Origin of the sequence: Aeromicrobium massiliense JC14 (assembly GCF_000312105.1) — a bacterium.
GTDB lineage: Bacteria > Actinomycetota > Actinomycetes > Propionibacteriales > Nocardioidaceae > Aeromicrobium > Aeromicrobium massiliense.
Genome location: NZ_HE978636.1, coordinates 692,841 through 805,650 on the forward strand (window position 1 = coordinate 692,841; position 112,810 = coordinate 805,650).

General features: G+C 72.9%; 111 protein-coding genes and 1 tRNA gene (1 of these 112 running past the window's edge). 74 read left to right on the forward strand and 38 right to left on the reverse strand.

All coding sequences use genetic code 11. The annotated features are described in order from the left end of the window. The 18 genes from HGAM_RS17545 to HGAM_RS03660 all read left to right on the forward strand — a co-directional run. Positions 1-589, forward strand: a 589-nt coding sequence (locus tag HGAM_RS17545) for a flagellar hook-length control protein FliK (protein ID WP_019144100.1), incomplete at its 5' end; no start/stop codon positions are given. A gap of 15 nt (positions 590-604) precedes the next feature. Further along, entirely contained in the window at positions 605-1,084 is a 480-nt protein-coding gene (locus HGAM_RS20535; protein ID WP_019144101.1) for a flagellar hook assembly protein FlgD, read from the forward strand. An 18-nt stretch (positions 1,085-1,102) separates the two neighbouring features. Next, positions 1,103-1,951, forward strand: a complete 849-nt coding sequence (locus HGAM_RS03585; protein ID WP_019144102.1) for a flagellar hook-basal body complex protein — start codon at positions 1,103-1,105, stop codon at positions 1,949-1,951. Between the two features lie 123 nt (positions 1,952-2,074). Further along, a complete protein-coding gene (locus HGAM_RS19990) occupies positions 2,075-2,362 on the forward strand; it encodes a flagellar FlbD family protein (RefSeq protein ID WP_081591860.1) in 288 nt (95 codons plus the stop codon). A 1-nt stretch (position 2,363) separates the two neighbouring features. Beyond that, complete coding sequence (locus HGAM_RS03595) at positions 2,364-3,143, forward strand: motility protein A (RefSeq protein WP_019144104.1); 780 nt, start codon at positions 2,364-2,366, stop codon at positions 3,141-3,143. Positions 3,144-3,146: 3 nt separating this feature from the next. Then, entirely contained in the window at positions 3,147-4,040 is an 894-nt protein-coding gene (locus HGAM_RS17560) for a flagellar motor protein MotB (RefSeq protein ID WP_019144105.1), read from the forward strand. After that, complete coding sequence (locus HGAM_RS03605) at positions 4,037-4,477, forward strand: flagellar basal body-associated FliL family protein (RefSeq protein WP_019144106.1); 441 nt, start codon at positions 4,037-4,039, stop codon at positions 4,475-4,477. Before HGAM_RS17560 ends, HGAM_RS03605 begins: the two co-directional genes overlap by 4 nt. Before the next feature lie 46 nt (positions 4,478-4,523). Beyond that, positions 4,524-5,480, forward strand: coding sequence for a flagellar motor switch protein FliM (locus tag HGAM_RS17565; RefSeq protein ID WP_020691383.1), 957 nt, complete (start codon positions 4,524-4,526; stop codon positions 5,478-5,480). Further along, positions 5,477-6,232: a flagellar motor switch protein FliN gene (fliN, locus tag HGAM_RS03615; protein ID WP_019144108.1), complete on the forward strand. Its 756-nt coding sequence runs from the start codon at positions 5,477-5,479 to the stop codon at positions 6,230-6,232. Before HGAM_RS17565 ends, fliN begins: the two co-directional genes overlap by 4 nt. A 2-nt stretch (positions 6,233-6,234) precedes the next feature. Further along, complete coding sequence (locus HGAM_RS03620) at positions 6,235-6,639, forward strand: FliO/MopB family protein (RefSeq protein WP_019144109.1); 405 nt, start codon at positions 6,235-6,237, stop codon at positions 6,637-6,639. Next, positions 6,636-7,406: a flagellar type III secretion system pore protein FliP gene (gene fliP, locus HGAM_RS03625; protein WP_019144110.1), complete on the forward strand. Its 771-nt coding sequence runs from the start codon at positions 6,636-6,638 to the stop codon at positions 7,404-7,406. The genes HGAM_RS03620 and fliP overlap by 4 nt, the downstream gene beginning before the upstream one ends. A gap of 10 nt (positions 7,407-7,416) precedes the next feature. After that, positions 7,417-7,686, forward strand: a complete 270-nt coding sequence (locus HGAM_RS03630) for a flagellar biosynthetic protein FliQ (protein WP_019144111.1) — start codon at positions 7,417-7,419, stop codon at positions 7,684-7,686. 4 nt (positions 7,687-7,690) lie between these two features. After that, complete coding sequence (locus tag HGAM_RS03635) at positions 7,691-8,458, forward strand: flagellar biosynthetic protein FliR (RefSeq protein WP_019144112.1); 768 nt, start codon at positions 7,691-7,693, stop codon at positions 8,456-8,458. Next, complete coding sequence (locus HGAM_RS17570) at positions 8,458-9,615, forward strand: EscU/YscU/HrcU family type III secretion system export apparatus switch protein (protein WP_019144113.1); 1,158 nt, start codon at positions 8,458-8,460, stop codon at positions 9,613-9,615. The genes HGAM_RS03635 and HGAM_RS17570 overlap by 1 nt, the downstream gene beginning before the upstream one ends. Before the next feature lie 83 nt (positions 9,616-9,698). Then, positions 9,699-11,744 (forward strand): flagellar biosynthesis protein FlhA, encoded by a 2,046-nt coding sequence (flhA, locus tag HGAM_RS03645; RefSeq protein WP_019144114.1) that lies wholly within the window; start codon positions 9,699-9,701, stop codon positions 11,742-11,744. Further along, positions 11,741-12,004: a hypothetical protein gene (locus HGAM_RS03650; protein WP_019144115.1), complete on the forward strand. Its 264-nt coding sequence runs from the start codon at positions 11,741-11,743 to the stop codon at positions 12,002-12,004. Before flhA ends, HGAM_RS03650 begins: the two co-directional genes overlap by 4 nt. A gap of 32 nt (positions 12,005-12,036) precedes the next feature. Then, a complete protein-coding gene (locus HGAM_RS03655) occupies positions 12,037-13,602 on the forward strand; it encodes a GAF domain-containing sensor histidine kinase (RefSeq protein WP_019144116.1) in 1,566 nt (521 codons plus the stop codon). After that, on the forward strand, positions 13,599-14,252 hold the full coding sequence (locus HGAM_RS03660; protein ID WP_019144117.1) for a response regulator: 654 nt from the start codon (positions 13,599-13,601) through the stop codon (positions 14,250-14,252). Before HGAM_RS03655 ends, HGAM_RS03660 begins: the two co-directional genes overlap by 4 nt. A gap of 21 nt (positions 14,253-14,273) precedes the next feature. Here HGAM_RS03660 and HGAM_RS03665 read toward each other — a convergent pair whose 3' ends face one another. From HGAM_RS03665 to HGAM_RS03675, 3 genes are all read right to left on the reverse strand, one after another. Then, complete coding sequence (locus tag HGAM_RS03665) at positions 14,274-16,901, reverse strand: ABC transporter ATP-binding protein/permease (RefSeq protein ID WP_019144118.1); 2,628 nt, start codon at positions 16,899-16,901, stop codon at positions 14,274-14,276. After that, on the reverse strand, positions 16,901-17,980 hold the full coding sequence (locus tag HGAM_RS03670; protein ID WP_019144119.1) for an ABC transporter permease: 1,080 nt from the start codon (positions 17,978-17,980) through the stop codon (positions 16,901-16,903). Before HGAM_RS03670 ends, HGAM_RS03665 begins: the two co-directional genes overlap by 1 nt. Positions 17,981-18,051: 71 nt before the next feature. Further along, positions 18,052-19,638, reverse strand: coding sequence for an ABC transporter substrate-binding protein (locus HGAM_RS03675; RefSeq protein ID WP_019144120.1), 1,587 nt, complete (start codon positions 19,636-19,638; stop codon positions 18,052-18,054). A gap of 145 nt (positions 19,639-19,783) precedes the next feature. Between HGAM_RS03675 and glyA the strand changes: the two genes are divergently transcribed. The 3 genes from glyA to HGAM_RS03690 are packed head-to-tail and all read left to right on the forward strand — an operon-like array spanning position 19,784 to position 22,195. Further along, positions 19,784-21,058, forward strand: coding sequence for a serine hydroxymethyltransferase (glyA, locus tag HGAM_RS03680; RefSeq protein ID WP_019144121.1), 1,275 nt, complete (start codon positions 19,784-19,786; stop codon positions 21,056-21,058). Positions 21,059-21,071: 13 nt separating this feature from the next. Next, the gene (locus tag HGAM_RS03685; RefSeq protein WP_019144122.1) at positions 21,072-21,866 is read left to right on the forward strand and encodes an SURF1 family protein; all 795 of its coding nucleotides are present in this window, start codon (positions 21,072-21,074) and stop codon (positions 21,864-21,866) included. Beyond that, on the forward strand, positions 21,863-22,195 hold the full coding sequence (locus HGAM_RS03690; RefSeq protein WP_019144123.1) for a DUF3817 domain-containing protein: 333 nt from the start codon (positions 21,863-21,865) through the stop codon (positions 22,193-22,195). The genes HGAM_RS03685 and HGAM_RS03690 overlap by 4 nt, the downstream gene beginning before the upstream one ends. A 12-nt stretch (positions 22,196-22,207) precedes the next feature. On the opposite strand, the gene HGAM_RS03695 is transcribed toward HGAM_RS03690, so the two are convergent. Then, positions 22,208-22,981 carry an enoyl-CoA hydratase/isomerase family protein gene (locus HGAM_RS03695; protein WP_019144124.1) on the reverse strand — a complete coding sequence of 258 codons (774 nt, stop codon included), beginning with the start codon at positions 22,979-22,981 and terminating at the stop codon, positions 22,208-22,210. Further along, entirely contained in the window at positions 22,978-23,289 is a 312-nt protein-coding gene (locus tag HGAM_RS03700; RefSeq protein ID WP_019144125.1) for a hypothetical protein, read from the reverse strand. Before HGAM_RS03700 ends, HGAM_RS03695 begins: the two co-directional genes overlap by 4 nt. 111 nt (positions 23,290-23,400) lie before the next feature. Between HGAM_RS03700 and HGAM_RS03705 the strand changes: the two genes are divergently transcribed. Together HGAM_RS03705 and HGAM_RS17575 are read left to right on the forward strand one after the other, a co-directional pair. Beyond that, positions 23,401-23,925, forward strand: coding sequence for a peptidylprolyl isomerase (locus tag HGAM_RS03705; RefSeq protein ID WP_019144126.1), 525 nt, complete (start codon positions 23,401-23,403; stop codon positions 23,923-23,925). Next, positions 23,922-24,797: a rhomboid family intramembrane serine protease gene (locus HGAM_RS17575; RefSeq protein ID WP_020691378.1), complete on the forward strand. Its 876-nt coding sequence runs from the start codon at positions 23,922-23,924 to the stop codon at positions 24,795-24,797. The genes HGAM_RS03705 and HGAM_RS17575 overlap by 4 nt, the downstream gene beginning before the upstream one ends. 184 nt (positions 24,798-24,981) lie before the next feature. Here HGAM_RS17575 and HGAM_RS17580 read toward each other — a convergent pair whose 3' ends face one another. Next, positions 24,982-25,482 (reverse strand): cell division protein CrgA, encoded by a 501-nt coding sequence (locus HGAM_RS17580; protein WP_081591790.1) that lies wholly within the window; start codon positions 25,480-25,482, stop codon positions 24,982-24,984. A gap of 34 nt (positions 25,483-25,516) precedes the next feature. Here HGAM_RS17580 and HGAM_RS03720 point away from each other — a divergent pair, with 34 nt between their 5' ends. Continuing rightward, positions 25,517-26,257 carry a DUF881 domain-containing protein gene (locus HGAM_RS03720; RefSeq protein WP_147543494.1) on the forward strand — a complete coding sequence of 247 codons (741 nt, stop codon included), beginning with the start codon at positions 25,517-25,519 and terminating at the stop codon, positions 26,255-26,257. Positions 26,258-26,310: 53 nt separating this feature from the next. Here HGAM_RS03720 and pknB read toward each other — a convergent pair whose 3' ends face one another. The 6 genes from pknB to HGAM_RS03750 form a co-directional block, all read right to left on the reverse strand. Continuing rightward, entirely contained in the window at positions 26,311-28,071 is a 1,761-nt protein-coding gene (gene pknB, locus HGAM_RS17585; RefSeq protein ID WP_019144130.1) for a Stk1 family PASTA domain-containing Ser/Thr kinase, read from the reverse strand. 16 nt (positions 28,072-28,087) lie between these two features. Beyond that, positions 28,088-29,560, reverse strand: coding sequence for a penicillin-binding transpeptidase domain-containing protein (locus tag HGAM_RS03730; protein WP_019144131.1), 1,473 nt, complete (start codon positions 29,558-29,560; stop codon positions 28,088-28,090). Beyond that, positions 29,557-30,867: an FtsW/RodA/SpoVE family cell cycle protein gene (locus tag HGAM_RS03735; RefSeq protein WP_081591863.1), complete on the reverse strand. Its 1,311-nt coding sequence runs from the start codon at positions 30,865-30,867 to the stop codon at positions 29,557-29,559. Before HGAM_RS03735 ends, HGAM_RS03730 begins: the two co-directional genes overlap by 4 nt. Before the next feature lie 80 nt (positions 30,868-30,947). Next, a complete protein-coding gene (locus HGAM_RS17590) occupies positions 30,948-32,273 on the reverse strand; it encodes a PP2C family protein-serine/threonine phosphatase (RefSeq protein WP_019144133.1) in 1,326 nt (441 codons plus the stop codon). 6 nt (positions 32,274-32,279) lie between these two features. After that, positions 32,280-32,762 (reverse strand): FHA domain-containing protein FhaB/FipA, encoded by a 483-nt coding sequence (locus HGAM_RS03745; RefSeq protein ID WP_019144134.1) that lies wholly within the window; start codon positions 32,760-32,762, stop codon positions 32,280-32,282. Between the two features lie 4 nt (positions 32,763-32,766). Further along, the gene (locus tag HGAM_RS03750; RefSeq protein ID WP_038951536.1) at positions 32,767-33,486 is read right to left on the reverse strand and encodes an FHA domain-containing protein; all 720 of its coding nucleotides are present in this window, start codon (positions 33,484-33,486) and stop codon (positions 32,767-32,769) included. A 168-nt stretch (positions 33,487-33,654) separates the two neighbouring features. Here HGAM_RS03750 and HGAM_RS03755 point away from each other — a divergent pair. From HGAM_RS03755 to HGAM_RS03815, 13 genes are all read left to right on the forward strand, one after another. Continuing rightward, a tRNA-Leu gene (locus HGAM_RS03755) sits at positions 33,655-33,740 on the forward strand. A 241-nt stretch (positions 33,741-33,981) separates the two neighbouring features. Further along, the gene (locus tag HGAM_RS03760; RefSeq protein WP_019144136.1) at positions 33,982-35,118 is read left to right on the forward strand and encodes an ABC transporter substrate-binding protein; all 1,137 of its coding nucleotides are present in this window, start codon (positions 33,982-33,984) and stop codon (positions 35,116-35,118) included. Between the two features lie 36 nt (positions 35,119-35,154). Beyond that, a complete protein-coding gene (locus tag HGAM_RS03765) occupies positions 35,155-36,051 on the forward strand; it encodes a branched-chain amino acid ABC transporter permease (protein ID WP_019144137.1) in 897 nt (298 codons plus the stop codon). Further along, on the forward strand, positions 36,048-36,938 hold the full coding sequence (locus tag HGAM_RS03770) for a branched-chain amino acid ABC transporter permease (protein WP_019144138.1): 891 nt from the start codon (positions 36,048-36,050) through the stop codon (positions 36,936-36,938). The genes HGAM_RS03765 and HGAM_RS03770 overlap by 4 nt, the downstream gene beginning before the upstream one ends. Next, positions 36,935-37,753, forward strand: coding sequence for an ABC transporter ATP-binding protein (locus HGAM_RS17595; protein ID WP_019144139.1), 819 nt, complete (start codon positions 36,935-36,937; stop codon positions 37,751-37,753). The genes HGAM_RS03770 and HGAM_RS17595 overlap by 4 nt, the downstream gene beginning before the upstream one ends. Then, on the forward strand, positions 37,698-38,390 hold the full coding sequence (locus HGAM_RS03780; protein WP_020691376.1) for an ABC transporter ATP-binding protein: 693 nt from the start codon (positions 37,698-37,700) through the stop codon (positions 38,388-38,390). Before HGAM_RS17595 ends, HGAM_RS03780 begins: the two co-directional genes overlap by 56 nt. Beyond that, positions 38,387-39,193, forward strand: a complete 807-nt coding sequence (locus tag HGAM_RS03785) for an IclR family transcriptional regulator (RefSeq protein WP_019144141.1) — start codon at positions 38,387-38,389, stop codon at positions 39,191-39,193. The genes HGAM_RS03780 and HGAM_RS03785 overlap by 4 nt, the downstream gene beginning before the upstream one ends. A gap of 19 nt (positions 39,194-39,212) precedes the next feature. Continuing rightward, complete coding sequence (locus HGAM_RS03790; protein ID WP_019144142.1) at positions 39,213-40,082, forward strand: isocitrate lyase/PEP mutase family protein; 870 nt, start codon at positions 39,213-39,215, stop codon at positions 40,080-40,082. A 2-nt stretch (positions 40,083-40,084) separates the two neighbouring features. Then, positions 40,085-41,353: a 3-isopropylmalate dehydratase large subunit gene (locus HGAM_RS03795; protein ID WP_019144143.1), complete on the forward strand. Its 1,269-nt coding sequence runs from the start codon at positions 40,085-40,087 to the stop codon at positions 41,351-41,353. Beyond that, positions 41,350-41,889, forward strand: coding sequence for a 3-isopropylmalate dehydratase small subunit (locus HGAM_RS03800; RefSeq protein WP_019144144.1), 540 nt, complete (start codon positions 41,350-41,352; stop codon positions 41,887-41,889). Before HGAM_RS03795 ends, HGAM_RS03800 begins: the two co-directional genes overlap by 4 nt. Before the next feature lie 175 nt (positions 41,890-42,064). Then, positions 42,065-44,056 (forward strand): glycoside hydrolase family 3 protein, encoded by a 1,992-nt coding sequence (locus HGAM_RS03805; protein WP_019144145.1) that lies wholly within the window; start codon positions 42,065-42,067, stop codon positions 44,054-44,056. Between the two features lie 178 nt (positions 44,057-44,234). Next, on the forward strand, positions 44,235-45,875 hold the full coding sequence (locus tag HGAM_RS03810) for a methyl-accepting chemotaxis protein (protein ID WP_019144146.1): 1,641 nt from the start codon (positions 44,235-44,237) through the stop codon (positions 45,873-45,875). A gap of 155 nt (positions 45,876-46,030) precedes the next feature. Further along, positions 46,031-46,411 carry a hypothetical protein gene (locus tag HGAM_RS03815; protein ID WP_019144147.1) on the forward strand — a complete coding sequence of 127 codons (381 nt, stop codon included), beginning with the start codon at positions 46,031-46,033 and terminating at the stop codon, positions 46,409-46,411. On the opposite strand, the gene HGAM_RS03820 is transcribed toward HGAM_RS03815, so the two are convergent. After that, positions 46,408-47,307: an alpha/beta fold hydrolase gene (locus HGAM_RS03820; protein WP_019144148.1), complete on the reverse strand. Its 900-nt coding sequence runs from the start codon at positions 47,305-47,307 to the stop codon at positions 46,408-46,410. The genes HGAM_RS03815 and HGAM_RS03820 overlap by 4 nt on opposite strands. A 43-nt stretch (positions 47,308-47,350) precedes the next feature. Then, positions 47,351-47,623 (reverse strand): hypothetical protein, encoded by a 273-nt coding sequence (locus HGAM_RS03825; RefSeq protein WP_019144149.1) that lies wholly within the window; start codon positions 47,621-47,623, stop codon positions 47,351-47,353. Positions 47,624-47,742: 119 nt separating this feature from the next. Here HGAM_RS03825 and HGAM_RS03830 point away from each other — a divergent pair, with 119 nt between their 5' ends. Further along, positions 47,743-48,393 carry a TetR family transcriptional regulator gene (locus HGAM_RS03830; RefSeq protein ID WP_019144150.1) on the forward strand — a complete coding sequence of 217 codons (651 nt, stop codon included), beginning with the start codon at positions 47,743-47,745 and terminating at the stop codon, positions 48,391-48,393. A gap of 111 nt (positions 48,394-48,504) precedes the next feature. Here the strand turns inward: HGAM_RS03830 and HGAM_RS03835 are convergent, their stop codons facing one another. Further along, positions 48,505-48,801, reverse strand: a complete 297-nt coding sequence (locus HGAM_RS03835) for a WhiB family transcriptional regulator (protein WP_019144151.1) — start codon at positions 48,799-48,801, stop codon at positions 48,505-48,507. 187 nt (positions 48,802-48,988) lie between these two features. On the opposite strand from HGAM_RS03835, the gene HGAM_RS03840 reads away from it, so the two are divergent. Genes HGAM_RS03840 through HGAM_RS03850 form a run of 3 tightly spaced genes read left to right on the forward strand, consistent with a single transcriptional unit; the run spans position 48,989 to position 51,359 of the window. Further along, the gene (locus HGAM_RS03840; RefSeq protein WP_019144152.1) at positions 48,989-49,789 is read left to right on the forward strand and encodes a crotonase/enoyl-CoA hydratase family protein; all 801 of its coding nucleotides are present in this window, start codon (positions 48,989-48,991) and stop codon (positions 49,787-49,789) included. Positions 49,790-49,819: 30 nt separating this feature from the next. Continuing rightward, entirely contained in the window at positions 49,820-50,725 is a 906-nt protein-coding gene (locus HGAM_RS03845) for a PfkB family carbohydrate kinase (RefSeq protein ID WP_019144153.1), read from the forward strand. Between the two features lie 4 nt (positions 50,726-50,729). Beyond that, positions 50,730-51,359: an IMPACT family protein gene (locus tag HGAM_RS03850; RefSeq protein WP_019144154.1), complete on the forward strand. Its 630-nt coding sequence runs from the start codon at positions 50,730-50,732 to the stop codon at positions 51,357-51,359. Here HGAM_RS03850 and HGAM_RS03855 read toward each other — a convergent pair whose 3' ends face one another. Next, on the reverse strand, positions 51,360-51,887 hold the full coding sequence (locus HGAM_RS03855) for a TetR/AcrR family transcriptional regulator (RefSeq protein WP_019144155.1): 528 nt from the start codon (positions 51,885-51,887) through the stop codon (positions 51,360-51,362). A 106-nt stretch (positions 51,888-51,993) separates the two neighbouring features. Here HGAM_RS03855 and HGAM_RS03860 point away from each other — a divergent pair, with 106 nt between their 5' ends. From HGAM_RS03860 to HGAM_RS03870, 3 genes are all read left to right on the forward strand, one after another. Next, positions 51,994-53,523 (forward strand): MFS transporter, encoded by a 1,530-nt coding sequence (locus HGAM_RS03860; protein ID WP_019144156.1) that lies wholly within the window; start codon positions 51,994-51,996, stop codon positions 53,521-53,523. A 94-nt stretch (positions 53,524-53,617) separates the two neighbouring features. Beyond that, positions 53,618-55,690, forward strand: coding sequence for an acyltransferase family protein (locus HGAM_RS03865; protein WP_020691374.1), 2,073 nt, complete (start codon positions 53,618-53,620; stop codon positions 55,688-55,690). 34 nt (positions 55,691-55,724) lie between these two features. Further along, entirely contained in the window at positions 55,725-56,543 is an 819-nt protein-coding gene (locus HGAM_RS03870; RefSeq protein ID WP_019144158.1) for a hypothetical protein, read from the forward strand. On the opposite strand, the gene HGAM_RS03875 is transcribed toward HGAM_RS03870, so the two are convergent. After that, the gene (locus tag HGAM_RS03875) at positions 56,540-57,451 is read right to left on the reverse strand and encodes a LysR family transcriptional regulator (protein WP_019144159.1); all 912 of its coding nucleotides are present in this window, start codon (positions 57,449-57,451) and stop codon (positions 56,540-56,542) included. The two genes, HGAM_RS03870 and HGAM_RS03875, sit on opposite strands and share 4 nt — an antisense overlap. Before the next feature lie 74 nt (positions 57,452-57,525). Between HGAM_RS03875 and HGAM_RS03880 the strand changes: the two genes are divergently transcribed. Continuing rightward, a complete protein-coding gene (locus HGAM_RS03880) occupies positions 57,526-58,398 on the forward strand; it encodes an EamA family transporter (RefSeq protein WP_019144160.1) in 873 nt (290 codons plus the stop codon). Here HGAM_RS03880 and HGAM_RS03885 read toward each other — a convergent pair. Beyond that, entirely contained in the window at positions 58,395-58,964 is a 570-nt protein-coding gene (locus tag HGAM_RS03885; RefSeq protein WP_019144161.1) for a TetR/AcrR family transcriptional regulator, read from the reverse strand. The two genes, HGAM_RS03880 and HGAM_RS03885, sit on opposite strands and share 4 nt — an antisense overlap. A 78-nt stretch (positions 58,965-59,042) precedes the next feature. Between HGAM_RS03885 and HGAM_RS03890 the strand changes: the two genes are divergently transcribed. From HGAM_RS03890 to HGAM_RS03900, 3 genes are read left to right on the forward strand one after another with little or no spacing between them, the layout of a single operon-like run. Then, on the forward strand, positions 59,043-60,587 hold the full coding sequence (locus HGAM_RS03890; protein WP_019144162.1) for a carboxyl transferase domain-containing protein: 1,545 nt from the start codon (positions 59,043-59,045) through the stop codon (positions 60,585-60,587). Positions 60,588-60,592: 5 nt separating this feature from the next. Beyond that, a complete protein-coding gene (locus HGAM_RS03895) occupies positions 60,593-62,446 on the forward strand; it encodes an acetyl/propionyl/methylcrotonyl-CoA carboxylase subunit alpha (RefSeq protein ID WP_019144163.1) in 1,854 nt (617 codons plus the stop codon). Beyond that, complete coding sequence (locus HGAM_RS03900; protein ID WP_019144164.1) at positions 62,443-63,369, forward strand: hydroxymethylglutaryl-CoA lyase; 927 nt, start codon at positions 62,443-62,445, stop codon at positions 63,367-63,369. The genes HGAM_RS03895 and HGAM_RS03900 overlap by 4 nt, the downstream gene beginning before the upstream one ends. 1 nt (position 63,370) lies before the next feature. On the opposite strand, the gene HGAM_RS03905 is transcribed toward HGAM_RS03900, so the two are convergent. After that, positions 63,371-64,045 carry an EcsC family protein gene (locus HGAM_RS03905; RefSeq protein ID WP_019144165.1) on the reverse strand — a complete coding sequence of 225 codons (675 nt, stop codon included), beginning with the start codon at positions 64,043-64,045 and terminating at the stop codon, positions 63,371-63,373. 65 nt (positions 64,046-64,110) lie between these two features. Here HGAM_RS03905 and HGAM_RS17600 point away from each other — a divergent pair, with 65 nt between their 5' ends. The 3 genes from HGAM_RS17600 (at position 64,111) to HGAM_RS03920 (ending at position 66,157) form a co-directional block, all read left to right on the forward strand. Then, the gene (locus HGAM_RS17600; protein WP_019144166.1) at positions 64,111-65,079 is read left to right on the forward strand and encodes an aminoglycoside phosphotransferase family protein; all 969 of its coding nucleotides are present in this window, start codon (positions 64,111-64,113) and stop codon (positions 65,077-65,079) included. A gap of 25 nt (positions 65,080-65,104) precedes the next feature. Continuing rightward, positions 65,105-65,773, forward strand: coding sequence for a leucyl/phenylalanyl-tRNA--protein transferase (gene aat, locus HGAM_RS03915; RefSeq protein WP_019144167.1), 669 nt, complete (start codon positions 65,105-65,107; stop codon positions 65,771-65,773). A 105-nt stretch (positions 65,774-65,878) separates the two neighbouring features. Then, the gene (locus HGAM_RS03920) at positions 65,879-66,157 is read left to right on the forward strand and encodes an HU family DNA-binding protein (protein WP_019144168.1); all 279 of its coding nucleotides are present in this window, start codon (positions 65,879-65,881) and stop codon (positions 66,155-66,157) included. Positions 66,158-66,223: 66 nt separating this feature from the next. Here HGAM_RS03920 and HGAM_RS03925 read toward each other — a convergent pair whose 3' ends face one another. After that, entirely contained in the window at positions 66,224-66,538 is a 315-nt protein-coding gene (locus tag HGAM_RS03925; RefSeq protein WP_315968829.1) for a rhodanese-like domain-containing protein, read from the reverse strand. Between the two features lie 142 nt (positions 66,539-66,680). On the opposite strand from HGAM_RS03925, the gene HGAM_RS17605 reads away from it, so the two are divergent. Together HGAM_RS17605 and HGAM_RS03935 are read left to right on the forward strand one after the other, a co-directional pair. Beyond that, on the forward strand, positions 66,681-67,076 hold the full coding sequence (locus HGAM_RS17605; RefSeq protein WP_019144170.1) for an ATP-binding protein: 396 nt from the start codon (positions 66,681-66,683) through the stop codon (positions 67,074-67,076). Positions 67,077-67,119: 43 nt separating this feature from the next. Continuing rightward, positions 67,120-67,962 (forward strand): DUF5926 family protein, encoded by an 843-nt coding sequence (locus HGAM_RS03935; protein ID WP_019144171.1) that lies wholly within the window; start codon positions 67,120-67,122, stop codon positions 67,960-67,962. Between the two features lie 74 nt (positions 67,963-68,036). Here the strand turns inward: HGAM_RS03935 and HGAM_RS03940 are convergent, their stop codons facing one another. Beyond that, positions 68,037-69,221 carry an arginine deiminase gene (locus HGAM_RS03940; RefSeq protein ID WP_019144172.1) on the reverse strand — a complete coding sequence of 395 codons (1,185 nt, stop codon included), beginning with the start codon at positions 69,219-69,221 and terminating at the stop codon, positions 68,037-68,039. A 95-nt stretch (positions 69,222-69,316) separates the two neighbouring features. On the opposite strand from HGAM_RS03940, the gene HGAM_RS03945 reads away from it, so the two are divergent. Together HGAM_RS03945 and HGAM_RS03950 are read left to right on the forward strand one after the other, a co-directional pair. Beyond that, entirely contained in the window at positions 69,317-70,027 is a 711-nt protein-coding gene (locus HGAM_RS03945) for an HAD family hydrolase (protein ID WP_019144173.1), read from the forward strand. Then, entirely contained in the window at positions 70,027-72,519 is a 2,493-nt protein-coding gene (locus HGAM_RS03950; RefSeq protein ID WP_019144174.1) for a glycoside hydrolase family 65 protein, read from the forward strand. The genes HGAM_RS03945 and HGAM_RS03950 overlap by 1 nt, the downstream gene beginning before the upstream one ends. 66 nt (positions 72,520-72,585) lie before the next feature. Here HGAM_RS03950 and HGAM_RS03955 read toward each other — a convergent pair whose 3' ends face one another. The 7 genes from HGAM_RS03955 to HGAM_RS03985 are packed head-to-tail and all read right to left on the reverse strand — an operon-like array spanning position 72,586 to position 81,392. Continuing rightward, on the reverse strand, positions 72,586-74,247 hold the full coding sequence (locus tag HGAM_RS03955; protein WP_019144175.1) for an MDR family MFS transporter: 1,662 nt from the start codon (positions 74,245-74,247) through the stop codon (positions 72,586-72,588). Positions 74,248-74,266: 19 nt separating this feature from the next. Continuing rightward, entirely contained in the window at positions 74,267-74,890 is a 624-nt protein-coding gene (locus HGAM_RS17610; protein ID WP_019144176.1) for a TetR/AcrR family transcriptional regulator, read from the reverse strand. Positions 74,891-74,947: 57 nt separating this feature from the next. Further along, complete coding sequence (locus tag HGAM_RS17615) at positions 74,948-75,670, reverse strand: hypothetical protein (RefSeq protein WP_049798126.1); 723 nt, start codon at positions 75,668-75,670, stop codon at positions 74,948-74,950. A 60-nt stretch (positions 75,671-75,730) separates the two neighbouring features. Continuing rightward, a complete protein-coding gene (locus HGAM_RS17620) occupies positions 75,731-77,194 on the reverse strand; it encodes a polysaccharide deacetylase family protein (RefSeq protein ID WP_019144178.1) in 1,464 nt (487 codons plus the stop codon). After that, positions 77,191-78,981 (reverse strand): glutamine--fructose-6-phosphate transaminase (isomerizing), encoded by a 1,791-nt coding sequence (gene glmS, locus HGAM_RS03975; protein WP_019144179.1) that lies wholly within the window; start codon positions 78,979-78,981, stop codon positions 77,191-77,193. Before glmS ends, HGAM_RS17620 begins: the two co-directional genes overlap by 4 nt. Continuing rightward, a complete protein-coding gene (locus tag HGAM_RS03980; RefSeq protein ID WP_019144180.1) occupies positions 78,982-80,016 on the reverse strand; it encodes a GDP-mannose 4,6-dehydratase in 1,035 nt (344 codons plus the stop codon). It lies immediately after the preceding gene. Then, positions 80,013-81,392, reverse strand: coding sequence for a nucleotide sugar dehydrogenase (locus HGAM_RS03985; protein ID WP_019144181.1), 1,380 nt, complete (start codon positions 81,390-81,392; stop codon positions 80,013-80,015). The genes HGAM_RS03980 and HGAM_RS03985 overlap by 4 nt, the downstream gene beginning before the upstream one ends. Before the next feature lie 302 nt (positions 81,393-81,694). Between HGAM_RS03985 and HGAM_RS17625 the strand changes: the two genes are divergently transcribed. Further along, positions 81,695-82,969 carry a glycosyltransferase family 2 protein gene (locus tag HGAM_RS17625; protein WP_019144182.1) on the forward strand — a complete coding sequence of 425 codons (1,275 nt, stop codon included), beginning with the start codon at positions 81,695-81,697 and terminating at the stop codon, positions 82,967-82,969. On the opposite strand, the gene HGAM_RS17630 is transcribed toward HGAM_RS17625, so the two are convergent. After that, a complete protein-coding gene (locus tag HGAM_RS17630) occupies positions 82,953-85,598 on the reverse strand; it encodes a helix-turn-helix transcriptional regulator (RefSeq protein ID WP_019144183.1) in 2,646 nt (881 codons plus the stop codon). The genes HGAM_RS17625 and HGAM_RS17630 overlap by 17 nt on opposite strands. Before the next feature lie 182 nt (positions 85,599-85,780). Here HGAM_RS17630 and HGAM_RS04000 point away from each other — a divergent pair, with 182 nt between their 5' ends. Both HGAM_RS04000 and HGAM_RS04005 read left to right on the forward strand, forming a co-directional pair. Then, a complete protein-coding gene (locus HGAM_RS04000; protein ID WP_019144184.1) occupies positions 85,781-86,806 on the forward strand; it encodes an adenosine deaminase in 1,026 nt (341 codons plus the stop codon). Next, positions 86,803-87,210, forward strand: coding sequence for a hypothetical protein (locus HGAM_RS04005; RefSeq protein WP_019144185.1), 408 nt, complete (start codon positions 86,803-86,805; stop codon positions 87,208-87,210). The genes HGAM_RS04000 and HGAM_RS04005 overlap by 4 nt, the downstream gene beginning before the upstream one ends. Before the next feature lie 37 nt (positions 87,211-87,247). Here the strand turns inward: HGAM_RS04005 and HGAM_RS17635 are convergent, their stop codons facing one another. After that, positions 87,248-88,039 carry a hypothetical protein gene (locus tag HGAM_RS17635; protein WP_020691367.1) on the reverse strand — a complete coding sequence of 264 codons (792 nt, stop codon included), beginning with the start codon at positions 88,037-88,039 and terminating at the stop codon, positions 87,248-87,250. A gap of 94 nt (positions 88,040-88,133) precedes the next feature. Here HGAM_RS17635 and HGAM_RS04015 point away from each other — a divergent pair, with 94 nt between their 5' ends. From HGAM_RS04015 to HGAM_RS04025, 3 genes are read left to right on the forward strand one after another with little or no spacing between them, the layout of a single operon-like run. Further along, positions 88,134-88,928: an SDR family NAD(P)-dependent oxidoreductase gene (locus HGAM_RS04015; RefSeq protein WP_019144187.1), complete on the forward strand. Its 795-nt coding sequence runs from the start codon at positions 88,134-88,136 to the stop codon at positions 88,926-88,928. After that, a complete protein-coding gene (locus tag HGAM_RS04020) occupies positions 88,928-89,572 on the forward strand; it encodes a histidine phosphatase family protein (RefSeq protein WP_019144188.1) in 645 nt (214 codons plus the stop codon). The genes HGAM_RS04015 and HGAM_RS04020 overlap by 1 nt, the downstream gene beginning before the upstream one ends. Before the next feature lie 8 nt (positions 89,573-89,580). Further along, positions 89,581-90,339, forward strand: a complete 759-nt coding sequence (locus HGAM_RS04025) for an SDR family oxidoreductase (RefSeq protein WP_019144189.1) — start codon at positions 89,581-89,583, stop codon at positions 90,337-90,339. 11 nt (positions 90,340-90,350) lie between these two features. Here the strand turns inward: HGAM_RS04025 and HGAM_RS17640 are convergent, their stop codons facing one another. Next, on the reverse strand, positions 90,351-90,953 hold the full coding sequence (locus HGAM_RS17640; protein WP_019144190.1) for a class I SAM-dependent methyltransferase: 603 nt from the start codon (positions 90,951-90,953) through the stop codon (positions 90,351-90,353). Positions 90,954-91,255: 302 nt separating this feature from the next. On the opposite strand from HGAM_RS17640, the gene HGAM_RS17645 reads away from it, so the two are divergent. Next, complete coding sequence (locus HGAM_RS17645; protein ID WP_019144191.1) at positions 91,256-92,434, forward strand: ScyD/ScyE family protein; 1,179 nt, start codon at positions 91,256-91,258, stop codon at positions 92,432-92,434. Between the two features lie 56 nt (positions 92,435-92,490). On the opposite strand, the gene metX is transcribed toward HGAM_RS17645, so the two are convergent. The 4 genes from metX to HGAM_RS04055 form a co-directional block, all read right to left on the reverse strand. Next, positions 92,491-93,615, reverse strand: coding sequence for a homoserine O-acetyltransferase MetX (gene metX, locus HGAM_RS04040; RefSeq protein ID WP_019144192.1), 1,125 nt, complete (start codon positions 93,613-93,615; stop codon positions 92,491-92,493). After that, complete coding sequence (locus HGAM_RS04045; protein WP_019144193.1) at positions 93,612-94,901, reverse strand: bifunctional o-acetylhomoserine/o-acetylserine sulfhydrylase; 1,290 nt, start codon at positions 94,899-94,901, stop codon at positions 93,612-93,614. Before HGAM_RS04045 ends, metX begins: the two co-directional genes overlap by 4 nt. Positions 94,902-94,981: 80 nt before the next feature. After that, complete coding sequence (locus HGAM_RS04050) at positions 94,982-96,304, reverse strand: ATP-dependent 6-phosphofructokinase (RefSeq protein ID WP_019144194.1); 1,323 nt, start codon at positions 96,302-96,304, stop codon at positions 94,982-94,984. Positions 96,305-96,369: 65 nt separating this feature from the next. Further along, the gene (locus HGAM_RS04055) at positions 96,370-97,128 is read right to left on the reverse strand and encodes a DeoR/GlpR family DNA-binding transcription regulator (RefSeq protein ID WP_038951546.1); all 759 of its coding nucleotides are present in this window, start codon (positions 97,126-97,128) and stop codon (positions 96,370-96,372) included. A gap of 29 nt (positions 97,129-97,157) precedes the next feature. Between HGAM_RS04055 and HGAM_RS17650 the strand changes: the two genes are divergently transcribed. Beyond that, entirely contained in the window at positions 97,158-98,354 is a 1,197-nt protein-coding gene (locus HGAM_RS17650) for an MFS transporter (protein ID WP_019144196.1), read from the forward strand. Here the strand turns inward: HGAM_RS17650 and HGAM_RS20855 are convergent. After that, on the reverse strand, positions 98,323-99,903 hold the full coding sequence (locus HGAM_RS20855; RefSeq protein WP_019144197.1) for a 5-oxoprolinase subunit B/C family protein: 1,581 nt from the start codon (positions 99,901-99,903) through the stop codon (positions 98,323-98,325). The genes HGAM_RS17650 and HGAM_RS20855 overlap by 32 nt on opposite strands. Beyond that, the gene (locus HGAM_RS04070) at positions 99,900-100,661 is read right to left on the reverse strand and encodes a LamB/YcsF family protein (RefSeq protein ID WP_019144198.1); all 762 of its coding nucleotides are present in this window, start codon (positions 100,659-100,661) and stop codon (positions 99,900-99,902) included. The genes HGAM_RS20855 and HGAM_RS04070 overlap by 4 nt, the downstream gene beginning before the upstream one ends. Before the next feature lie 57 nt (positions 100,662-100,718). On the opposite strand from HGAM_RS04070, the gene HGAM_RS04075 reads away from it, so the two are divergent. Together HGAM_RS04075 and HGAM_RS04080 are read left to right on the forward strand one after the other, a co-directional pair. Next, positions 100,719-100,991, forward strand: a complete 273-nt coding sequence (locus tag HGAM_RS04075) for a hypothetical protein (protein ID WP_147543528.1) — start codon at positions 100,719-100,721, stop codon at positions 100,989-100,991. Next, on the forward strand, positions 100,981-101,580 hold the full coding sequence (locus HGAM_RS04080; protein ID WP_019144200.1) for a hypothetical protein: 600 nt from the start codon (positions 100,981-100,983) through the stop codon (positions 101,578-101,580). Before HGAM_RS04075 ends, HGAM_RS04080 begins: the two co-directional genes overlap by 11 nt. Here HGAM_RS04080 and HGAM_RS04085 read toward each other — a convergent pair. Continuing rightward, a complete protein-coding gene (locus tag HGAM_RS04085; RefSeq protein ID WP_019144201.1) occupies positions 101,577-102,065 on the reverse strand; it encodes a PaaI family thioesterase in 489 nt (162 codons plus the stop codon). The two genes, HGAM_RS04080 and HGAM_RS04085, sit on opposite strands and share 4 nt — an antisense overlap. Positions 102,066-102,116: 51 nt before the next feature. On the opposite strand from HGAM_RS04085, the gene HGAM_RS04090 reads away from it, so the two are divergent. The 9 genes from HGAM_RS04090 to HGAM_RS04130 form a co-directional block, all read left to right on the forward strand. After that, positions 102,117-102,584: a winged helix-turn-helix transcriptional regulator gene (locus HGAM_RS04090; RefSeq protein ID WP_019144202.1), complete on the forward strand. Its 468-nt coding sequence runs from the start codon at positions 102,117-102,119 to the stop codon at positions 102,582-102,584. Positions 102,585-102,966: 382 nt separating this feature from the next. Next, a complete protein-coding gene (locus tag HGAM_RS04095; RefSeq protein ID WP_019144203.1) occupies positions 102,967-103,566 on the forward strand; it encodes a hypothetical protein in 600 nt (199 codons plus the stop codon). A 222-nt stretch (positions 103,567-103,788) separates the two neighbouring features. After that, on the forward strand, positions 103,789-104,403 hold the full coding sequence (locus tag HGAM_RS04100; protein ID WP_019144204.1) for a TetR/AcrR family transcriptional regulator: 615 nt from the start codon (positions 103,789-103,791) through the stop codon (positions 104,401-104,403). A 76-nt stretch (positions 104,404-104,479) separates the two neighbouring features. Beyond that, positions 104,480-105,274: a TIGR03084 family metal-binding protein gene (locus HGAM_RS04105; protein ID WP_019144205.1), complete on the forward strand. Its 795-nt coding sequence runs from the start codon at positions 104,480-104,482 to the stop codon at positions 105,272-105,274. Then, positions 105,271-107,019 carry an acyclic terpene utilization AtuA family protein gene (locus tag HGAM_RS04110; protein WP_019144206.1) on the forward strand — a complete coding sequence of 583 codons (1,749 nt, stop codon included), beginning with the start codon at positions 105,271-105,273 and terminating at the stop codon, positions 107,017-107,019. Before HGAM_RS04105 ends, HGAM_RS04110 begins: the two co-directional genes overlap by 4 nt. Continuing rightward, positions 107,016-108,167: an acyl-CoA dehydrogenase family protein gene (locus tag HGAM_RS04115; RefSeq protein ID WP_019144207.1), complete on the forward strand. Its 1,152-nt coding sequence runs from the start codon at positions 107,016-107,018 to the stop codon at positions 108,165-108,167. The genes HGAM_RS04110 and HGAM_RS04115 overlap by 4 nt, the downstream gene beginning before the upstream one ends. 1 nt (position 108,168) lies before the next feature. Further along, positions 108,169-109,746, forward strand: a complete 1,578-nt coding sequence (locus tag HGAM_RS04120) for an acyl-CoA carboxylase subunit beta (protein ID WP_019144208.1) — start codon at positions 108,169-108,171, stop codon at positions 109,744-109,746. Further along, positions 109,743-111,695, forward strand: a complete 1,953-nt coding sequence (locus HGAM_RS04125; protein WP_019144209.1) for an acetyl/propionyl/methylcrotonyl-CoA carboxylase subunit alpha — start codon at positions 109,743-109,745, stop codon at positions 111,693-111,695. The genes HGAM_RS04120 and HGAM_RS04125 overlap by 4 nt, the downstream gene beginning before the upstream one ends. Next, positions 111,692-112,810: the 5' portion of an acyl-CoA dehydrogenase family protein gene (locus HGAM_RS04130; protein WP_019144210.1), read on the forward strand. The gene runs 45 nt beyond the window's last position; only the first 1,119 of its 1,164 coding nucleotides appear in the window; it begins with the start codon at positions 111,692-111,694; its stop codon lies off the right edge, out of view. Before HGAM_RS04125 ends, HGAM_RS04130 begins: the two co-directional genes overlap by 4 nt.

A 112,810-nucleotide genomic window follows, 5' to 3' on the forward strand; every position in this document is an offset into this window, starting at 1 on the left:
GGGGCAGCCTGCCGCCGAGGCCGAGCCGGCGGCCGCCCCGGCGCCGCTCGCGCCGGTCGCGCGCGTCGAGGCCCCGGCCGGTCTCGCCGCGCTGGCCCCGGTCACCGCTCCGGTGGCGACCACCGCGGTCGCGCCGACCGCCCCGGTCACGCCGGCGGCGATCGTCGACCAGATCGCGCCGCACGTCACCAGCCTGGCCGAGTCCGGCCCGGGCGTGCACCGGCTGAGCCTGACCCTCGACCCGGCCGAGCTCGGCCAGGTGCGGGTCGTGCTGGTGCAGCGCCACGACGAGATGCACGTCGTGCTGAGCGCGTCCGAGGGTGCCCGTGCGGCGCTCCAGCAGGGCAGCCCCGAGCTGCGCCGCCTGCTGGAGGCGGTCGGCCTGCCCGAGGCCCGGGTCACGATCACCGACTCCGGCTCCGGCGGCGCCACCGACCAGCGCGGCGGCCAGACCAGCGGCGACAGCCTGCGCGAGCAGGCTCCGCGGAGCTTCGCCCCGGCGCCGGGCGCCGCGGTGCGCAGCGACGCCGTCCCCACCCGTACCCCGGTCATGGCGGCGGCCTCCGCCGGCCTCGACCTGTCCATCTGACGAGGAAGGACCCCCATGCCCGTCAACTCCGTCGTCCCGGTCGACGCCTCCACCGGTCGGTGGACGAACACCGCCAACGGCTCCAGCGTCGGTGAGCAGTCGTCGACCGCCAACGACAAGAGCATGTTCCTGAACCTGCTGGTCACCCAGCTGCGCTACCAGGACCCCATGAACCCCACGGACTCCTCGGAGTTCATGGCCCAGACCGCCCAGTTCCAGTCGCTGGAGGTCATGCAGGACGTGGCCAGCCAGCTGTCGGCGCTGCAGTCGTCGCAGATGGCCTTCGGCGCCAGCAGCCTGGTCGGCCGCACGGTCAGCTACGCCGACCCCGCCGACCCCAAGAAGACCCTCACCGGCACCGTCAACGGTGTCAGCTTCGAGGCGACCGGACCCGTCCTGGACGTGGCCGGCACCAAGGTCCCGATGCTCAACGTCGTCTCGGTGACCGACGGCTCCACCCCCACCCCGCCCACGACCCCCGGCACCTCCGCCTGACCTCCCAAGGAGAACACCATGCTTCGCTCCCTCTTCGCCGGCATCAGCGGCCTGCGCGTCAACCAGACCATGCTCGACGTGACCGGCAACAACATCGCCAACGCCAACACGACGGGCTTCAAGTCCAGCACCACCGTCTTCTCGGACACGCTGAGCCAGATGCTCACCGCGGCGTCGGCCGAGAACGCCGGCCGTGGCGGCACGAACCCGATCCAGATCGGCCTGGGCGTCCAGGTCGCCGCGACCAACGCCAACTTCGGCCAGGGCTCGGCGCAGGTCACCAACGTCCCGACCGACCTCATGCTCAGCGGCGACGGCTTCTTCGTCGTCCGTGACGGCGCCGAGAACGTCTACACCCGCGCCGGCGCGTTCACCTTCGACGAGCAGGGCTCGCTGGTCAGCCCGACCGGCATGCGCGTCCAGGGCTACGAGATCGCCGCCGACGGCACCCGGGGCGCCGACCTCGAGGACGTCACGCTCGACTTCACCCACCTCGGCCTGCCGGCCGGCACGACGCTGAAGTCGTACAACATCGGCTCGGACGGCAAGGTCCGCGGCGTGTTCTCCGACGGCTCGCAGCACGACATCGCGCAGATCGCCGTGGCCGACTTCGTCAACCCGATGGGCCTGGAGAAGGTCGGCGACACCGCCTTCCGCGAGTCGGCCAACTCCGGCCCGGCGCAGGTCGGCATCGCCGGCGAGGGCACGCGCGGCCAGATCCGCTCCGGCGCCCTGGAGATGTCGAACGTCGACCTCTCCCAGGAGTTCACCAACCTGATCCTCGCCCAGCGTGGCTTCCAGGCCAGCTCGCGCGTCATCACGACGTCGGACCAGGTGCTCGAGGAGCTCGTCAACATCAAGCGCTGACGTCCGTCCGCGCACCGTCGGCCATCGCGACACGCGAACCGCTCAGGTTCCGCTCGTGGTGGCCGATGGTGCTGTATGCGGCCACGGACGGCTGTGCTGGAACTCGCCAAGGACTGGTGGAACATGATCACGCTCACGCGCCTCTCAGGCACGACCTTCATCCTGAACTGCGACCTCATCGAGAGGATCGACCGTTCGGGCGACACGGTCGTGACGCTGGTCGACGGCAAGAAGTACGTGGTCTCCGAGACGCCCGCCGAGGTCGTCGGGCTCGTCGCCCACTACCGCAGCGAGCTCTACTCCGGCCGGCACCTGCTCGGCCCCGAGACCCACACCCCCACCTCCTCCGGGCGCGGCTCCGTGGTGACCCTCCCGCGCCGTGGACACGACCTGGACGACGAGGAGCTCTGACATGGATCCCATCACCCTGATCGGCGTCGGCACGACGTTCGTGCTCGTGGTGCTGTTCACCGTCATGGAGGGCGGCGACCCCACCAGCGTCCTGCTCCCCGCCCCCCTGCTGCTGGTCTTCGGCGTCACCATCGTGGTGTGCCTGGCCGGCGGCACCATGGGCGACGCGAAGCGCATCATCCCGTCCATGAAGGAGGCCTTCCTCGGCAAGCCCGCGAAGGCCGCCGACGTCGTGCCGACCGTCGTGTCGCTGGCCGAGAAGGCCCGCCGCGAGGGCATGCTCGCCCTGGAGGACGAGCTGGCCAAGATCGACGACCCCTTCCTGGTCCGCGGCGTCACGATGGCCGTCGACGGCACGGACCCCGCCGAGCTGCGCGAGATCCTCGAGGGCGAGGTCAACGCCAAGGAGGAGGAGGTCAAGCACTCGGCCAAGTTCTTCAACGACGCCGGCGCCTACGCCCCCACCATCGGCATCGTCGGCACCGTGCTCGGCCTGGTGCACGTCATGGAGAACCTCGGCACCCCCGAGGAGCTCGGCCACCTGATCGCCGCCGCGTTCGTCGCCACCCTGTGGGGCGTCCTGTCGGCCAACGCCATCTGGCTCCCGCTGGGCAGCCGGATCAAGCGCCTGGGCCAGCTCGAGGTCGCCCGCATGGAGCTGGTCATCGAGGGCGTCGCCGCGATCCAGTCCGGCTCGAACCCGCGCCTGGTCGCCCAGAAGCTCGAGTCCCTGCTGCCGGTCGCCGACCGTCCGAGCAACAGCGACAAGAAGGCGGCCTGACCCGTGGCGCGCAAGAAGCAGGAGGAGGAGCACGTCAACCACGAGCGGTGGATGGTCACGTACGCGGACATGCTCACCCTGCTCTTCGTGCTCTTCGTGGTGCTGTACGCCATGAGCCAGGTCGACGAGGCCAAGTACGCCGCCCTCAAGGAGGGCCTCAGCGAGGGCTTCGGCATGACCGCGGTCATGCAGGGCTCGGACGGCGCGATGCAGGCCAGCTCGATCCAGGAGGAGCCGCAGGCCAAGGCCGACGACAGCTCCGAGCAGTTCGGCGGCGTCGACCCCGAGGTGCAGCAGAAGATCGACGAGGCGGTCAGCGCCCACGACCGGTCCCAGCTGCAGCACCAGTACGCCGAGGCCCAGGCCGAGGCGCAGGACCTGACGCAGGTGTGGCGCGAGATCAGCTCGGCGCTTCAGGCCAAGGGCCTGCAGGAGGACGTGCAGGCGGTGCTCGACGAGCGCGGCCTGGTGATCAGCCTGGTCTCCAAGCACATCGTCTTCGAGCCGAACCTGGCGACGCTGTCCAGCCGCGGCCGCGAGGTCGTCGACACCATGGCCCCGGTGCTGCGTCGTATCCAGGCGCCGCTGGAGATCTCCGGCCACACCAACCAGGTCGACGTGAAGCCCAAGTTCTACGACACCGACTGGGACCTGTCGTCGGCGCGCGCCATCACGGTGCTGCGCTACCTGCACGAGTCCCGCAAGGTGCCCCAGGAGCGGCTGCGCCTCTCGGCCTTCGGCCACGAGAAGCCGCTCGTCGACCCCGCCAAGAAGGGGTCCCAGGACGTCAACAAGCGCGTCGACATCGTCGTGCTGTCGTCGCTCGCCGCCGAGAGCAGGCAGCTGCTCGGCACCAACCCGCTCACGTCGCTGAGCCCTGAAGGAGAGAACTCATGACCGTCTCGCAGATGCCCGTCGAGGAGGGCGCGGAGAAGAAGGGCGGCAAGAAGAAGCTGCTCATGATCCTGGTGCTCGTCGTCGCGCTCGCCGCGGCCGGCTGGTTCTTCTTCCTCAAGCCCGGTGGCGACGAGGCCGAGGCTGCGGAGGCGCCGGTGGCCGGCGAGGTCGTGCCGCTCGAGGCGACCCAGGTCAACCTGGCCGGCGGCCACTACCTGCGCATCGGCATCGCCCTGCAGCTCGTCGAGGGCGCCCACGAGCTCGACGGCTCGATGGCGATGGACTCGATGATCTCCACCTTCAGCAACCGCCAGCTCAACGAGGTCGTCAACGCCAAGTCCCGCGAGGCGCTGCGCAAGAAGCTGGTCGAGGTCGTCGACCACCGCTACCACGGCGAGGTCATGGACGTGTACTTCACCGAGTTCGTCACGCAGTAGAAAGTTTCATCTCAGGTCCGGTGGAGGCCGGACGATACGTGCTCATGTGAAAACAGCGCAGCACGCAGACGGGCATGCCCGCACGCCGGCCGCCCGAGCGCGTCGTCGGGACCGGGCGGCGACCGTCGTCCCGTACGACTTCAGCCGTCCCATCCAGCTCTCGCGTGAGCACACGCGCATGCTGCAGATCGCCTTCGACGGGTTCGCCCGCCAGGCGACGACGGTGTTCACGTCGGTGCTGCGCACCGTCTGCCAGGTCAACCTGATCGTCATCGAGCAGCGCAGCTACGCCGAGTACGTCGACGGCCTGGACGCGCTCACGCACATGACCATCTTCTCGGCCGACCCGCTCCCGGGCCGCTGCGTCATGGAGATCCCGCTGGAGACCTCCATGGCGGCGGTCGACCACATGCTCGGCGGCCACGGTCGCGGCGACCAGCCGCACCGCGCGCTCAGCGAGATCGAGAGCAACGTGATGTCGGGCCTCATCGACCGGCTGCTGGCCGAGATGCGGTACTCGATGTCCGGCCTGGTCGCGATCGACCCCGAGGTGCGCGCCACCGAGTACAGCCCGCAGTTCGCCCAGGTCGCCGGAGCCGGCGACGTCGTCGTGCTGCTGTCCTTCGAGCTCAAGATCGGCGACCGCGACAGCAGCCTGTCGCTGTGCATGCCGTTCAGCTCGATCCTGCCCCACCTCGTCGGGGCGTCCTCGCCGGCGCCGGCCTCGGACCGCGAGCGCGCCGAGCTGGCCCGGTCGGCCAAGACGCTGCGTCAGCAGTTCGACCAGGTGCCGGTCGACGTGCAGGTGCGCTTCCGGCCCACCGCGCTGACGCCCGAGGCCCTGCACGGCATCTCCGTCGGGGACGTCGTGCGGCTCAACCACCCGTCCTCGGCGCCGCTGGACGTCGTCGTCGACGGCACCACCTTCGCCCACGCCACCCCCGGAGCCCGCGGCGCCCACCTCGCCGCGCTGATCGTCCCCACCCAGGAGAGCACGTCATGACGGACATCGTCGAAACCCAGGTCACCGAGTCGGCGGCCGTCGCGGCCGCCGCGGCACTGCCGTCGGTCGACGCCCTCACCGCCGGTCCGGCCGAGCGTCCCTCGCCGGTCCTGGTGAGCGCCTTCGCCGCCGCGGTCGTCGCCGACCTGGGCGGTGCCGGCGGCCGCATCGGCCTGCTGGTCGCGCCCGGCCTCGTCGCCGCGCTGGCCGACACGCCCCTGGGCGAGCTCGACCTGACCGCGGTCGTGCAGCCCGCGATCGACGCCGCCGCCGAGCAGCTCGGCCGCTCGGCCGCCGGCGCCCGGGTCGTGGACCTCGGCGCGATCGACGCCGAGATGGGCGAGACCTACATCGCCTCGGTCATCGCCGACTCCGCGCCGGTCGCCGCCCTGCTGGTCTCGGACACCGCCGCCGCCCCGGCGCCGGTCGCCGCCCCCGAGGCCCCGTTCGTCGGCACCGCGCCGACGAGCACCCCCGCCGGCCTGGTCGACGGCCCGCGTCCCGCGCGCGGCATCGAGATGCTGCACGGCGTCATCATGGACGTCACCGTCGAGCTCGGCCGCACGCAGATGAGCGTCCGCGACCTGCTCGCCCTGACGCCGGGCACCGTGCTCGAGCTCGACCGCGCCGCCGGCAGCCCGGCGGACCTGCTGGTCAACGGCCGGCTCATCGCCCGCGGCGAGGTCGTCGTCGTGGACGAGGACTTCGGCCTGCGCGTCACCGAGATCCTCGACGACAACGCCGGAGCCTGACCGTGGATCTCGGGGTCCTCGTGCGGCTCGTCCTGTCGCTCGCGCTGGTGGTCGGCCTGATGCTGCTCATCGCGCGCTTCGTGGGCAAGCGCTACCAGAGCTCGGGCTCGGTGCTGGACGTCGTCCACCGCCAGCAGCTCTCGCGCGGGTCGTCGGTCGTCGTCGTCACCACGGCCGGCCGCGGCCTCGTGCTGGGCGTCACCGACAACCAGGTCAGCCTGCTGGCCGAGGTGGACCCCGAGGACCTCGTGGTGCCCGAGCCGGACATCGCGACCGTCGAGGTCGAGGACCCGGGCGCCGCGACCGGCGCCACCCCGGCCACCGCTCCCACGGGCTCGTTCGACGGCTCCGTGCTCTCCCCGCAGGCCTGGCGCCAGCTCGTCGACGGACTGAGGAAGCGCGCGTGACCCGAGTCCTCCGCCGGCTGCTCTGGACGGCCGGCCTGTCCGTCCTGCCCGTGCTCGCCGCGGCGCCCGCCCACGCGGCCGGCCCGCGCGGCCCGCAGGGCCCCGGTGACGTCACCGTCGAGCTCGACGGCCTGACCAACGACCCCAGCACGTCGGTCGTCACGATCATCGCGCTGACGCTCGTCTCGCTGCTGCCCGCGATCGTCCTGACCTGCACCGCCTTCACCAAGGTGCTGGTCGTGCTGGGCCTGACCCGCAACGCGCTGGGCCTGCAGCAGACGCCGCCCAACCAGGTGCTCGCCGGACTGGCGCTGTTCCTGAGCCTGTTCATCATGGCCCCGGTGCTGAGCGCCATCAACGACGCCGGCATCCAGCCCTACATGAACGGCGACCTCAGCGCGACCGCCGCGTGGAACGCCGGCATCGAGCCGCTGCGGCAGTTCATGATCGCCCACACCGGCGACTCCGAGCTGCAGCTGCTGAGCAACGTGGCCGAGCGTGAGCTGCCCGACACCCGCGACGACGTGGCGCTGACGACGCTCATCCCGGCCTTCGTGCTGAGCGAGCTCAAGCAGGCCTTCATCATCGGCTTCGTCATCTTCATCCCGTTCCTGGTCATCGACGTCGTCGTCAGCGGCGCGCTCATGGCCCTGGGCATGATGATGATGCCGCCCACGATCGTGTCGCTGCCGTTCAAGCTGCTGCTGTTCGTGCTCGTCGACGGCTGGGCCCTCATCGTGACCGCGCTCGTCTCGAGCTACGGGTAAGGGGGCCACCATGACCGACACCCAGGTCCTGGAGATCGCGATGCACGCCATGGTCATCGCGCTCAAGCTCTCCGCGCCGATCCTCGTCACCAGCCTCGCCATCGGCTTCCTGGTCTCGCTGTTCCAGTCGATGACCCAGATCCAGGAGTTCACGCTCGCCTTCGTGCCGAAGCTCATCGGCGTCGGCGTCGTGCTCATGGTCTCGGGCAACTGGATGCTGCACGAGCTGCAGAACTTCACGGTCGGCCTGTTCGACATGCTGCCGAGCCTGCTCGGGTGACCGCGTGACGCTCAGCCTCGCCGGCGAGCCGCTGCTGGCCTACCTGCTCGCCTCCGTGCGGATCTTCACCTGGCTGATGATCGCGCCGCCCTTCGCCGGGCGGACGGTCCCCACCAACCTGAAGGCCGTGCTGGCGGTCGGGCTGGCCATGGCCGTGGCCCCGCTGACCGGCGGGGCCGAGATCCCCGGCACCACGCTCGGGCTGCTGCTCGAGGTCGTCGGCCAGGTCTTCGTCGGCGCGCTCATGGGCTTCGTGACGATGATGCTGTTCTCGGCCGTCGCGGCGGCCGGCAGCATCATCGACCTGTTCGGCGGCTTCGCCATCTCGGCGGCCTTCGACCCGCTGAACATGACCATGAACACGATCATGGGCAAGTTCCACGCCATGCTCGCCATGGCGCTGCTCATCGTCTCCGGCGGACACCTGCTCATCGTCGGCGGGCTGCTGAAGACCTTCGCCGTGCTGCCGGTCGGCGAGTCGATCTCCATGCCGACGGGTGCGGAGGTGCTGACGACCGCGTTCGGCGTGTTCTTCGTGACCGCGGTGCAGATCGCCCTGCCGCTCGTGGCGGTGCTGTTCGTGGCCGACCTCGGCCTGGCGCTGCTGACCAAGATCGCGCCGCACCTCAACGCGATCAACGTGATGTTCCCGGCGAAGATCGGGCTCACCCTGCTGGTCGTCGGCATGTCCTTCCCGGTGCTGCCGGGCGTCATCGACCGTCTCGTCGAGCTGATCCTCGAGGCGATGTCCACGCTGGCGGGAGGTGGCTGATGGCGAGCGGGAGCGAGGAGAAGACTGAGAAACCCACAGCCAAGAAGAACAAGGAGAACCGCAAGGAGGGCCAGGTACCGCGGACGCCGGAGATCGGCGGCTGGTCGGCCCTCCTGCTGTTCGCCCTGTTCCTGCCGGCGCTGGTGGGCCGTGAGCTCGGTGCGCTGCGCGACATCATGGCCGAGTCGTTCACCGGCCTGGAGGAGGCGGACCCGGCGCACGCGCTGAGCCTGCTCGGCTCGGCCGCGACGCACGCGCTGTTCGCGCTGGTGCTGCTGGGCAGCGGCGTCATGGTCGTCGGCGTCGCCGGCGCGCTGGCCCAGGGCGGCTTCTACCTGGCCACCAAGGCGGTCAAGCCGTCGGCCAAGAAGCTCAACCCGATCACGGGATTCAAGCGGGTGTTCGGCCTCCAGGCGCTGTGGGAGGGCGCCAAGGTGCTGGTGAAGTCCGCGCTCGTGGGCATCCTGGTCTGGACCTCCATCCAGGGCATCATCCCGCTCGTCGGCCGCTTCTACTCGGTCAGCTCGATGATCGACCAGGTCACCGCCGACGTCGTCACGCTCGTGCGCTGGGTGGCGCTGGCCGGCGTGCTCATGGCCGCGGCCGACTACCTGTTCCAGCGCCGCAAGGTCGGCAAGCAGACCCGCATGACCAAGCAGGAGGTCAAGCAGGAGCACAAGAACAGCGAGGGCGACCCGCTGCTCAAGGGCGCGATCCGCTCGCGCCAGATCGCCGCCTCGCGCAACCGGATGATCGCCGACACCGCCAACGCCGACGTCGTGCTGGTCAACCCCACCCACGTCGCGATCGCGCTGAGCTACCCCGACGGCGCCGGCGCGCCCGTCGTCACCGCCCGTGGCGCCGGCGCCGTCGCCGCCCGCATCCGCGAGGTGGCCACCGAGAACCGCGTCCCGCTCGTGCAGGACGTGCCGCTCGCCCGGGCGCTGTACCGCGCGGCCCGGGTGGGCCAGCAGATCCCGCCCGAGCTGTTCGCCGCCGTCGCCCAGGTGCTGGCCTACGTCATCAGCCGCAAGCGCAGCGGCCAGGCCGCGGGCGAGCACCGGTCGCCGCGCGGGGACGAGCCGCTGCCCGACGTGCTGCCGGCCGGCCGACGGCGTCCGCGAAACCCCTCAGCCGAGGAACCGCCCGGCCGATAGGGGCAACGACACCAGGACGGCGTCGCCAACCAGGCCAGGGACGGTCGCCGGTCTCGTCGACCCCCGAAAGGTGTCACCCACCCATGGATCGCAAGCGGCTCAAGCAGCTGGGCGTGCCCGTCGGCGTCGTGCTGATCGTCGTCATGCTCGTCGTGCCGATGCCGGCGCCCGTGCTCGACCTGCTCCTGGTCGTCAACCTCACCACCAGCATCCTGGTGCTGATGGTGGCGATGTTCGTCAAGAAGCCGCTCGACTTCGCCGCCTTCCCCGCGATCCTGCTGGTGATGACGCTGTTCCGGCTCGCGCTCAACGTCAGCGCGACCCGCCTGGTGCTCACCGAGGCCCACGCCGGCAAGGTCATCGAGACCTTCGGCCACTTCGTCGTCGGCGGCTCGCTCATCGTCGGCCTGATCATCTTCGTGATCCTGCTGATCATCCAGTTCGTGGTCATCACCAACGGTGCCGGCCGTGTGGCCGAGGTCGGGGCGCGCTTCACCCTCGATGCCATGCCCGGCAAGCAGATGGCGATCGACGCCGACCTCAACTCCGGCCTCATCGACGAGGAGGAGGCCCGCCGGCGGCGCACCGAGGTGCACGCGGAGGCCGACTTCTACGGCGCGATGGACGGTGCGTCGAAGTTCGTCAAGGGCGACGCGATCGCGGCCATCATCATCACGCTGGTCAACCTGATCGCCGGCTTCGCCGTCGGCATGGCTCAGATGGGCATGAGCTTCGGCGAGGCGGTCGAGACCTACAGCCTGCTGAGCGTCGGCGACGGCCTGGTCTCGCAGATCCCCGCCCTGCTGCTCTCGGTCGCCACCGGCCTCGTCGTCACGCGGTCCACCGCGGACGACGACATGGGCTCGGACATCCTGCGCCAGCTCACCCAGAACCCGATGCCGATGCGCATCGCGGGCGGCGCCGCGCTGTTCATGTGCCTCATCCCGGGCCTGCCGAAGGTGCCCTTCATCCTGGTCGGCGGCGTGCTGCTGATCCTGTCGGCCCGGGTGGCGGCCGAGCTGGCCAAGGAGCCCGTCGTCCTGCCCGACGACGTGCCCGAGGCCGTGGCCGAGCTGCCCGAGACGATCGCCGCCCAGGTGCAGGTCGACCCGCTCGGCCTGGAGCTGTCGGCCGACATCATCGACCTGGTCGACCGCAGCGTCGGCGGCGACCTGCTCGACCGGGTCAAGGCGCTGCGCCGCAAGATCGCCGGCGACGTCGGCGTCGTCATCCCGCCCGTCCGCACCCGCGACAACCTCGAGCTGCCCGCCCGCACCTACCGGATCACGATGTTCGGCGTCGAGGTCGCCCGCGGCCAGGCGCCGCGCGGCACCGTCCTGGCCATCGGCGACGGGCTCAACGCCCTGCCCGGCGAGCCGACCAAGGAGCCGGTGTTCGGCCTGGACGCCCGCTGGGTCGCCGCCGAGCTGCGCCACCAGGCCGAGGTGCTCGGCGCGACCGTCGTCGACCGGGCGTCGGTCATCACGACCCACCTCTCCGAGGTCGTCACTCGCAACGCCTCGCGCCTGCTGGGCCGCGAGGACGTGGCGATGCTCGTGCAGGTGGTGAAGCGCTCCAACCCGACCGTGGTGGAGGAGCTGACCCCGGCCCAGCTGAGCCTGGGCGAGATCCAGCGCGTCCTGCAGGGCCTGCTCGACGAGCAGGTGCCGGTGCGCAACCTGGTCGGCATCTTCGAGTCGCTGTCGCTCAAGGCGCGCGACACCAAGGACGTCGACGCGCTCGTCGACGCCGCCCGCCTGGGCCTGGGCCCGGCGATCGTCGAGCCGTACGTCACCGACGGCGTGCTCAACGTCATCACGCTGGAGCCCACGCTGGAGCACCGGATGCTCGAGGCCATGCGCCCCGGCGACCGGGGCCACGTCATCGCGCTGGACCCGGTCTCGGCCCAGCAGGTCATGGCCTCGGCCGCCGACCTGGCCACCCAGGCCGAGAACGCCGGGGTGCGCCCCGTGCTCGTGTGCGCCCCGCAGATCCGCCCCGCGCTGCGCCGGATGCTCGCCCCGGCCCTGCCGACGCTGCCGGTCGTCTCGTACTCCGAGGTCGACGGCGGTGGCGACGTCCACGCCGTCGGCGTCGTCGGCCAGCCCGAGGCGGTGGGCGTCCGATGAGGCCGCCCAGCCTGCTCGCGCTGCTCCTGGCGCTCGTCTGCTCGGTGCCCGCGTTCGTCGGCGCCGGCGCCGGCACGATGACCGGGGACGACGCGGTCGGCCGCGCCGTGGTGCTGCTGCTGACGGCGTGGGGACTGGAGCTCCTGCTGCGCCCGGCGGCCCTGCGGATCATCCACGGACCGCCCGCGGCGATGGACGTCCCGCCGGGTGGACCGGAGGTCCCGGCCCAGGATGGCCCGACGGTCCCTGAGGTCGCCTAGACTGCCCGCGTGCGGACGGAGCTGAGGACCACGTGAGCGGATCCCTGGCCGGACCGCGCACCCCCGGCGTCCTCGACGCCGCCCCGGACCTCGCGCCCGACGCCCCGCTCGAGGTCGTCCTGCGCCGGGTGCTCGTCCGCGCCTGCCGTGAGGTCGGCGCCCGGCTCGCCCTGCTCGTCTACGTCGACGAGCACGTCCCCGGCGACGCGCGCGTCGTCGATCACGGCCTGGACGACGCCACCCGCGCCGCCCTGTCCGACGCCGCGGACCGCGCCGCGCTGCTCGCCGCCGACGCCGACCTGGGGCCCGACAGCGTCGCCCACGCCGTCCACGTCGGCGGCGTCGCCTACGGACGCCTCCACCTGCGCGGCAAGCAGACGCCCGGCGGTCCCGGCTTCGACGAGCACGACCGGCGGCTCGCGGCCGTCTTCGCCGACGTGCTGGGCCCCACCATCGAGCACGTCCGGCTGCACGAGCGGGCCCGCCGCCAGCGCGCCTGGGCCGAGGCCGCCGCCGACATCGCCGCGGTGCTGGTCGGTCCGGTGTCGCAGGCGTCCGCGCTGCAGCTCGTGGCCGACCGTGCCCTGGCCGCCGTCGACGCCGACTTCGTGGCCGTGCTGCTCCCGCGCGACGACACCAGCCTCGCGGTCGAGGTCGTCGCCGGGCGCGACGTGCCGCCGGCCCTCGTCGGCGAGCTGACCCGCCCGGACGGCCTGCCCGCCGAGGTCGTGCGCACGGGCGCGGGGCTCGTCGTCCCCGACACCGACCTCGAGCCGCTGTACCTGCCCGGCGAGGAGGAGCGCTGGCCGCAGCTGCGGTCGGTCATCCTGCTGCCGCTGCCCGGCGACGAGCACGTCGGCGTCCTCGCCCTCGGCTGGCGCGAGCGGCTGGCCCCGGGCAGCTGGCAGCTCGACCCGACGCTGCCGCAGCGCTTCTGCGACCAGGCCGGCCTCGTCGTGCAGGTGGCGCGGGCGCGCGCCGACCGCGACCGGCTCGCCGTGCTCGAGGACCGCGACCGCATCGGCCGCGACCTGCACGACTTCGTCATCCAGCGGCTCTACGGCACCGCCCTGGGGCTGGAGGTGCTCGGCCGCCGGCTCGAGCCGGGTCCGGTCGCCGACCAGGTGTCGCAGGCCGTCGACCAGCTCGACGAGACCATCCAGGACATCCGCCGCACGATCTTCGAGCTGTCCACCGCCGAGGACGAGGGCGTCCGCACCGAGCTGCTGCGGCTCAGCGACGTCGTCGCGCGCAGCGTCGGCTTCCGGCCGCGGCTCGTGGTCGACGGCCCGGTCGACACGCTCGTCGTGGGCCCGCTGCGCCACCAGGTGCTGGGCGTGCTGGGCGAGGCGGTCTCGAACGCGGTGCGTCACGCGGGAGCGTCCAGCATCGACGTCGAGGTGCGCGCGAGCGTGCACGAGGGTGTGCTGGTGCGCGTGACCGACGACGGTCGTGGACTGCGCGGGCACGCCCCGCGCGGTGGACTGCTGAACATGGCGCACCGGGCCGAGGGCCTGGGCGGGTCGTGCGCCGTGCGCGACCGGCCCGACGGGGGCGTCGAGGTGCTGTGGCAGGTGCCCGGAGAGGCGGTGCGATGAGCGACGTGCGGATCTTCCTGGTCGACGACCATCCGATCGTGCGGCAGGGGGTGAAGGGGCTGCTCGACGCCGAGCCCGGCCTGGAGGTCGTGGGCGAGGCCGACTCGGCCCAGCAGGCGCTCGACCGCATCCCGGCGCTGCAGCCCGACATGGCGCTGCTGGACGTCCGGCTGCCGGACTCCTCCGGCGTCGACCTGTGCCGCGAGCTGCGCCACACCATGCCGGGGCTGCGGGTGCTGTTCCTGACGTCCTACGAGGACGACGAGGCGCTGTTCGCCGCGATCATGGCCGGCGCCTCGGGCTACGTGCTCAAGCAGGTGCGCGGCACCGACCTGCTCGACGCGGTGCGCCAGGTCGCGGCGGGCAAGTCGATGCTCGACCCGGTGATGACCAGCCGCGTGCTCACCCGCATCCGCGAGGGCAAGCCCGACGACTCGCAGCTGGACCAGCTGTCCGAGCGCGAGCGCACGGTGCTCGACCTGATCGGGCGCGGGATGACGAACCGCGAGATCGCCGCCGAGCTGTTCCTGGCCGAGAAGACGGTCAAGAACAACGTCACCCGGCTGCTCTCCAAGCTCGGCCTGGAGCGACGCACCCAGGCGGCGGTGCTGGCCGCCAAGCACGCCTGGGACCGCGACGCGCGCAAGTAGCGCGCGCCGCGGCCCCGCGGCTCAGCCCTCGACCAGCAGCTGCGCGTGCTCGGCGCGACGGCGCTGCTGCTCGACCGGGTCCGGCACCGGCACGGCCGCCACGAGACGGCGCGTGTAGTCCTCGGCCGGCGAGCCGAGCACCTGGGCGCGCGGGCCCACCTCCACGAGCCGGCCGGCCTGCATCACGGCCACGCGGTTCGCGAGCCGGTCCACGACCGCCAGGTCGTGGGTGATGAACAGGCAGGCGAACCCGCGCCGCTGCTGCAGCTCGACGAACAGCTCCAGCACCCGCGCCTGCACCGACACGTCCAGGGCGGACGTCGGCTCGTCGGCGATGAGCAGGTCCGGGTCCAGCGCGATCGCGCGAGCCAGGCTCACGCGCTGGCGCTGGCCACCGGACAGCTCGTGCGGGTAGCGCTCGGCGAACGCCGCCGGCAGCTCCACGTCCTCGAGCAGCGTGCGGACGCGCTGCTGCACCTCCGCGGCCGGCAGGTCGCGGTGGACGTGCAGCGGCTCGGCCAGGGTCTGCCCGATCGACAGCCGCGGGTTGAGCGAGGCGGCCGGGTCCTGGAAGACGAACCCGAAGCGCTCGCGCATCGGACGCAGCTGGCGGTCCGACAGGCCTGAGACCGTCGTGCCGCTCACCCGCACCAGGCCGGACGTCGGCTGCTGGAGGCCCACCGTCGTGCGTCCGACGGTCGACTTGCCCGAGCCGGACTCCCCGACCAGGGCCAGCACCTCGCCGCGGCGGATGGTCAGGCTGACGTCGTCCACGGCACGGAAGCTCGGCTCGCCGAATCCGCCGGGGAACTCCACGACGAGGTTCTCGACCTCGAGCACGACGTCGGCCGACGGGTCGACCTCGCCCGGCCCGTCCTCGGCGCCCAGGTGCGGCACCGCGTCGAGCAGGCGCTGCGTGTACGGGTGCTGCGGGGCGGCGAACAGCTCGTGCACCGGCGCCTGCTCGACGACCTGGCCGCGGTACATGACCACGACCCGGTCGGCGACGTCGGCGACGACGCCCATGTTGTGCGTGATGAGCACGATGGCGGTGCCGAGCCGGTCGCGCAGGCTCAGCAGCAGCTCCAGGATCGCCGCCTGCACGGTGACGTCCAGGGCGGTCGTGGGCTCGTCGGCGATGATGACGTCCGGGTCGCAGGCGATCGCCATGGCGATGACGACGCGCTGCTTCTGACCGCCCGAGAGCTGGTGCGGGTAGTAGTCGACGCGGCGCTCGGGGTCGGGCAGCCCGACCAGCTCGAGCAGCTCGACCGCCCGGGCCCGCGCCTCCTTCTTGGAGACGTCGCGGTGCGCCCGGATGCCCTCGACGAGCTGCGCGCCCACCGTGTGCACCGGGTTGAGCGCCGTGGACGGCTCCTGGAAGACCATCGACACCTGGTCGCCGCGGATCGGGCGCAGCGCGCTGTCGGACAGGCCGATCAGCTCGGTCTGCTCCCCGCCGCGGGTCAGCACGGCCGACCCCTCGGCGGTGGCGGTGCCGGGCAGCAGGCCCATGACCGCGCGCGAGCTGACGGACTTGCCCGACCCGGACTCGCCGACCACGGCCAGCACCTCGCCCGGGGCGACGTCGTAGGAGATGCGGTCGACCGCCCGGATCGGCGCCCCGTCGGTGCGGAAGGAGACCGACAGGTCGGTCAGCGACAGCGCCGCGACCCGGCGGTCGTCGGTGGCGACCGTGGTGGTCGGCTCGACGGCCTGGTCCAGCTCGGGCTCCACCGCGGCCTCGGACGCCTCGCCGCCGCGCGTGCGCAGCAGCGGGTTCATGACGTCGTTGAGGCTCTCGCCGACCAGCGTCACGCCCAGGACGACCAGCACGATGGCCAGGCCCGGGAACAGCCCGGTCCACCAGATGCCGTTGGACGCGTCCGAGAGCGCCTTGTTCAGGTCGTAGCCCCACTCGGCCGCGGCCGACGGCTCGATGCCGAAGCCCAGGAAGCCGAGCCCGGCCAGGGTGAGGATCGCCTCGGACGCGTTGAGCGTCGCGATGACCGGCAGCGTCTGGGCGACGTTCGCCAGCACGTGGCGGCCCAGGATGCGCGGCGTGCGCACGCCGGCGACGCGGGCGGCGTCGACGTACGGCTCGACCTTGACCGCGACGGTCGCGTTGCGGATGACGCGGTAGTACTGCGGCACGAAGACCACGGTGATCGAGATCGCCGCGGCGAGGATGCCGCCGAGCGCACCGCTCGACCCGCCGGAGACGACGATCGAGACGACGATGGCCAGCAGCAGCGACGGGAACGCGTACAGCGCGTCCATGACCAGCAGGAGACCCCGGTCGAGCGCGCCACCGAGGTAGCCCGAGACCAGGCCCAGCGGGACGCCGATGAGCGAGGACAGCACCACGGCGACCACGATCACCTCGACCGCGGTGCGGGCGCCGTAGACGACCCGCGAGAACACGTCGGTGCCGCCGACGTTGGTGCCGAACCAGTGGTCGGCCGACGGAGCCTGCTGGGTGCCGAAGACGCCGCCGGCGTCGCGGTCGGCGTTGAAGTCGTACGGCGCGATCCACGGCGCGAGGATCGCGACGAGGATGAACGCCAGGACGATGACGATGCCCAGGACGAGCATGAACCGCTGCAGGCCGTGCGAGTCGCGCACGACGCGGGGGACGGGAAGACGCATCAGAACCTCACCCTCGGGTCGACGAGCGCCACGACCACGTCGATCAGGAAGCTGAACACGCAGACGATGAGCGCGATGAGCGTGACGATGCCCTGCACCGCCAGGAAGTCGCGGCGGACGAGGTAGTCGGCCAGCTGCAGGCCCAGGCCGTCCCACTCGAAGGTGGTCTCGGTGAGCACCGCACCGCCCAGGAGCATCGCGATCTGCAGGCCCATGACGGTCACGACCGGCACGAGCGCGTTGCGGAAGGCGTGCTTGCCGACGACGCGGCGCTCCTTGACGCCGCGGGCGCGGGCGGCGGTGACGTAGTCGGCGCGCAGGGTCTGGATCAGGTTGACCCGCACCAGGCGCAGGAAGACGCCACCGGTGAGCAGGCCCAGGGCGAGGGCCGGCAGCACGGCGTGCTGGACGACGTCCCACACGTACGCCGGGTCGCCCCACAGGATCGCGTCGATCAGCAGGATGTTGGTCTTGGGCTTGACGTCCTGCAGCGCGAGCTCGGTGGTGATCGAGGCGCGTCCGGACGTCGGCCAGCCGTACGGGGAGACGGCGAGCTTGAGCAGCAGGCCGACGAAGAAGACGGGGGCGGCGTAGAACAGGATCGCCAGCAGGCGCAGCACGACGTCGGGCAGCTGGTCGCGCTTGCGGGCGGCGAGCCGGCCCAGCGGGATCGCGACGGCGAAGGCCACGATCAGCGCGTAGATGCTCAGCTCGAGCGTCGCGGCACCGTTCTTGACCAGGATCTCGCTGATCTCGCGGTTGTCGGTCAGCGTGGTGCCGAAGTCGCCGTGCAGCAGCCCGGACAGGTACTCCCAGTACTGCTGGATGAGCGGACGGTCCAGGCCGGCCGCCTCCTTGCGCTCGGCGATCTGCTCGGCGGTGAGCCGTCCGGCGTTGGCCGCCGTGATCGGGTCGCCGATGACGCGCATCAGCACGAAGACGGTCGTGACCAGCACCCACAGCATGGGGATGATCAGGGCGAGCCGGACCAGCAGGTAGCGGGCCAGCGGCGGAAGGCCACCGCGTCGCGACGACGTGGTGACAGGTGGGTCGCTCGGGGCGAGCACCTCGGTGGTCATGGAGTCCTCCAGGGGTGGGGTGGACGTGCGACGGGGCGGGACCGGATCGGTCCCGCCCCGTCAGGCCCGCGTCACTTCGACAGCGACGTGAACCGGAACTTGAACGACGCGTCCAGGGTGTCCGAGACGCCCTTGACCTCGTCGACGCCGATCGCGACCTGCGCGCCGGTGAGCAGCGGCAGGATCGGGACCTGGTCGGCGATGCGGTCCTGGATCTCGCCCAGGGTCTTCTCGCGCGAGGCCGTGTCGGCGTCGGTGCGCTCCTTGTCGAGCATCGCCGCGGTCGTGGCGTCGTCGTAGTGGGACTGCAGGAAGTTGTTCGGACCGAAGAACGGCGTCAGGTAGTTGTCCGAGTCCGGGAAGTCCGGGAACCAGCCCAGCTGGTAGGCCGGGTAGGAGTCGGCGACGCGCTCCTCGCTGTAGGTCGTCCACTCGCTCGACTGCAGCGTGACCTTGAACAGGCCGGTCTCCTCGAGCTGGCGCTTGACCGCGTTGTACTCCTCGGCCGAGTTCGAGCCGTAGTGGTCCGGGCTGTACTGCAGGCTCAGCGCGACCGGCGTCTTGACGCCCGCGTCGTCGAGCAGCTTCTTGGCCGCGGCCGCGTCCGGCTTCTCGCCGTAGGCGGTCTTGAACGACTCGGTGGCGCCCGGCAGGCCCTCCGGCACGGCCGACCACGCCGGCGTGTAGGTGCCCTTGTAGACCTGCTCGCTCAGCGCGGCGCGGTCGACGGAGTAGGCAGCGGCCTTGCGGACCGCGTTCTTCTGCGCCTCGTCGGTGCCGGGCATCGTCTTGAGGTTGAAGACGATGTAGCGCAGCTCGCCGCCGGGGCCCTTGTGGACCGTCACGCCGTCGGCCTTCTCCAGGCTCTCGATGTCGGTCGGGGTCAGCGAGCGGTACGCGACGTCGATCTTCTTGTTCTCGATGTCGAGCTTCAGGTTGTTGGCGTCCTTGTAGTAGGACATCGTCACCTGGTCGGCCTTCGGCTTGCCGTAGGTGCCGTCGTAGTCGGGGTTGGCCTTGAACTGGGCCACCTCGTTCTTGCTGTACTTGGCGATCGTGTACGGGCCGGAGAAGCCGTCGGCCTCGACCGCCTCGTCGTCGCTCAGCACGCGGTCCTTGGGGTAGGTCTTCTCGTCGACGATCGGGCCGGCGGAGGTGACGAGCACCTGCGGGAAGGTCTGGTCGTTGGGCGACTTGAGCGTGAAGACGACCGTCTGGGGGTCCTTCGCCTCGACCTTGGCCATGTTGCCCAGCAGCGACGCCGGGCCGTTGGGGTTGTTGATGTCGACGATGCGCTGGTAGGAGAACGCGACGCTCTCGGCCGTCAGCGGGTTGCCGTTGGCGAACTTCAGGCCGTCCTTCATCGTGCACGTGTACTCGGTCGGCGTGGTGAAGTCGCACTTCTCCGCGGCGTCCGGCGTGAGCTCGGTGCTGCCGGCGGGGAAGTTGAGCAGGTACTGGTAGACCTGCGTCTGGACGTTCAGCGAGCCGTTGTCGTACGCGCCGGCCGGGTCGATCGAGACGACCTTGTCGGTCGTGCCGACGACGATGGCCTCGCCCGAGGAGTCCTCGGAGTCGTTGCCCGCCCCGCACGCGGCCAGGGCCGCGGCAGCGAGGGCGGTCGCGGCGACGGCCGCCGCACCCCTACGAATACGCATGTGTTGCTCCTTGTTGTCTGGTCGCGCCATGGTGAGCGCGCCCACACGCTACTCGTCGCGTGACGCAACCCCCAGGACATCGCCGTTGCAACTTGGTTACGAGCGGCACACGGAGCCCTCGGTCAGGCCCGATACCCTGGGAACCATGAGCCATGACGCGCACCTCGTCGACTTCGATCCCGAAGTCGCCCGCCTCATCGACGCCGAGCTGGACCGCCAGCAGACGACGCTCGAGATGATCGCCTCGGAGAACTTCGCCCCGGTCGCCGCCCTGGAGGCCCAGGGCAGCGTGCTGACGAACAAGTACGCCGAGGGCTACCCCGGTGCGCGCTACTACGGCGGCTGCGAGTTCGTCGACCAGATCGAGCAGATCGCCATCGACCGGCTCAAGCAGCTCTTCGACGCGCGGCACGCGAACGTCCAGCCGCACTCGGGTGCCCAGGCCAACGCCGCCGCCCTGCACGCCATCGCGCGCGCCGGCGACACGATCCTCGGCCTGGACCTGGCCAACGGCGGCCACCTGACCCACGGCATGAAGATCAACTTCTCCGGCCGGCTCTACAACGTCGTGCCGTACCACGTCGACGGCGACGGCATCGTCGACATGGAGGAGGTCGCCACGCTGGCGCGCGAGCACCAGCCGAAGGTGATCATCGCCGGCTGGTCGGCCTACCCGCGCCAGCTCGACTTCGCCGCGTTCCGCGCGATCGCCGACGAGGTCGGCGCGATGCTGTGGGTCGACATGGCGCACTTCGCCGGCCTCGTGGCCACCGGCCTGCACCCCAGCCCGCTGCCGCACGCGCACGTCGTCACCACCACGACGCACAAGACGCTCGGCGGCCCGCGCGGCGGCGCGATCATGACCAACGACGACGCCGTCGCCAAGAAGATCCAGTCCGCGGTCTTCCCCGGCCAGCAGGGCGGCCCGCTCGAGCACGTCATCGCGGCCAAGGCCGTCGCGTTCAAGATGGCGCTCGAGCCCGGCTTCAAGGAGCGCCAGGAGCGCACCATCGAGGGCGCCCGCATCCTGGCCGACCGGCTGCTGGCCGACGACGTGAAGGCGGCGGGCATCTCGGTGCTCAGCGGCGGCACGGACGTCCACCTGGTGCTGGTCGACCTGCGCGACTCGGTGTTCGACGGCCAGCAGGCCGAGGACCGACTGCACGAGGTCGGCATCACGGTGAACCGCAACGCCGTCCCGAACGACCCGCGTCCGCCGAAGGTGACGTCGGGGCTGCGCATCGGCACGCCGGCCCTGGCCACGCGCGGCTTCGGCGCGGCCGAGTTCACCGAGGTCGCCGACATCATCGCCGCGGCGCTGCAGCCCGGCGACGTCGACGTGGCCGCCCTGCGCGGCCGCGTGACCGAGCTGGCCAAGCGCTTCCCGCTGTACGCCGACGTGGCGCCGTTCACCCGCTGAGCCGTGTCCTGACGTGTCGTCCTCCTCGTCGTCCGCGCGCGACTGGCTCCGGCCGGGCGTCGCGGCGCTGACCCTCGTCGCGGTGGCGGCGCTCGTCTTCTGCGTCCTCATGGGCCGCTGGCAGATCGGCGTCTACACCGCCGAGCAGGACGACGCCCGTGCGGAGCGGCAGGCGGCCGCGGCCGTCCCGTTGGGCGAGCTGTGGCAGCCGGGCGAGGCGTTCCACGACGACCTGGCCGACCGGTCGGTGAGCGTCACGGGTCGCTTCGCCGGCGACCAGTGGTGGGTCGAGGGCAAGGGCCAGGACGGCCGCGAGGGCCTGTGGCTGCTCGCCACCCTGCAGGTGCAGGGCCAGGACGCCGCGCTGGCCGTCGTCCGCGGCTGGTCGCCCGAGGTCGCCCCGTACCCGGCACTGCCGGCCGGCGACGTCACGCTCGAGGCGCTGCTCGAGCCGAGCGACAGCACCGAGTACGCCGAGCGCGAGGTCGACGGCACGACCGTCATCGCCAGCGTTCGCGTCGCCGCGCTGCTCAACGAGCTCGACTACCCGCTCTACAGCGGGTACGCGCTGAACCGGACGCCCGCGGTGGCCGCCGGCCTCGACCTGGCCGAGGGGCCGGACGCGGAGGTCTCCTGGACCACCGGGCTGCAGAACCTGTCGTACGCCTGGCAGTGGTGGGCGTTCGCGGCGTTCGTCATCTTCATGTGGTGGCGCATGAGCCACGACGTCGTCGCGTCCCACCGGGCGCGGAGCGAGACCGAGTCCGGCCCCACCGGGTCGGCCGAGCAGAGGGAAGTGGTCGCGTGAACGGCGGCTTGGAGCGCACCTACAGCGTGCTGGCCTGGATCGTGGGCTGCACGACGTTCTTCGTCGTGCTGGCCTTCGTGTTCCAGCTCAGCACCGACCCGACGTCGTGGTGGAACGTCAACGACGACGTCGTGAAGGTCGTCGACATGGTGCACGGCTGGCTGTTCATGGTGGTGCTCGTGCTGGTGGCGATCCTGTCGCGCCGCTACGGCTGGACGGTCGGCTTCACGCTCACCACGATGATCCTGGCGACGCTGCCGGTCGTCAGCTTCTGGGCGGAGCGCCGCGCCACCCACGCGATGCGGGCGAAGGCCGCCACCACCGCCTGACCCGGTCGCGGCTCAGCGGCCGTGGAACGTGGCGTGGCCCGGGCCGTCCTGGAGGAACGACGCCATGCCGTGCTGCAGGTCCTCGGTGTCGAACAGCTCGGCAGCGATCGTCGTGACGTGTGCGTCGGCCTCGGCCACGCCGCCGGCCTCCACGTGCCGCAGCACCTGCTTGGCCGCGGCGAACGCCTTCGTCGGGCCGTCGGCGAACCGGGCGGCGTAGGCCAGCGTCGCCGCCTCGAAGTCCTCGTCGTCCAGCACGCGATTCACCACGCCCCAGCGCTCGAACGTCGCGGCGTCGTACAGGTCGCCGCTGAACACGACCTCCTTGGCTCGGGCGGCTCCGGCTCGCGCGGCCAGCCGCTGCGTGCCGCCCATCGTGGGCGTGAGGCCGATGACCCGCTCGACCAGGCCGAACCGTGCCTTCGGCGTGGCGACGACGAGGTCGCACGCGAGCGCGACCTCGAGCGCCCAGGTGAGCGTCAGGCCGTGGGCGGCGAAGACGGTCGGCCCCGGCAGCGCGGCGATGCGCAGGGGCAGCTCGATCATCCGGTCGTACAGCGCCTTGGTGGCCGGCTTGGTCTGCTGCGCGTGGAACTCCGAGACGTCCACGCCGCCGGAGACGACGCGACCGCGGGCGCGGACCACCACGACGCGCGGCAGGTCGGCCTCGACCTCGTCGAGCGCCTCGTCGAACGCATCGTGCAGCGCGCGCGAGTACAGGTTGACCGGAGGAGCCTCGACGGTCAGGACGGCGACGTCGCCCTCGCGGGTGACGGCGACGCTCACCGCTGGTTCCCGTCGACGTCGATCTCTTCGTCGGGCACGAGCTCGACGTGCGGCTCGTGCGGCACGACGTCCGGGTCGTCCTCGACCTCCGCGGGCACGGCGACGGCGGTCGGCGCCGGGTCGGCCGGGGCGGAGCGGCGCAGCTCCTCGTCGGTCGCGTCCGCCGGCACCTCGAGCGTGTCGTCGGCGCCGGGCGGGACGTACGAGCCGCCCTGGTCGCGGGTGGCCTGCTTCAGGACGTAGGCCCCGACGCCCACGAGGACGAGCAGGAGCAGGCGGCGACGGCGGGGGGAGCGGGACTTCGACATGGGGACACCGTAGCGAGCCGCCCGGGCCGCGGCCGAGCGTCCGCGCCGCCGTCCGCCGTGCCCGCGCAGGCCCGCGTGGGAGGATGGAGGCCCCACCGAGAGAGGACCCCCGTGGCCGAGCAGCTGATCGCGACCTTCAAGACCAACCACGGCGACATCGTCGTCGAGCTCTTCCCGAACCACGCCCCCGTCACCGTCGAGAACTTCGTCGGCCTGGCCGAGGGCACCAAGGAGTGGCGCGACCCCGCGACGGGCGAGACCCGCACCACCCCGCTGTACGAGGACCTCGAGTTCCACCGCATCATCGCCGACTTCATGCTCCAGGGCGGCGACCCGATCGGGAACGGCACCGGCGGCCCCGGCTACCAGTTCCAGGACGAGTTCCACCCCGAGCTGCAGTTCGACAAGCCGTACCTGCTGGCCATGGCCAACGCCGGGCCCGGCACCAACGGCTCGCAGTTCTTCATCACCCTCGTCCCCACGACGTGGCTGAACCGCAAGCACACGATCTTCGGCGAGGTCGCCGACGACGCCAGCCGTCAGGTCGTCGACGCGATCGGCGCGGTCAAGACCGACCGCTTCGACCGTCCGACCGAGCCGGTCGTCCTGCAGAAGATCGAGATCGAGCGGCGATGAGCCAGCCGGCCGGGCCCTCGGGCCCGACCTGCTACCGCCACTCCGACCGGGAGGCGTACATCTCGTGCCAGCGCTGCGGCCGGACGATCTGTCCGGAGTGCATGCGCGAGGCGTCCGTGGGCTTCCAGTGCCCCGAGTGCGTCGCCGAGGGAAGCCGCACCGTCCGCCGTCCGCGCACGATGGCGGGCGGCGCGGTGCGTCCCGGGCGCGAGAACGTCGTCACGATGACGATGATCGGCATCAACGTGCTGGCCTTCGTCGGCACGCTGGCCACGGGCGGCAACAACGGCACGCTCAACCAGTGGGGCGCGATGCTGAGCCTCTCGTCGTTCTCGCCCGAGAGCGGTGAGCTGCTCACCGGCGTGGCCGACGGCGCCTGGTGGCGTCCGGTCACCTCGGCGTTCCTGCACTTCGGCGTGCTGCACCTGCTGCTGAACATGTACGCGCTGTACCTGTTCGGCCCCATGGCCGAGCGGGCGCTCGGGACGCTGCGGTACGTGCTGACCTACCTGACCCTCGCGGTCGGGTCGTCGGTGGTCGTCTACTGGTTCTCCGACGAGCGGGCCCTGACCGCGGGCGCGTCCGGCGTGGTGTTCGGGCTGTTCGGCTTCGTGCTCGTGCTGATGCTCAAGCTCGGCCAGGACGTCCGCGGGCTGCTGGTGCTGCTGGCGATCAACGCGTTCATCAGCCTGCAGGGCGGCATCAGCTGGCAGGCCCACCTGGGCGGCTTCGTCACCGGGTTCCTGCTCGCCGGCGTGCTGGCCCTGGCTCCGCGGCGCATCCGTCCGGCGGCGTACTGGGTGGCGCTGGCGCTGGTGTGGGCGGTGTGCGCGATCGGCCTGGTCGTCCGCACGGTCCAGCTCACGGCGTGACCGGTCCCCAGGTCCGTCCCCAGCTGTGAATGACACCGGTGTGATTACCCACAGGCTTGTGCACACCTGGGCATAACCACACTGGTGTCATTCCCAGGGTTGTGCACAGGGGTGGACGAACGACGGCGGCGCAGGCGCGGATCATCCGCACCTGCGCCGCCGTCGTCGTCGGGGAGCGGGGTCGTCACTCCCACTTCGTGGCGAAGCCGAAGGCCGCCACGATGAAGCCCATGCCGATGACCAGGTTCCACTGGCCGAGGTCGGAGTACACCGGGATGTCGTGCTCGGTGCCGCTGGTGACGTAGAAGACCACGATCCACAGCAGGCCGATGGCGGCCGAGCCGATCATGAGCGGGGCGGCCCAGCGGTTGGGGCCGGTCGTGGGCTCCCGGCGGGCCAGCAGCACCGCGCCCACCAGCAGCAGCGCGCCGATGACGTAGTTCCAGACGCCGAGCGCGGTGTACGCCTCGATGTCCTTGATGCCGGGCACGCCCACGGCGTCGGACTTGGCGATCGGGTAGCCCACGAGCCACAGCAGGCCGACGAGGCCCACGGTGATCGCCAGGCCGCGGCCCTCGGTGCGGCCGCGACGGGGCGTGTCGGTCGACTTCTTCTGTGCCACGGTGTGTCTTCCTCTGTGCGGAGTGCGCTGGTTGCTCTCGGTTACCTTAGTCGGGCGGGCCACCGGGTCCGCGCAGGCGGTGCACGAGGAGGCCCAGGTGAGACGTCCCGCTCACGGCATGCGCCGGCCCGGCCGGTCGTTCCCGGCCGCCGCGGTCGCGATCTTCGCGCTGTCCGGCCTGCTCTTCGCCACGGCCGCCGTGAACGCCCGCGGCTCGGACCTTCGCCCGGCCGGTGGCGACGTCCGGTCGCTGCTGGAGTCGCGCGCCGACCGGGTCAACGACCAGCGCGCCGAGGCCGGTGAGCTGCGCCGCGAGATCGAGGAGATCTCCGCCGAGGCCGGCGACGGACGTCTCGACGACACGCTCGACGACCTCGAGGACCTCGATGCGGAGACCGGCCTGGAGCCGGCGACCGGCGAGGGCGTGCGGGTCACGCTCGAGGACGCGCCGCGCCGCGTCGAAGTGCCCGGCCTGGACCCCAACTACCTCGTCGTGCACCAGCAGGACATCCAGGCCTACGTGAACGCGCTGTGGGCCGGCGGCGCCCGGGCGGTGACCCTGCAGGGTCAGCGGCTCATCTCGACCACCGGCATCCGCTGCGTCGGCAACACCGTGGTGCTCGACGGCATCCCGTACTCCCCGCCGTACGTCATCGAGGCGGTCGGCGAGCAGTGGAGCCTGCTGGCCGCGATCGAGGACTCGCCCGAGGCCAACGTCTACCGCGACTACGCCGAGCGCTACGAGCTCGGGCTCGACGTCGAGCGCGTCCCGCTCGTGCGTGCGCCGGGCTACCAGGGCACGGTCGACCTGACCCACGCCCGCGCGATCCGGCCCTGAACCGACGACGGCCCCGCCACAGGTGGCGGGGCCGTCGTGCGTCCGGCTGCGGGCTACGGGGTCGGGACGTCCGGCAGGCCGTCGCCGTCCTCGTCCCCACCGTCGGTGGCCGGCGGCGGCGTGGTCTCGGGCGGGCGCGAGACCGTCAGGGTGATCTCCGAGTCCGGCGAGACCTGCTGTCCCGAGCCGATCGACTGGGCGGTCACCTGGCCGTCGGGCGCGGTGCCGTTCGGGTCGTCCTGGGTGCGGATCTTGGACCGGTCGAAGCCGGCGTCCACGAGCGCCTGGATGGCCTGCTCGAGCTGCTGGTTGACCACGTCGGGGACGGTGGCCTGGCCCTTGGAGACGAGCAGCCTCACGGTGCTGCCGACCTCGACCTGCTGGCCGGCGCCGGGGTCGGAGTTGACCACCTGGCCGCGCGGGGCGGAGTTGTCGATGAACTCGCGCTCGGCCTTGAGTCCCATCGCCTCGAGCTGCTTCTTGGCCTCGCCGTACGAGAAGCCCTGCATGTCCGGGATGTCCCTCGGGCCCGGACCCGTGCTGATGACCAGCGTGACGGCCGAGCCCTCCTCGACCTCCTCGCCGGCGGGCGGGTCGGTGCGGACGACGTTGCCCTCGGCGACGTCCTCGTCGGCCTGCTGGGTCTCACCGGCGATGGTCAGGCCCTGGTTCTCCAGGATCGTCCGGGCCTCGGCGGCGGAGCGGTTCGTGACGTCCTCGACCTGCACCGTCTCCACCGGCGGCGGCGGGTCCTCCTCGGTCGCCTTGTAGATGCCCCACCCGGCGAGCGCGAGCAGCAGCACCGCGACGATGCCGATCGCCCACCACTTGCGCTGGCCGCCCTTCTCCTCGGGCTCGGCCTTGCGCGTGCCGGCCGCTGCGCCGACGGCGGGCGTCACCGCGGTGGCCGCGGGGATGGCCTGGGTCGCGCCGGCGAGCGCGGTGGCGGCCGGGGCGTCGACGGCGAGCCCGCGCTGGACCCGCTCGATGTCGGCGCGCATGTCGGCGGCGCTCTGGTAGCGGTCGTCGACGCGCTTGGCCAGGGCCCGCGCCACGACGTTGTCGACCGAGGCGCTGACGTCGGGGTTCAGCTGCGACGGCGGCTTGGCCTCCTCGCGGACGTGCTGGTAGGCCACCGACACCGGGCTCTCGCCGACGAACGGCGGACGTCCGGTGAGCAGCTCGTAGAGCACGCAGCCGGTGGAGTAGATGTCGCTGCGGGCGTCGACCGTCTCGCCACGGGCCTGCTCGGGCGACAGGTACTGGGCCGTGCCGATGACCGCGGCGGTCTGGGTCATGGCCGACGAGGCGTCCGCGATCGCGCGGGCGATGCCGAAGTCCATCACCTTCACCTGGCCCGTGGGGGTCAGCATGACGTTGGCCGGCTTGATGTCGCGGTGCACGATGCCGGCGCGGTGCGAGTAGTCCAGCGCCGACAGGATCTCGGCGGTGATGTCGAGCGCGCGCTGGGGCAGGATCTTGCGTCCGTCGCGCAGCACCTCGCGCAGCGTCTGGCCCTCGACGTACTCCATGACGATGTACGGGATGGGGTGCCCGTGCGGCCCGGGAGCCTCGCCGGTGTCGTAGACCGCGACGATCGCCGGGTGGTTCAGCGACGCGGCCGACTGGGCCTCGCGGCGGAAGCGCTCCTGGAAGGTCTCGTCGGCGGCGAGGTCGGCGCGCAGCTGCTTGATCGCGACGGAACGTCCCAGGCGCAGGTCGCGCCCGAGCCGGACGTCGGCCATGCCGCCGCGGCCCAGCAGGGCCCCCAGCTCGTAGCGACCGCCGAGGCGGATGGGCTCGTCGTTGCTCATGCGTTCGTCTCCATCATCACTTGATCACCGCGTCCATGACCGATCGCGCGATGGGGCCGGCGAGCCGGCCTCCGGCGATCTCGGAGCGGTTGGTCCGGCTCGACTCGACGACCACGGCGACGGCGACCTGGCGGTCGCCCTTCGTCGCGTACGAGACGAACCAGGCGTACGGGGGGCGGTCCTTCGTGGACTGCGCGGTGCCGGTCTTGCCGCCGACGGTGGCACCGGAGATGCGCGCCGAGGTGGCGGTGCCCTCCTGGACGGTGCTCTCCATCATGGTGCGGAGCTCGGCGGCGTTGCCCTGGGACATCGCGCGGCCCAGGGACTCGGGCTCGGTGGGGCTGCCGGGCAGGACGCTCAGGTTCGGCGCCCGGCGGGTCTTGACGACGTACGGCTCCATGACCTCGCCGTCGTTGGCGATGGCGGCGGCCACGGTGGCCATCTGCAGCGGGGTGGCGGCGACCTCGAACTGGCCGATGCCGCTCTGGGCGAGCTGCGACTGCTCCAGCTCGGTGCCCTCGGTGGTGAACCGGCTCTGCACCGCCGAGACCTCGTCGCCCAGCTCGGTGCCGAAGCCGAACTTGGCCGCCTGCTCGGCGAGCTTGTCCTGCCCGAGCTTGTCGGCGAGCCAGCCGAAGCTGACGTTGCACGACACGTTCAGCGCCTGCTCGAGCGTGATGACGTTGCCGCCGCAGTTCGAGCCGCCCTCGTTGACCAGCTTGTAGGTCTGGCCGGGGAAGCTGAGCGAGCGTCCGCCCTTGACCTTGGAGCGCGGGTTCATGTCGAGCTGCTCCAGTCCCGCGGCCGCCGTGACCAGCTTGAACGTCGAGCCGGGCGGGAGGATCTGGCGGGTGCCACGGTTGAGCATCGGCTCGTCCTCGTCGGCGAGCAGCTCCTCCATGCTCTCCTGGACGCTCGCCAGGTCGCTGGACGCCAGCAGGTTCGGGTCGTAGGACGGCTGGCTGGCCATCGCGAGCACGGCCCCGGTGCTGGGGTCGAGGGCGACGACCGCACCCTTGGCGTCGCGGCCGAGGTCGGCCAGGCCGGCGGCGGCCGCCTTCTGCGCCGCCGGATCGATGGTCAGCTCGACGCTGCCGCCCTGCGGCTGCTGGTTGCCCAGCAGGTCGCCGAGCCGGTCGACGAACAGGCTGTCGTCGCTGCCGGACAGGATCGAGTTCTCGGTGCGCTCGATGCCGGAGCGGCCGTACGTGTACGAGAAGAAGCCGGTCAGCGGGGCGTACAGCTCGGGGTCGATGTAGCGGCGCTGGTACTCGAAGCGTCCGTCGGACTCCACGCTCTCGGCGACCGCCTCGCCGGCGACCAGGATCGGCCCGCGGTGACGGGCGAACTCGGCGTCCAGCACGCGACGGTTGCCCTCGCGGGCGTTGAGGTCCTCGGCCTGGACGAACTGCACGACGTTGACGTTGACCAGCAGTGCGGCGAACAGCACGAGGCAGAACACCGCCATGACGCGGATGGGCTTGTTCACGGCAGCCTCACCACCTGGGTGTCGGAGGACGCCATCGACGCCGGGGCGGGCGCCGGACGACGGGTCTGGTCGCTGATGCGCAGGAGCAGGGCGATGATCAGCCAGTTCAGGACGATCGACGAGCCGCCCTGCGCGAGGAACGGGGTGGTCAGGCCGGTGAGCGGGATGAGCCGCGTGACGCCGCCGACGACCACGAAGACCTGCAGCGCGAACGACACGGCCAGGCCGGCGGCGAGCAGCTTGCCGAACCCGTCGCGGCAGGTGAGCGCGATGCGCAGGCCGCGCTCGACGATCAGCCCGTAGATGAGCAGGATCGCCATGAGTCCGGTGAGCCCGAGCTCCTCGCCCAGCGACGCGACGATGTAGTCCGAGAACGAGTACGGCGTGGTCTGCGGGCTGCCCTGGCCCCAGCCGGTGCCGAGGATGCCGCCGTGCGCGAGGCCGAACAGGCCGGTCTTGACCTGGTAGCCGGCGTCGCCGGTGAACGGGTCGAGCCAGGCGTCGAAGCGGGTGCGCACGTGCCCGAACTGCCAGTAGCCGAGCGTGACGCCGGCGGTCACCAGCAGCGCACCGACCACGAGCCAGCCCGGACGCTCCGTGGCGATGTACAGCATGACGACGAACAGGCCGAAGAACAGCACGGACGAGCCGAGGTCCTTCTGCAGCACCAGGACGCCGATGCTGATCAGCCAGGCGACCAGGATCGGTCCGAGGTCGCGCCCGCGCGGCAGGTCGATGCCCAGGAACCGGCGCCCCGCCAGCGCGAGGGCGTCACGCTTCACGACCAGGTAGCCGGCGAAGAAGATCGCCAGGCAGACCTTGGCCGCCTCACCGGGCTGGAAGCTGAACGGGCCGAGGTTGATCCAGATGCGCGCGCCGTTGATCTCGCGGCCCACGACAGGCAGCAGCGGCAGCACGAGCAGCACGATCGCGGCCAGGCCGAAGGAGTAGGTGAAGGCCTGCAGCCGGCGGTGGTCGCGCAGCAGGGTGAGCGTCACGCCGAACGCGACCACGCCCAGCGTCGTCCAGACCAGCTGGCCGTTGGCGAACGCGGCGCGGTCGGGGTCGAGCGCCTGCCGACCGACGTCCAGGCGGTAGATCATCGCCAGGCCGAGCCCGTTGAGCGCGATGACGAGCGGCAGGAGCACGGGGTCGGCGTACGGGGCGACGCGGCGCACGAGCAACGTGGTGGCGATCGCGACGACGGCCAGGAAGCCGCCGAGCTTGAACGTGTCGGCCGGGATGGTGCCCTCGGTGCCCAGGCCCACGGCGGCGTAGGCGGCGATGCCGATCACCACGGCCATCATCGTCAGGACGAGCTCGGCCCCACGCCGCTTGCGCGGCACCCAGGAGGCGTCGCGCTGGTTGCGTGCGGTCTCGCGCAGGCTCACGGTCCCGGCTCCGTGGTCGGAGCCGTCGGCAGCTTCGGGGTCGTGCCGGTGGTCGGCGTCGCGGGGGCCGGCGTGGGGGTGGGGGTCGGACGCACCGCGAGCAGGTCCAGGTTCTCCACGATCGCCAGCGCGTTCTTGCGGCTCGTGGCCTCGATGCCGGCGCGGACGCGCGTCTGGCTGAAGGCCGGCAGCATGTCGACGTCGATGTCGGTGCGCTCGTCGACCGAGCTCAGGTCGAGGCCGGGCAGGTCGACCTGGACACCGCGGTAGACCGCCACGGTGTCGCCGTCGAGCGCCACGAAGTACTGGGTCTGCGTCCAGCGGTACCCCGCGACGCCCGCGCCGACGAGCACCAGGAGCACGAGGACGACCAGCAGGACGCGTCGCAGCCAGCGGCCGCGGCGCGGCGGCCGCGGTGCGTAGCGCAGCTCCTCGGGGTCGTGCGCCGACGCCGAGGAGCCCGATCCGCCGGACGAGCGGGGCGGGCCGGACGCACCCGACGCGGCGTGGCCGGTGCGCGGGCGCGGCTGGCCGGCGGCGGCGCCGACGAGCTGCGGACGTCCGTCGGCCGAGGCGAGGGTCTCGTCGGGCTCGGCGTCGTCCTCGACCATCTCGGCGATGACGACGGTGATGTTGTCGTGGCCGCCGGCCTCGAGCGCCAGCCGGACGAGCTCGGTCGCCGCGACGTCGATCGTCTCCAGCGCGAGCGTCTTCTCGATCGTGGCGTCGTCGACCATGTCGGACAGGCCGTCGCTGCACAGCAGGTAGCGGTCGCCGGGGCGCGGCTCGACGAAGCTGAGGTCAGGGTCGTTGTCGTCGCGGCCGAGCAGGGCGCGCAGGATCAACGAGCGGTGCGGGTGGACGCGGGCCTCGGCCGGCGTCAGGCGTCCCTCGTCGACGAGCGACTGCACGAAGGTGTGGTCGTCGCTGATCTGCTCGAGCACGCCGTCGCGCAGGCGGTAGGCGCGCGAGTCGCCGATGTGGGCCCAGGCGAACCGCTGGCCGTCCCACAGCAGCGCCTCGAGCGTCGTGCCCATGCCCTCGACGGCCGGATCGTCGGCGATCAGGTCGGCGAGCGCGTGGTTGGCGTTGGCGACCGCGCCGGCGAGCAGCTCGATCGGCTCGCCCTGGTCGTCGGCGCCGGCCTGGTCGAGCTTGCGGATCTCCTGGATCGTCGTGGACGACGCGAGGTCGCCGGCCGCCGCGCCGCCCATGCCGTCGGCCAGGGCGAGCAGGCGCGGGCTGGCGTAGCCGGAGTCCTGGTTGTCGGAGCGCCGACGTCCGGTGTCGGTGAGCGCGACGTAGCGGTAGGTGAGGGCCACGTGCGCCTACTTCCGCAGCTCGACGATGGTCTTGCCCAGCCGGACCTGGACGCCGGGCTCGATCGGCACCGGCGCGGTGATGCGCTGGCTGCCGAGGTACGTGCCGTTGGTCGAGCCGAGGTCCTCGACGAACCACTGCTCGCCGTTGGTGGCGAAGCGGGCGTGGCGGGTGGAGACGTAGTCGTCGTCCAGGCGGATGGCCGCGTCGGTGCCGCGGCCGAGCAGCACCGGGCCGTCGCCGAGCGGCACGCTCTGGCCGGCGTTGGGGCCCTCGACCACGTGCAGGTGGCTGGGGCGTCCGCGACCGGCGCGCTTGGGGCGGCGGGTCTTCTCGGGCTTGGCCGCGGCGGGGCGGGCGGCCGCGCGCGGGCCGGCGGTCGCCTTGGTGCCGAAGATGTCCGAGCGCACGACGGACACGGCCGAGAGCACGAACAGCCACAGCACGGCCAGGAACCCCAGCTTGATGAGGGTCAGCGTCAGCTCGGACACGCGATCACTCCTGGCCCGGGATGCGGACGGTCATGGTCGTGTTGCCCAGGCGCACCTCGGACCCGTCGTGGACGGTGCCCTCATCGACCCGGCGCCCGTCGAGCACGACGCCGTTGGTCGAGCCGAGGTCGACGATCGTGACCTGCGGGCCGCCAAGCGTGTCCTGGATGCGCAGGTGCGCGTGCCGGCGCGAGATGCCCGGGTCCTCGATGCGCAGCTGGGCGTCCTCGCCACGGCCGATGACGACGCCGGGGGCCGACAGCGGGTGCTTGAGCCCGTTGACCTCGAGCGTGACCGCGGCCCTGGTCACGGCGGTCTCGGTCATGCGCTGGCCCGCGACCGGCGTGACGGTGGCGTTGGTGCGGCTGCGCACGCGGAAGCGTCCGGTGCCCAGGTCGCCGGCCTTGACGAAGGAGATCTCGACCGGGCCGGTGAGCGTGTAGCGCTGCTCGTGGGCGTGCTCGGTGACCATGGCCGCGAGCTCCGTGGCGAGGGTGCCGCCGAACGGGGTGAGCCGCTCGTAGTCGGTGACCGACAGCTCGACGGTGAAGTCGTTGGGCACGAGCTGGCGCTCGCGCGACAGGATCTGCGCGGAGTTGTCGACCTCGCGCTGGAGGGCGGCGGCGATCTCGACGGGCTGGACGGCGCTGCGGAACGCTCGTGCGAACGCGCTGGTCACGGCCCCCTCGAGGCGACGCTCGAACCGTTGGAGCACACCGGCCATCGTGTTCACCTTCTCCCTGGAGTCTCGAGTACGGCTCGATGCTATCGGGCGGCGTGCAGGGCGTCCCGTCCGCACGACCGGGACCGGGTGGCGTGGCGCCGGGAGGGGGCTGCTATCGTTGTTCCTCGGTTCGCCCCTCTCGGGCGGATCAGCACGGAATGGTGTTGCGCGCGAGTGGCGGAACGGCAGACGCGCTGGCTTCAGGTGCCAGTGTCCGAAAGGGCGTGGGGGTTCAAATCCCCCCTCGCGCACCATCGAGCGGGGCCCCGGTCTTCGGACCGGGGCCCTTCGTCGTTCGGGGGGCCTCCCGGCTCGGTCCGCATCCGGACGAGCCCGCCACGGGGCCCTCGCCGACTTTCTTCGGACCCGCCCGCGGGGGCGGCGGCGTCCTGTGATCCAGTTCACGCTCAGGCATTGACATGACCCAGGTCACATCCTTAACGTCATCCGGATAGCGGTACGCGTTCCGCAATCCGGAAAAAGGAGAAGGACGACATGGTCTCGAAGCTCGCCCGCCGCACGGCGGCCCTGACGATGGCGGCGGCCGTCGCCGCCACCTCCCTGAGCGCCTGCAGCTCCGCCGGTGGATCGGACTCCTCCGGTGCCACGAAGATCGGCCTCATCGCCGCCGAGCAGGGCCCGTTCGCCTTCGCCGGCGCCTCGTACCTCAAGGGTGCCGAGCTGGCCGCCGAGCTCGAGGACGTCGAGCTCGTCGTCGAGGAGGGCTCGGAGGACCCGGCCAAGAGCATCACCGCGTTCAACAAGCTCACCGGCCAGGAGGGCGTCGGCCAGGTCGTCTGCTGCGTCTCCAGCGCGGTCGCGGGCGCCATGAAGCCGCTGGCCACGTCCAAGAAGGTTCCGCTGGTCGTCTACGGCGCCACCACGCCGAACCTCGAGGACCCGCCGTTCGTGCTGCGTCCCGCGCTGCTGCCCCAGCAGGGCATCGCGCCGGTCTCGGCCCGCCTGGTGGAGGAGCTCGGCATCACCAGCGCCGTGCACGTCACCGCGAGCGACAACGACGGCCTGGTCGCGCAGAGCGAGGCCGCCCGCACCAGCACCGAGGCCGCCGGCGCCAAGGACCTCGGCACCGTCAAGACCCTGGTCGCCGACACCGACTTCAGCGGCGCCGTGACCGAGATCCTGTCCAAGGACGCCGACATGGTCACCGTCTACACGCTCGGCGAGGCCGCTGCGACCATCACGAAGGCGCTGCGCGAGAAGGGCTACGACGGTGTGATCCTGGCCAACAACGCCGTGGCCACCGCCCCGCTGCTCAAGTCGTTCGGCAAGACGCTCGCCGACACCTACTACTCCGTGGAGTACACGCCGGCCAGCACCATCCCGGCGGCCGCCGAGTTCACCAAGGCGTACGAGGAGAAGTACGACGAGAAGCCCGACCTCTTCGCCTCGCAGGGCTACGTCGCCGTGAAGTACGCCGCGCAGGGCGCGAGCGAGGCCGGTGACGGGGCGAAGGCCGACAAGATCGCCGACGCGCTCGCCGGGATCTCCGAGATGGACTCCCCGTGGGGCCCGCTGACCTTCGAGGACGGCCAGGGCACCAGCGAGGACTTCCAGGTCGTGCAGATCGACGACGCCGGCGTCCCGCAGCTGTGGAAGGGCGCGGGCGCGTGACCGCCCGCCACCACGAGACGGAGAGGAGGCGATGACGTGGACGTCCTGGCCCAACAGATCCTGAACGGCCTGGCCCTCGGCTCGGTGTACGCCGTCTTCGGCGTCGGCTTCGGGCTCATGCTCGCCACGCTCGGCGTGCTGAACGCCGCGCACGGCACCTTCGCCACCTGGGGAGCACTCACCGTGCTCTACCTGGTCAACGACGTCGGCCTCGGCTTCTGGCCGGCGCTGGTCCTCGGCGTGCTGGTCTCCGGAGTCATGGCGGTGATCGTCGACTTCGTGGCCTTCCAGCCCATCCGGCGACGCGGCGGCGACCTGCTGCCGGCGCTCATCACCAGCATCGGCGTCTGGATCTTCCTGCTCGCCGCGGCCCGCATGGTCACCGGCGCGACGACCTCGCGCTACTCGCCGGACGCCGCCCCCAGCGGCTCGTTCGACTTCCTCGGCCTCACGCTGGGCCGGACGCAGCTGGTCAGCCTGCTGGCCGTGGCGCTCGTGGGCGTCGGCCTGCACGTGCTGCTGCACCGCACCCGGGTCGGCGCCGCGATGCGCGCCGTCGGCCACTCGCCCATGGCCGCCTCGCTCGGCGGGGTCAACCCCGTGCTCGTCGTCGCGGTGACCGCCTTCCTGTCCGGAGCGGTCGCCGGCCTGGCCGGCATCACCATGGGGCTCAACACCAGCACGGTGAACTTCATGCTCGGCGAGGCGCTGCTGCTCAAGGGCTTCGCGGCCGTGATCATCGGCGGCTTCGGCGACGTGCGTGGCACGGTCGTCGGCGGCCTGCTGATCGGCGTCGCCGAGGTGCTCACCGCGCAGTACGTGTCGGGCAGCCTGCGGGACGCGGTGACGTTCGGCCTGCTGCTCGCCTTCCTCGTCTTCCGGCCGCGGGGCCTGTTCGGCTCCGCCGCTTCGATGCAGACCGTGAGGGCATGATGGGCGGCTTCTGGGACCAGTACCGGTCCGTCGTCGAGTTCGCGATGGCCAACGCGCTGTTCGCGCTCGGCAGCTGGATCGCGATGTGGGCCGGCGTGTTCAGCATGGCCGGCGCGACGTTCGGCGCGGTCGGCGGCTTCAGCGCCGCCTACCTCGACCTGCACATGGGTGCCGGCATCGTCGTGCAGCTGCTCGTCGGCGCCGGGCTCGGCCTGGGCGTCGCGGCGCTGCTGTCGGTGCTGCTGCTCAAGCTCGAGAGCCACTGGATGGCGATGGCGACCGTGGCGCTGGTGCTCATCACCCGCGTGGTCGTCCTGTCGGCCGAGGAGTACACCGGCGGCAGCGTCGGCACCGGCGTCACCCGCCGGATCGACCTCGTCACGGTCGTCGCCCTCGTCGCGCTCGTCTGCTACGCCCTGGCTCGCCTGCGCCGCTCGCGCTACGGCATGGCCGCGCACGCCGTCCGCGAGGACGCCGCCGTGGCCGCCGCCCTCGGCGTCAACCCGTTCACCGTCCGCGCCGTGGCCTTCGCCGCGAGCGGCCTGGTGGCCGGCGTCGCGGGCGTCGTCCTGGCCAACCTGCTGCAGTACATCGGTCCCGACACCTTCTTCATCACGCTGGCCTTCACGATGGTCGCCGCGATGGTGCTGGGCGGCACGTACCACTGGGCCGGCCCGATCGTGGGCGCGATCGTCTTCGTCGGCCTGCCCGAGGTCGTGCGGTCCTACGTCGACGGCGTCGACGAGCTCATGACCGGCGCGCTGCTCGTCCTGATCATGGTCTTCATGCCCCGCGGGCTCATCGACCCGCGCCGGCAGTGGTTCCGGCGGCGGTCCAGCCAGCCGGTGGCCGAGGAGCCCGCCCCGCAGCCGGAGGTGGTCCGATGACCGACGCACTGCTCACGATCGCCGGGCTCCGCAAGCGCTTCGGCGGCGTCACCGCCGTCGACGACGTCGACATGGTCGTGCCCCGCGGCGCGGTCATGGGGCTCATGGGGCCCAACGGCGCCGGCAAGACCAGCCTGGTGAACCTGGTGACCGGCTTCTACCGGCCCGACGAGGGCTCGGTGCTGCTGGACGGTCGCGAGGTCGCCGGCCTCTCGCCGCACCAGATCAGCCGGCGGGGCATCACCCGCACCTACCAGAACGTGCGCCTGCTGAGCGGGTTCAACGTCCTGGAGCAGGTGGTCGCCGGCATGTACGCCTCGCGCAAGGCCTCCTCGCTCTCCAGCCTCGTGATGTGGCCGGCCGAGCGGCGCGAGCGCCGGGCCTGCCTGGAGCGCGCCGACGAGCTGCTCACCCGCGTCGGCGTGACCGAGCGGCACGAGCTGGCCGAGAACCTGCCCTACGGCACCCAGCGCCGGGTCGAGATCGCCCGCGCGCTGGCCACCGACCCCCAGCTCGTCCTGCTGGACGAGCCGACGGCCGGCATGAACCGCGAGGAGTCGGTCGCCGTCGGCGAGCTCATCCGCTCCATGCGCGACCAGGGCTGCACGGTGCTCGTCGTCGAGCACAACATGCGGCTGATCCTCGACTACTGCGACCAGGCGTACGTCATGAGCTTCGGCCAGGTGCTGTCGCACGGCACCCCGCAGGAGTGCGTCGACGACCCCGCCGTGCAGAAGGCCTACTTCGGAAAGGAGAACGATGCTTCAGGTATCCCGGCTCTGCGCGAGCTACGGAGCGATCCGCGCCGTCCGTGACGTCAGCCTGGAGGTCCCCGAGGGGCGCCTCGTGGCGGTGCTCGGCGCGAACGGCGCCGGCAAGTCGACCTTGGTGCGGTCGATCGCGGGCGTGCACCGCGAGAAGACCGGCGAGATCGTGCTCGACGGCAAGCCCGTCCAGCGCCTCGCGCTGCACCGCATCACCCGCCTGGGCCTGGCCCTCGTGCCGGAGGGACGCCACGTCGTCGCCCCGCTCACGGTGGCCGAGAACCTCTCCTTGAGCACGTTCTCGGGACGCTCGCGGCCCGAGCTGCTCGACCGGGTCTACGAGCTGTTCCCGCGGCTGGCCGAGCGCCGGTCGCAGCAGGCCGGCCTCATGAGCGGCGGCGAGCAGCAGATGCTGGCCATGGGCCGCGCGCTCATGACCGACCCGCAGGTGCTGCTGCTGGACGAGCCGTCCATGGGCCTGGCGCCGTCGGTCATCGACGTCATCTACGGGGCGATCGCCGCGCTGCACCGCGAGGGGCAGAGCATCCTGCTCATCGAGCAGGACGCGACCCGGGCGCTCGAGGTGGCCGACCACGCCTACCTGCTGCAGCGCGGCGAGGTGGCGATGTCCGGCACCCCGGCCGAGCTGGCCAACAGCGAGGACATCCAGAAGGCGTACCTCGGATGAAGGACCTCGTGGACCAGCCGAGCGGAGGCGGTGGCACCGACCCGCGCAACTACGTCGCGTCCGTCATCAAGTCCTGCAACGTCGTCGAGGTGCTGGGCGGGGGCGACAGCGAGTACAGCCTCGGTGAGGTCGCCCAGGCCACGGGCCTGGGCAAGACCACCGTCCACCGGCTCCTGTCGTCGCTGCAGATGGCCGGCTGGGTCGAGCGCGGTCCCCGCGACGGGTACCGGCTGAGCATCCGCATGCTCAAGCTGGCCCACGCCTCGCAGCGCCAGTTCAGCATCCGCAACGAGGCGCTGCCGCACCTGCGGACGCTGGCCGGCACCTTCGGCGACACCGCGTTCCTGCTGGTGTCGTCCGACGAGGGCGCCGTCGTGGTCGAGATGGTCGAGGGCGAGAGCCCGCTGAAGGTCAACACCGTGACCCTCGGGACGGTCATCCCGTACCACGTGGCCGGCGGCCCGACCGTCATGGCGGCCTTCGACGACGAGATCCGCGAGCGGGTGCTGTCGGCGCCGCGCACGCGGTTCACCGAGCACACCGACGTCTCGCGCGAGGCGCTGGAGGACAAGTTCGCCCGCATCCGCGAGCAGGGGTACGCCTTCGCCGACGAGGACCTCAACAACGGCGTCGCCGTCGTCAGCGCGCCCGTGTTCGGACCGACCGGCGCGATCGTCTGCACGCTCAGCCTCGGCGGTGCCGCCCAGGGCTTCGGCCCCGACCGCCTCGACCACATCGTCACCGCCGTGCGCGAGGCCTGCGCCGCGCTGTCCGAGCGCCTCGGGGCGCCCGCGTCACGGTGACCCAACGGAAGGAAGCACGATGACGAACCACTTCAGGGAGCAGCTGGCCGAGGGTCTGGTCTACGCGCCGGGCGTCTGGGACGGCCTCACCGCCCGCATCGCCGAGCAGAGCGGCTTCCGGGCGCTGTGCGCGTCGGGCTTCGCGATCTCGGCCTCGCTCGGCCTGCCCGACGCCGAGATGTACTCGATGAGCGAGAACCTCGACGCGGTCCGCCGCATCCGCGGCGCCTCGCGGCTGCCGGTCGTCGCCGACATCGACACCGGCTACGGCAACGCGGTCAACGCCGCCCGCACGGCGCGGATGTTCGCCGACGCCGGCGTCTCGGCGGTGTTCATGGAGGACCAGCTGGCGCCCAAGCGCTGCCCCGCCGCCACCAGCGGCGTCCCGACCCTGCTGCCCGTCCGCGAGGCGGCCGGCAAGGTGCGGGCCGTCCGCGACGAGGTGGGCGACGAGCTCGTGCTCATCGGCCGCACCGACGGCATCGGCGACGACGCGATCCGCCGAGCGGTGGCCTACGTCGAGGCCGGCGCCGAGATGATCATGCCGATCTCCAAGGGCTTCCCGGACGCCGAGTCGTGGAAGCGGCTGCACGACGCCGTCGGCGTCCCGCTCATGTGCTCGCTGACCGCCTGGACCTGGACGGCGGAGCAGTTCACCCCGCAGGTGCTGCGCGAGATCGGCGTCGGGCTGGCGCTGCTGCCCACGCAGATCCTGCTCGCCGCCACCACCGCGACGCGGGCCTCCCTGGAGCGCCTCGCCGCCGGCGAGCTGGCCGCGGACGTCAGCCGCGACTACATGGAGCACGCCGACTTCCTGAAGCTGATCGGCTTCGACGAGGTGCTGCACAAGCAGTCCCTGTACCTGCCCGAGACCCTCGAGGAGGCCTGATCATGGGCCAGACCATCACGCAGAAGATCCTCGCCCGCGTGGGCGACCGCGAGCACGTCACGCCCGGCGAGAACTACCCCGTCCGGCCGGACTACATGATCGCGTACGACTTCCCGGGCTACACCGACCGCTTCTTCCGCCAGATGAAGGAGGACTTCGGCGTCACGAAGGTCTCCGAGCCGGACCGGTACGTGCTGTTCATCGACCACATGCTCACCAACAAGAACGAGCGCGAGGCCGAGGTCCACCAGGTCACCCGCGACTGGGCGATGGAGAACGGCGTCCACTTCCACGAGGGCGAGGGCATCGGCCACCAGGTCGCCGCCGAGCTCGGGTACGCGATGCCCGGCCACTTCCTCATCCACTTCGACGGGCACATCTCCAGCCTCGGCGCGTTCGGTGCGCTGGGCATGGGCGTGCGCCGCGACCTGCTCGAGGGCTGGGTCACCGGCGGCATCCACCTGGACGTGCCGGCGAGCACGCGGTTCCACCTCACCGGCTCCTTCGCGCCGGGCGTGGAGAGCCGCGACCTGATCCACCGGATCATCTCCGACATCGGCGCGGACGGCGTGGCCTTCCAGGTCATGGAGTACACCGGGCCCGGCGCCGAGTCGATGGCGCTCGGCCAGCGGCAGGCGCTGTGCGGCATGGCGATGTTCGCCGGCGGCGTCTCGGCCATCTTCAACCCGGACGAGCTGAGCCTGGAGTACAGCCGCAAGGTCGCCCAGCGCGACTTCGAGCCGCTCTACAGCGACCCGGACGCCGAGTACACCGCGCGCTACGACATCGACCTGGACGAGCTCAGCCCGCAGATCGTCATGCCCGGCTCGGCGCGCGCGGCCAACACCCGCGACGTGACCGAGGTGGGTGGGCAGAAGATCCAGCGCGCCTTCATCGGCTCGTGCGCCAGCGGCCGGATCGAGGACATCCGGGCCGCGGCCGGCGTGCTCAAGGGCGAGCGGGTGGCCCCGGGCGTGGAGCTCAACGTCGTCCCGACCTCGCGGCGCATCTACGAGCAGGCCGAGTCCGAGGGCCTGCTGCAGACGCTGCGCGACGCCGGCGCCCACGTGGTGGAGTCCACCTGCGACTTCTGCTTCGGCTACGCCAAGCCGCTCGAGGCCGGCGAGGCCTGCGTGTCGACCGGCGTGCTCAACATCTCCGGCCGCATGGGCAGCCCGGACGCCGACATCTACATGGGCTCGGCGACGACCGTGGCGGCCAGCGCGCTGACCGGCCGGCTCACCGACCCGCGCGAGGTGGTGACCCCGTGACCGCCGAGACGACGGCACCCGAGCAGGTGATCCCCGACGTCCTGCGCGGACGGGTGGCCTGGATCTTCGGCGACGACCACGACATCGACCTCATGATCGGCGTGCAGAACATCAAGTACACCGACCCCGAGCACCTGCACTCGGTGTGCATGAAGGCCTACGAGGACGACTTCACCGACAAGGTCCGTGAGGGCGACTGGCTCGTCGGCGGGCGCAACTTCGGCTACGGCCACCCGCACTACGTGGCCATGACCGCGATGCGCAACGAGGGCATCGTCGGCGTGGTGGCCGAGTCGTTCTCGCCGGGCTTCTGGCGCGGCGAGGTGAGCAACGGGATGCCGCTGCTGACCGTGCCGGGCATCTCGACCGCGGTCGAGCGCTGGGACGAGATGGAGGTCGACTGGCGGGCGGCCACCGTCCGGGTGCCCGCGAAGGGGCTCGAGCTCGTCGGGCAGCCACTCAACCAGCGCACGCAGGACATGATCGCGGCCGGCGGGCGGTACGCCCTGCTGCTGGCCGAGCACGGCCGCGGCTGACGCCGGGCCGGGCGACCCGCCCCCGTTGTGTTCGAGACCCGAACACAACGGGGGCGGGTTCGTCGTCTCACGACCGGAAACGGTCACGTCCCGGTCTTGACGGGGTGGCGTGCGTCACAGATGCTCGACGGACCGGACATCGAGGTTCGGGACACGAACGAATCGGGGGATTCGGATGGACATCTTCACGCGTCGGCCACGACGCCTGCGCACCGTGGTGAGCGGCACCGCGATCGGGACGCTCGTGCTGGGGGCGCTGGCCGTGCCCGCGCTCGGCAGCAGCGCGTCCGCGGCCCGGCACCGCCAGCCCGAGCTCGGCACGCGCGGGGTCGAGATCATCAAGGCCGACGGCTACCGCTTCCGCGACCTGGACCGCAACGGCCGCCTGACGCCGTACGAGGACTGGCGGCTCAGCCCCGAGCGTCGCGCCGCCGACCTGGTCTCGCGGCTCAGCCTGGAGCAGAAGGCCGGCCTGCTGGTGCACGGCACGCTCGCCACGACCGGCACCACGTACAACGCGGCGACCAACACCGGCTTCATCGCCGACCGCCACATCACCACGTTCATCACGCGGCTGGCCACCGAGCCGTCCGCGCTCGCCGAGCAGAACAACAGCGTCCAGGCGATCGCCGAGGCGCAGCCGCTCGGCGTCCCGGTGGTCATCTCCACCGACCCGCGCAACGGGTTCACGACGGCGGCCGGCCAGACCGTGCCGCGCGTGGGCAACACCGCGTTCCCCGACCCGATCGGCATGGCCGCGGCCGGCGACCCGTCGCTCACCCGCACCTACGGCGACGTCGTGCGGCGCGAGTACCGAGCCGTCGGCATCCACGAGGGGCTCTCCCCGCAGGCCGACATCGCCACCGAGCCGCGCTGGAGCCGCATCAACGGCACCTTCGGCTCCGACCCCGAGGACGCGCGCAAGCAGGTCAACGCCTACGTCGCCGGCATCCAGGACGGCTCGCGCGGCCTCGGCAGCGAGAGCGTCGCCGCCGTCGTGAAGCACTGGGTCGGGTACGGCGCCCAGGTCAACGGCTACGACAGCCACTACTACTACGGGCGCTACGCGAAGCTCGACCAGCGCAGTCTCGACCGTCACGTCGTGCCGTTCCGCGGCGCCTTCGACGCCGACGTCGCCGGCGTCATGCCGACGTACTCGATCCTGCAGGACCTGGTCTACCGCGAACGTCCGGTCGAGCAGGTGGGCGCGGGCTTCAACACGTTCCTGCTCCAGGACCTGCTGCGCGGCCGGCACGGCTTCGACGGCGTCATCGTCTCGGACTGGGCGATCGCCAACGACTGCCCCGCCGCCTGCAAGGCGAACGAGGGCCCGACGTTCTTCGGCCCGTGGGGCGTTGGCACCCCCTGGGGCATGGAGGACGCCACCAAGCTGCAGCGGTTCGCCAAGGCGTTCAACGCCGGCATCGACCAGATGGGTGGGTCGGACGAGCCGCAGTACGTGGTGCAGGCGGTGCAGGCGGGGCTGCTGACCGAGCGTCGGGTCGACCAGTCGGCCCGCCGTGTGCTGGAGCAGAAGCTGCGCCTGGGGCTCTTCGAGAACCCGTACGTCGACCCGGCCGAGGCGGCCGCGGTGAACGGCAACGCCAGGTTCCAGGCGATCGGTGACGCCGCCCAGGCGAAGTCGCTCACCCTGCTCACCAACCGTGGCCGCACGCTGCCGGCCTCGCCGCGCCGGGTGAAGAAGGTCTACCTCTCCGGCATCGGCGCCCAGGCGGCGACCGACCGCGGCCTGCAGGTCGTGGCCACGCCGCAGGAGGCCGACCTCGCGATCGTGGGGCTGTCCGACCCGACCGGCGTCGGTCGCGACAACCACCTCGACTTCCGGGGCACGGAGGCCGACTACCAGGCGTTCGCGGCCGCTGCGGCGTCCGGCACCCCGACGGTGGCCGTGCCGAACCTGGTGCGTCCGCTGGTGCTGATGAACGTCGTGGACCGCGCGGACGCCGTGGTCGCCGACTACGGCGTCTCCGACGAGGTGCTGCTCGAGACGATCTTCGGTGACCGCAGCCCCGGCGGACGGCTGCCGTTCGAGCTGCCGGCGTCGATGGCGCAGGTCGAGGCCCAGCGCCCGGACCTGTCCGACGACGTCCGTCGGCCGCTGTTCGAGGTCGGGCACGGCCTGCGGTACGCCCGCGGGCACCGCTAGCCGCACGTCCATCAGGGCCCCGGTCGCACCGACCGGGGCCCTGGTGCGTCCCGGGCGACGTGGCCGGACGCGGCCAGGGCGCGTGAAATGACTCACCTCGGCGTGTCGGCGGCCGATGGGGCGGGCGTCGGTCCAGGGACGGTCCGGCGTCCCACGAACCATCGCCTGGAGGGCACCCATGTCGAAGACCCCCTCGACCGAGCACGCCGACGGGGGGCCTCGTGGCCTCGCGTCGTGGTGGTCGAGTCGCAAGATCCGCACCAAGGTCCTCGTGCCGGCCGTCATCGGCGTCGTCGCCGCGACCGTCCTGGGCACGTACAGCCTGAACGCGCTGTCCGACAGCGCCGAGACGAGCCAGCGCATCCACGAGGACAACCTCGCCGCGGTCAAGGTCCTCGGCCAGATCAGCGTGACGCGCAAGAGCATCTCGATCAGCGCCCGCGACATCCTGCTCGTCGGTGACGGACCCGACCGCCAGGCGGTCCTCGACGAGTACGTCGAGCTGCAGAAGACCTTCGACGCCCAGCTCGACGAGTACCTGGCGACGAACCCCACCGCCGCGAACCGCCAGCGCGCCGAGGACGTCCGCGGCACGCTCGCGCAGTACATCGCCGCCGTCGACGAGAAGCTCGGCCCGCTGGCCGAGGAGCAGGACCTCTCCGGCTGGCTCAAGGTCAACAACGGCGAGGTCGCCACGATCGCCGAGAAGATCAGCTCCGACCTCGGCGAGATCGTCGAGACCGAGGACGCCGAGGCGTCGTCCGAGGCCGTGGCCTCGCAGGACGCGTACAGGACGGCGCGCGCGACGACCCTGGTCGTGCTGCTCCTGGGTGCGGTCGCCTGCCTGGGCATCGGCCTGCTGGTCGCCCGCAGCATCGCCGCCGGCGTGAGCCGCGTGCGCAAGGTCGCCGAGGCCCTGGCCGCCGGTGACCTGACCGCCTCGTCCGGCGTCACCTCGCGCGACGAGGTCGGCGAGATGAGCTCCAGCCTGGACGACGCGACCGCCACGCTGCGCGGTCTCATGAGCCAGGTCACGGCGTCCTCGGACGCGCTGGCCGCCGCCGCGGAGGAGCTGTCCGCGTCCTCGCAGCAGATCGCCGCCGGTGCCGAGGAGACCTCGGTGCAGGCCGGCCTGGTCTCGGACGCGGCCGAGGACGTCAGCCGCAACGTGCAGACCGTGGCCGCGGGCTCGGACGAGATGGGTGCCTCGATCCGCGAGATCGCGCACTCGGCGAACGAGGCCGCTCGCGTGGCTTCTGAGGCCGTCCGCACCGTCGAGACCACCAACCAGACCGTCGCCAAGCTGGGCGAGTCCAGCCAGGAGATCGGCAACGTCGTCAAGGTGATCACCTCGATCGCCGAGCAGACCAACCTGCTGGCGCTCAACGCGACGATCGAGGCCGCTCGCGCCGGCGAGGCCGGCAAGGGCTTCGCGGTCGTGGCCAACGAGGTCAAGGAGCTCGCCCAGGAGACGGCGCGCGCCACCGAGGACATCGCCCGTCGCGTGGACGCCATCCAGAACGACACCGGCGGCGCGGTCGACGCGATCGGCCAGATCGCCGAGATCATCACCTCGATCAACGACTACCAGGTGACCATCGCCTCGGCCGTGGAGGAGCAGACCGCCACGACGAACGAGATGAGCCGCAACGTGTCCGAGGCGTCGGCCGGCTCGGGCCAGATCGCCGACAACATCTCGGGCGTCTCCGAGGCGGCGGCCGGCACCACGCAGGCGCTGTCGCAGACCCAGTCCGCGGTGGACGAGGTGGCGCGCATGGCCACCGAGCTGCGCGGCTCGGTCGCCCACTTCCAGGTCTGACCCGCACGAGGGGGCCCGTCGCGTGCGACGGGCCCCCTCGTCGCGTCCGGACGCTGGCGGGTCCCCCTGCGGGCCCGCAGTCCGGCCCGCGCGCTTCCCGCCGATCCGGTCCGCAGCCCTGGAGGCAGCGTCCCGGCGGGCCGCACGATCGACGCATGACGCATGGCGCGGCGTCCGCCGCTCACGAGCTCGGGGTGTCGCTCGTCGACGTGCAGCAGATGATCTGCCGTCGCGAGCTGTACGCGTGCGTCTCGGGCGGACGTCTGGAGGTGCCGCCCTGGCAGCTGGTGCGCACGCCGGGCGAGCCGGACGCGCACGTGCTCCCGCACCTGGGCCGCGTGCTCGCCGTGCTGCCGCGAGAGGTGCATCCCTTCGTCGTCCGGGCGTTCTTCCTGCGCGAGCTCGTGGGGGTCGGCGCGGAGGGCGTCCCGCTCGCGGTGCGCGACTGGCTGGCGCAGGGCGGGGCGCCGGGGGCGGTCGAGGCGGTCGCCGTCCTGCGCTTCGGCGCGGGTCCCGCCCTGCGTCGCTCGCGCTAGACCGGCGCGACCTCGCGCAGCCAGCCGAGCAGCGCGGCGTTGACCTCGTCGGGACGCTCCTGCTGCACCCAGTGCCCGGCGCCGTCGAGCACGACGCTGGCCCGCAGGTCGGTGACCCACCCGTCCATGCCCTGCGCCGGCATGAACAGGGCGACCGGGTCGCGCGACCCGGTCAGGAAGAACGCCGGCTGCGTCACCTTCCGGTCGGTCCAGTCGCGGGTGAGCTCGGCGTTGCGGTCGAGGTTGCGGTAGTACGACAGGCCCCCCGCGAACCCGGTGCGCTCGAACGCCTCGACGTAGACGGCCAGGTCGTCCTCGGTCATCCAGCGCGGGCGGCGGACGTCCTCGCCCTCGCGGCTCGCCCAGTCCGCACCCCACACCTCGCTGGTGCTGAGCGTGCGGCGCACGTCGGCCTCGAGCACCGGCTCGGCGACGCCCGGCTCCTGGAACCAGAGCATGTAGAAGTCCTCGCCGATGCGGTGTCGGAAGACCTCGGTGGGCACCGAGCGGGTCGGCGGCGTGAACGGCACGCTGAGCCCGGCGACGGCGCGGACGCGCTCGGGTTGGCCGGCGGCGAGCAGCCACACGACGTTGGCGCCCCAGTCGTGGCCCACGAAGATCGCGGACTCCTCGCCGACGTCGTCCAGGTACCCGGTCAGGTCACGACCCAGCGTGAGGGCGTCGTACCCCTCGGGGCCGGGCGGCACGTCCGAGCGGCCGTACCCGCGCATGTCGGGCACCGCGACCCGGTACCCGGCGGCGACGAGGGCGGGCACCTGGTGGCGCCAGGAGTACCCCAGCTCGGGGAACCCGTGGACGAGGACGACCAGGGGTCCCTCGCCCTCCTCGAGGACGGACAGCTCGATGCCGTTGGTGGCGACCCGGCGCACGGTCATGGGGACCCCTCTCGCAGGCCGCCCAGTGTGCCGGGCCGGCGGGTCAGGCGGTGGCTGCGCCCTTGGCCGGGAAGTACAGCACCTGGATGCAGTCGCGACAGGCCTGCGGGTTCACCGCGGTGAAGCCCTGGTCGTAGAAGACCTTCCACTCGATCGCGGCCATGCCGCAGGCGGTGGTGGGCGACCCGACCTCGCGGGCGTGGAAGGTGCCGTACGGCCCCCACCCGCCCGGGACCTGGCGGCGGTGCGGCGACGACGCGAAGTAGCGCGACGCGATGGTGGGACGAGCGGTGCGGGACGACAGGGCCACGGCCATCGGAGCTTCCCCTCAAGTAGGACTGAGTGTCACAGCACGACACTGAGTGTCATTACGGCAGTGTTACGTGTGTCTCAGGTCTCGTCAAGCCGAGCGTCGGAATCCGTCACGATGGACAGATGAGCACCGACGCGCGCGACCGCATCGTCCAGGCGGCGATGGAGCTGTTCGCGGCCCACGGGTACGCCGAGACGAGCGTCGAGGACATCGCCACGGCCGCCCAGGTCAGCCGGTCGACGTTCTTCCGCTACTTCGGCTCCAAGGAGTCCGTGGTCTTCCCCGACCACGACGAGATGCTGGCCGACGTCCGGCGCCGGCTGGACGCGTCCACCCAGCGCTCGGCCCTCGACGCCGTGAGCGCGGCGATCACGACGGTGCTGGTGCACTACGTGAGCGAGGGCGAGCACGCGCGCCGGCGGTACCGGCTGACCAGCTCGATCCAGGCGCTGCGCGAGCGCGAGATCGCCATGGTGGCCCGCTACCAGCGCCTGTTCCGTCAGTACCTGACGCGCTACGACGTGACGTCGGACGGCTCGCCGCTGCGGGCCGAGCTCATGGCCGCCGCCGTCGTGTCGGCGCACAACCACGTGCTGCGGCGCTGGCTGCGCGGCGAGTGCGACGAGCCGATGATCGAGATCGACCAGGCGCTCCAGCTGGTGGCCGAGGTGTTCGTCGTGCAGGACGGGGCACCGCAGGGCGTCCTGGTGATCGAGGCCGGACGCTCGCTGGCCGACGTGCTGCCGGCGCTGCGGGCCGCGGTCCAGGGCTGAGCCGGTCCCGGCGCCGGACGCAGAAGAGCCGCGGCCGATCCGGTGGATCGACCGCGGCTCTCGCACGACTCGCCGCGAGCCCCCCTGATGCCCGCGACGGGCCGGGCGGGTTCAGGAAGCGAGCGGCTGGGCCTTGCGTCCGGCGAGGATCTCGGCCCGCTCGTTGACGGTGAGACCGCCCCACACGCCGTACGGCTCCTGGACCGAGAGCGCGTGCTCGCGGCACTCCTGGATCACCGGGCAGGTGGCGCAGAAGGACTTGGCCTTCGCCTCACGGGCGGCGCGGCGCGGGCCGCGCTCGAACTCCGGCGAGAAGAAGGTGTCGGGGTCCGCGTTGTTGCAGGCCCCCTCGTACTGCCACTCGTACGTCTCGATGAGCGGCATCGGCAGTCGGTTCACGTTGACCATGGCGTCCTCTTCCCCCAGGGGGCGCCCGATCGACGCCCGCTCCAAAACCTGTTCAGAACTTACTCAAAACCTGTTCACGAGCGCAAGGGGCGTGAATAGGTTTCTTGCGCAGAACTTGTTCACCCGAGCCGGACCCCTGGAATCCCGGGGATGGACGCGTGAACTTACCGCCGGGTAACCTGCGGGCATGACCGAGTCACGCGTCCAGGTGGAGCTCTCCGGACCGATCGCCCACGTCCGTCTCAACCGTCCCGACAAGCTCAACGGGTTCGACCTCGAGCTGATCGGCGAGCTGATCGCGGCCGGCCGCCGGATCGCCGCCGACCGCGACGTCCGGGTCGTCGTGCTCAGCGGCAACGGGCGCTCCTTCTGCGCCGGCCTGGACTTCGCCGCGGCGTTCAAGGACAAGAAGCGGGTCGCCCGCATGTTCTTCGCCGGGCCGCGGCGGGCCAACGACTTCCAGCGGGTCAACGAGGTCTGGCGCTCGCTGCCGGTGCCCGTCATCGCGGTCGTGCACGGCCACTGCTTCGGTGCGGGCCTGCAGCTGGCGGCGAACGCCGACTTCCGGTTCACCACGCCGGACGCGAAGTGGTCCATCCTCGAGGCCAAGTGGGGCCTGGTGCCCGACATGGGCGGCACCGTGCCGTTCAGCGAGCTGCTGCGCACCGACGTGCTCATGCGCCTGGCGCTCACCGGTGACGTGTTCAGCGGCCAGGAGGCCGGCGAGCTCGGGCTGGCCACCGGCGTCAGCGACGACCCGCACGCCGAGGCCCTGGCCCTGGCCGAGCGGATCATCGCGCGGTCGCCCGACTCCGTCGCCGCGACCAAGCGGCTGGTCCTGCAGACGCGGCGCGGCAGCGTCCGCGAGGCGTTCCGGCTCGAGCGCCGGCTCCAGTCGCGGATGTTCAAGTCGCCGAACACGGCCATCGCGCGCAAGGCCGGCAGCGCCGGCACCGAGCCCGAGTTCGGCCCGCGCACCGTCGACTGAGCGGTCCCGGCGCTCCGTAGGGTGAGCGCCATGATGACGGTCGTCGGCGAGGCCCTGGTGGACGTCCTGGTGCGGCCCGACGGGTCGCGGTCCGAGCGGCCCGGCGGCGGGCCGGCGAACGTGGCGCTGGCGCTGGCGCGGCTCGACCACTCGGTCACGTTGCTCACCACCCTGGGCGACGACGACCGCGGCCACCGGGTCGCCGAGCACCTGCGGGCGTCCGGCGTGCGGGTCGAGGCGGCGCCGGCGGCACGCACCTCCACCGCGACCGCGACGCTCGACGCGTCCGGCTCGGCGTCCTACGCCTTCGACGTGTCGTGGGACCCCGGCCGGCTGGCGCTCCCCCGGGGAGGGCTGCTGCACGTCGGCTCGCTCGGCGCGTTCCTGGAGCCGGGTGCGGACGCCGTCGAGCGGCTCGTGCTCGCCGCGCGCGGTGCCGCCGTCGTCTCGCTCGACCCCAACCTGCGTCCGTCGCTGCTGGCGGACCGGGCCGCCGTCGTAGCAAGACTGGAGCGGCTGGTCGCCCTGGCCGACGTCGTGAAGGCCAGCGACGAGGACCTGCGCTGGGCCTACCCGGGCGACGATCCCGAGGACGCCGCTCGCGCCTGGCTGGCACTCGGCCCCCGCCTGGTGGTCGTGACGGCCGGCGGCGAGGGGGCCGTGGCGCTCACCGCCGACGTCCGCGTGGAGCTGCGCGCGCCGGAGACGACCGTGGTCGACACCGTCGGGGCCGGCGACACGTTCATGGCCGGGCTGCTCTCGCGCCTGGACGACGAGGGGCTGCTCGACCCCGACGACCGCGACCGGCTGGCCGCGCTGGACCCGGCGACGCTGCAGCGGGTGCTGGGCACGGCCGTCCGCGCCGCTGCCGTGGTGGTCGGCCGCGAGGGTGCCGACCCGCCGCGCCGCGAGGAGCTGGGGCCCGCCCTAGGGTGACGGCGTGCCCGCCCCGACGTCCTACCTGACCATCGCCGGGCCGGCGACGGTCGAGACCGAGGTCAAGCGCTCGCGGTTCCGCTGCGACGTCGCCCGGGTGGACGACGAGGACGCCGCCCGCGCCCTCGTCGAGGACGCGCGCCGCCGCGGGCACGACGCGCGGCACCACTGCAGCGCGTGGGTGCTGGGACCGGACTCCCGCGTGCGGCGGATGGACGACGACGGCGAGCCCTCCGGCACGGCGGGAGCGCCGATGCTCGACGTGCTGACCCGCCGCGGGCTGAGCGACGTCGCCGCCGTCGTCACCCGCTGGTTCGGCGGCACGCTGCTCGGCGCCGGCGGGCTCGTCCGCGCCTACGGCGACGCGGTGGGGCAGGCGCTGGACGCGGCGGGCACGCGCGAGCGGCACCGCCGCCTGCTCCTGGACGTGGAGGTGCCGGTCGCCGACGCCGGGAAGGTCGAGAACCTGCTGCGGTCGACGTGGCAGGTGACCGGCGTCGGGTACGGCACCCGCGCGACGCTGACGGTCGCGGTGCCGCCCGGCGACCGCGAGGAGGTGGCGCAGCGCCTGGCGTCCGTCACGGCCGGACGGGCCCGGGTCGACGACGCCGGCGAGTCCTGGGTGGACGGCTAGCTAGATCGCGCCGTCGAGGCGGCCGAGCACGTCGCGGACGTGGTCGACCGCGGACTTCTCCGACAGCCCGGTGGTGTCGTCGAAGTACAGCCCGTCGCCGATGAGCTGGATGGTGCGGGCCAAGGACTCGTCGCCCAGGTGCTCGCGCAGCACCTCGAACCACGACTCGCGCACCTCGGCCAGCGTCTGGCGGGCGCGCGCGTCGTTCTCCTGGGCCACGCGGGCGGTGGCGATGAGCGCGCGGTCGTAGTCGCTGCCGTTGTCGACCGAGGTCGTCAGGTAGTAGTCGACCGGTCCCTGCGGCGCGGTGCGCATGCGCTGGACGTCGGCGTCGCCCTGCTCGCGCAGCCGCTCGAGCATGCCGATCAGCAGGTCGTCCTTGCTGTGGAAGTGGTAGAGCAGCCCGCCCTTGGACACGTTCGCGTCGGCGGCGACGGCCTCGAGCGTGGCCGCGCGGGTGCCGCCCACGACGAGCAGCTTCTCGAACGCGTCGAGCAGCCGGTCACGGGTGCCGCGCTCCTTCGCCATGCGCCGACTGTAGCGCCGCGAACGTCACACTCCGCGGGCTTGGTCGCTGTACCGTCCGGACGGTACAGTAGAGAGGTTGTCACCCGCCCCGAGAGGAGGACCCCTCATGAGCCACGTCCACGTTCCCAGCACGGAACCGATCCAGCCCGCGCGCCGCGCCCGTCCCGGTGACTGGGGGGCCCTCGCGGTGCTGATGCTGCCGGTGCTGCTGACCTCGGTCGACAACACCGTGCTGAGCTTCGCGCTGCCCCAGGTGACCACCGACCTGCGCCCGACCGGCACGCAGCTGCTGTGGATCGTCGATCTGTACCCGCTGATGCTGGCCGGCTTCCTCATCGCCGCCGGCAGCCTCGGCGACCGGGTCGGCCGGCGTCGCCTGCTCGTGCTCGGTGCGCTCGGCTTCGGGGTCGCCTCGCTCGTCGCGGCGTTCAGCGCCACGCCGGAGATGCTGCTTGCGGCCCGCGCCATGCTCGGCTTCTTCGGCGCCGCGCTGATGCCCTCGACGCTCTCGCTGATCCGCAACATCTTCGAGGACGCCGCGCAGCGTCGTGTCGCGATCGCCACCTGGGCCGCCATGTTCTCCGGCGGTGCCGCGCTCGGCCCCGTGCTGGGCGGCTGGCTGCTGCAGCACTACTGGTGGGGCTCGGTGTTCCTCATCAACGCGCCGATCATCGTGGCGTTCGTCGTCCTGGCCTTCGTGTTGCTGCCCGAGTCGCGCGACCCCAGCCCCGGCCCGATCGACGTGCCCAGCATCCTGCTGTCGCTGACCGCCATGCTGCCGCTGACCTTCGCGATCAAGAAGGCCGCGGAGTCCGGCGTGACGGACGTCGTCGTGCTCGCCGTCGTCGTGGGCGTCGCCAGCGTGGTGGCGTTCCTGCGCCGCCAGCGCCGGCTGACCCACCCGATGATCGACCTGAGCCTGTTCGGCAACCGGGTCTTCACCGGCGCGATCACCGCCAACCTGCTGAGCCTCATGGGCTTCGCCGGCTTCATGTTCTTCGCCGCGCAGTTCCTGCAGCTGGTGATGGGGCTGAGCCCGCTGGCCTCGGCGGTGGCGCTGCTGCCCGGTCTCGTGGTGACGGTGCTGGCCGGCTTCGTCGCCGTCCGGCTCGTGCGGCACGTGCCGGTGCACCTGGTCGTGGCGGGCAGCTTCGTGCTGTCGGCCACGGGCTACGCGATCGCCGCCTTCGGCGACCCCACCACCGGCTCGATCATGCTCGCCTTCGCCGTGCTCGGCGTGGGCATCGGCCTGGCCGAGACGCTGACCAACGACCTCATGCTGGCCGGCGTGCCCCCGCACAAGGCCGGCGCGGCCTCCGCCCTGTCGGAGACCGCCTACGAGATCGGCGCGGTGCTGGGCACGGCCGTGCTGGGCAGCATCCTCACGCAGACGTTCCGGCGCGAGCTGCAGGTGCCGTCGTACGCGGCCGACTCCACCGGCCACACGTTCGAGACCCTCGGCGGCGCGCTGGAGCGGGCGGCGCTGTTCCCGAACGAGATCGGCGACACCCTGCGGGCGTCGGCGATCGCGGCCTTCGACCACGGCGTCCAGCTGACGTCGGCGGCAGCCATCCTGGTCGCGCTCAGCGCGGCGTGGATGTCGTTCCGGATGCTGCGGGACGCCCCGAGGCACTGAGCGGAGGCCGCGCCGCGGCGCGTGCGCCGGCGCGGTCCCGTGGGTGCGCCTGGGTACGATGGCACGGATTTTCGCCCGACCCAGGAGAGTGAACGTGACGACGACTGCTGCGCGGCACCGCGGTGCCGAGCCCGCCGTCACGGTGTCGACCTTCCGCACCGACGTGCAGGGCGTCCGGGCCGTGGCGGTCCTGCTGGTGGTGCTGTACCACGCCGGGGTCCCCGCGCTGCACGGCGGATTCGTCGGCGTCGACGTCTTCTTCGTCATCTCCGGCTACCTGATCACCGGCGGCATCGTGCGTGAGCTGCGGTCGCGCGGACGGCTGTCGCTCGCCGGGTTCTACATCCGCCGGATGGCCCGCATCCTGCCCGCGGCGGTCGTCGCGATCTCCGCGACCGTCCTGCTCACCTGGCTGCTGCTGCCGCCGACCCGGTGGGAGCAGGTCGCGAAGGACGCCATCGGGAGCGGCCTGTACGTCGTCAACTGGGCGTTCGCCGAACGGTCCGTCGACTACCTGGCCCAGGACCAGGCCGAGAGCCCGCTGCAGCACTTCTGGTCGCTGGCGGTGGAGGAGCAGTTCTACATCGTGTGGCCGCTGCTGCTCATCGCCGTCGCCCTCGTGTGCCGGCGTGCCGCCAAGCCGCTCGGCGCCGGCCTCGCCGTCGGTCTGGCGCTCATCGTGGTGCCGTCGCTGCTGTGGTCGATCCACTACACCGGCGCGAACCCGGGCGCCGCGTACTTCGTCACGACGACCCGCGCCTGGGAGCTGGGCATCGGCGCGACGGTGGCCGTCGCCGCGGCGTACTGGACCCGTCCCGTCCCCGCGGGCGTGGCGGCGGCCGGGGCGTGGGCCGGTGCGGCCGCCATCGCGGTCGCCGCGCTCACCTTCAGCGACGCGACGCCGTTCCCCAGCTACACCGCGCTCCTGCCCGTGCTGGGAGCGGCGCTGCTGCTCTGGAGCGGCGAGCACGCGCAGCACGGCCCGGTCGCGCGGCTGCTCTCCACGTCGCCCATGACGTGGATCGGTGGCATCTCGTACTCGCTGTACCTCTGGCACTGGCCGCTCCTGATCATCGCGGCGGGGGTGCTCGGGGAGCTGTCGGTCCTCGAGGGCCTGCTGGTCGTCGCGATCGCCGTCGTCCCGGCCTGGATCAGCACCGTGCACGTCGAGAAGCCGCTGCAGGACCTCGTCCGCGGCTTCCGCGGTCGGCAGGGCCGCCAGGGCTCCAAGCTGGCCCTCGGCGCGTCGTTCACGCTGGCCGGCCTGGTGCCGGCGCTGCTCCTGCTCCTCGCCGTGCCGAGCACGTCCGCGCCCGCCCCGGGTGGTCGGATCGGTGCCCTCAAGGTGGCCGACGGGAGCCCGATCCGGGTCGTGGACTCCAGCGACCGCATGACGCCGTCCCCGCTGGACGCCGCGCGCGACCTTCCCCGCGCCAACACCAACGGCTGCATGCTCGACCACCCCACGACCGACCCGAAGGTGTGCTCCTTCGGCGACCGCGACTCCGACAAGGTCATCGCGCTCGTCGGCGACTCGCACGCGGCGATGCACATCCCCGGCATGAGCCTGGTCGCCAAGCGCGCCGGCTACCGCCTGGACACCTACACCAAGGGCTCGTGCCCGCCGGTGACCGTCCCGATCGACTTCGAGGGCCAGCACTACGCCGAGTGCGCGACGTGGACGAGCAACGTCACGGACAAGCTCAGCGAGGAGAAGCCCGCGCTCGTGCTGACGGCGATGAGCCAGGCGTACATCGTCCACGGCAGCGAGGAGGGCTTCGCGGAGAACCGGGAGCCGATCGCCGAGAGCGTCGCCGAGACCTGGAGCCGGCTCCAGGACGCCGGCGTCCGGGTCGCGGCGTTCCGCGACATCCCGCGCTTCGACATGGTCGTGCCCGACTGCGTCGCGGCCCACCTGGACTCGCTGTCGGACTGCGCTCGCGACCAGGCCGACGTGCTGCCCGAGGCGGACCAGCAGGTGCTGGCCAGCCGGGAGGTGCCCGACGTCGAGGTCATCGACCTCACCGACGCCCTGTGCGCGGACGGCGTCTGCCCGACCGTCATCCACGACGTCCTGGTCTACCGCGACTCGAGCCACCTGACGGCCACGTACTCGCGCAGCCTGCGCACGCAGCTGGCCGAGCAGGTCCTTCCGCTGCTGGAGTAGTCCGGACCGCCGTCCTGCGGCCTAGGATCGGGCCGTGCGCCGGACCGCTGCCCTGCTCCTGGTGCTCGTCCTGGCCGCCTGCGGGCTCGGCGACGAGCCCGCACCCGAGCCCGGCCTGCCGGAGGGCGTCACCGTCAGCCTCGACCAGGCGCGCAGCGACATGGCGACACGACGGGTGCTCGCCCGGGTGTCCAACGGGGGCGCGAGGCCGCTGGTCGTGCGCGAGCTGCTCGTGCAGCTCCCGCGGTGGGACGCCGACGGGGTCTACGAGGGGCCGGCGACCGTCCCGCCGGGCGGCTCGCTCAACCTGGCGGTCGAGGCGCCCGCGGGCACCTGCGGCGAGGGCGTCGACGCCCGGGTGGAGCTGCTCGTCGAGGGCGACGACCAGCCCGTGAGCGGCCGCGCGACCGACCGATTCGGCGCGATCGAGCGACTGCTGGACCGCGACTGCGCCGACGCGCTGCTGACCGTGGAGGCCCGCCCGCCCCGGCTCGAGGGACGCGAGATCGTCCTGCCCCTGGTGCTGCAGGCCCCCGAGGAGGCGGTGACCGTCGGCGCGGTCGCCGGCACCGTCCTGCTCGACCTGGCGCCGGGCGAGGACGGCCGGCTCGACCAGCGCCTGGCCGCCGGTGACGGCCTGGCCCGAGAGGTGCGCCTGGTGCCGGCCCGGTGCGATGCGCACGTGGTCGCCGAGGACAAGGTCGGCACGCTGCTGCCGCTGGAGGTGACCACGCGGCACGGCACGGTGACGACGTTCCTGCGGCCGACCGAGCCGGTGAAGGGACGCGTGCTCGACCTCGTCGTCCGGCTGTGCGGCATCGGCGGGGGCGACGACCCGCTGCTCGACGACTAGGCCGCGGCCTGGTCGGTCACGACCCGCTCGAGCTCGGCCTGGACGTGCCGGCGGGCCGGGTTCTCGTCGCTGGCCCGGCGCCAGACGGCCGCGACGGTGCGCTCCGAGGTGGGGTCGACGACCGGCACGGCCCGCACGCTCGGCGGCAGGTGCTCCCGGCCCAGGCGGGGGAGCAGCGCCACGGCGACGCCCTGCTCGACCATCGCCACGTGCGTGCCGAAGCTGGCGTCCTGGCACCGCACGTCGGGGTGCGTGCCGTGGGAGGCGTGCATCTGCAGCAGCCAGTCGTGGCAGATCGACCCGGTGTGCGTGCTGACCCACCGCTCGTGGACGAGGTCGGCGGCCGCGACCTGGTCGCGCGAGGCCAGGGGGTGGTCGGCCGGCAGCACGACGTCCGCCGCGTCGACGAGCAGCGGCACGTGCCGCAGCGAGGGGGAGACGGCGAGCGGCACCGAGCTCCAGTCGTGGACGATGCCGAGGTCGGCACCCCCGCGCTCGACCATCGTCAGGCACTCGCGCGGGTCGATCTCGTGCACGCGGACCTCCAGCCCCGGCGCTGACTCGGCGAGCCGGCGCAGCAGCGGCGCGACCAGCCCGCGGCAGGCGGTCGAGAACGCCGCGACGCGCAGCACCCCCGTGAGCGGGGCGTCGTCGCCGAGCGCGAGGTTGCCCACCTGCTCGAGCTCGGCGAGCAGGGACCCGCCGCGGTCGGCCAGCAGGCGTCCGCGCTCGGTCAGCACGACCCGGCGGCCGACCCGCTCGAGCATCGCCGCCCGGCTCTGGCGCTCCAGCCGCTTGACCTGCTGGCTGACCGCCGACGGGGTGAAGCCGAGCGCCTGGGCCGCGCCCGCGACGGTGCCGTGGTCGCGGACGGCGATGAGGGCGCGCAGGGCGGTCACGTCGATCATGAAGCGATGCTACCGATTACGCGGGCTGAATCTTTGCTGTTCGTGCACGGTGCCCGTGCAGGAGGATGGCTCCCATGTCGCCGCGCCACAGCCTGCTCGCCGTGCTGGTCGCCCTCGTCTGGGGGCTCAACTTCGTCGTCATCGACGCCGGCCTGCAGGACGTCCCGCCGCTGCTGTTCCTGGCCTTCCGCTTCGTGCTCGTCGCGTTCCCGCTCGTGCTGCTCGTGCCGCGGCCCGGTCCCTGGAGGGACGTGCTGGTCATCGGCGCGTTCATGAGCCTCGGCCAGTTCTCGCTGCTCTACGTCGCCCTCGACCTGGGCATGCCGGCCGGGCTCGCCTCGCTCGTGCTGCAGGCGCAGGTGATGTTCACGGTGGTCATCGCCGCGGTCGCGCTCGGCGAGCGGTCGACCGCCCAGCAGGTGGTGGGCGTCGGCGTGGGGACCGTCGGCCTGCTCGTCGTGGCGCTCGCCCACGGGCTGCGCGCGCCGGTGCTGCCGCTGCTGGTGACCATCGGAGCGGCGCTGTCGTGGGCGATCGGCAACGTCGCCGCCCGGCGCGCCCGGATGGCGTCCGGGCTCGGGCTGGTCGCGTGGTCGGCCCTCGTCGTGCCGGTCCCCGCGCTGGCACTGTCGCTCGTCGTCGACGGTCCGGCGGAGGTGGGCGACGCGATCGCCGGGCTGGGCTGGACCGCGGTGCTGTCGACCGCCTACACCGTCGTGTTCGCGTCGCTGTTCGGCTACGTGGTGTGGAACGGGCTGCTCGCCCGCTACCCGGCCGGGGCCGTCGTGCCGTTCATCCTGCTGGTGCCGGTCGTGGGCATCCTCGCGGCCTGGCTCGTGCAGGACGAGGTGCCGACCGCGCTGGAGACCGCCGGCGGCCTGGTCATGCTGTCGGGCGTGGCGATCGCGAGCGTCCGGCTGCGCCGCCGCGAGGTCGTGCCGGCCTAGAGCCCCTGCAGCGATCCGCGGGCCATGCGCACCAGCAGCGCCCGCATGGACGCCTGGTCGAGCCGCGCGCTGTGCGGCGTGGAGTTGAGCAGGCCGAACACGGCCTGGGCGGCGGCCCGCGCGGCCGGACGGTCGAGGCCGGGGCGCAGCTCGCGGAGCACGTCGACCCACACGTCGACGTAGGCGAGCTGCAGCTCGCGCACGCGGCGGCGGGCGTCCGGGGCGAGGTTCTGCCACTCGCGCGCCTGCACCGAGATGAGCTCGGGCGACCCGAGCGCGAAGTCGACGTGGAACTCGACGAGCTCGGCGTAGGTGACGTCGGGCGACGAGCCCTCGCCCGCGACCCGGCGGCCGCCCGCGAGCAGGAACTCGCTGATCGCGACCAGCGCCTGGCTCAGCACGTCGTCCTTGCCGGAGAAGTGCTTGTAGAGCGCGGGCCCGGAGATGCCGCAGGCCGCGCCGATGTCGTGCACGGAGACGCCGTGGAAGCCGCGCTCGGCGAACAGCTTCGCGGCGGTCGTCAGGATCTGGTCGCGGCGCGTGGCGGTGGGGAGCTCGGTCGTCACCGGTCCAGTCTAGCGCCCGCTGGTTAACGTGCGTTAACCTCCGAGCGTGCCTGAGATGGGAGACCGAGCGTGCCTGAGATGAGAGAGCTGGTCGCCGAGCTGCGCGAGCACCTGGCCGTCGTCCGCCGGGGCGGCAGCGAGGCGTCGCGCGAGCGTCACGTCGCCCGCGGGAAGCTGCTGCCCCGCGACCGGGTCGACCGCCTGCTCGACCCCGGCTCGCCGTTCCTGGAGCTCTCGCCGCTGGCCGCGCACGGCCTGTACGGCGGCGAGGTGCCCAGCGCGGGCATCGTGACCGGCATCGGGCGCGTGAGCGGCCGCGAGGTCGTGGTGGTCGCCAACGACGCGACGGTCAAGGGCGGCACCTACTACCCGTTGACGGTCAAGAAGCACCTGCGCGCGCAGGCCGTCGCCCAGGAGAACCGGCTGCCCTGCGTCTACCTGGTCGACTCCGGCGGCGCCTACCTGCCGATGCAGGACGAGGTGTTCCCCGACCGCGAGCACTTCGGCCGCATCTTCTTCAACCAGGCCCAGATGAGCGCGCGCGGCATCCCGCAGGTCGCCTCGGTGATGGGCTCGTGCACCGCGGGCGGCGCGTACGTCCCGGCGATGAGCGACGAGACGGTCATCGTCCGCGACCAGGGCACGATCTTCCTCGGCGGCCCGCCGCTGGTGAAGGCCGCGACCGGCGAGGTCGTCACCGCCGAGGAGCTGGGGGGCGGCGACGTGCACGCCCGCACGTCCGGCGTCGTCGACCACCTGGCCGACGACGACGAGCACGCGCTGCAGATCGTCCGCTCCATCGTGGGCACGCTCGGCCCGGCACCGTCGCCCAGCGTGGCGCGTCAGGCGCCCGTGCCCCCGCGCGAGGACCCCGCCACCCTGACCGACGTCGTGCCCGCCGACCCGCGGACGCCCTACGACGTCCGCGAGGTCGTCCGCCGGCTGGTGGACGACTCGCGGCTGCACGAGTTCAAGCCGCTGTACGGCGAGACCCTGGTCTGCGGGTTCGCGCACGTCATGGGCTACCCGGTCGCGATCCTGGCCAACAACGGCATCCTGTTCAGCGAGTCCGCGCTCAAGGGCGCCCACTTCGTCGAGCTGGCCAACCAGCGCGGCGTCCCGCTGCTGTTCCTGCAGAACATCAGCGGCTTCATGGTCGGCCGCCAGTACGAGAACGGCGGCATCGCGAAGGACGGCGCCAAGCTCGTCACCGCCGTCGCGTCGAGCGTCGTGCCCAAGCTGACCGTGGTGATCGGCGGCTCGTACGGCGCCGGCAACTACGGCATGTGCGGGCGTGCCTACGATCCGCGCTTCCTGTGGACGTGGCCGAACGCGCGGACGTCCGTCATGGGCGGCGAGCAGGCCGCGTCCGTGCTGGCCACCGTGCGCCGCGACGGCATCGAGGCCCGGGGCGGCGAGTGGAGCGCCGAGGACGAGGAGGCGTTCAAGGCGCCGATCCGCGCCCAGTACGAGGAGCAGGGCTCGGCCTACTACTCCACCGCCCGGCTGTGGGACGACGGCGTCATCGACCCCGCCGACACCCGCCGCGTCGTCGCCATGGGCCTGCAGGTCGCCGCCCAGGCCCCGATCCCCACGCCGCAGTTCGGCGTCTTCCGGATGTGAGACCCATGACCGCCTTCACCACCGTCCTGGTCGCGAACCGCGGCGAGATCGCCCGTCGCGTCTTCCGCACGTGCGCCGAGCAGGGGCTGCGCACGGTCGCCGTGCACTCCGACGCGGACGCCCACGCCCCGTTCGTGCGCGAGGCCGACGTCGCCGTCCGGCTCGGGCCGGCGCCGGCGGCCGAGTCGTACCTGTCGGTCGAGCGGCTGCTCGCGGCCGCCCGCGAGTCGGGCGCCGACGCGGTGCACCCGGGCTACGGCTTCCTGTCCGAGAACGCCGGCTTCGCGCGGGCCGTCGTCGACGCCGGCCTGACCTGGATCGGGCCGTCGCCGGAGGTCATCGAGCTGATGGGCCGCAAGGACCGGGCCCGCGAGGTCGCCGAGCGGGCGGGCGTGCCGGTCACGCCCCGGTTCGAGCCGGACGCCGTGCCGGTCGACGCGTACCCCGTGCTGGTCAAGGCCGCGGCCGGCGGCGGCGGCAAGGGCATGCACGTCGTGCGCGCGCCCGAGGCGCTGGCCGAGGCCCTGGCCCGCGCCGCCCGCGAGGCGTCCGCCGCGTTCGGCGACGACACCCTGCTCGTCGAGCGGTACGTGGAGGGCGGCCGTCACGTCGAGGTGCAGGTGTTCGGTGACGAGCACGGGAACGTCGTCCACCTGGGCACCCGCGACTGCTCGGCCCAGCGCCGGCACCAGAAGGTGCTGGAGGAGGCGCCCGCGCCCGACCTGCCCGACGTCCTGCGCGAGCGGCTGCACGACGCGTCCGTCGCCCTGGCCCGCGAGGTCGGCTACACCGGCGCCGGCACCGTGGAGTTCCTCGTCGCGGGCGGTGAGGCGTTCTTCCTGGAGATGAACACCCGCCTGCAGGTCGAGCACCCGGTCACCGAGGAGGTCACCGGCACCGACCTCGTCGCCTGGCAGCTGGCCGTCGCTGCCGGCGAGCCGCTGCCGCTGACCCAGGACGAGGTCGCGCTCGACGGCCACGCGCTCGAGGTGCGCGTCTACGCCGAGGACCCGTACGCGGGCTTCCTGCCCCAGGCCGGGACGATCACCGGCCGCGCCTGGGGGCCGGTGCGCCGCGAGCTGGCGTACACCGTCGGCGACGAGGTCTCCACGGCCTACGACCCGATGATCGGCAAGCTCGTGTCGCACGGGGCCGACCGCGACGAGGCGATCGCCGCCATGCTCGACGCGCTCGACGCCTCTTTCGTCCTGGGCCTCACCACGAACCTGGGGTTCCTGCGCCGGCTGGTGGCGACCGAGGACTTCCGCCGCGGGCCGGTGCCGACCGACTGGCTGGACGACCACGTGCCGCCCGAGCTGCTGAACCGTCCGGCGGTGCCGGTGCGGGCTCTGGCCGCGGCCGCAGAGAGCCTCGCCCCGCGGTCGGACGACTCGCCGTTCGGGACGCTCGACGGCTGGCGGGTGGGCGAGCACGTGCCGGCCACCCTCACCGTCGAGGACGCGACCGGGACGCTGCACCGCGTCCCGTTCCCCGGGGCGCGGGCCGACGGCGAGCGTCCGGGGGCCTGGACGATCGAGACCGACGTCCCCGGCCAGGCCCTCGTCGCCCTGGAGGGCGAGGTCTGGACGCTCTCGCTGCCCGACGGCACGCGCCGCCACCGCGGCGCCCACGGTGCGGCGGACGCCGAGGTGACCGCGCCGATGCCGGGCACCGTGCTCAGCGTCGGCGTCGCCGAGGGGCAGCACGTCACGGCCGGCGAGTCGCTGGGAGTGCTCGAAGCCATGAAGATGGAGCTCGCGCTCACCGCCCCGTACGACGGCGTCGTCACGACGGTCGCCACGGCGGCGGGCGCGCGCGTCGCGCTGGGCGACGTGCTCTTCGTGGTGGAGGACGAGTGAAGCGACGCCTGCCGATGGTCGAGCGCGACCCCGCGCTGCCCGAGCGCGTGACGATCTACGAGGTCGGCCCGCGCGACGGGCTGCAGAACGAGTCGGCGATCGTCCCGACGAAGGTCAAGGCCGAGTTCGTCCGCCGCCTGGTCGCCGCCGGCCTGCCGCTGGTCGAGACGACGAGCTTCGTGCACCCGCGCTGGGTGCCGCAGCTCGCCGACGCCGCGGACCTGCTGGCCGACCTGGGCGAGCTCGCGGTGCCCACGCCGGTGCTCGTCCCCAACGAGAAGGGGCTCGAGCGGGCGCTGGCGGCCGGTGTCCGGCACGTCGCCGTCTTCGCCAGCGCCACCGAGACGTTCGCCGAGAAGAACCTCGCGTCCACCTACGACGACCAGTTCGCCATGTTCGAGCCAGTGGTCGAGAAGGCGACGCGGCTCGGGCTGGACGTGCGGGCCTACGTCTCGATGTGCTTCGGCGACCCGTGGGAGGGGCCCGTGCAGGTCGCCCGCGTGGTCGCCGCCGGGCGCCGGCTGCTCGACATGGGCGCCTCGCAGCTCAGCATCGGCGACACGATCGGCGTGGCCACGCCCGGGCACGTCCGCTCGCTGGTCGACGCGTTCTCCGGCGCGGGCGTGGACGTCGACCGGCTCGCGATGCACTTCCACGACACGTACGGCCAGGCGCTGGCCAACACGTACGCGGCGCTGGAGTCGGGCATCACGACGTTCGACGCGAGCGCCGGCGGCCTCGGTGGGTGCCCGTACGCCGAGAGCGCGACCGGCAACCTGGCCACCGAGGACCTGGTCTGGATGCTCGACGGCCTGGGCATCGAGCACGGCGTCCGGCTGGACGACCTCGTGCGCACCAGCGTGTGGATGGCCGAGCAGCTCGGCCGCGAGTCGCCGTCGGCGGTCGTGCGCGCGCTGGGCTGACTCAGCGGCGCAGACGCCGGTCCTTGAGCTCGCCGGCCGCGTAGCGGCCGATCTCGCGGGTCGAGTACGCGTCGCTGGTCGCACCCACGCCACCGCCGAGCACCGGCACGCGCCGGGCGACGAACACCGCGGCGCGCTTGCCCAGCACGTTGCCGAAGATCTGCGTCGTGACCTCGGTGGCCACCCGCTTGTCCAGCTGCGGGTCGTGCACCGGCGACGTGGCCAGCGCCATGGGCGAGGAGGGGAGCTTCTTGTGCTTGAGCAGCTGCTGGACGCCCTCGCGGCCGAGCATGCAGGCCAGCGCGGCGTTGCGGACGCGCGGGTCGGCCAGGTCGTAGCCGCGCAGGTGCGCGATGCCCGCCACCAGGTGGCACTGCACGAGGGCGACGCCGGCGACGTTGGCCGGGATCGAGACCGCCGCCGCGGTGCCGCCGAACAGGTTCGTGACGAAGCCCTGGGCGGCCGCCATGCGCACGTGCGAGGAGATGTAGCTCTTCACGGCGCGCTCGACGTCGCCGTCGGCGGACACCAGCGCGGCGTCCGCCGCGTCCTCGGCGCCCCGCAGCGGCCCGAGCCCGTCGATCGCGTACTCCAGCACCTGCCGGACGTACGTCGAGGTGAACCCCGGTCCGGCCTTGGCGGTGGCGGCGAGTGCGGCGTTGCGTCCGATGCCCATGCTCCGAGCATAGGTTCGGCCCGGCTGGGCGGCCCGTGGACGCGATCGGCCCTACGCTGACGGCCATGACGCAGCCGTTCTCGGTCCGGGTGACCGACCCGGCGTGGCGGTCCGAGGCGCAGGCGTGGCTCGTCGCGGCTTGCGAGGCCGACGGCCGGGTGGTGACCGGGCCGGTCGAGCAGCCCCGCGTGCGGCCTTGGTCCACGCAGCTCGTGGTGCCCACCGACGCCGGACGCGTGTGGTTCAAGGCCAACGTCGCGGGCGCCACGCACGAGCCCGCCGTCCACCGGGTGCTCTCGCGGCTGGCGCCGGCCGAGGTGCTGCCGCCGCTGGCCGTCGACGCCGAGCGCGGCTGGATGGCGATGCCCGACCACGGCGCGGTGCTGGGCGACGACCACGACCCCTCCGAGCAGGAGTGGAGCGACGTCCTGCGTGGCGCGGCCCGGCTGCAGCGCAAGGCGGTCGCGCACCACGACGCACTGGCGGCGGCCGGGCTGCCTGAGTGCCCGCCGGCGACCGTCCCCGACCGCCTGGACCGGCTCGTCGCCACCTTCGAGGCGCTGGAGCCGGCGCACCCCACCCACGTGGACGCCGACCTGGCCGCACAGCTCCGGGCCGCTCGTCCGCTCGTCGTCGACGCCGCGGCCCGGCTGGCCGACGGGCCCGTGCCGGCCACCTTCCAGCACGGCGACGCCCACCCCTGGAACGTCTTCGTCGAGGGCGGACGGCTGCGGCTGTTCGACTTCGGCGACGCCCAGTGGGCCCACGCCGTGGAGGTCCTGATGGTGCCGTACGGCATCGTCCGCCAGGGCGGGACGCTCGACTGGCCGAGCGTCGTCGAGGGCTACCGGCTGGAGTGGGAGCTCTCGCACGCCGAGCTGGACGAGCTCATGGCCGCCGCCGCGCTGACCCACCCGGTCAACCGGGCGCTGACCTGGTGGACGTCCCTGCTCGAGGCGAGCCCGGCCGAGCTCGCCGAGTACGGTGATGCCCCGCTGTGGCACCTCAAGAACGTCCTGGAGCCGTGGCCGTGAGCGAGCGCAGCGAGCGGGAGCGCCCGTGACGCCGCAGCCGCTCGGGCCGTCGCGGTGGGACCTGGACCCGGCGTCGTGGCCCGCCCAGGACCTCGTGGGTGCCGGCGCCGACCTGGACCCCGAGACCGTCGTGGCCGCCTACCGGGTCGGCGCGTTCCCGATGCCCGACGACGGCGACCTGCTGTGGTGGTCACCCATGCGGCGCGGCGTGCTGCACCCCGCCGCGCTGCGGGTGACGCGGTCGCTGCGCAAGTCCGGTCGCCGCTACGAGACCACCGTCGACCGGGCCTTCGAGGACGTCGTGGACGCGTGCGCCGACCCGACGCGTCCGGGCGGCTGGATCGACGAGGAGATCCGCGACGCCTACGTCCGGCTGCACCGGCTGGGCTGGGCCCACTCGGTGGAGACCTGGGACGCGGAGGGCCGGCTCGTCGGTGGCCTGTACGGACTCAACGTCGGCGGCCTGTTCGCCGGCGAGTCGATGTTCCACCACGCCACGGACGCCTCGAAGGTGGCGCTGATGGCGCTGTGCGAGCTCATGGGCGGGGCCGCGGCGGGCCCCGGACGGCTCGTCGACGTCCAGTGGCAGACCCCGCACCTGGCCTCGCTCGGGGTGGTCGAGTGGCCCCGCGCGCAGTACCTCGCGGCCCTGCCCGACCTCGTCGATGCCCCCCGACCGGCTCTCTGGGCCTGAAAATCAGCGAAACTTCAAGATCTCCTCGGCGCGCCTCGCGCATGCGGGCCGTGGGGGCGTCCGTAGACTGACAGGCGTATTTGACCCACCTTTAGGAGTTCATTCGTGGCTATCAACCGCAGCGACCTGGTTTCCGCCCTCGCCGAGAAGGCGGGCACCACCAAGTCCGACGCTGATTCGGTCCTGTCCGCCCTGGCCGACGTCCTGCTCGACGCGGTGAGCAAGGGCGAGAAGGTCTCGATCCCCGGCATCCTGTCGGTCGAGCGCGTCGAGCGCTCGGCTCGCACCGGCCGCAACCCCTCCACGGGCGAGACCATCGAGATCCCCGCGGGCTACGGCGTCAAGGTGAGCGCCGGCTCGAAGCTGAAGGCCGCCGCCAAGTAAGGCAGCCCCCACGACGAGGCCCCCGGACCCAGCTGGGTCCGGGGGCCTCGTCGCGTCCGGGGTCGGTCAGACGGTGGGCCGCCCGGCGGCCTGCCAGGCGTCCATGCCGCCGTCGAGGTTGATCACGTCGTGGCCGAGCTGCTGCAGGTAGGCGGTCGCCCGCGCGGACCGGCCACCCAGGTGGCACACCACGAGCGTGCGCTTCTGCGGGTCGAGCTCGCCGGCGCGCTCGGGCACCTGGGCGAGCGGGACGTGGACGGCGCCCTCGACGTGCCCGGCCTCCCACTCGTGGTCCTCGCGGACGTCCAGGACGACCAGGTCGGCGGGCAGCGGATCGGGCAGCTGGTCGACGGTGGTCGACGGGATCTCGTGCGGGTTCATGCCCTCCATGGTGCCCGCTGCGGCGTCGCGCCCGGTAGGCTCCTGCCGCGGTGGCCGTCGTCCTGCGGGGCCGGCACCGCGCAGGTACCGTGAGAACAGCGGCCGCATCCAGTCCCGGACGGCCCGCGGAGGGAGGCACGACGTGGCGCGTCAGGACGTCGTCCGGCTCCCCTTCGAGCGGTCCACGCCCAGCATCGCGCGCACGCGCCTCGCGGCCTTCCTCACCCAGAACCACGCCTCCAGCGACGTCATCGACGACGCGCTCATCGTGCTCAGCGAGATGATCGCCAACGCGGTCAGCCACGGCGTCCCCGGACCCGACGGCACGATGGAGATCCGCTGGAGCATCGCCAAGGGCCTGCTCGAGCTGAGCGTCACCGACGGCGGGCACGTCGACACGCTCAAGCCGGTCGACTTCGACGCCGACTCGCTGTCCGGCCGCGGACTGTCGATCATCAGCCGCGTCGCCGACCGCTGGTGGGTCGACATGGACCAGGGCACGCGGGTCAACGCGATGCTCTCGCTGCACAGGTCCTGACCGCCGCAGCCGCCCGGCCCGCCGTGGCCTAGGCTCGTCGCTCGTGGGCAAGAAGTCACGACGCATCAAGCCGTCCCGCGAGCGCATGCCGTTCGTCGCACGGACCTTCGAGGGACTCCCGGGGGAGTGCGACTGGGTCGCGCTCCGCGAGATCGTCCCCGCCGCCACCGCGCAGGTGCGCGTGCAGGGCCACGACCAGCCGGTCCGGGTCTGCTCGCTGCTGCCGGGCGGCACGGCTGGCATCGTCCGCCCCGACGGCGAGGTGTGGCTGGGCCTGCAGGTCGCGCACAACTTCGGCGACGTGAGCCGCGACCTCGCGCACGTCCTGGAGCTGGCCAAGGACACCGAGCCCGGCAACCCGGTCGCGATGACCGACCCGGGCGTCGGCCCGCGGCTGCAGGACGTCGTCGAGCCCGACCAGTCCTTCGACGTGACCGTCCACGAGGGCTTCGAGTACTGGGTCGAGGGTGCCGACGACTCGGCGGAGACCGCCGCGATGCTCGAGCAGGCCAACGAGTCGGTCGCGCCCACGGTGCGCCTGTCGTCGGTCGACGCCGCCTACTGGGTGCAGATGGGCGAGCGGGTCTTCCTGCGCTGGGTGCTGCCGCACGACGAGTCCGGGCTGCTCGACGCGTTCGCGCGCCTGCACGTCGCCGGCGCGGACACGCTCGGCGACGACACCCGCCTGCTCGGCATGTTCCGCGCCCACGGCCTGCTCGTGCCGGTCTGGGAGATGGAGCAGGGCCAGGACGCCGGCGCGATCGAGGACCCGATCGCCGCGCTGAGCGGACGCCTGGACGAGGCGCTGGCCGACACGTCCTCGCTCACCAGCGAGCAGCGCTCGGCCCGCAACGGCCTGGCCAGCCGCCAGCTCACCATCCGCTGACGCCGACCCGCTGAGCCAACCCGCGCTCCCTGAGCCTGTCGAAGGGCTTCGACGGGCTCAGCCGGCGGTGCGGCTCAGTCGAGCGGGTCGCGGGCGACCGGGCAGCTCATGCAGCGCGGTCCGCCGCGCCCCGAGCCGAGCTCGGAGCCGCTGATCGCCACGACCTCGACACCGTGCTCGGCCAGCCGGGCGTTGGTCTGCTCGTTGCGCTCGTAGGCGATCGCCAAGCGCGGCGCGATCGCCAGCGTGTTGTTGCCGTCGTCCCACTGCTCGCGCTCGGCGGTGACCGGGTCCAGGCCGGTGTCGATGTGGTGCAGCCGCTCGATGCCCATCGCGTCGGCGGCGGCCTCGAAGAACGGGCGCGCCGGGGCGACCACGAGCGCGTCGCCGTCGTGCGTCACCGCGTAGGCCCGCAGCGAGTCGGCCATCGTCGGGTAGATGACCACGGTGTCGCGGTCGACCATGGTGACGATCGTGTCCAGGTGCATCGTGGCGCGGTCCTGCGCGATCGGGACGGCGAGCACCGTGCGGGCCAGGTCGGCGGCCAGCACGTCGGTCGCGAACCGCTCGAACCCGGCCGGCGTGGTGCGCTCGCCGACCCCGACGGCCAGGACGCCCGGCGCGAGCTCCAGCACGTCGCCGCCCTCGAGCCGCTCGGCGTCGGGGCCGTGCTGCACCGGCGTGCCGGCGAAGCGCGGGTGGTGCGCGTAGACGAGGCGGGTCAGCTGGGTCTCGCGCACGCGAGCCGGCATGGCCAGGCTCGTGACGACCACACGGTCGCGCAGCCACAGCGACGAGTCGCGCGTGAACAACAGGTTGGGCAGCGGGTCGACCAGGAAGTCGTCGGTGCGCAGCAGCCCCGTGACGATCGAGCGGTGCCGGACCTCGTCGTTGCGCAGGCCGGCGACGAGCACCTGGGCCAGGTCGTCGGGGTGCGTCTCGGCCAGGTGCGCGCGCAGGTGGCGGCGCAGGGCGTCGCCCAGGCGTCGGTCGGCCAGCGTGGTGTCGAGGACGTCGGTGCGGGCGGTCTCGTCGGCGAGCGTCTCGGTGAGCAGCTCGCGCAGGTAGAGCACCTCGACGTCGTGGTCGCGCAGCACCTGCGCGAACGCGTCGTGCTCGTCCTGCGCCCGGCCCACCCACGGGATGCCGTCGAACAGCAGCGAGTCGTTGTTGCGCGGGGTCAGGCGGGCGAGCTCGTCACCCGGACGGTGCAGCATCACGGTGCGGAGCCGGCCCACCTCGGTGTCTGCGCCAAGCATGCGCCGACCCTAGCGGCGTCCGGACCGGGCCGCTCGGGACGCAGGTCACGCCGCGAGCGTTTTCGGTCCTGGCGTGGCGGCCCTACGCTTCTGGGGTGGACTGGGACCAGTACGACGCGGTGCTCTTCGACCTCGACGGCGTGATCACGCCGACGGCCGTGGTGCACATGCACGCGTGGAGCAAGATGTTCAACGACTTCCTCACCGCTCGCGGGATCGAGGAGCCGTACACCGACCAGGACTACTACGACTACGTGGACGGCAAGCCGCGCTACGACGGCGTCCGCTCGTTCCTGGCCTCGCGCGGCCTCGAGCTGCCCGACGGCGATCCGAGCGACCCGTCCACCGACGACACCGTCTGCGGCCTCGGCAACCGCAAGAACGACGCCTTCTCCGAGGTGCTGCGCACCGAGGGCGTCGAGCCCTACCCGGGCTCCGTGCGGCTGGTCGAGGCGCTCGTCGAGCGCGGCACGAAGCTCGCCGTCGTGTCGTCCTCGCGCAACGCCCCCGCCGTGCTGGAGACGGCCGGCCTGCGCCAGCACTTCCCGGTGCTCGTCGACGGCAACGTCGCCGCGGAGAAGGGCCTGCGCGGCAAGCCCGCCCCCGCGACCTTCCTGGAGGCGGCCACCGAGCTCGGCGTCGAGGCGTCCCGCGCGGTCGTCGTCGAGGACGCCACCTCCGGCGTCGAGGCCGGCTCGGCCGGCGGCTTCGGGCTCGTGGTCGGCGTCGACCGCGGCGCCGGCGAGGACGCCCTGCTGCGCGCCGGGGCCCACCGTGTCGTCACCGATCTCGCGGAGCTGATCTGATGGGCCCCTCGCACGTCGCCCCGCCGGCGACCGACATGCTCGACCGCAGCCGCTTCCCGGTCGACGAGTGGGCGCTGACCGAGAGCCGCTACAGCGCGCACGACCTGGGCACGACCGAGTCGGTGTTCGCCGTCGGCAACGGCTACCTGGGCCTGCGCGGCAACGTCGAGGAGGGCCGTGACTCGCACACGCACGGCACCTTCATCAACGGCTTCCACGAGACCTGGCCGATCCAGCACGCCGAGGAGGCGTACGGCTTCGCCCGCGTCGGCCAGACGATCGTCAACGCCCCGGACGCCAAGGTCATCCGGCTGTACGTCGACGACGAGCCGCTGCTGCTGTCGATCGCCGACCTGCTCGAGTACGAGCGCACCCTGGACTTCCGCGACGGCGTGCTGCGCCGCGAGATCCTGTGGCGCACCCCCGGCGGCAAACGGGTCCGCATCCGCAGCAGCCGCATGGTGTCGTTCACCCAGAAGCACCTGGCGATCTTGACCTTCGAGGTCACCCTGCTGGACGACCACGCGCCGGTCACCATCTCCTCGCAGATCCTCAACCGCCAGGACGGCGAGGACGAGTACCACGTCCGGGCCAAGGCGATGGGCGAGGGCGTCGACCCGCGCAAGGCCGAGCAGCTCGACCGCCGCGTGCTCGTGCCCGAGCACCACTCCGGCGACGGGGACCGCGGCCGGGTCTACCTGGGCTACCGCTGCGCCGAGAGCGGCATGACGCTCGCGGTCGCCGCCAGCCACCGGCTCGAGACCGAGAACGAGCGCACCGTCCACGTGCAGACCGCCGACGACCTGGCCAAGGTCGTCTACAACGTCGAGGCCCAGCCCGGCGTGCCGATCACGCTGACCAAGATCGTGGCGTACCACACCTCGCGCGGCGTCCCGGCCCGCGAGCTGCTCGACCGCTGCGACCGCACCCTCGACCGCACGTGCGAGCAGGGCGTCGAGCAGGAGCGGGCCGACCAGCGCGCCTGGCTCGACGCGTTCTGGGCCCGCTCGGACGTCGAGATCCCCGGCCAGCCCGAGGTGCAGCAGGCGGTGCGCTGGAACCTGTTCCAGGTCATCCAGGCCTCCGCTCGCGCCGAGGGGCAGGGCATCCCGGCCAAGGGCGTCACCGGCAGCGGCTACGGCGGCCACTACTTCTGGGACACCGAGGTCTACGTCATGCCGTTCCTGACGTACACGACCCCGCGGGCGGCCCGGAACGCGCTGCGCTTCCGCTACATGCTGCTCGACGCGGCCCGCCGCCGCGCCCGCCAGCTGGCCCAGAAGGGCGCGCTGTTCCCGTGGCGGACGATCAACGGCGAGGAGGCCTCGGCCTACTACGCCGCCGGCACCGCGCAGTACCACATCGACGCCGACATCGCGTACGCGCTGAGCAAGTACGTGGGCGCCACCGGCGACGTCGACTTCCTCAACCGCGAGGCGATCGACATCCTCGTCGAGACCGCCCGGCTGTGGGCCGACCTCGGCTTCTGGCGCAACGAGGAGAACGGCAGCTTCCACATCCACAGCGTCACCGGCCCGGACGAGTACACGACCGTCGTCAACGACAACCTGTACACGAACGTGCTGGCCCGCCAGAACCTGCGCCGCGCCGCCGAGGCCGTCCGCACGATGTCCGAGCGCGACCCCGAGGCGTACGAGCAGCTGGTCCGCCGGCTCGACCTGCGCGAGTCCGAGGTGCGCGAGTGGGAGCGGGCCGCCGAGGGCATGAGCATCCCGTTCGACGAGCACCTGGGCATCCACCCGCAGGACTCGCACTTCCTCGAGCGCGAGATGTGGGACCTGGCCAACACGCCGATGAGCAAGCGCCCGCTGCTGCTGAACTACCACCCGCTGGTGATCTACCGGTTCCAGGTGCTCAAGCAGGCCGACGTCGTGCTGGCGCTGTTCCTGCAGGGCGAGGCGTTCACCGCCCAGCAGAAGCGCCGCAACTTCGAGTACTACGACCCGATCACCACCGGCGACTCGACGCTGTCGGCGGTCGTGCAGTCGATCATGGCGGCCGAGGTCGGCTACCACGACCTCGCGCTGCGCTACTTCCTGTCGGCGCTGTACGTCGACCTGGCCGACCGGCACTCCAACACGTCCGACGGCGTGCACGTGGCCTCGACCGGCGGCGTGTGGAGCGCGCTGGCGTCCGGCTTCGGCGGCTTCCGCGACCAGGGCGACGGACGCTGGTCGATCGACCCGCGCCTGCCCGACGCCTGGGAGTCGCTGACCTACCGGCTCACGCTGCGCGGCACCCGCGTGCGCGTCACGGTGCGCCCGGCCGAGCTCGAGATGTGCGTGGAGCACGGCGACCACCGGCTCACCTTCGACGTACGTGGCGAGGAGGTCGTGGTCGCTCCCGGCGAGCCCGTGGTCGTGGCGCTCAAGGACCAGGGCCCGCGGCTGTCCGGCGAGCCGTCCAGCCCGGCGGGCACGCTGCGCGCCGACGGCACGGTCATCTCGGCCATCGTCCCCTCGGGCGAGTAGCCCGCTCCCCGCTGGGAGTGACGCTGGGGCGGCGACACGCCGTGCGGCGCCGCCACAGCGTCACGCTCAGCGCCGGGGTGCGTCGTCCGTCTCGGTGGCCTGCTCGTCCTGGTCGGTGACGGCCGCGGCGGAGCGCTGCTCGGCGTCCAGGCGCTCGGCCTCCTCGCCGCCGATGGCCTCGCCGCGGGCGACCATGCCGGCGACGTCGGACAGCGGGATCTCCTTGAGGAACAGCGCCAGAACGAACGCCACCGCGATGAACGGCACGAGGTACCAGAACACCGGCGCGAGCGCGTCGGCGTACGCGGAGACGATGCCGTCCTGCACGGGCTCGGGCAGCTGCTGCATGACCGACGGCTCGAGGGTGGCCGTCGCCGACGCGGCGTCCGACGCCGAGGCGCCCGAGGACGTGAACACGTCCGTCAGCCGCTCGGACAGGCGGTTGGTGAACATCGCGCCGAAGATCGCCACGCCCAGGGCGGCACCGACCTCGCGGAAGTAGTTGTTCGTGCTCGTCGCGGTGCCGATCTGGTCGACCGGCACGGAGTTCTGCACGACCAGGACGACGACCTGCATGATCAGGCCCAGGCCGGCGCCGAACACGAAGATCTGCACGCAGATGACCCAGATCGCGGTGTCGGCGGTGAGCGTCGTGAGCCACAGCATCGCCGCGCCGACCACGGCGGCACCGACGATCGGGTACGCCTTGTAGCGGCCGGTGCGGCTGATCCGGATGCCCGACCAGATCGACGTGCCCATGAGGCCGACCATCATCGGCAGCATCAGCAGGCCCGACGTCGCGGCGGACGTGCCCGACGACATCTGCAGGAAGGTCGGCAGGAAGGCGAGGGCGGCGAACATGCCCATGCCGAGGGTGAAGCCGATCGCGGTGCTGATGACGAAGATCGAGCTGCGGAACAGGCTCAGGGGGATGATCGGGTCCTCGGCGCGCGACTCGACCATGACGAAGCCGCACACGGCGACGAGCAGGCCGGCGCCCCACAGCCAGGTGGAGGTGGCGCCCCAGCCGTGGTCGGCGTTTCCGCCGAACTCGCTGAAGAAGATCAGGCAGGTCGTGGCGGCCGACAGCAGCACGACGCCGGGGACGTCGATGCCGTGCTCAGGGCGCTTGGTCGGCAGGGTCAGCGCGAACCAGGCGATGAGGAACGCGGCGGCGCCGATCGGCAGGTTGATCCAGAACGCCCAGTGCCAGCTGAGGTGGTCGACGAAGAAGCCGCCCAGGAGCGGGCCGGCCACGGCCGACAGGCCGAAGATGCCGCCCAGCGGGCCGAGGTACTTGCCGCGCTCGTTGGCCGGCACGATGTCGGCGATGATCGCCTGGCTGAGGATCATCATGCCGCCGCCGCCGAGGCCCTGGATCGCGCGGAAGACCACGAACGACCAGAAGTCGTCGCTCAGCGCGCAGCCCAGCGAGGCCAGCGTGAACACGGCGATCGCGAACAGGAACAGGTTGCGCCGGCCCAGGACGTCGCCGAATTTGCCGTAGATCGGCATGACGATCGTCGTGGCCAGCAGGTACGCGGTGGTGATCCAGGCCTGATGCTCGACGCCGCCCAGGTCGCCGACGATGGTCGGCATCGCCGTGGAGACGATCGTCTGGTCCAGGCTGGCCAGGAACATGCCCGCGATGAGCGCGGAGAAGATGATCCAGATCCGGCGCTGCGTCAGCAGCAGGGGCGCGTCGTCGCGCAGGTCGGTGCTCGTCATGGTGTCCTCGGTCGTGCGCTCAGGGGCGCGGGGTCAGGTGCAGGTCGCGCAGGGCCTGCAGGTCGGGGGCCGCCTCGTCGCGGAACGAGGTGGCGGTCTCAGAGGAGAAGAAGCGCATGGCGACGGACTGCCCGAGCGCACCGAGCAGCGTCGACGCCACGCGGGCGCGGGGGTCGGACGCGTCCACGCCCTCGCGCTCGGCGACGAGGGTGGCCAGCCGCTGCTCCATGGCCCGGCCGCGCTCCATCAGGCGGTCGAGCAGCCGCGGCTCGGCGATGAGCGCTCGGTGGAGCGCGACGTGCTCCTCGCGGGTGAGCGCCGCACCCTCGTGCGCGGCGGCCAGCAGCTCGACGTAGTCGCCGGCCAGGTCGGCGGAGAACGGCTCGTCCCCACCGCCGGCCAGGAACGCCGCGACCGCGTCGGCGGGCAGCTCGTCGGCCGGCGTGCCCAGGATCGCCTCGTCCTTGGTCGGGAAGTAGTTGAAGAACGTCCGGCGGGAGACGCCGACCTGCTCGCACAGCTGCTCCACGGTGAACCCGTGCACGCCGTGGCGGGCCGTGAGGGCTCGTGCCGCGTTGACCAGGGACGCGCGGGTGACGCGCCGCTTGGCGTCGCGTCGGCTCTCCTCGATCGTCCTGGTCACCCAGACTTTTTACACTATGGGACCAAGAGTGCAAAAATCGTCGGCGGGGACGTCCGCTCAGGAGCCCCGCGACCGGGTGACCACGCGCAGCCACGGGCCGGGTGGCACGTCGACGCGGTCGACGAAGCGCCAGCGGATCCCGCCGGTGATGCCGTTGACGTCGTCGAACCCGAGGCACCCGGTGATCGCCGGCGAGACGTCCATGCCGGCCCCGCCGTAGCGCTCGTTGCGCGGCCGGACGTCGTCGGCGCCGAACACGTACCGCACGTCGGAGTACTCGCCCGGCCCGGCGTCCTGGACCTGGCCGAAGCACCGACGGGAGCCGCGGCGCAGCTCCACCCAGCGGTTCTTCATGAGGCTGTGGCGCCGGTCCGCGACCCGGTCGCGGTACGGCTCCTCGTCGGCCCACGGCACGACGTCGCCGCGCTCGCGGAAGTTCTGCTCGACGTTGCGGTCGTCGTAGGGCAGGTCCAGGTAGAACGGGTTCTCCAGCGGGGTCATCCGGCGCGGGAACCAGCCGTCGTCGCGGCGGCGGCGCTCGGTGCGGCAGTCGTCGCCGGTCTGGACCCCGTCGCAGCCGCCGTAGTGGAGCAGCCACTCGTCGTCGAACGCCGAGATGCGCTGCGAGCCGTCGTCGGCGTCCGGGTCGAAGATCTCGCCGACCCAGAACGTCGTCGCGGTGATGCCGGTGTGCCAGGGGTAGCGGCGCCCGCGCTGCGCCGGCGAGCGGTCGTCAGCCACGAGCGTCGTGACCAGGGCGAGGACGACGGTCACAGCCACGAGCGCGGCGACCGTCCCCGCGGCGCGCGGCCGCGGGGACGGTCGGGGACGCAGCACGGGTCACCCCGCCCCGAGGTCCCCGGGGGGCGGCTCCGGCGACCCGGTCAGCGCCGGCGCCGACGGGGGCGTCGGCGCTCTCTCGCCTCCGGCGGCCGGAGCGCCCTGGACGTCGTAGACCGCGACGTCGTCGGTCTCGAGCGTGCCGTTCGCGAACACGTTGAGCCCGAAGCTGATCCCGGTCGAGCCGGCCGGGAGCTCCGGCGTCGACCACTGGGCCGCGGCCCAGTCCGTCGCTGCGGCGAACCACGGGCTGGACGTCCAGTACCGCCACGTGCCGGCGTCGTCGCGCAGGTACACCGCGAACTGGGTGACCGTGCTCGAGCGGTACCAGGAGCGCAGCGAGTAGGCGTGGCCCGCGGCGACCGTCGGGCTGCAGTCGCCCAGGTCGAAGCGGGGGAGCCACTTGGCGTCGCCGTCGGTGTAGCCGCTCACCGTCACGCGGGCGGCCCGCGAGCCGGTGCGTCCGGCACTCGTGTCGAGCGTGGCCGTGTTGGTGCCGTAGCCGCCGCGCATCCAGCAGACCGGGTCGCCGTTGGCGTCCAGCTGCTCGAGCCCGGGGTTGACGACCCCGTTCTCGCCCGGTGCCAGCGGCGGCTCGGCGGTCGGCGCGACGGCCGGCTTCACCGCACCGCCCACGACGTCGCCGACCGTCCGCACCACCGTGTTGCGGGTGGCGGCGCGCGGCTGGAGCCACGCGGCGAACTGGGTCAGCACGGCCGGCGTCACGGAGATCTCGCAGCCCGACGCGCACACGTGGTGGAACGTCAGCTGCGTCCAGCCGCCGGCCTGCTCGGCGTTGGTCACGACGCGCTTGAGGTCGGCCAGCGTCCAGTCCGTCTCCACCTGCGCCGGAGCGCGCGTCTCGAACGGGTCGGCCGCCGGCATCGTCTCGGCGCGCGGGCAGCCCGCGCACTCGTCGCCCGCGCGTCCGGTGCGCAGGTCGCCCAGGCCGCGGGCGCTGTTGTAGCCGCAGTCGGTCACGACCTGCTTGGTGGCTGCGTCCAGGCTCGCGAACGGGTAGGCGAAGCTGCGCACCTGCAGACCCTGGGACATCAGCCACGTCCGGTCGCCGCACACCTGGCGGATCTTCTCGGCGGGGCTGGCGGAGATCAGGTCGGGATGGTTGATGGTGTGGCCGCCGACCTCGTGCCCGGCGGACTCGAGCCCCTTCACCTGGGCCAGCGTGAGGTAGCCCTGCGCGCCCAGGAAGCCGGACGGCACGTAGAACGTCCCGCGCATCCCGTGGTCCTGCAGGATCTGGGCGGCCTGGGCCTGGTCGGCGTTGCCGTCGTCGAAGGTCAGGCTGACGACGGTCAGGGGCCGGGTCGCGCCCGGTGCGCTCGGGGCACCCCAGGCGAGCAGGGCGACCACGACGGCCGCGGCCGTCAGCGTGGCGACGAGGACGGCGGCGAGGCGCCGGGACGGCTCGCTGGCGTGCTCGCCGTGGCGGCGTGCTGCACTCATTCGACCGTCACCGACTTGGCCAGGTTGCGCGGCTTGTCGATGTCGCGACCGCGCAGCACCGCCACCTGGCGGGCCAGCACCTGCATGGCCATGACGGACTCCAGGGGCCCGCACCAGTCGATGCCCGGGATGCCGCCGGACGTGCCGAGGGCCGGGAGCGCCGAGCCGGGACCACCGATGTCGATGACGTCGCCGCCGCGGGCCCGCACCTCGGCCAGGCTCGCCTGCATGCGGGACGAGCCGTCGTCGACCGCCACGACCGGCGTGCCGGGCTCGACCAGCGCCAGCGGTCCGTGCTTGAGCTCGCCGGACGCGTGGCTCTCGGCCCACAGGTAGCTGAGCTCCTTGAGCTTGAGCGCGCCCTCGTCGGCGTAGCTGCGCGCGATGCCGCGGCCCAGGAACAGGAACCCGGACGCCTCGGAGGTGGCCGCCGCGATCGTCGGCACCGCCTGCATGGCGACGCCGATCGACTGCGCGACCAGGTCCGGGACGCGACCGAGGTCGGCGACCATCGCGCGTCCGGTCGAGCGGGCCAGCCGCCCGGTGCCCACGCACGCGGCGATCGCCAGGCACGTGCCCGTGAGCACCTGCGCGGTGTACGTCTTGGTGGCCGCGACGCCGATCTCCGGACCGGCGTGGCACGACATCACGAAGTCGGCGCGGCGGCCCAGCGCGGACCAGGCGGAGTTGGTCACCGCCACGACCGGGGCGCCGCGGTGCTCGACCCGGTCGAGCGCCCGCAGGACGTCGGCCGTCTCGCCGGACTGGCTGAACGCCAGCACGAGCGTGTCGGGCTCGACGACCCAGTCGTCGGCCTCGCTGGCGACGACCGCCTGCGTCGGCACGCCGGCGACGCGTCCCAGGACGCCCGCGACGGCGCGGCCGGCGTTGAGCGACGTGCCGCAGCCGAGCACGGCCACCCGGGCGAAGTCGGGCAGCCCCGAGGCGTGCCACAGCGAGCCGTCCTGCGCCGGGGCGCCCCACGACTCCAGGACGCGGGTCGCCACGAGCGGCTGCTCGTCGATCTCCTTGCTCATGAAGTCCGCGTAGAGCTCGCGGCTGAGCTCAGCGACCGAGATGGTGCAGCGGCGCAGCAGCGGCGGCTCGGCGACGTGCCCGCCGTGACGCCACGTGGTCGTCTCGCCGACGGTCACGACGTGGCCGTCCTCGAGCACCCGGAAGTCGTCGATCCAGGCGGCCACGGCAGCGACGTCGCTGGCCAGGTACACGCCCTCCGGTCCCTCGGCGACCACGAGCGGCGACCCGTGGCTGGTCGCGACCAGCTCGCCGGTCAGCGCGTCCAGGACGGCCAGCGCCCAGGTGCCGGTGAGCTGCTCAACGGCGGCCTCGACCGCCGCGGCCAAGCCGGTGCCGAGCGCCTCCTCGACCAGGTGGACCACCACCTCGCTGTCCACGTCGGACGCGACCACGTGGCCCCGCTCGCGCAGTCCGGCGCGCAGGGCGTCGGCGTTGGTGATGATCCCGTTGTGGACCAGCGCCAGGCGTCCGGAGCAGTCCGCGTGCGGGTGGGCGTTGCCCTCGGTCACCGCGCCGTGGGTGGCCCAGCGGGTGTGGCCGACGCCGGTCGTGCCGGCCACCGGGTCGGCGGCCAGGCGGTCGACGAGTGCCTCCACGCGAGCGGTGGTGCGTCGTACCTGCAGCGTCCCGTCGGCCTGGGCCACCGCGACGCCGACCGAGTCGTAGCCGCGGTACTCCAGCCGGGCGAGCGCCTCGGTGAGGGTGCCGGTCACGGCGCCGGACGTGCGTCCGGCCACGATGCCGCACATCTAGACCACCGCCTCGGTCGCCGCCAGCACCAGGCGCGTCTCGGCGACCGGCCGGGCGTCGTCGCGCAGGGACTCGGCGACCTTCGCGATCACGTCGTCCAGGGCCGTGCGGGGCACGAAGCCGACGAGCTCCTGGGCCCGGGTGTTGTCGGGCACCCGCCGGCGCATGTCCTCGTAGCCGGGCGCGTACGCCTCGGCGTAGGGGACGAGCCGCACGGAGCTGCTGCTGCCGGTGACCTGCAGGATGCGCCGGGCCAGGTCGAGGATGCTGACCTCCTCGGCGCCGCCCAGGTTGAACGCCTGGCCGACCGACCGCTCGTCCTCAGCCAGGGCGACCATCGCGGGGACGACGTCGCCGACGAAGGAGAAGCAGCGGGTCTGCTGGCCGTCGCCGTGGACGGTCAGCGGCTCGCCGCGCAGGGCCTGGCCCACGAGCCGCGGCACGACCATGCCGTAGTGGCCGACCTGGCGGGGTCCGACGGTGTTGAACAGCCGGACGATCGAGACCTGCAGCCCGTGCTGCTTCCAGTAGGCGTGGGCGAAGGCCTCGTCGATGCCCTTGGCCGCGGCGTAGGTCCACCGCGACAGCAGCGGGGAGCCCAGGATGCGGTCGGAGTCCTCGTGCAGCTTGTCGGCGGTGTTCTTTCCGTAGATCTCGCTCGTGGAGACCAGCAGCACCGGCACCCGAGCCGCGAGCGCGCACTCCAGCACGTTCTCGGTGCCGTGGATGTTGGTGCGCAGCCCCAGCAGCGGCTCGGCGACGACCAGGTCGACGCCGACCTGCGCGGCCAGGTGGAAGACCCGGTCGACGCTGCGCGTCAGGCGCTCGACGAGCGGGCGGTCGAGCACGGAGCCGTGCACGAAGCCGAGCGACGAGTGGTTGGCGACGGCGTCGAGGTTCGACAGCCGTCCGGTCGACAGGTCGTCGAGCACGACCACCTCGTCGCCGCGAGAGAGCAGCAGCTCCACCAGGTGGCTGCCGACGAAGCCGGCGCCACCCGTGACGAGCGTGCGCACGGGCACCGGGCGGCTCACAGGGTCACCCGCTCGGCCGGCACCGCGGTGCGGAAGGTGGCGTCGAGCACGAGCTGCTCGGGCGCCATCCAGGAGACGTCCAGGCCCGGGTGCGCGGTGTGCACCAGCACGAGGGTGGGCTGGAAGGCGCGCGGGTCGGGGACGGCCCGCAGCTCGGAGCCGTCGGGCAGGCGGGCGGAGTCGATGTACGGGTCGACGAAGCCGACCTGTGCCCCCTCGTGCCGCAGCTGCTCGAGGATCTCCAGGGCGGGCGACTCGCGCAGGTCTGCGACGCCGGGCTTGTAGGCGACGCCCATGACCAGGATGCGCGCGCCGGCCATGCCGCGACCGCGGTCGGACAGGACCTTGCGGATCCGCTCGACCACGCGTCCAGGCCGCGCGGCGATCTGGTGCATCGCGGCGTCCATCACCGGCGCCTCGACGTGGCTGCGGCGCAGCTGCCAGAGCAGGTAGTGCGGGTCGCACGGGATGCAGTGGCCGCCGACGCCCGGTCCGGGCCAGAACGGCATGAACCCGTAGGGCTTGGTGGCGGCGGCGCCGATCACGTCCGTGACGTCGATGCCGATCTCGGTGCAGACGTCGGCGAACTCGTTGGCCAGGGCGATGTTGACGGCGCGAAACGTGTTCTCCAGGAGCTTGGTCATCTCGGCGGTCTCCAGGCACGGGACCGGGTGCACCGAGTCCGCGTACCGGCCCAGCAGCTCCACCGCGCGCTCCAGGCACGCGGGGGTGGCGCCGCCGACGACGCGCGGGACCTGCTCCTGGGCGACGATCGTGCTGCCGGGGTCGATCCGCTCGGCGCTGAAGGCCAGGTGGACGTCCTCGCCGACGACGAGCCCGCGGGCGGCCAGCGGCTGGCCGAGCAGCTCGGCGGTGCAGCCGACGTAGGTGGTGGAGGTCAGGACGACGAGCTGGCCGGGGACGGCCTCGGCGGCGACGGTCGAGCAGGCGCTGCCGAGGATGCCCAGGTCGGGCACCAGGTGCGCGTCCACTGGCGTCGGCACGCAGATGATGACGGCCCGCGCGCTGGACAGCCGGCCGACGTCGGAGGTCAGCTCGAAGCGGGTCGAGTCCAGGGCCTCGGTGAGCCGGTCGTGGTCGCTGGCGATCGCGTCGACCGCGCCGTTCACGATGTCGTCGAGCCGGCGGGGCGAGACGTCCAGGGCGAGCACCGAGCGTCCCGCGTGGTGGTAGGCCAGCGCGGTCGGCAGGCCGACGTAGCCGAGGCCGACGATGGCGACGTCGTGGGTGAACACGGGGGCCGCCACGGGCGCCAGGACCGGGTCGGGGACCGGGATGGGCGTGGGCTCGGGGTCGTTCGGGACGGTGCCGGTGGGAACCGTGCTGGTCGGGGGGACGGGGGTGGTCGCGGTCATGGGGGACTCCTTCTGCTGGGGACCGTCCTCGCACTCGGCATGCGGTGCGAGCGGTGGGAGCGGCGGGACTCCAGGGGGTGGGACGCCGGACCCAGGCCTCACGCTTTCCCGGGCCCCGGGGTCGGTCAACGCGTTGCGGAGAACGCTGCGGGACTAGTCCGACGGAACCGTTGCGGGCTCGTTGCGGGACGCGGGACCTTTCCGCAAGACCCCGCAGGATTCCGGCGGACAAAACGTCTTGTCGCGGCGGCGGGGTGGTGGCAAGGTCGCGCGTGGGAGCCCGCCCGCGGAAGGAACCGTCCATGACCTGGTTGCTGGTGACGGCGACGCTGATGCTCGGCCTGACGACGCTGTGCTGGGCCTGCGTGGGCCTGGCTCGCCTGCTCGTGCGCCCCGGCCGCGGACGTCACCTGGCGCCGGAGGGATCCGACCGGCTCACGGCCCGCGACGTGGCCGTCCTGGTCGCCGCGCACGACGAGGAGGCGGTCATCGCGGGCACCATCGAGGCGGCCGCCCACCTCGTGGGTGCCGACCAGGTCTTCGTCGTCTCGGACGCGTCCAGCGACGGCACCGTCGACGTCGTCCGGGCGCACGGCGCCCACGTGATGGACCTGTGGCCCAACCGCGGCAAGGCCGGGGCGCTCGTGGCCGGCCTGGAGCACTTCGACCTGGCCCGCCGGTTCGAGGTCGTCATGCTGCTGGACGCCGACAGCCGCCCCGCGGCCGACTACCTCGAGACCGGTCTGCCGCTGTTCGAGCCCGGCGTGGTGGCGGTGGCCGGACGTGCCACGACGCTGCAGGAGACGCCGTCCGCCACCCGGGCCGGACGCGTCCTGGTGGCGCACCGCGAGCGGACGTACCTGGCGGTGCAGACGCTGCACAAGTTCGGCCAGGCCGCCGCCCGCGCGAACGTCGTCACGATCGTGCCGGGCTTCGCCAGCATGTACCGCACGTCGATCCTCGATCAGGTCGACATCGCCGCCCCCGGGCTGGCGATCGAGGACTACAACATGACGTTCGAGATCCACACCAAGGAGCTCGGCCGCATCGCGTTCGACCCCCGCGCGGCGAAGGCGTACACCCAGGACCCGGACACGCTGGGCGACTACGTGAGCCAGATGAGCCGCTGGGGGTTGGGCTTCTGGCAGACGGTGCTGCGCCACCGCCCGCTCCTTCGGCCGGGCATCTTCCTGGCCAGCCTGGCGATGTTCTGCCTGGAGGTCGTGCTCAGCAGCCTGCTGCTGACCGTCGTGCTGCCGGCCGCGGCGATCGGTGCCGTGGCGGCGCTGCTGAGCGGCACCGGGGCGGACCTCGGCGGGGCGGCGACCGCGGTGGACCTGTTCGTGCCCAGCACGGTGCTCGCCGCGGGCATCGTGCTGCCCGACCTGCTGCTCACCGTCTACGCGGCGGTGCTGGCCCGGCGGTGGAGCTACCTGTTCCTGGCCCCGGCGTTCGTCCTGCTGCGCATCGTGGACGCCTGGGTGAACCTGCGGGCGCTGTCGCGCGCGCTGCGCGGCGGCTCGTCGGGCGTGTGGCGCAGCCCGACCCGGCGCGCCGTGGTCAGTCCGTCGTCCTGAGCCGGCCGTCGAGCACGGCCACGAGCTGGGCGCGCGAGGCGACGCCGATCGTGCGGTAGATGCGGGTCAGGCGCAGCTCCACCGAGCGCACCGACAGGTGCAGGTCCGCGGCGATCTCGCGGGTGCGGCGTCCGGCCATGGCCAGGCGGACGATGTGCCGCTCCTCCTCCGAGAGCGCCGACACGGCCTCGACGTACGGGTCGCGGGCCACCGGCTTGAGCTGCTCGGCGAGCCGCTCGGCCCAGGCGTGGGCCCCGCTGCGCTCGAACGTGGCGTCGGCCAGCATGCGGATGCGGCGGGCCTCGTCGACGTCGCCGCCCTCGGCCAGGCGCTCGGCGTACGCGGTGAGCGTGCGGCCCAGCTCGTAGGGAGAGGTGTCGGGCGGCGCGTCGGCCACGACCTTCGCCAGGTGGGGGACGGCCTCGGGCACGGGCAGCAGCAGGCCACGCGCCCGCGCGAGCGCGACGCGGCTCCACGGCGAGGAGTGCGGACCGACGCGCTGCTCCAGCAGCGTCAGGACCGACCGTCCCTCGCCGGTGCGCCCGGTGCGCACGCAGGTCTCGACGTAGTCGGCGCCGTGGCGCAGCAGCGCGGGGTCGCGGAAGGCCAGGCCCTCGGCGTGGGCGCGCCGCAGCACCTCGAGCGCGGCGTCCCAGTCCTCGTCCAGGACGTGCGTCGCACCGAGCAGCGACAGCAGCCGGGCGTGCACGGACGGCGCCGAGTGGCGCTGCGCCTGGTCCAGGCCGATGGAGATGAGGTCGCGCGCCCGCTCGAGCCGGCCGTCGGACCACGCGTACCAGGCGCGGACGTAGGCCTCCTCGCTCGGACCGTGGAACGTCCAGGGACGGTTGTCCTCCCAGTCGTCGATCGCGGCGCGGCCGCGGCGCAGGTGCCCGGAGCGGGTCTCGTTGAGCACCTGGCCGTAGCGGGCCAGCTGGCCCCACACGGCGGTGGCGGACCGGCGACGGGTCAGGGCGACGGTGAACAGCCGTCGGGCGAGCGCGTGCTGCTGGCGCAGCGTGGCCGCCCGTCCGGCGAGCACGAGGTGCGGGAGCGGCATGCTGCGCGGGTCCTCGGCCTGCGGGTCGCGGCCCGGGGCCGGGTCCTTGCCCTCGAGGGCGTCCAGGACGTCGGTCAGCCGGCTCACCTGGGCCTGCCGCTCGGGGTCCAGGTCGACGCCGAGCTGCTCGAGCCGCTCGAGCTGGGCCCGGGCCGGCCCGGGCTGCCAGCGCTCGACGTGCGACATCGTCGTGAGCTCCAGCAGCGCGACGGCCGCCTCGGGCTCGTCGACGGACTCGGCGTCGACGAGCGCGTTGACCATCTCGTCGCTGGTGCGGCGCACGTCCAGCAGCTCGATCGAGAGCCGCAGCGCCATGAGCTGGAGCGGCTCGCCGGTCTGGGCCAGGTCGATGTCGCGCACGTAGCGTCCGGCCAGGCTCGTCTCGCCGCGCTCGAGCAGCCGGACGACGAGCCGGCTCAGCGCCTCGCCGTGCTGGGTGCCGGACGGCACGCCCGCGGCCCGCTCGGCGTACTCGACCGCCGGCCAGATGAAGTTCTCCTCGGCCAGGTCGACCGCCGCCTCGACCAGCGTGGTGGCGTGCAGGTGCAGGCCGTCGACGAAGCTCAGGTGCCACGCGGCGATGCGGGGCTCGTCCTTCGCCGCCTCGGCGAGCGCGGCGTGCAGCGAGCGGCGGCGCTGGCCGGACTGGCTCCAGTACAAGTGGGTGCGCACCCGCGGGTCCTGGACGACGACGTGCGCGCCGAGGGCGCGCAGCAGGCCGAGGTCGACGAGGTCCTCCAGCGCCCCGCTCCAGCGCGGGTCGAGCGAGAGCAGGGCCTCGCGGTGGGCCAGGGGGGCCAGCGCGGCCGCGGCGAGCGGACGCCGCAGCGCCGGCTCGAGCCCGTTGAGCCGCTGCTCAGCGACGGCGTCGAGCGTCGGGCTCGGGCGCAGGGGCAGGGCGAGCCGGGTGCTGCCGTTCAGCTGGTCCGAGCCCAGCAGGCTGAGCTGCTCGGTCAGCAGCTTGGGGTTGCCGCCGGCGAAGTGGGCGACGATCGGCACGAGCGCCGGGTCGGCGTCCCCGAGCAGTCCCTGCACCAGCTCGTGGCTCCGGGCGCGGCTCAGCGGCGCCAGGGTCAGCGCGCGCAGCGCGGCGAACGGACCGCCCGCCGGCGGCGTGGTCGTGGTGAGCACCATGCGCAGGTTGGTGCCGGGCAGCCGGCTCGCGACGGTGCCCAGCAGGCTCTGGCTCACCTCGTCCATGAGGTCGACGTCGTCGACCAGGACGAGCATGGGCGGCAGCCGCATGCCGGCGAGCAGGGCGACCAGGTCGTGCCCGGCGGCGAACAGGCCCACCGGGTCGTCGCTGCGCACGTCCAGGTGGCGCACGAGCTCGCCGCGGTGGTCGCCGCGCAGCTCGGCCAGGAGGGCCGACACCCCGGACACCGGGAAGCCCGCCTCGGCCGGGTTGGCCCGGACGACCACGGTCGGCAGGCTCGGGTGCGAGCGCAGCCGGTCCAGCAGGTGCGACTTGCCCGAGCCGGGCTCCCCGACGACGACGAGCGCGCTCTCGGGGGCGTCGAGCATCGCGGCGACGGTCTGGGTGATCTGGGCTGCGTCCGGTGTGTGCATGCGCTCTCCCGCGGTACGTCGGGGTCGTGAAGGTCCGTTCAGGGCTCCTGTATCTGGAGTCGGCGGGGTCTCGGCCGGGCTCGGCGACGACAATGTAACCCGGTTCACAGACCAGAAAAACGGTTTCGGCAGACAAGGGGCCCGGAGTGCCCAGTCCCTCCGTGCGTGCCAGACTCCGGCGCATGAGCGACCTGCACGCCTTCGCGGCCGGGCTCCCGAAGGCCGAGCTCCACGTCCACCACGTCGGGTCCGCGTCGCCGCGCACCGTGGCCGAGCTGGCGGCCCGGCACGCCGGGTCCTCTCCGGTGCCGGCCGACGTCGACGCGCTCGCGGACTACTTCACGTTCACCGACTTCGGCCACTTCATCGAGGTCTACCTGTCGGTCGTCGACCTGGTCCGCACCCCCGAGGACGTGTGGACGCTGACCTACGAGGTCGCCCAGGACCTGGCCGCCCAGCGGGTGCGCTACGCCGAGCTGACGCTCACCCCGTACACCTCGATCGTGCGCGGCATCGCGGCCGAGGCGTACTGCGAGGCGGTCGAGGACGCGCGGGTGCGCGCCGAGCGCGACCTGGGCCTCGCGCTGCGCTGGTGCTTCGACATCCCCGGCGAGTCCGGGCTGGAGGCCGCGGACGTCACGCTCGACACCGCGCTGCGCCTGCGCCCCGACGGCCTGGTCTCGTTCGGTCTCGGCGGGCCCGAGCTGGGCGTGCCGCGGCCGCAGTTCGCCCCGCACTTCCAGCAGGCCCGGGCGGCCGGACTGCACAGCGTCCCGCACGCGGGCGAGTCCACGGACGCGCAGACGGTGTGGGACGCCGTCGAGCACCTCGGCGCGGAGCGGATCGGCCACGGCATCCGCAGCGTCGACGACCCGGCGCTGCTCGCCCTGCTCGCCGAGCGCGGCATCGCCCTGGAGGTGTGCCCGACCTCGAACGTCCGCACCCGTTCGGTGCCGTCGCTGGCCGAGCACCCGCTGCCGGCGATCGCGGCGGCCGGCGTGCCCTTCTCCATCTCCTCGGACGACCCGCCCATGTTCGGCACCACGCTCACCGACGAGTACCTCGTCGCCGCGGACCTGCTCGACCTGGACGAGGCCGGTGTCGCCGAGCTGGCGCGCCAGGCGGTGCGCCAGTCGTTCCTGGGCGACGCGGGCAAAGCAGCCCTGATCGCCGAGGTCGACGCCTACGCGGTCGGTCCGACGCCGTGAGGTGGGGCCGCCGACCGGCGCCCGAGGACCCGGACGCCGTCGCCGTCGAGGCGTTCCTCGACGCGGCGGCCACGCGCCTGGAGGCCCGGACGGTACGCGGCGCCGAGCGTCCGTCGGTGCAGGACGCGCTGTGGCTGTGCCCCTGCTACAGCGACGAGGACCCTCCGGTGCTGCTTCTGTGCACGACCGAGCAGGGGGAGGTGCTGTGGTCGCGGGTGCCGATCCGGTCCAGTGCGCTCGACCTGGTCGCCGCTCGCCGATTCACCGGCGCGCACACGCATCCGGAACAGGTGCTCGACTGGCTCCACGGGAGGGCGGACGACCCGGGGTTCGACGCCCCCGACGCCGAGGACCTCGAGATCGCGAACGGTCTGCGCGACCGGCTGGCCGGACCGGCCCGCTAGGGGCGCCCCCCGGCGTCCCCAGCGGGCGAGGGTCGGCTCAGCCCCAGTTCGTGCCGCGCGAGCGGGTCACGACGCGCGTCCACGGACCCCGCGGGACGTCCCGGCTGTCGACGAAGCGCCAGCGGACGCCGCGGTTGATGCCGTTCAGGCTCTTGAAGTCCAGGCAGCCGGTGAGCGCGGGCGAGACGTCCATGCCGGCGCCGCCGTAGCGCTTGTTCTTCGGGCGCTGGTTCTTGGTGCCGAAGACGTAGCGGGTGTCGCTGTACTGGCCCGGCCCGGCGTCCTGGATCTGGCCGTAGCAGCGACGCTTGCCCTTGCGCAGCTCGACCCAGCGGTTCTTCATCAGGCTGTACGCGCGGTTCTTGACCTTGCCGCGGTAGGCGGCCTGCCCGGCCCACGGCACGACCTTGCCGCGGCTGCGGAAGTTCTTGGTGACGTTGACGTCGTCGTAGGGCAGGTCGAGGTAGAACGGGTTCTCGCGCGGCTTCATGTGCCGCGGGAAGTAGCCGTTGCTGCGGGTGCGGCGCTCGGTGCGGCAGTCGCCGTTGCGGCGCACGCCGTCGCAGCCGCCGAACCGCTTGTACCAGCGGTCGTCGTAGGCCGAGATGCGCTGGGACCCGTCGGACGCGTTCGGGTCGAAGATCTCGCCGACCCAGAACGTGGTCGCGGTGATGTTCGTGTGCCACGGGTACTTCGTGGACTTCGCGCTGCTCGGCGTCGTGGTGGTGCCCAGGGCCACGGCCAGCGACGTCACCAAAACGGCAGCGGCGGCGAGGGCGCGACGAGCGCGGCGGGAGCGCGGCGCGCGGGGGCGGAAGGAGCGGGTCACGGGGTCCGATTCTCCCGCAGTTTGGCGGAAAACGCCAAAATCTGCGCAACAACGGTTGCGCACCGCGGGGGCCGCCACCGTCTAGCATCGCGGCATGTCCCTCCCCACCGACGCGCGCGTCCTGGTCACCGGGGCCGCGTCCGGCCTCGGGCTGGCCCTCGTCCGCCAGCTGGTCGACCGCGGCGCCCACGTGCTGGCCACCGACGTCGCCGAGACCGTCCCCGACTCCCTCGCGGGGCTCGACCGCGTGACGTACCGCCGGCTCGACGTGACCAGCGACGTCGACTGGTCCGCCGCGCGCGACCACGTCGTCGAGACCTGGGGCCGCCTCGACGTGCTGTTCAACAACGCCGGCGTCGCCGCCGGCGGACGCATCGAGCTGACCGAGATGGACCAGTGGCAGTGGATCGTCGACGTCAACCTGCTCGGCGTCGTCCGCGGCTGCCGGACGTTCGCGCCGCTCATGGTCGAGCAGGGCTCCGGCCACCTGGTGAACACCGCGTCCGCCGCCGGTCTCGTGCACATGCCGACGATGAGCGAGTACAACGCGGTCAAGGCCGGCGTGGTCGCGCTCAGCGAGACGCTGTTCTTCGAGCTGCACGACGCCGGCGTGCACGTGACCGCCGTCTGCCCCACGTTCTTCCGCACGAACCTGGCCGCCTCGCTGCGCGGCAAGGACGAGCAGGCCCAGCGCACCGCCGAGAAGCTCATCTCGCGCGCCAAGGTCGGGGCCGACGAGGTGGCCGAGCGGGTGCTCGACGCCGTCGACCGCGACCGCCGGCTGGTCGTCCCGAACGCCGACGGGCGCGCGATCTACGCGCTCAAGCGGCACGCGCGACCGGTGTACGACCGGCTCGTCCTGCGCACGCTGCGCGGCCGGGGCCGCTGATGGGCACGCTGCTGCTCGTCCGCCACGGCCAGGCCTCGTTCGGCACCGACGACTACGACCGGCTCACCCCGCTCGGCGAGCGTCAGTCGCTGAACCTCGGCTACGCCTGGGAGGCCGGCGGCTGGAGCCCCGACGTCGCGATGGTCGGCTCGCTCAAGCGCCACCACCAGACCGCGATCGCCTCGCTGGACGTCCTGGGCGACGTCGACGGGTACGACCAGGACGCGGGCTGGGACGAGCTGGACTTCGAGCCGCTCGTCGACGCGTACGCGCCGGGCACCCCGCGCGACGACCCGAAGGGCTTCCAGAAGGCGTTCGTCGCGGCGACCGCGGCCTGGACCCGGTCCGAGCTGACCGGCGTGGCCGAGACGTTCACCGACTTCAGCGCCCGGGTGCTCACCGCCTTCGAGGCGGTCGCGTCCTCGGTGGGCCGCGGCCAGACCGGCGTCGTCTTCACCTCCGGCGGGCCGATCGCGGTCGTCGCCGCGCACCTGCTCGGGGGCGGGCCGGACCTGTGGTCGCGGCTCAACGCCGCCATGGTGAACACCAGCACCACCAAGATCGTCCTGGGCTCGGCCGGCCGCACGCTCATCAGCTTCAACGAGCACGGCCACCTGCCCGCCTCCGACGTCACCTACCGATAGGAGCCACCGTGCGCCGCAACGTCCTCATCACCGGTGCCAGCTCGGGCCTCGGCGCGGGCATGGCCCGGGTCCTGGCCGAGCAGGGTCACCACCTCGCCCTGGCCGCCCGCCGCACCGAGCGGCTCGAGACGCTGCGCGACGAGCTGCTCGCCGCGCACCCCGGCATCCGGGTCAGCGTCCACGCGCTCGACGTGAACGACCACGACCGGGTCTTCGCCGTGGTGAAGGAGGCGGTCGGCGAGCTGGGCGGCCTCGACCGGGTCGTCGTGAACGCCGGCCTGGGCAAGGGCGGGCGCATCGGCACGGGACGCTTCGCGGCCAACCGCGAGACCGCGATGACCAACTTCGTCGCCGCCCTGGCCCAGTGCGAGGCGGCGATGGAGCACTTCTACGAGCGCAAGGCCGGCCACCTGGTCGTCATCTCGTCGATGTCGGCGATGCGGGGCATGCCCTCGTCGATGACCACGTACGCCGCGACCAAGGCGGGCGTCGCGCACCTGGCCGAGGGCATCCGCTCGGACCTGATCGGCCGCAAGGGGCACGACATCAAGGTCACCACGATCTACCCCGGCTACATCGCCTCGGAGATGAACGAGGGCGTCGAGCAGGAGGCGAGGATGATGGTCGACACCGAGACCGGCTGCCGCGCCCTGGTGAAGGCGATGCAGAAGGAGCCCGCCGAGGCGAGCGTCCCGCCGTGGCCGTGGAAGGCGATCGGCCCGGTCATGAAGCACGCCCCGCTGGGCGTGGTCCGCAAGCTGGTCTGAGGCGCCGCGGGCTAGAGCCGGGTCGCGCGGACGACCGTGTCGTGCACCGTGACCGGCTCGCCGTCGAGGGCGACGGTGCGCGGACGCGTGCCGCAGACGTCCACGAGCCACGAGTCGTCCAGCAGGGCGGCGACGTCGTCGGCGCTCGGGCCGGGCGTGCTCGACGCGGCCGCGGCGCCGGGCTGGGCGTGCCCCACCACCAGGAGGGTGCCGGTGCGCCGGACCGCCGAGGCGAGCCCGGCCACGACGCGCGACAGCCGACCGGCCGGCACGTCGCCGACCTGGCAGGCGACCAGGTCGTAGCCCTCGGACTCGGGCGGGTCGTCGACGACGTCGGACCGTCGCCAGGTGATCGCCGGCTCGAGCTCGGGCGCGGTCTCGCGCACCCGCCGGGCCGCGCGCTCGAGGGTCTCGGGGGACTCGTCGAGCCCCTCGACCTGCCAGCCGTGGCGGGCGAGCCAGCGGACGTCGGCGCCGTCGCCGCAGCCGACGTCGAGCGCCCGGCCGGGCGTCACGTCGCTGAGCTGCGCGACGAGGTGCGGATCGGGGGCGTCCCGCCACCTGACCGCCGGCGGGCGGGCTTCCACGAGGGTCGGACGTGCCGTCGAGGTCATGCGCTCCACGGTAGGCACGCCCGCGCGCGACACGCCAGGGGTTGGCCGGACCCGGACGCCGCCTCTGTGCGGTGCCCGCACGTTCCCGCCGCGCTCCGCAGGGTTTCCCGCACGGCGGAATCGGCCGGCCCTGCGCGTCCTAGGTTCGGCGCAGGCTCGACCACGTCGGTGAGTCGTCTCCCGCCGGGCTTCCTGCTGGACCGGTCGGGGGACGGCCGGGCACCGGCCCCTCGTCGGGCTCGTCCCCGGCCGGGGCCCCGTTGCCCGGTCGGGGGCATCCGACCCCCCGAAGGAGAACCATCGTGAAGCGCTCCACCTCCGTCCTCGCCGTCGGCGCGGCCCTGGCCCTGGCCGCCGGCCTCGCCAGTCCCGCCGCCGCCGGCGGATCCCACGGCGGCCCCGGCCGTCCGGGAAGCCCCACCACCATCACCGACGGCCTGCTGACGCCGTTGAAGCTGGCCGTCGACCGTGACGGCACCACGCACGTCTCGCAGAACTTCGCCGGCCTGCTGACCCGCGTCTCCCGCACCGGCGTCAAGACGAACGTCTTCAGCAGCGGCGGTGACGAGGTCGGCTCGGTGTCCCGGCGCGGACGCACGACGTACCTGACGACCACGGGCTCGGACCCGGCGAGCCCGTCGGCCGTCCTGTGGGCGTTGCGCGACGGCCAGACGACGCCGCGCAAGATGGGTGACCTGTTCGACCACGAGAAGCGCCGCAACCCCGACCGCCGGACGCAGTACGGCTTCCGCACGCTCAAGGACCCGGCGTGCCTGGCGCAGTTCCCGGCCGGCAACCCGGCCACCTACACGGGCATCGTGGAGAGCCATCCGTACGCGACCCTCCCGGCGCGGGGCGGCGTGTTCGTCGCCGACGCGGCGGCCAACGCGATCCTGTGGGTCGGCGAGAACAACGGCCGGGTCTCCACCGTGGCCGCGCTCCCGGCGGCCAAGCCGGTCAAGGCCACGCCCGAGATCCTCGCCGCCCAGGGCCTGCCCGCCTGCGCGGCCGGCTACCCGTACTGGTTCGAGGCCGTGCCGACCGACATCGAGGAGGGCCCCGGCGGGAAGTTCTACGTCACGTCGCTGCCCGGTGGGCCGGAGGACGCCAGTCTCGGCGCCCGCGGCGCGCTGTTCGAGCTGAAGCCGTGGAAGGGCCAGCTCCGTCACGTCGCCAGCGGCTTCGTCGGCGCCGTGGACGTCGCGGCCGGCCCGCAGGGCCAGCTGGCCGTCGCCGAGCTGTTCGGTGGCGCCCAGGGCCAGGGCCAGGTCACGCTGCTCACGCCGCGCAAGCACCGTCACGGCTGGGGCTACACCCGCTCGACGCTGCCGCTGACCGCGCCCGCCGCGGTCGAGTGGATGCCGGGCTGGCGCGGAGCCAGCACGCTGTACGCGACGACGGACACGTTCGGGCCCCAGGGCCCGGCGCCGACCGGGAAGATCGTGAAGGTCCCGTTCTCGGGCCACAGGTCGCACCGCTAGGGCGTCCGGAACGTCAGCGGCAGGGCCGGTCCCGCGGGGCCGGCCCTGCTGCACGCTCAGGCGTCGAGGAGCTCGCGGGCCAGCGCGCCGACCTGGTCGGCCTCGACCAGGAAGCCGTCGTGCCCGTGCAGCGACGTCACGACGCGCAGGTCTCCGCTGCCGCGGAGGCCGTCGGCCAGCTCGCGCTGCTGGTGCAGCGGGTACAGCCGGTCCGAGTCGATGCCGGCCACGACCGTCCGGGCCGTGACCCGGGCGAGGGCGGCCGCGGTGCCGCCACGGCCGCGGCCGACGTCGTGGCTGTCCATCGCGCGGGTCAGCGTCACGTAGCTGTTGGCGTCGAAGCGGCGCACGAGCTTGGCGCCGTGGTGCTGCAGGTACGACTCGACCGCCCAGCGGCCGCCCTCGGCGACCGGCACGTCGTCCTGCTCGGCCCGGCCGAACCGCTGCTGCAGCTCGGCCTCGCTGCGGTACGCCACGTGCGCGACCCGGCGGGCCAGGTCCAGGCCGGTGGTGGGGCCCTCGTCGGCCTCGTAGTAGTCGCCGCCCCGGAAGCGGCGGTCGGAGCGGATGGCGTCGACCTGGATCGTCGACAGCGCGACCTGCTCGGCCGACGCGGCCGCCGAGCTGGCCAGCAGGAACAGCCGCTCGACCCGCTCGGGCGCGGTGACCGCCCACTCCAGCGCGCGCATGCCGCCGGCCGAGCCGCCGACGACGGCGTGCCAGCGCTCGACGCCGAGGGCGTCGGCGAGGGTCAGCTCGGCGGCGACCTGGTCGCGGATGGTGACGTGCGGGAACCGGCTGCCCCAGCGCCCGCCGTCCGGGTGCCGCGACGCGGGGCCGGTCGAGCCCTGGCAGCCGCCCAGGTGGTGCGGAGCCACGACGAACCAGCGGTCGGTGTCGATCGCGAGGCCGGGGCCGACGACGTCCGCCCACCAGCCCGGTGTCGGGTGGCCCGGGCCGGCCTCGCCCGTGACGTGGCTGTCGCCGGTCAGGGCGTGCTCGACCAGCACGGCGTTGCCGCCGTCGAACGTCCCCCAGGTCTCGTAGGCCAGGCGGACGTCCGGCAGGACGGTGCCGGACTCCAGCTTCAGGTCACCGGCGTCGTGGAAGAGGCGGTGGCCGACGGGATCGCCCTCGAGCCACGCGCCGGTGGCTCGAGGGCGGTCGCCGGGACGGCTCACTTGGCGGCGCGGAAGCCGGCGTCGAGGTCGGCCAGGATGTCGTCGACGCCCTCGAGCCCGACCGCGAGCCGCACCAGGCCCGGCGTCACGCCCGAGCCGGCCTGCTCCTCGGCGGTCAGCTGCGAGTGGGTCGTGGACGCGGGGTGGATCGCCAGGCTGCGCACGTCGCCGATGTTGGCCACGTGGCTGTGCAGCTCCAGCGCGTCGATGAACGCCTTGCCCGCCTCGACGCCGCCGGGCAGCTCGAACGTGACGATCGCGCCGGCGCCCTTGGGCAGGTACTTCTGCGCGAGCGCGCGGTACGGGCTGGAGTCGAGGCCGGCGTAGCCGACGGACGCGACGTCGTCGCGCGCCTCGAGCCACTGCGCGACCTTCTGCGCGTTCTCGACGTGGCGCTCGATGCGCAGGCTCAACGTCTCCAGGCCCTGGGCGAGCAGGAACGCGTTGAACGGCGCGATGGCCGGGCCGACGTTGCGCAGGAACTGCACGCGCAGCTTGGTCAGGTAGGCCGCCGGGCCGAGCGCCTCGGCGTACTTGAGCCCGTGGTAGCTGGCGTCGGGCTCGGTGAAGCCGGGGAACTTGTCGCCGTGCGCGGCGTAGTCGAACGTGCCGCCGTCGACGACCACGCCGCCGATGGCCGTGCCGTGGCCGCCGATGTACTTGGTCGCCGAGTGCACGACGGTGTCGGCGCCGTGCTGCAGCGGGTTCAGCAGGTACGGCGTGGCGACGGTGTTGTCGACGATGAACGGGACGCCGACCTCCTTCGCGACGGCCGAGATCGCCTCGAGGTCGAGGATGTCGCCCTTCGGGTTGCCGACGGTCTCGCCGAAGAACGCCTTCGTGGCCTCCGTCGCGGCAGCTCGCCACTCATTCGGGTCGGAGGGGTTGGCTACGAATGTGACCTTGATTCCCAGCTTCGGGAACGTGTGCCGCAGCAGGCTGTCGGTGCCGCCGTAGAGGCTCGCCGAGGCGACGATGTGGTCGCCGGCCTCGGCGACGTTGGTCAGCGCGCCGGTGGTGGCGGCCTGGCCCGAGGCCACGAGCAGCGCGCCGACGCCGCCCTCGAGCGCGGCGATGCGCTGCTCCACGACGTCCTGGGTCGGGTTCATGATGCGCGTGTAGATGTTGCCCGGCTCGGCCAGGCCGAACAGGTCGGCGGCGTGCTGGGTGTCGCGGAACGCGTACGACGTGGTCTGGTAGATCGGCAGCGCCCGGGCGCCCGTGGTCGGGTCGGGCGTCTGGCCGGCGTGGATCTGCTTGGTCTCGAACGACCAGTTCTCGCTCATGGGTCCTCCTCGGAAGCGCTCGGACGTCCACCGTCGCACGGGCGACGGATGGTGGACGAGCGTCTTGCGATGCGGACGAGCTAGGCGCGCATGGCGTGCGGCTGCGAGGTCGACTCGAGCACGCTCAGCCACAGGTCGCCGTCGGGCGAGACGCTGTGCGGGCGATGGGTCACGTACGCGATCGGCACGTTGACGAACCGGTGCCGACGGCGTCCGACGACCATGTCGGTGCGGCCGGACATCGCCGCGTGCACGGCGATCTGGGCCAGGCGGGCGCAGTAGACCGAGTCGACCGGGTCGGCCGGCACCGAGCGGATCAGGTAGCCGGGGTCGAAGTAGCGCACGTTCACCGGCTCGCCACGACCGCTGAAGTCGGCGCGGATGCGCTCGCGCAGCAGGATGCCGATGTCGCCGAGCACCGCGTTGCCGGACGGGTCGGTGGCGCCGCTGGTCTCGCAGTGCTGCTGCCCGGCGCCCTCGGCCACGACGATCACCGCGTGGCCCCGCTCGGCGACGCGGCGGTGCAGGTGGGCCAGCAGCCCGTGCTCGCCGTCGAGGTCGAACGGCACCTCGGGGATGAGCACGAAGTCGGCGTCGTGCCCGGCGATCGCCGAGTAGCAGGCGATGAACCCGGCGTGCCGGCCCATGACCTTGACGATGCCGACGCCGCCGAGCGCCGCCTCGGCCTCGACCTTGGCCGCCTTGATCGACTCCGCGGCGCGCGAGAACGCGGTCTGGAAGCCGAAGCTCTGGCCGATGTGCGGGATGTCGTTGTCGATCGTCTTGGGCACGCCGACGACGGCGATGTCGTTGCCGCGGCGCAGGCACTCCTGGGCGATCTTGTGCGCGCCGCGCATCGAGCCGTCGCCGCCGATGACGAAGAACAGGTTGACCCCCCGCGCCTCCAGCTCGTCGACGACGACGTCGACCTCCTGGGCGCCGCGCGAGCTGCCGAGCACCGTGCCGCCGCGCTCGTGGATGTTGGCCACCGACTCGGGCGTCAGCACCATCGGCTCGAGCCCGCACTCGGGCACGAGACCGGCGTAGCCGTTGCGGAAGCCCAGCACGTCGGTGACGCCGTAGTGCTCGTACAGCTCGAACACGATGGCGCGGATGACGTCGTTGAGGCCCGGGCACAGGCCGCCGCAGGTGACGATGCCCGCGCGGGTGGTGGCCGGGTCGAAGTAGATGCGGTCGCGCGCGCCACCGGCCTCGAAGGTCGGCAGCTCGTCCAGCGGCAGGCCCCGCGCCTTGACCAGCGAGATGGTGTCGTCGAACAGGACGCGGTCGTCCTCGCCGACGTAGTACTCGTTGGTCGCGCGCCCGCCGACGTACTCCGCGAGCGGGGAGGGGATGGTCGGCTGCCCGAGCGTCGTGACCTGCAGATCGGCGAGGGTGACCATGCCTGAACCCTATCCAGCCGGGTCGCCACCGTGGGCGCGCTCCCAGCGGTTCGTGCCGTCCGGGTTCAGACGAGCAGCACCTCGACCCCGGCGCCGCGGAAGCCCGCCAGGGCCTCGGCCGGGGCGTCGTCGGTGGTGACCAGGTGGGTGAGGTCGGAGGGCGCGCCGAAGCGGAAGGTGGACGAGCGGCCGAGCTTGTCCGGCGTCGCCACGAGCACGCGCCGGCGCGCGACCTCCAGGCAGGCCCGCTTGACCGCCGCGTCCTCGGGGGTGGTGGACGTCAGCCCGTCGCCGGTCGAGGCCGAGCAGGCGCCCAGCACGGCGACGTCGACGCGCACCGCCCGCACGGCGTCGACGGCGTCCGAGCCGACGAGGGCGAGCGAGTCGGTCTCGACCGGGCCGCCGGGCACGACCACGCTCGCGCCCGGGCGCGCGGCCAGTGCGGCGGCGCCGTGCAGCGACAGCGCGAGCACGGTGACCGGACGCCCGGCCAGGGCCCGGGCCACGGCCAGGCACGTGGTGCCGTTGTCGAGCACGAGAGACTCGTCGTCCTCGACGAGCGCGGCCGCGGCGGCGCCGAGCCGGGACTTGAGCTCGAGGTCGGCCTCGAACCGGGACCCGAACGGCATCTGCGTGCCGCGCTTGGCCGCCCGCCGGACCCCGCCGTGGGTCCGGGTGACGGCGCCCGCGGCGGCGAGCTCGGCCAGGTCGCGGCGGACGGTGACCGCGGAGGCCCCGGTGAGGCGTCGCAGGTCGTCCACGCCGAGCGTCGCGCCGCCGGAGACCGCCTGGATGATCGCTTTGTGCCGCTGTGATCGTTGCACGTGATCATCCAACCACCTACCGTGCGCGGGTGACCACCACCTCCACGCCGGGCCGCGCCCGGCTCGGCGTCTCGCTGATGTTCTTCACCAACGGCGTCCTGCTGTCGGCGCTGCTGCCCCGCTACCCCGAGATCAAGGACGCGCTGGGGCTGAGCAACACCGGGTTCGGCCTGACCGTCGTCGCGTTCCCGCTGGGGGCGATCGTGACGGCCGCGTTCGCGGGCAAGGCGGTGCGCGCGTTCGGCAGCCGGACGGTCACGGCGGTGGGCTCGGTGCTGCTCGCCGCCGGCACGGCGACGGCCGGACTCAGCGACGTGGCCTGGCTGTTCTTCGCCGCGCTGTTCGTCGCCGGGGCGCTCGACGCGGTGGTCGACGCGGCGCAGAACGTCCACGGCGTCGCGGTCGAGCGCTGGCTCGGCCGTTCGGCGATCAACTCCTTCCACGCCGTCTGGAGCCTGGGCGCCGCGAGCGGCGGCGCGATCGGCGCGTGGGCGGCCGCGCAGGACGTCGCGATCGGCACGCAGATGGTCGTCAACGGCGTCGTGTGGTCGCTCGTCGCCCTGGTCGCGTCCGCGATCTCCGCCGTCCCGGACGCGCACCTGCACCCGGTCGAGGAGGCGTCCGACGCCACCCAGGCGCGTCCGCGGCGCCACGCGTGGGTGCTGCTCGCGCCGCTCGTGGTGCTGGCGATCTGCGGCACGCTCGTCGAGGACGTCGCCAACAACTGGGTCGTGCTGCTGCTCGGCACCGAGACGTCCGCGCCGACCGCCGTGGCCGGGCTCGGCCTCACCGTGGTGCTCGTGGCGCAGTTCGTCGGCCGGCTCGTGGGCGACCCGATGACCGACCGGTGGGGCCGCGCCGCGGTGGCCCGCACCGGCGGGCTGCTCGTCGCGGCCGGCATGGTGCCCGTCGTCCTCGGAGCCGCCTACCCGCTGACGCTGGTCGGCTTCGCCGTCATGGGCTTCGGCTGCGCGACGCTCGTGCCCGCGGCGTTCGCCGCCGCCGACCGGGTGCCCGGCCTGCCCGCCGGCACGGGCATCGCACTGCTCGGCTGGCTCATGCGGCTGGGCTTCCTGCTCACGTCCCCCGTCGTGGGGGCGTTCTCGGACGCCGTCGACCTGCGCACCGCGATGCTGCTGCCGCTCGTCGCCGGCCTCGTCGCGGCGGTGCTGGCCCACCGGCTGCGCGGCTCGCTCAGCGTGCGGCCGGCACCCACCGCAGGCTGACCGCCTGGCCCGGACGCAGCTGGGCGGCCCGGTCGGCCGCGGCCTCGGTCAGCACCCCGGCGACCGGGTAGCCGCCGGTCACGGGATGGTCGGCGAGCATGACGACGGGTTCGCCGCCGGGTGGCACCTGGACGGCGCCGCGCACGATGCCCTCGCTCGGGAGCTGGCGTCCCGGCTCGGCGTGCGTGACCGGGGACGGCCCGCCGCCGGCCGGTCGCAGCCGGACCCCGACGCGGTCCGACCGCGGGTCGACCTCCCACGCGGTCGACGTGAGCGTGGAAGCGTCGGCGAGCCAGTCGTCCCGCGGTCCGCGCACGAGGTCGAGCGTGACCAGGCCTGCCGGCGGTGCGGGTACCGGAGCGACGTCGACCGCCGGGACGTCGTGCGGGGCCGGGCCGACGCCGAGCAGGTCGTCAGCCGCCAGCGGCGCGGGGCCGAGGCCGGCGAGCACGTCGCGCGACCGGGACCCGAGCACGTCCGGCGCCGTCCAGCCGCCGCGCACCGCCACGTAGGCGCGCAGGCCCGACCGGGCCGCCCCGAGCGCGAGCTCCTCGCCGGCGTGGAGCCGGAACGGCGCGTTCGTGCCCTGGCCGCGACCATCCACGAGCACGTCCAGGTCGGCGCCCGTAGCGACCAGGAGCAGGTCGCGGTCCTCCGCACGCAGGCGCAGGCCACCCAGGGTCACCTCGAGCGTCGCGGCGTCGCGCGGGTTCGCCAGCAACCGGTTGGCCAGCGCGTGGGCGGACCGGTCCGCCGCGCCGGACGGGCCGACGCCGACCGAGGCGAGTCCGGGCCGGCCCTCGTCCTGCAGCGTCGTGAGCGGTCCCGGAGCCACGACCCGAACCCCACCCCCGGCCCCAGTCCCTGAGCCTGAGCCTGTCGAAGGGGCCTCGACAGGCTCGGCCAGCGGTCCGGTCCCTGAGCCTGTCGAAGGGACGTCCGGCAGCTCGTCGACGGCCACGAACCGCACCCGGGTCCCGGGCCGAAGCAGCGCGGGCGGGTCGCGTCGCAGGTCCCACAGCGGCAGGTTCGTGCGGCCGAGGAGCTGCCAGCCGCCGGGGGACTCGCGCGGGTAGACACCGCTCAGGTCGCCGGCCAGCCCCACCGACCCGGCCGGCACGCGGGGGCGGGGCTCGTCGCGACGAGGCACGTCCAGCCGCGGGTCGCCGCCGGAGAGGTAGGCGAACCCGGGCGCGAAGCCGCCGAACGCGACGTCCCACGGGGTCCCGGTGTGCGCGGCCACGACCTCGTCCGGCGTCAGTCCGGTGAGCCGGGCGACGTCGTCGAGGTCCGGCCCGTCGTAGCGCACCGGCACCTCGACGAGGTCGCCGTGCTGCTGGTCGGCCGGGAAGGGACGGAGCTCCGCGAGCGCGTCCCGCACGGCGCTCAGGGCGGCAGGTGCCCGGACCACCACGAGCACGGTCCGCGCGCCCGGCACCACGTCCTCGACGTCGGCGAGCCCCGCCGCGCGCACCGCGGCAGCGAGCCCGACGACCTCCTCGGTGCCGGTCGCCTCCAGCAGGAGGGCCCGCTCGCCGACCGGTCTCATGCGAAGGGGCGCACCGCGACACCGGCGTCGGCCAGCGCCGCGCGCACGGCGCGAGCCATGTCCACTGCGCCGGGGGTGTCGCCGTGGACGCAGACCGAGTCGGCGTCGACCTCGACGACGCTGCCGTCGGCCGCCTCGACGGCCTGCTCGGTGGCTAGCCGGACGACGCGGGCGGCGACCTGCGCCGGGTCGTGCAGCACCGCGCCGGGCTCCGAGCGGGGCACGAGCGTGCCGTGCGCGGTGTAGGCCCGGTCGGCGAACGCCTCGCTGACGACGCGCAGGCCGCGGGACTCGGCGTGGCGCAGCAGTGCGGACCCCGGCAGGCCGACCACGGCCAGCGAGTCGTCGAAGGACTCGACGGCGTCCACGACGGCCAGCGCGTGCTCGTCGTGGTGGACGGCGGTGTTGTAGAGCGCCCCGTGCGGCTTGACGTAGCTGAGCCGGGTGCCGGCCGCGCGGGCCATGCCGGCCAGGGCGCCGAGCTGGTAGACGACGTCGTGCGTCAGGTCGTCCCGGCCGGCGTCGACGAACCGTCGGCCGAAGCCGGCCAGGTCGCGGTACGACACCTGCGCGCCGACCCGGACGTCGTGGGCGGCCGCCCAGCGCAGCGTCCGGGCGAGCGTGGCCGGGTCGCCGGCGTGGAACCCGCAGGCCACGTTGGCGCTGGTGACGAGCTGCAGCATCGCCTCGTCGTCGCCGAGCTGCCAGCGGCCGAACGACTCGCCGACGTCGCTGTTCAGGTCGATGTGCGCGTCCATGCCCCCAGTCTGGCCCGTCCCCCGTTCGGCGGGCGATGACGTGGGACGCTTCGGCGCATGACACGACGAGGGACGCGGCTCCTGGTGATCGGCACGGCGCTGGTGGCGTTCGGGGCCGGCGTGCTGTTGTGGGGTGCCTTGGACCTGGCGGCCACCGGCTATCGGGTCGACGAGGAGGGCACCAGCTCGCGCCGGGCGGACGACCTGCTCGGCTGGGGCGGCCTCGCGCTCGGCCTGCTGTCCGCCGCACTCGGCGCAGTCGTCCTGGCGCTCGCCGAGTCCCGTCTCGACCAGGACGCGCGCGACGCGGAGAAGCGCCGTGTCGCGTGACCGCGACGAGCGGCTCCCTCTCGGCCTTGGCTACTGGGTGCAGGCCCCGCTCGGGGCGGCCCTGGCCGCCGGGATGTTCTGGGCCGGGTCGCACGCGGCAGCCGGATGGCGTCCGGTCCTGCTGCTGGTCGGGACGGTGCCGGCGCTCTACGCGGCGTACGTCGTGCTCATGCCCGTCGTCGCCCTCGGAGCGTTCCGCGCGCTCGAGGCGTTGAGCGAGGACGCGAAGGATCCGGCGGATGGTCGCTCGCCGGCGCGCCGACCGCGTCAGCGCCGTGGACTACCGCCCGCGCCCTGCGGGACCCACCACTGGGTGGACGCCGACGAGTCCACTCGCCTCGTCCGGCGTCGGCTGCTGGTCGACGACCGTGGCCGGGTGGTGCACGAGGACGAGCACGACCGCCGGCGCGACGTGGCGCTGGGCCTCGGACTCGCCGTCACCGTCGCCCTTGCGGTGCTGAGCGGACGCCTCGAGTCCGCAGCCGGTGGCGTCTTCTTCGCGCTCGCCGTGATGCTCGGCTGCGGGCTGGTGGCCGTCGTCGCCGTGCGGGTCGCGGGCCGGGTCACCGTGTCGCGGCTCGGGTCCTAGACCGGGAAGACGGCGCAGGCGCTGGAGGCCGTGGCGAGCAGGCGTCCGTCGGCGTCGCGGATGTCGCCCTCGGCGAACGCCGCGCGCGAGCCGGGCTTGGTCACCCAGCCGTGGGCCGTGACCGTGCCGGTGTCGACCGTGATCGGGCGCAGGAAGCTGACCTTGATCTCCAGCGACGTGTAGGCCTGACCGGCCGGCAGCGTCGAGTGCACCGCGCAGCCGCACACCGAGTCGAGCAGGGTCGCGTAGAAGCCGCCGTGCACCGAGCCGATCGGGTTGTAGTGCGACTCGTCCGGGACGGCCGTGAACACGACGTCGCCCGGCTCGACCGAGACGAAGCCCATGTCCAGGTGGGCCGCGATCGGGGCGCCGGGCAGCTCGCCCTTGAGGATCGCGCGGAGGTAGTCGACGCCGCTCATCGTGCGCGCGGCCGCCGCCTGCGGGCGCGGGTCGGTCCAGGTGATCGTCCTGCTCTTCTCGCTCATGCCGGGACGGTAGCATCTGGGTACGTCATCCGTACCCAGCCAGGAGCGACCATGACCGCGACGTTCGCCGAGCTCGACTCCGGCACCTGCTCCATCGCCCGCGCCACGGGCCTGCTCGGCGACCGCTGGAGCATCCTCGTGGTCCGCGACGTGCTGAACGGAGTGCGTCGTTTCGACGCCCTGGCCGACCACCTCGGGGTCTCGCGCGACGTCCTGCGCCGCCGCCTCGCCGCCCTCGTGGACGCCGGCGTGCTGGAGCGGGTCGAGTACCGCGAGGAGGGGCAGCGTCCGCGCGCGGAGTACCGCCTGACCGACGCCGGCCTTGAGCTCGTCCCGGTGCTGGTCGCCTTCCTCGACTGGGGTGACCGCCACCTCGGTGACGACGCCGGCGCGCCGGCCGTCGTCCGGCACGACTGCGGCGCACCCGCGCGGGCCCGCCTGGTGTGCGCCGACGGCCACGTGGTCGAGGACGCTCGCGAGACCCGGCTCGAGCCCGGCCCCGGCGCCCGCCCGCGCTGAGGCGCGCCGCCGGTCCCGCCCGTACGGTCGGGGATGACGCACGTGGCGTGGACATGGACGGGATGTGAAATCGCGCTCTTCGTGCTTCAGCCTGCAACCCTGCGGGTCATCAGGCGTGACCGTGTGACGCCAGGACGCGGCTTCCGGCCGTGCACCCATCATTCGCAGCTCGTCCGGTTCACTAGGAACGGCCGAGGTGGCCAGTTGGAACGATTTCCTGCGCGGAGTGTCTCGGATCTGCGACTCTCAACCGACCAATTAGCGGCCGGGAACGAGCGGACCAAGCATGACGACCCTACATTCGCGTACAGCGCGAACCATCAGCCTCGCTGCAGCCGCCGCGGTGGCCTGCGCGATTGCCGTCTGAGCGGCAAGGAGAACCATGCGCAAGGTGTCGAGCGTGGCGACAGCAGGGCTAGCCGGTGTTCTGGTTCTCGGCGCGACCGCGGTTGCTGACGCTGACCAGTCCACCATCCGGGACAAGAGAGCGGACGTCCTGGTCGGCTCGGTGTACGACGAGGACGGCGACGACTTCCGGCGGATGAATGCCATCGAAAGCCGCGCTTCGGGCATCGACATCACCAGCGGACGGTTCAAGCACGGCAAGAAGACGATCAGCGTCACGCTGCGGTTCGCTCGGCTGAAGTCGAACACGATCGTCCTCACCGAGTTCTACGTGCCTGGGCGCAAGAAGGCCGCCTTCACCCTCCGGGCCACGACGGAGCACGCCCGCGCGACGGTCGTGCGCGGAAGCACGGGACGGGAAGCCTGCACGGCGAAGCTCCGCGCTCGCCGAGGCGAGAACGGCTCCGTGACCGCCACGATCAGGCGATCGTGCCTGGGCAGTCCCTCGAAGCTTCGGATGGCCACGACGGCCGTCCGGTTCTCCTACCGAGGGGGAGAGCTGCTGAGTGCCGGAGACCCGTTGTCGGGCAAGAAGGTCCAGTCCGCACAGAAGACGCCCTTCCTGCGCTCGAACTGAGCTATCCGCTGGCTCGACTGAGGAATCGTCAGTGCCGCGCGCCTGCAGGACGTCGACCCGAGAATCTTGCGGCCGTGCGGTGGCGCCGGCCGCGTAGGCCGGGCCGATGGCCCCGACGAGCGGTTCGACCACGCCCTGACGGAACCGGGGGATGTCCTCCGCCTGATCCAGAACTTAAAAGCAGGGTTGACTGTTTGTTGCTCGCTCTGCCACGGTGTGAGCGTGACCACATCGACCGCCCGCGTGCGCACGCCGCAGGCCGAGCGCAGCCGGGCCATGCGCGAGCGGCTCATGGAGGCGACCATCGAGTGCCTGGCTGAGCTGGGCTGGGCCCGCACGACCACCACCGTCGTGTCCCGCCGCGCGGGCGTCTCGCGCGGTGCCCAGCTGCACCACTTCCCGGCCAAGCTCGACCTCGTCCTGGCCTCGGTCGAGCACCTGACCGACCGTCGCCGTGACGAGATGACCCGCGCGGCGGACGACCTGCCCACCCAGGGCCGCACGCGCGCCGTGCTCGAGATCCTGAGCGAGCACTTCACCTCGCCGGTGTTCACCGCCGCGCTCGAGCTGTGGGTCGCCGCGCGCACCGACGACGAGCTGCGGGCATCCGTCGCGCCGCTGGAGCGCCACATCGGCCGCGAGACCCACGCCTACGCCTGCCAGCTGCTCGGCGTCGACGACGCGGTCGGCGACAACCGGGCGCACGTGCAGGCCACGATGGACCTGCTCCGCGGGCTGGGCCTGGCCGAGACGCTCAACGACGACTCCAAGCGGCGGGCGGTCATCCTCGACGCCTGGGCCGACACCCTCGACGCACGGCTGGAGCGGAAGCAGTGAGCGAGCGCCAGCGAGCGATCATCGAGGTCCTCATGGCGGGGCCTTCGTACCGTGCTCTTCCCACGGAGGTGCCGGCATGAAGGCGACGTTGGACGGCGTGCTGAAGGACCTGGCCGAGGAGAGCGCGCTGCTCGACGGATGGGTCGCCGAGCTGGACGCGGCCGGCTGGGCCACGGTCACGACGCCGGAGGGCTGGACCGTCGCCCACCAGGTGGCGCACCTGTACTGGACCGACCTCGCCTCGCTCGATGCGATCATCGACCCCGACGCGTTCGGCCGGTCGTTGCGCACCGCGGCGGCCGAGGGCGACGGCTTCGTCGACCGCGAGGCCGAGCGGCTGGCGGCGCTCGAGCCGGCCGACCTGCTCCAGCGCTGGCGCCAGGGCCGGGGCATGCTCGCCTCCGCGCTGCGCGGCGTCCCCGACGGGACGAAGGTGCCGTGGTTCGGCCCGCCGATGAGCCCGGCCTCGATGGCGACGGCGCGCTTCATGGAGACGTGGGCCCACGCGCACGACGTGGCCGAGGCGCTGGGCCGTCCGTACCCGCGGCGCGACAGCGTCCGGCACGTCGTCCACCTCGGCTTCCGGACGCGCGCCTTCGCGCACGGGGTCCGCGGCCTGCCGCTGCCCGAGCAGGAGGTGCGGCTCGAGCTGCGCGGCCCGTCGGGCGAGACCTGGACGTGGGGTCCGGCGTGGGCCACGCAGCGGGTCACCGGCGACGCGTACGACTTCGCCCTGCTCGCCACCCGGCGCCGGCACGTCGACGACGTGAAGGTGCGCGCCGAGGGCGCCGAGGCGGAGCAGTGGCTGACCATCGTCCAGGCGTTCGCCGGGCAGCCCGGCAACGACCCGAAGCCGCGGGGACGCGCATGACGAGGGCGCCCGTCCGCATCGGCAACGCCTCGGGCTTCTACGGCGACCGGCTGTCGGCCGCCCGCGAGATGCTCGAGGGCGGCGACCTGGACTACCTGACCGGCGACTGGCTGGCCGAGCTGACGATGCTCATCCTCGGCCGCGACCGGATGAAGGACCCGGCGCTGGGCTACGCCAAGACCTTCGTGGCGCAGATGCGCGACACGATGGCGCTGGCGAAGGAGCGCGGCGTCCGCGTCGTCAGCAACGCCGGCGGGCTCAACCCGGCGGGCCTCGCGGACGCGCTGCGGGCCATCGCCGCCGAGCAGGGCCTGGACGTCACGATCGCCCACGTCGAGGGCGACGACCTGCTGCCCCGCGCCGCCGAGCTCGGCTTCCCCGGTGTGCTGACCGCCAACGCCTACCTCGGCGGGTTCGGTATCGCCGAGGCGCTGCGTCGCGGCGCGGACGTCGTGGTCACCGGACGCGTCACCGACGCCTCCGTCGTCGTCGGCCCCGCGATCGCCCACCACGGCTGGGGTCGCGACGACCTGGACGCGCTGGCCGGCGCCGTCGTCGCCGGGCACGTCATCGAGTGCGGCACGCAGGCCACCGGCGGAAACTTCAGCGGCTTCACCGCGCTGGACGTCGCGCGTCCGCTCGGCTTCCCGCTGGCCGAGGTGGCCGCGGACGGCTCGTGCGTCATCACCAAGCACGCGGGCACCGGAGGCGCGGTCACCGTCGACACCGTCACGGCGCAGCTCGTCTACGAGATCCAGGGCCCGCTCTACGCCGGCCCGGACGTCGTCACCGACCTCGGCGGCCTGACCGTCGAGCAGGAGGACACCGACCGCGTGCGCGTCTCGGGGGCGCGCGGGTCGGTGCCGCCGCCGGACGCGAAGGTCTGCCTCAACGAGCTCGGCGGCTTCCGCAACGGCGTCGAGCTGCTGGTCACCGGCTTGGACGTCGACGCCAAGGTCGACTGGGTCCGCACCCAGGTCGAGGCCGCGCTCGACCCCCGCCCGCAGCTCGTCGAGTGGCACCTCGAGCGCGCCGCCGACGGGGACCCGCTGACCCAGGCCGCGGCCACGTCGCGGCTGCGCTGCACGGTCAAGGACCCGAGCCCCGACCCGGTCGGCCGCGCGTTCAGCTCCGCGGTGGTCGAGCTCGCGCTCGCCTCCTACCCGGGGTTCGCGGTCACCGCGCCGCCGGCGAAGGGCGCCCCGTTCGGCGTCTACCGGGCCGCGTACGTGCCGCAGGACGAGGTGCCGCACCGCGTCGTGCTGGCCAGCGGCGAGACGGTCGAGATCGACCCGCCCGCCCGGACCGTCCCGGTCCCTGAGCATGTCGAAGGGACGTCCGAAGGGCTCCTTTCGACAGGCTCAAGGAGCGGAGCGGCGGACGAGACCACGGACGTCCCGCTCGGGCGCCTGCTGCACGCTCGCTCGGGCGACAAGGGCGGCGACGCGAACGTCGGCGTCTGGGTCCCGGCCGACCACCCCCGTCGGGACGAGGCCTACGCCTGGCTCGTGGCGTGGCTGACCCCTGACCGCGTCCGCGCCCTGCTGCCCGAGGCGGACGGCCTGGACGTCGTCGTCCAGCCGCTGCCCGGCCCTCGCGCGGTCAACGTCGTCCTGCCCAGACTGCTCGGCGACGGCGTCGCCGCGTCCACCCGGCTCGACCCCCAGGCCAAGGGCCTGGGCGAGTGGCTGCGCGCCCGCGTCGCCGCCGTGCCGGCCCACCTGCTCGTCGAAGGAGAACGATGAACCCCTGGACCACGCCCGAGCGGGCGGCGCTGCGCGACATGGTGCGCGACTTCACGACCAAGGAGATCGTCCCGAACCTGCGCCAGTGGGAGGACGAGGGACGGCTGCCGCGCGACCTGCACCTGAAGGCGGCCAAGGCCGGCCTCATGGGCATCGGCTTCCCCGAGGCGGTCGGCGGCAGCGGCGGTGACCTGGTCGACACGACCATCGTCACCGAGACGATCATCCAGTCCGGCGGCTCCAGCGGCCTGGTCGCGGCGCTGTTCACGCACGGCATCGCGCTGCCGCACATCGTCGCCAACGGCAGCCCGGACCTGATCGACGAGTACGTCCGCCCGACCCTGGCCGGCGAGAAGATCGGCTCGCTCGGCGTCACCGAGCCCGACGGCGGCTCGGACGTGGCCAACCTGCGCACCCGGGCCCGCAAGGACGGCACCGACTACGTCGTCGACGGCGCCAAGACCTTCATCACGTCCGGCGTCCGGTCGGACTTCGTCACGACCGCGGTGCGCACCGGCGACGACGGCTGGGGCGGCATCAGCCTCGTCGTCATCGACAAGGGTCTGGACGGCTTCGACGTCTCCGGCCCGCTGGCCAAGATGGGCTGGCACTGCTCCGACACCGCCGAGCTCGCGTTCAGCGGCGTCCGGGTGCCGCAGAGCAAGCTGGTCGGCGAGGAGAACGCCGGCTTCGTCTACGTCATGCAGCAGTTCGTCGTCGAGCGGCTGAGCCTGGCCACGCAGGGTTACGCCACCGCGCAGCGCGCGCTCGACCTGGCCGTCGACTACGCCCGCACCCGCGAGACCTTCGGACGTCCGCTCATCAAGCGCCAGGCGATCCGTCACCGGCTGGTCGAGATGCACCAGAAGGTCGAGGCCGCGCGCGCCGTCACCCGCCAGGCCGTCGAGGCCCAGGTCAGCGGCGAGAAGGACGACCTGCAGATGTCGCTGGTGGCGTCCACGGCCAAGAACGTCGCCGTCGAGGCGTGCGAGTGGGTGGTCAGCCAGGCGGTGCAGATCCACGGCGGCGCCGGCTACATGCGTGACAGCGAGATCGACCGGCACTACCGCGACGCCCGCATCCTGGGCATCGGCGGTGGCGCGACCGAGGTCATGAAGGACCTCTCGGCGAAGCTGCTGGGGTACTGAGATGACGACCGAGACCGCGGTGGAGCCGGGCAACCGCGCGGCGATGCTCGAGCGCATCGCCGCCCTGCACGAGGAGCAGGCCAAGGCGGTCGCCGGAGGCGGTGAGCGCTACGTCGCGCGGCACCGCGCCCGCGGCAAGCTGACCGCGCGCGAGCGCATCGAGCTGCTGCTGGACGAGGACGCCCCGTTCCTGGAGCTGGGCGCGCTGGCCGGCTGGGGCACCGACTTCCCGGTGGGCGGCTCCGTCGTCACCGGCATCGGCGTCGTCGAGGGCGTCGAGTGCATGATCGTCGCCAACGACCCGACGGTGAAGGGCGGCTCGACCAACCCGAGCTCGCTGCGCAAGAGCCGCCGGGCGGCACAGATCGCCACGGAGAACGGCCTGCCGACGATCAACCTGGTCGAGTCCGGCGGCGCCGACCTGCCGACCCAGAAGGACATCTTCATCCCCGGCGGCGCGAGCTTCCGCGACATCACCCGGTCCAGCGCCGCGGGCGTCCCCACCGTCGCGCTCGTGTTCGGCAACGCCACCGCCGGCGGCGCGTACGTGCCGGGCATGAGCGACTACGTCGTCATGGTCAAGGACGGCGCGAAGGTCTTCCTCGGCGGTCCGCCGCTGGTGAAGATGGCCACCGGCGAGGAGTCCGACGACGAGTCGCTGGGCGGCGCCGAGATGCACGCGCGGACGTCCGGCCTGGCCGACTACCTGGCCGTCGACGAGCACGACGCCATCCGGCTCGGACGCCAGATCGTCCGCCGGCTCAACTGGCGCAAGGCCGGCCCCGCCCCGCGCCCCGACTACGCCCAGCCGCGCCGCGACCCCGAGGCACTGCTCGACCTGGTCCCGACCGACCTGAAGCAGCCGTTCGACCCGCGCGAGGTGATCGCGCACCTGGTAGACGGCAGCGACTTCGACGAGTTCAAGCCGCTCTACGGCACGAGCCTGGTCACCGGCTTCGCCCAGCTGCACGGCCACCCGATCGGCATCCTGGCCAACGCGCAGGGCGTGCTGTTCAGCCAGGAGGCGCAGAAGGCCGCGCAGTTCATCCAGCTGGCCAACCAGGTCGACACGCCGCTGCTGTTCCTGCACAACACGACCGGCTACATGGTCGGCGCGCAGTACGAGCAGGGCGGCATCATCAAGCACGGCGCGCAGATGATCAACGCGGTCTCCAACTCCAAGGTGCCGCACCTCAGCGTCGTCATCGGCGCCTCCTACGGGGCCGGCCACTACGGCATGAGCGGACGCGCCTACGACCCGCGCTTCATGTTCAGCTGGCCGAACGCGAAGTCGGCGGTGATGGGCCCGGCGCAGCTCGCCGGCGTCATCTCGATCGTCGCCCGGCAGGCGGCCGAGTCCAAGGGCGTCCCGTTCGACGAGGAGAAGGACGCCCAGACCCGCGCGTTCATCGAGCAGATGATCGAGGAGCAGTCGCTGGCGTTCTTCACGTCCGGCATGGGCTACGACGACGGGGTCATCGACCCGCGCGACACGCGCACGATCCTGGGCATCTGCCTGTCGGCCATCACCACCCGCCCCGTCGAGGGCGCCGAGGGATTCGGGGTGTTCCGCCTGTGAGCGAGCGCACGCACATCAAGAGCGTTCTCGTGGCGAACCGGGGCGAGATCGCCCGGCGCGTCTTCCGCACCTGCCGCGACCTGGGGGTCGAGACCGTCGCCGTCCACTCCGACGCCGACGCGGGCGCCCCGTTCGTCCGCGAGGCCGACCGCGCCGTGCGTCTGCCCGGCTCGGCGCCCGGCGAGACGTACCTGCGCGGCGACCTGGTGATCGCGGCGGCGAGGGCGGCCGGGGCGGACGCGATCCACCCCGGCTACGGCTTCCTGTCCGAGAACGCGCAGTTCGCCCAGGACGTCGTGGACGCGGGGCTGACCTGGATCGGCCCGCGCCCGGAGACGATCGAGGCGATGGGCTCGAAGATCCGGGCCAAGGAGCTCATGGCCGCCGCCGGCGTCCCGGTGCTCGACGTCGACCCGGCCACGGCCACGGCGGACGACTTCCCGCTGCTGGTCAAGGCGTCCGCCGGCGGTGGCGGTCGCGGCATGCGCGTCGTCGACGACCCGCGCGACCTCGAGGCCGAGCTGGCCAGGGCCGGGGCCGAGGCGGCCTCCGCGTTCGGCGACGACACCGTCTTCGTCGAGCCGTACCTGGCCACCGCGCGCCACGTCGAGGTGCAGGTCATGGCCGACGTGCACGGCACCTGCTGGGTGGTCGGCGACCGCGACTGCTCGATCCAGCGCCGCCACCAGAAGGTCGTCGAGGAAGCGCCCGCGCCCGCGCTGTCGGACGTCGCCCGCGCGACGCTGCACGACGCGGCCCGCAAGGCGGTCGGCGCCACCGGCTACGTCGGCGCCGGCACCGTCGAGTTCCTGGTCGACGGCGACCGGGTCTTCTTCCTGGAGATGAACACCCGCCTGCAGGTCGAGCACCCGGTCACCGAGGCGGTCACCGGCCTCGACCTGGTCGCGCTGCAGCTCGCGGTGGCCGAGGGGCGCCCCTTGGAGGGGGAGCCGCCGGCCCCGTCCGGCCACGCCGTCGAGGTGCGCCTCTACGCCGAGGACCCGGCCGACGACTGGCGTCCGCAGACCGGCACGCTGCGCGCGTTCGACGTCGAGGGCGTCGCGTTCGTGAACCCGGCCGGCCACGGGCTGCGGGTCGACTCCGGCGTCGAGGCGGGCAGCGAGGTCGGCGTCCACTACGACGCGATGCTGGCCAAGGTCATCGCCCACGGGCCCGACCGGGCGTCCGCGCTTCGGATGCTCGACGGTGCGCTGCGCCGGTCGCGGGTGCACGGCGTGGAGACGAACACTGCGCTGCTGCGCGCGATCCTGGCCGACGACGACTTCGCGGCCGCGCGCCTGCACACGTCCCTGCTGGACGAGCGGCTCGAGGCCTGGACGAAGCCGGCCGAGGCGCCGGTGCTGCCGGCCCTCGCGGCCGCGCTCGCCCAGGCCGAGGCGTCCCGGGCGTCCGCCCGCGTGCTCGGACGCGTCCCAGCCGCGTACCGCAACGTGCCGTCGCAGCCGCGCTCGCGCCGCTACCTCGTGCCCGGCTCGGACGAGCCGCTCGAGGTGACCTACGAGAGCCGCGGCGGGCGCCTGGCCAGCGACCTGGCCACCGTGGTCGAGGTCTCGCCGACCCGCGTGGTGCTCGAGCGCGACGGCGTCCGGACGTCCTACGCCGTCACGGTTGGGGAGACGTCCGTCGACGTGGCCGGCCCGGAGGGTGCGCTCTCGCTCGAGGTCGTCCCGCGGTTCGTCGACCCGTCCGAGGTCGTCGCCGCCGGGTCGCTGCTGGCGCCGATGCCCGCGGCCGTCGTGTCGGTCGCGGTCGCCGCGGGCGACCGGGTCGAGCGGGGCCAGACCGTCCTGGTGCTCGAGGCCATGAAGATGCAGCACACCGTCGCCGCGCCCGCGGACGGCGTCGTCACCGAGGTCCACGTCAGCGCCGGCTCGCAGGTCGAGTCCGGCGCCGTGCTGGCCGTCGTCGAGGAGGAAGACCAGTCATGACCACCGCGTTCACCGAGAGCGAGGAGCGTCTCGCGCTCCGCAAGGCCGTGGCCGACCTGGGCCGCAAGTACGGCCAGGAGTACTTCGACACGGCGTTCAAGGAGGGTCGCAAGACCACCGAGCTGTGGGCCGAGGCGGGCAAGCTCGGCTACCTCGGCGTGGCCGTGCCCGAGGAGTACGGCGGAGGCGGCGGCGAGATCGGCGACCTGGCCGCGGTGTGCGAGGAGCTGGCCGCGGCCGGCTGCCCGCTGCTGCTCATGGTCGTCTCGCCGGCCATCGTCGGCACGATCATCGCCCAGTACGGCACCGAGGAACAGAAGCAGCGCTGGCTGCCCGGCCTGGCCGACGGCACGAGCACGTACGCGTTCTCGATCACCGAGCCGGACGCCGGCAGCAACTCGCACAACATCGTCACCACCGGCTACCGCACCGAGGACGGCTGGCGGCTCAAGGGCACCAAGACCTACATCTCCGGCGTCGACGAGGCGGACGCCGTGCTCGTGGTGGCGCGGCTCGAGGACGCGCGCACGGGCAAGCTGAAGCCCGCGCTGTTCCTCGTCCCCACGGACGCCGAGGGCTTCACGTACAACGAGATCGACATGGGCATCACCAGCCCGGAGAAGCAGTTCACGCTGTTCTTCGACGACGTGCTCGTGCCCAAGGACGCGCTCATCGGCAGCGAGGACGCCGGCCTGGAGCAGCTGTTCGCCGGGCTCAACCCCGAGCGGATCATGGCCTCGTCGTTCGCCACCGGCACCGCGCGGCTCGCGCTCGAGAAGGCCACGGCGTACGCGAAGGAGCGCCAGGTCTGGAAGGCGCCGATCGGGGCCCACCAGGCCGTCGCGCACCCGCTGGCGCAGACGCACATCGAGATCGAGATGGCGCGGCTCATGACCCAGAAGGCGGCGGCGCTGTACGCGGCGGGCGACCACATGGCGGCGGGCGAGGCGGCCAACATGGCCAAGTACGCGGCCGGCGAGGTCGTGTGCGCCGCGGTCGACCGCGCCATCCAGACGCTCGGCGGAAACGGCCTGGCCCACGAGTACGGTCTGGTGCAGATGCTGGCCGGGTCGCGCCTGTCGCGCATCGCGCCGGTGAGCCGCGAGATGATCCTC

Bases quoted from the DNA above. Each gene is read 5' to 3' on its own strand.
- HGAM_RS04070 (WP_019144198.1), bottom strand. From the start codon at position 100,661: ATGGACGCGCACATCGACCTGAACAGCGACGTCGGCGAGTCGTTCGGC.
- glyA (WP_019144121.1), top strand. From the start codon at position 19,784: ATGAGCCATGACGCGCACCTCGTCGACTTCGATCCCGAAGTCGCCCGC.
- HGAM_RS17630 (WP_019144183.1), bottom strand. From the start codon at position 85,598: ATGCACACACCGGACGCAGCCCAGATCACCCAGACCGTCGCCGCGATG.
- HGAM_RS04115 (WP_019144207.1), top strand. From the start codon at position 107,016: ATGAACCCCTGGACCACGCCCGAGCGGGCGGCGCTGCGCGACATGGTG.
- HGAM_RS03835 (WP_019144151.1), bottom strand. From the start codon at position 48,801: ATGGTCAACGTGAACCGACTGCCGATGCCGCTCATCGAGACGTACGAG.
- HGAM_RS03700 (WP_019144125.1), bottom strand. From the start codon at position 23,289: ATGTCGAAGTCCCGCTCCCCCCGCCGTCGCCGCCTGCTCCTGCTCGTC.
- HGAM_RS04015 (WP_019144187.1), top strand. From the start codon at position 88,134: ATGTCCCTCCCCACCGACGCGCGCGTCCTGGTCACCGGGGCCGCGTCC.
- HGAM_RS17575 (WP_020691378.1), top strand. From the start codon at position 23,922: ATGAGCCAGCCGGCCGGGCCCTCGGGCCCGACCTGCTACCGCCACTCC.
- HGAM_RS03650 (WP_019144115.1), top strand. From the start codon at position 11,741: ATGAGGCCGCCCAGCCTGCTCGCGCTGCTCCTGGCGCTCGTCTGCTCG.
- HGAM_RS03605 (WP_019144106.1), top strand. From the start codon at position 4,037: ATGACCGTCTCGCAGATGCCCGTCGAGGAGGGCGCGGAGAAGAAGGGC.
- HGAM_RS17640 (WP_019144190.1), bottom strand. From the start codon at position 90,953: ATGACCTCGACGGCACGTCCGACCCTCGTGGAAGCCCGCCCGCCGGCG.
- HGAM_RS03940 (WP_019144172.1), bottom strand. From the start codon at position 69,221: ATGCTTGGCGCAGACACCGAGGTGGGCCGGCTCCGCACCGTGATGCTG.
- HGAM_RS03840 (WP_019144152.1), top strand. From the start codon at position 48,989: ATGACCGAGTCACGCGTCCAGGTGGAGCTCTCCGGACCGATCGCCCAC.
- HGAM_RS03750 (WP_038951536.1), bottom strand. From the start codon at position 33,486: ATGGCCGGTGTGCTCCAACGGTTCGAGCGTCGCCTCGAGGGGGCCGTG.
- HGAM_RS04050 (WP_019144194.1), bottom strand. From the start codon at position 96,304: ATGGTCACCCTCGCCGATCTGCAGGTCACGACGCTCGGGCAGCCGACC.
- HGAM_RS17595 (WP_019144139.1), top strand. From the start codon at position 36,935: ATGACCGACGCACTGCTCACGATCGCCGGGCTCCGCAAGCGCTTCGGC.
- HGAM_RS03630 (WP_019144111.1), top strand. From the start codon at position 7,417: ATGACCGACACCCAGGTCCTGGAGATCGCGATGCACGCCATGGTCATC.
- HGAM_RS03675 (WP_019144120.1), bottom strand. From the start codon at position 19,638: ATGCGTATTCGTAGGGGTGCGGCGGCCGTCGCCGCGACCGCCCTCGCT.
- HGAM_RS03845 (WP_019144153.1), top strand. From the start codon at position 49,820: ATGATGACGGTCGTCGGCGAGGCCCTGGTGGACGTCCTGGTGCGGCCC.
- flhA (WP_019144114.1), top strand. From the start codon at position 9,699: ATGGATCGCAAGCGGCTCAAGCAGCTGGGCGTGCCCGTCGGCGTCGTG.
- HGAM_RS20855 (WP_019144197.1), bottom strand. From the start codon at position 99,903: ATGAGACCGGTCGGCGAGCGGGCCCTCCTGCTGGAGGCGACCGGCACC.
- glmS (WP_019144179.1), bottom strand. From the start codon at position 78,981: ATGTGCGGCATCGTGGCCGGACGCACGTCCGGCGCCGTGACCGGCACC.
- HGAM_RS03880 (WP_019144160.1), top strand. From the start codon at position 57,526: ATGTCGCCGCGCCACAGCCTGCTCGCCGTGCTGGTCGCCCTCGTCTGG.
- HGAM_RS17570 (WP_019144113.1), top strand. From the start codon at position 8,458: ATGGCGAGCGGGAGCGAGGAGAAGACTGAGAAACCCACAGCCAAGAAG.
- HGAM_RS03955 (WP_019144175.1), bottom strand. From the start codon at position 74,247: ATGACGAGCACCGACCTGCGCGACGACGCGCCCCTGCTGCTGACGCAG.
- HGAM_RS20535 (WP_019144101.1), top strand. From the start codon at position 605: ATGCCCGTCAACTCCGTCGTCCCGGTCGACGCCTCCACCGGTCGGTGG.
- HGAM_RS19990 (WP_081591860.1), top strand. From the start codon at position 2,075: ATGATCACGCTCACGCGCCTCTCAGGCACGACCTTCATCCTGAACTGC.
- HGAM_RS03875 (WP_019144159.1), bottom strand. From the start codon at position 57,451: ATGATCGACGTGACCGCCCTGCGCGCCCTCATCGCCGTCCGCGACCAC.
- HGAM_RS03860 (WP_019144156.1), top strand. From the start codon at position 51,994: ATGAGCCACGTCCACGTTCCCAGCACGGAACCGATCCAGCCCGCGCGC.
- HGAM_RS03855 (WP_019144155.1), bottom strand. From the start codon at position 51,887: ATGGCGAAGGAGCGCGGCACCCGTGACCGGCTGCTCGACGCGTTCGAG.
- HGAM_RS03595 (WP_019144104.1), top strand. From the start codon at position 2,364: ATGGATCCCATCACCCTGATCGGCGTCGGCACGACGTTCGTGCTCGTG.
- HGAM_RS04090 (WP_019144202.1), top strand. From the start codon at position 102,117: ATGACCGCGACGTTCGCCGAGCTCGACTCCGGCACCTGCTCCATCGCC.
- pknB (WP_019144130.1), bottom strand. From the start codon at position 28,071: ATGAGCAACGACGAGCCCATCCGCCTCGGCGGTCGCTACGAGCTGGGG.
- HGAM_RS03585 (WP_019144102.1), top strand. From the start codon at position 1,103: ATGCTTCGCTCCCTCTTCGCCGGCATCAGCGGCCTGCGCGTCAACCAG.
- HGAM_RS17620 (WP_019144178.1), bottom strand. From the start codon at position 77,194: ATGAGTGCAGCACGCCGCCACGGCGAGCACGCCAGCGAGCCGTCCCGG.
- HGAM_RS03985 (WP_019144181.1), bottom strand. From the start codon at position 81,392: ATGACCGCGACCACCCCCGTCCCCCCGACCAGCACGGTTCCCACCGGC.
- fliN (WP_019144108.1), top strand. From the start codon at position 5,477: ATGACGGACATCGTCGAAACCCAGGTCACCGAGTCGGCGGCCGTCGCG.
- HGAM_RS04000 (WP_019144184.1), top strand. From the start codon at position 85,781: ATGAGCGACCTGCACGCCTTCGCGGCCGGGCTCCCGAAGGCCGAGCTC.
- HGAM_RS03735 (WP_081591863.1), bottom strand. From the start codon at position 30,867: ATGATGGCCGTGGTGATCGGCATCGCCGCCTACGCCGCCGTGGGCCTG.
- HGAM_RS03770 (WP_019144138.1), top strand. From the start codon at position 36,048: ATGATGGGCGGCTTCTGGGACCAGTACCGGTCCGTCGTCGAGTTCGCG.
- HGAM_RS03890 (WP_019144162.1), top strand. From the start codon at position 59,043: ATGAGAGAGCTGGTCGCCGAGCTGCGCGAGCACCTGGCCGTCGTCCGC.
- HGAM_RS03810 (WP_019144146.1), top strand. From the start codon at position 44,235: ATGTCGAAGACCCCCTCGACCGAGCACGCCGACGGGGGGCCTCGTGGC.
- HGAM_RS04120 (WP_019144208.1), top strand. From the start codon at position 108,169: ATGACGACCGAGACCGCGGTGGAGCCGGGCAACCGCGCGGCGATGCTC.
- HGAM_RS03905 (WP_019144165.1), bottom strand. From the start codon at position 64,045: ATGGGCATCGGACGCAACGCCGCACTCGCCGCCACCGCCAAGGCCGGA.
- HGAM_RS04020 (WP_019144188.1), top strand. From the start codon at position 88,928: ATGGGCACGCTGCTGCTCGTCCGCCACGGCCAGGCCTCGTTCGGCACC.
- HGAM_RS04085 (WP_019144201.1), bottom strand. From the start codon at position 102,065: ATGAGCGAGAAGAGCAGGACGATCACCTGGACCGACCCGCGCCCGCAG.
- HGAM_RS03830 (WP_019144150.1), top strand. From the start codon at position 47,743: ATGAGCACCGACGCGCGCGACCGCATCGTCCAGGCGGCGATGGAGCTG.
- HGAM_RS04095 (WP_019144203.1), top strand. From the start codon at position 102,967: ATGCGCAAGGTGTCGAGCGTGGCGACAGCAGGGCTAGCCGGTGTTCTG.
- HGAM_RS03950 (WP_019144174.1), top strand. From the start codon at position 70,027: ATGGGCCCCTCGCACGTCGCCCCGCCGGCGACCGACATGCTCGACCGC.
- HGAM_RS04110 (WP_019144206.1), top strand. From the start codon at position 105,271: ATGACGAGGGCGCCCGTCCGCATCGGCAACGCCTCGGGCTTCTACGGC.
- HGAM_RS03795 (WP_019144143.1), top strand. From the start codon at position 40,085: ATGGGCCAGACCATCACGCAGAAGATCCTCGCCCGCGTGGGCGACCGC.
- HGAM_RS04045 (WP_019144193.1), bottom strand. From the start codon at position 94,901: ATGAGCGAGAACTGGTCGTTCGAGACCAAGCAGATCCACGCCGGCCAG.
- HGAM_RS03895 (WP_019144163.1), top strand. From the start codon at position 60,593: ATGACCGCCTTCACCACCGTCCTGGTCGCGAACCGCGGCGAGATCGCC.
- HGAM_RS03670 (WP_019144119.1), bottom strand. From the start codon at position 17,980: ATGACCACCGAGGTGCTCGCCCCGAGCGACCCACCTGTCACCACGTCG.
- HGAM_RS17625 (WP_019144182.1), top strand. From the start codon at position 81,695: ATGACCTGGTTGCTGGTGACGGCGACGCTGATGCTCGGCCTGACGACG.
- HGAM_RS03815 (WP_019144147.1), top strand. From the start codon at position 46,031: ATGACGCATGGCGCGGCGTCCGCCGCTCACGAGCTCGGGGTGTCGCTC.
- HGAM_RS17600 (WP_019144166.1), top strand. From the start codon at position 64,111: ATGACGCAGCCGTTCTCGGTCCGGGTGACCGACCCGGCGTGGCGGTCC.
- HGAM_RS03825 (WP_019144149.1), bottom strand. From the start codon at position 47,623: ATGGCCGTGGCCCTGTCGTCCCGCACCGCTCGTCCCACCATCGCGTCG.
- HGAM_RS03820 (WP_019144148.1), bottom strand. From the start codon at position 47,307: ATGACCGTGCGCCGGGTCGCCACCAACGGCATCGAGCTGTCCGTCCTC.
- HGAM_RS03760 (WP_019144136.1), top strand. From the start codon at position 33,982: ATGGTCTCGAAGCTCGCCCGCCGCACGGCGGCCCTGACGATGGCGGCG.
- HGAM_RS04075 (WP_147543528.1), top strand. From the start codon at position 100,719: ATGACACGACGAGGGACGCGGCTCCTGGTGATCGGCACGGCGCTGGTG.
- HGAM_RS03925 (WP_315968829.1), bottom strand. From the start codon at position 66,538: ATGAACCCGCACGAGATCCCGTCGACCACCGTCGACCAGCTGCCCGAT.
- HGAM_RS03665 (WP_019144118.1), bottom strand. From the start codon at position 16,901: ATGCGTCTTCCCGTCCCCCGCGTCGTGCGCGACTCGCACGGCCTGCAG.
- HGAM_RS03780 (WP_020691376.1), top strand. From the start codon at position 37,698: ATGCTTCAGGTATCCCGGCTCTGCGCGAGCTACGGAGCGATCCGCGCC.
- HGAM_RS03790 (WP_019144142.1), top strand. From the start codon at position 39,213: ATGACGAACCACTTCAGGGAGCAGCTGGCCGAGGGTCTGGTCTACGCG.
- HGAM_RS03805 (WP_019144145.1), top strand. From the start codon at position 42,065: ATGGACATCTTCACGCGTCGGCCACGACGCCTGCGCACCGTGGTGAGC.
- HGAM_RS03660 (WP_019144117.1), top strand. From the start codon at position 13,599: ATGAGCGACGTGCGGATCTTCCTGGTCGACGACCATCCGATCGTGCGG.
- HGAM_RS03785 (WP_019144141.1), top strand. From the start codon at position 38,387: ATGAAGGACCTCGTGGACCAGCCGAGCGGAGGCGGTGGCACCGACCCG.
- HGAM_RS04105 (WP_019144205.1), top strand. From the start codon at position 104,480: ATGAAGGCGACGTTGGACGGCGTGCTGAAGGACCTGGCCGAGGAGAGC.